General features: G+C 60.0%; 116 protein-coding genes (2 of these 116 only partly in view). 52 read left to right on the top strand and 64 right to left on the bottom strand.

Annotated elements, in window-relative coordinates; translation table 11 throughout:
* The 9 genes from lysS to PSH59_RS05915 all read right to left on the bottom strand — a co-directional run.
* A protein-coding gene (gene lysS / locus PSH59_RS05955) for a lysine--tRNA ligase (protein ID WP_305394546.1) crosses the window boundary here: on the bottom strand, positions 1-531 show its 5' end (the start). Its footprint begins 972 nt before the window's first position; only the first 531 of its 1,503 coding nucleotides appear in the window; it begins with the start codon at positions 529-531; its stop codon lies off the left edge, out of view.
* Between the two features lie 71 nt (positions 532-602).
* Positions 603-1,698 (bottom strand): peptide chain release factor 2 gene (prfB, locus tag PSH59_RS05950; protein ID WP_248075824.1). Its coding sequence is split into 2 segments (ribosomal slippage): positions 603-1,625 and positions 1,627-1,698, totalling 1,095 coding nucleotides; the frame shifts between segments, so codons are not numbered across the junction.
* A 224-nt stretch (positions 1,699-1,922) separates the two neighbouring features.
* Positions 1,923-2,924, bottom strand: coding sequence for a PleD family two-component system response regulator (locus tag PSH59_RS05945; RefSeq protein WP_305394545.1), 1,002 nt, complete (start codon positions 2,922-2,924; stop codon positions 1,923-1,925).
* A 51-nt stretch (positions 2,925-2,975) separates the two neighbouring features.
* The gene (locus tag PSH59_RS05940; RefSeq protein ID WP_305394544.1) at positions 2,976-3,986 is read right to left on the bottom strand and encodes a chemotaxis response regulator protein-glutamate methylesterase; all 1,011 of its coding nucleotides are present in this window, start codon (positions 3,984-3,986) and stop codon (positions 2,976-2,978) included.
* Complete coding sequence (locus PSH59_RS05935) at positions 3,983-6,253, bottom strand: hybrid sensor histidine kinase/response regulator (protein WP_305394543.1); 2,271 nt, start codon at positions 6,251-6,253, stop codon at positions 3,983-3,985. Before PSH59_RS05935 ends, PSH59_RS05940 begins: the two co-directional genes overlap by 4 nt.
* Positions 6,250-6,945 (bottom strand): chemotaxis protein CheW, encoded by a 696-nt coding sequence (locus PSH59_RS05930; RefSeq protein ID WP_248075812.1) that lies wholly within the window; start codon positions 6,943-6,945, stop codon positions 6,250-6,252. The genes PSH59_RS05935 and PSH59_RS05930 overlap by 4 nt, the downstream gene beginning before the upstream one ends.
* Positions 6,942-8,195, bottom strand: a complete 1,254-nt coding sequence (locus PSH59_RS05925; RefSeq protein WP_305394542.1) for a protein-glutamate O-methyltransferase CheR — start codon at positions 8,193-8,195, stop codon at positions 6,942-6,944. Before PSH59_RS05925 ends, PSH59_RS05930 begins: the two co-directional genes overlap by 4 nt.
* Positions 8,192-8,704: a chemotaxis protein CheW gene (locus PSH59_RS05920; protein ID WP_305394541.1), complete on the bottom strand. Its 513-nt coding sequence runs from the start codon at positions 8,702-8,704 to the stop codon at positions 8,192-8,194. The genes PSH59_RS05925 and PSH59_RS05920 overlap by 4 nt, the downstream gene beginning before the upstream one ends.
* Complete coding sequence (locus PSH59_RS05915; RefSeq protein WP_248075806.1) at positions 8,704-10,326, bottom strand: methyl-accepting chemotaxis protein; 1,623 nt, start codon at positions 10,324-10,326, stop codon at positions 8,704-8,706. Before PSH59_RS05915 ends, PSH59_RS05920 begins: the two co-directional genes overlap by 1 nt.
* A 216-nt stretch (positions 10,327-10,542) precedes the next feature.
* On the opposite strand from PSH59_RS05915, the gene PSH59_RS05910 reads away from it, so the two are divergent.
* Genes PSH59_RS05910 through PSH59_RS05895 form a run of 4 tightly spaced genes read left to right on the top strand, consistent with a single transcriptional unit; the run spans position 10,543 to position 13,383 of the window.
* Positions 10,543-12,003: a PAAR domain-containing protein gene (locus PSH59_RS05910; protein ID WP_305394540.1), complete on the top strand. Its 1,461-nt coding sequence runs from the start codon at positions 10,543-10,545 to the stop codon at positions 12,001-12,003.
* On the top strand, positions 12,000-12,614 hold the full coding sequence (locus PSH59_RS05905) for a hypothetical protein (protein WP_305394539.1): 615 nt from the start codon (positions 12,000-12,002) through the stop codon (positions 12,612-12,614). Before PSH59_RS05910 ends, PSH59_RS05905 begins: the two co-directional genes overlap by 4 nt.
* Positions 12,611-12,772 (top strand): hypothetical protein, encoded by a 162-nt coding sequence (locus PSH59_RS05900; protein WP_305394538.1) that lies wholly within the window; start codon positions 12,611-12,613, stop codon positions 12,770-12,772. Before PSH59_RS05905 ends, PSH59_RS05900 begins: the two co-directional genes overlap by 4 nt.
* A complete protein-coding gene (locus PSH59_RS05895; RefSeq protein WP_305394537.1) occupies positions 12,769-13,383 on the top strand; it encodes a hypothetical protein in 615 nt (204 codons plus the stop codon). Before PSH59_RS05900 ends, PSH59_RS05895 begins: the two co-directional genes overlap by 4 nt.
* Before the next feature lie 238 nt (positions 13,384-13,621).
* Here the strand turns inward: PSH59_RS05895 and PSH59_RS05890 are convergent, their stop codons facing one another.
* Complete coding sequence (locus PSH59_RS05890) at positions 13,622-14,329, bottom strand: tellurite resistance TerB family protein (protein WP_305394536.1); 708 nt, start codon at positions 14,327-14,329, stop codon at positions 13,622-13,624.
* 190 nt (positions 14,330-14,519) lie between these two features.
* Here PSH59_RS05890 and PSH59_RS05885 point away from each other — a divergent pair, with 190 nt between their 5' ends.
* The 8 genes from PSH59_RS05885 to PSH59_RS05850 all read left to right on the top strand — a co-directional run bounded on the left by PSH59_RS05885 (position 14,520) and on the right by PSH59_RS05850 (position 24,634).
* A complete protein-coding gene (locus PSH59_RS05885) occupies positions 14,520-15,431 on the top strand; it encodes a LysR family transcriptional regulator (protein ID WP_248075791.1) in 912 nt (303 codons plus the stop codon).
* A 133-nt stretch (positions 15,432-15,564) separates the two neighbouring features.
* Positions 15,565-17,022, top strand: coding sequence for a gamma-aminobutyraldehyde dehydrogenase (locus PSH59_RS05880; protein ID WP_305394535.1), 1,458 nt, complete (start codon positions 15,565-15,567; stop codon positions 17,020-17,022).
* A 72-nt stretch (positions 17,023-17,094) separates the two neighbouring features.
* Entirely contained in the window at positions 17,095-18,246 is a 1,152-nt protein-coding gene (gene ydcS / locus PSH59_RS05875) for a putative ABC transporter substrate-binding protein YdcS (RefSeq protein ID WP_305394534.1), read from the top strand.
* A 188-nt stretch (positions 18,247-18,434) separates the two neighbouring features.
* Positions 18,435-19,469 carry an ABC transporter ATP-binding protein gene (locus PSH59_RS05870; protein ID WP_305394533.1) on the top strand — a complete coding sequence of 345 codons (1,035 nt, stop codon included), beginning with the start codon at positions 18,435-18,437 and terminating at the stop codon, positions 19,467-19,469.
* Between the two features lies 1 nt (position 19,470).
* Positions 19,471-20,400, top strand: a complete 930-nt coding sequence (locus PSH59_RS05865; RefSeq protein WP_305394532.1) for an ABC transporter permease — start codon at positions 19,471-19,473, stop codon at positions 20,398-20,400.
* A complete protein-coding gene (locus PSH59_RS05860; protein WP_032891735.1) occupies positions 20,390-21,199 on the top strand; it encodes an ABC transporter permease in 810 nt (269 codons plus the stop codon). Before PSH59_RS05865 ends, PSH59_RS05860 begins: the two co-directional genes overlap by 11 nt.
* A gap of 21 nt (positions 21,200-21,220) precedes the next feature.
* Positions 21,221-22,645 carry a gamma-aminobutyraldehyde dehydrogenase gene (locus PSH59_RS05855; protein ID WP_248075778.1) on the top strand — a complete coding sequence of 475 codons (1,425 nt, stop codon included), beginning with the start codon at positions 21,221-21,223 and terminating at the stop codon, positions 22,643-22,645.
* Positions 22,646-23,008: 363 nt separating this feature from the next.
* Positions 23,009-24,634 (top strand): glucan biosynthesis protein D, encoded by a 1,626-nt coding sequence (locus tag PSH59_RS05850; protein WP_248075776.1) that lies wholly within the window; start codon positions 23,009-23,011, stop codon positions 24,632-24,634.
* Positions 24,635-24,694: 60 nt separating this feature from the next.
* On the opposite strand, the gene PSH59_RS05845 is transcribed toward PSH59_RS05850, so the two are convergent.
* On the bottom strand, positions 24,695-24,880 hold the full coding sequence (locus PSH59_RS05845) for a hypothetical protein (protein WP_305394531.1): 186 nt from the start codon (positions 24,878-24,880) through the stop codon (positions 24,695-24,697).
* Between PSH59_RS05845 and PSH59_RS05840 the strand changes: the two genes are divergently transcribed.
* A complete protein-coding gene (locus PSH59_RS05840; protein ID WP_282445772.1) occupies positions 24,879-25,001 on the top strand; it encodes a hypothetical protein in 123 nt (40 codons plus the stop codon). The genes PSH59_RS05845 and PSH59_RS05840 overlap by 2 nt on opposite strands.
* 149 nt (positions 25,002-25,150) lie before the next feature.
* On the opposite strand, the gene PSH59_RS05835 is transcribed toward PSH59_RS05840, so the two are convergent.
* Both PSH59_RS05835 and PSH59_RS05830 read right to left on the bottom strand, forming a co-directional pair.
* Positions 25,151-26,257 carry an NADH:flavin oxidoreductase/NADH oxidase gene (locus tag PSH59_RS05835; RefSeq protein WP_248075765.1) on the bottom strand — a complete coding sequence of 369 codons (1,107 nt, stop codon included), beginning with the start codon at positions 26,255-26,257 and terminating at the stop codon, positions 25,151-25,153.
* A gap of 125 nt (positions 26,258-26,382) precedes the next feature.
* On the bottom strand, positions 26,383-28,284 hold the full coding sequence (locus PSH59_RS05830; RefSeq protein ID WP_248075763.1) for a potassium transporter Kup: 1,902 nt from the start codon (positions 28,282-28,284) through the stop codon (positions 26,383-26,385).
* 290 nt (positions 28,285-28,574) lie between these two features.
* Here PSH59_RS05830 and rimO point away from each other — a divergent pair, with 290 nt between their 5' ends.
* The 5 genes from rimO (at position 28,575) to tsaA (ending at position 32,503) form a co-directional block, all read left to right on the top strand.
* The gene (gene rimO / locus PSH59_RS05825) at positions 28,575-29,915 is read left to right on the top strand and encodes a 30S ribosomal protein S12 methylthiotransferase RimO (protein WP_005785474.1); all 1,341 of its coding nucleotides are present in this window, start codon (positions 28,575-28,577) and stop codon (positions 29,913-29,915) included.
* Between the two features lie 104 nt (positions 29,916-30,019).
* The gene (locus PSH59_RS05820; RefSeq protein WP_305394530.1) at positions 30,020-30,493 is read left to right on the top strand and encodes a GNAT family N-acetyltransferase; all 474 of its coding nucleotides are present in this window, start codon (positions 30,020-30,022) and stop codon (positions 30,491-30,493) included.
* A gap of 71 nt (positions 30,494-30,564) precedes the next feature.
* Positions 30,565-31,275 carry an rRNA pseudouridine synthase gene (locus PSH59_RS05815; protein ID WP_248075759.1) on the top strand — a complete coding sequence of 237 codons (711 nt, stop codon included), beginning with the start codon at positions 30,565-30,567 and terminating at the stop codon, positions 31,273-31,275.
* Between the two features lie 67 nt (positions 31,276-31,342).
* Positions 31,343-31,804: a DUF1456 family protein gene (locus PSH59_RS05810; RefSeq protein WP_065926507.1), complete on the top strand. Its 462-nt coding sequence runs from the start codon at positions 31,343-31,345 to the stop codon at positions 31,802-31,804.
* A gap of 3 nt (positions 31,805-31,807) precedes the next feature.
* Positions 31,808-32,503 carry a tRNA (N6-threonylcarbamoyladenosine(37)-N6)-methyltransferase TrmO gene (tsaA, locus tag PSH59_RS05805; protein WP_248075757.1) on the top strand — a complete coding sequence of 232 codons (696 nt, stop codon included), beginning with the start codon at positions 31,808-31,810 and terminating at the stop codon, positions 32,501-32,503.
* Between the two features lie 56 nt (positions 32,504-32,559).
* Here the strand turns inward: tsaA and fpr are convergent, their stop codons facing one another.
* Complete coding sequence (gene fpr, locus PSH59_RS05800) at positions 32,560-33,339, bottom strand: ferredoxin-NADP reductase (protein ID WP_003172178.1); 780 nt, start codon at positions 33,337-33,339, stop codon at positions 32,560-32,562.
* A 124-nt stretch (positions 33,340-33,463) separates the two neighbouring features.
* On the opposite strand from fpr, the gene PSH59_RS05795 reads away from it, so the two are divergent.
* Positions 33,464-34,390: a LysR family transcriptional regulator gene (locus PSH59_RS05795; protein ID WP_248075755.1), complete on the top strand. Its 927-nt coding sequence runs from the start codon at positions 33,464-33,466 to the stop codon at positions 34,388-34,390.
* Between the two features lie 3 nt (positions 34,391-34,393).
* Here PSH59_RS05795 and PSH59_RS05790 read toward each other — a convergent pair whose 3' ends face one another.
* The 3 genes from PSH59_RS05790 to PSH59_RS05780 form a co-directional block, all read right to left on the bottom strand.
* Entirely contained in the window at positions 34,394-34,756 is a 363-nt protein-coding gene (locus PSH59_RS05790; protein ID WP_248075753.1) for a diacylglycerol kinase, read from the bottom strand.
* Between the two features lie 75 nt (positions 34,757-34,831).
* A complete protein-coding gene (gene erdR, locus PSH59_RS05785; protein ID WP_248075751.1) occupies positions 34,832-35,482 on the bottom strand; it encodes a response regulator transcription factor ErdR in 651 nt (216 codons plus the stop codon).
* Positions 35,483-35,734: 252 nt separating this feature from the next.
* On the bottom strand, positions 35,735-36,454 hold the full coding sequence (locus PSH59_RS05780) for a tRNA-uridine aminocarboxypropyltransferase (RefSeq protein WP_305394529.1): 720 nt from the start codon (positions 36,452-36,454) through the stop codon (positions 35,735-35,737).
* Positions 36,455-36,631: 177 nt separating this feature from the next.
* On the opposite strand from PSH59_RS05780, the gene PSH59_RS05775 reads away from it, so the two are divergent.
* Positions 36,632-37,072: a PA3611 family quorum-sensing-regulated virulence factor gene (locus PSH59_RS05775; protein WP_305394528.1), complete on the top strand. Its 441-nt coding sequence runs from the start codon at positions 36,632-36,634 to the stop codon at positions 37,070-37,072.
* A gap of 292 nt (positions 37,073-37,364) precedes the next feature.
* Positions 37,365-38,477, top strand: a complete 1,113-nt coding sequence (locus PSH59_RS05770; RefSeq protein ID WP_305394527.1) for a TIGR00730 family Rossman fold protein — start codon at positions 37,365-37,367, stop codon at positions 38,475-38,477.
* Between the two features lie 176 nt (positions 38,478-38,653).
* Here the strand turns inward: PSH59_RS05770 and recX are convergent, their stop codons facing one another.
* The 23 genes from recX to PSH59_RS05655 form a co-directional block, all read right to left on the bottom strand.
* A complete protein-coding gene (gene recX / locus PSH59_RS05765; RefSeq protein ID WP_248075744.1) occupies positions 38,654-39,121 on the bottom strand; it encodes a recombination regulator RecX in 468 nt (155 codons plus the stop codon).
* Positions 39,122-39,129: 8 nt separating this feature from the next.
* Positions 39,130-40,188 carry a recombinase RecA gene (recA, locus tag PSH59_RS05760; protein ID WP_048720087.1) on the bottom strand — a complete coding sequence of 353 codons (1,059 nt, stop codon included), beginning with the start codon at positions 40,186-40,188 and terminating at the stop codon, positions 39,130-39,132.
* Positions 40,189-40,271: 83 nt separating this feature from the next.
* Positions 40,272-40,772 (bottom strand): CinA family protein, encoded by a 501-nt coding sequence (locus PSH59_RS05755; RefSeq protein WP_248075740.1) that lies wholly within the window; start codon positions 40,770-40,772, stop codon positions 40,272-40,274.
* Between the two features lie 81 nt (positions 40,773-40,853).
* Positions 40,854-41,354, bottom strand: coding sequence for a lysis system i-spanin subunit Rz (locus PSH59_RS05750; protein ID WP_305394526.1), 501 nt, complete (start codon positions 41,352-41,354; stop codon positions 40,854-40,856).
* Entirely contained in the window at positions 41,342-41,899 is a 558-nt protein-coding gene (locus PSH59_RS05745; RefSeq protein WP_305394525.1) for a glycoside hydrolase family 19 protein, read from the bottom strand. Before PSH59_RS05745 ends, PSH59_RS05750 begins: the two co-directional genes overlap by 13 nt.
* Before the next feature lie 21 nt (positions 41,900-41,920).
* Complete coding sequence (locus tag PSH59_RS05740; protein WP_305394524.1) at positions 41,921-42,931, bottom strand: contractile injection system protein, VgrG/Pvc8 family; 1,011 nt, start codon at positions 42,929-42,931, stop codon at positions 41,921-41,923.
* Between the two features lie 9 nt (positions 42,932-42,940).
* Entirely contained in the window at positions 42,941-43,153 is a 213-nt protein-coding gene (locus PSH59_RS05735; RefSeq protein ID WP_305394523.1) for a tail protein X, read from the bottom strand.
* On the bottom strand, positions 43,146-43,529 hold the full coding sequence (locus PSH59_RS05730; protein WP_305394522.1) for a phage tail protein: 384 nt from the start codon (positions 43,527-43,529) through the stop codon (positions 43,146-43,148). Before PSH59_RS05730 ends, PSH59_RS05735 begins: the two co-directional genes overlap by 8 nt.
* Positions 43,529-44,971, bottom strand: a complete 1,443-nt coding sequence (locus PSH59_RS05725; RefSeq protein WP_305394521.1) for a tail tape measure protein — start codon at positions 44,969-44,971, stop codon at positions 43,529-43,531. Before PSH59_RS05725 ends, PSH59_RS05730 begins: the two co-directional genes overlap by 1 nt.
* 127 nt (positions 44,972-45,098) lie before the next feature.
* Positions 45,099-45,671 carry a phage tail assembly protein gene (locus PSH59_RS05720; protein ID WP_248075726.1) on the bottom strand — a complete coding sequence of 191 codons (573 nt, stop codon included), beginning with the start codon at positions 45,669-45,671 and terminating at the stop codon, positions 45,099-45,101.
* A gap of 51 nt (positions 45,672-45,722) precedes the next feature.
* Positions 45,723-46,229, bottom strand: coding sequence for a phage major tail tube protein (locus tag PSH59_RS05715; RefSeq protein WP_248075724.1), 507 nt, complete (start codon positions 46,227-46,229; stop codon positions 45,723-45,725).
* A complete protein-coding gene (locus PSH59_RS05710; RefSeq protein ID WP_305394520.1) occupies positions 46,229-47,395 on the bottom strand; it encodes a phage tail protein in 1,167 nt (388 codons plus the stop codon). The genes PSH59_RS05715 and PSH59_RS05710 overlap by 1 nt, the downstream gene beginning before the upstream one ends.
* 2 nt (positions 47,396-47,397) lie before the next feature.
* Positions 47,398-47,571: a hypothetical protein gene (locus tag PSH59_RS05705; protein ID WP_305394519.1), complete on the bottom strand. Its 174-nt coding sequence runs from the start codon at positions 47,569-47,571 to the stop codon at positions 47,398-47,400.
* Positions 47,572-47,655: 84 nt separating this feature from the next.
* Positions 47,656-47,892 carry a tail fiber assembly protein gene (locus tag PSH59_RS05700; RefSeq protein WP_305394518.1) on the bottom strand — a complete coding sequence of 79 codons (237 nt, stop codon included), beginning with the start codon at positions 47,890-47,892 and terminating at the stop codon, positions 47,656-47,658.
* A 9-nt stretch (positions 47,893-47,901) separates the two neighbouring features.
* Positions 47,902-48,654 carry a hypothetical protein gene (locus PSH59_RS05695; protein ID WP_305394517.1) on the bottom strand — a complete coding sequence of 251 codons (753 nt, stop codon included), beginning with the start codon at positions 48,652-48,654 and terminating at the stop codon, positions 47,902-47,904.
* Positions 48,655-48,722: 68 nt separating this feature from the next.
* Entirely contained in the window at positions 48,723-49,265 is a 543-nt protein-coding gene (locus PSH59_RS05690) for a hypothetical protein (protein ID WP_305394516.1), read from the bottom strand.
* Complete coding sequence (locus tag PSH59_RS05685) at positions 49,262-49,900, bottom strand: phage tail protein I (RefSeq protein WP_305394515.1); 639 nt, start codon at positions 49,898-49,900, stop codon at positions 49,262-49,264. Before PSH59_RS05685 ends, PSH59_RS05690 begins: the two co-directional genes overlap by 4 nt.
* A complete protein-coding gene (locus tag PSH59_RS05680) occupies positions 49,897-50,892 on the bottom strand; it encodes a baseplate J/gp47 family protein (RefSeq protein ID WP_305394514.1) in 996 nt (331 codons plus the stop codon). Before PSH59_RS05680 ends, PSH59_RS05685 begins: the two co-directional genes overlap by 4 nt.
* Positions 50,889-51,221 carry a phage baseplate protein gene (locus PSH59_RS05675; protein ID WP_248075712.1) on the bottom strand — a complete coding sequence of 111 codons (333 nt, stop codon included), beginning with the start codon at positions 51,219-51,221 and terminating at the stop codon, positions 50,889-50,891. The genes PSH59_RS05680 and PSH59_RS05675 overlap by 4 nt, the downstream gene beginning before the upstream one ends.
* Before the next feature lie 12 nt (positions 51,222-51,233).
* The gene (locus PSH59_RS05670) at positions 51,234-51,842 is read right to left on the bottom strand and encodes a phage baseplate assembly protein V (RefSeq protein WP_305394513.1); all 609 of its coding nucleotides are present in this window, start codon (positions 51,840-51,842) and stop codon (positions 51,234-51,236) included.
* 3 nt (positions 51,843-51,845) lie between these two features.
* On the bottom strand, positions 51,846-52,361 hold the full coding sequence (locus tag PSH59_RS05665; protein ID WP_305394512.1) for a hypothetical protein: 516 nt from the start codon (positions 52,359-52,361) through the stop codon (positions 51,846-51,848).
* A 22-nt stretch (positions 52,362-52,383) separates the two neighbouring features.
* Positions 52,384-52,722 (bottom strand): phage holin family protein, encoded by a 339-nt coding sequence (locus PSH59_RS05660; protein WP_305394511.1) that lies wholly within the window; start codon positions 52,720-52,722, stop codon positions 52,384-52,386.
* A 590-nt stretch (positions 52,723-53,312) separates the two neighbouring features.
* On the bottom strand, positions 53,313-54,047 hold the full coding sequence (locus tag PSH59_RS05655; protein WP_248075699.1) for an XRE family transcriptional regulator: 735 nt from the start codon (positions 54,045-54,047) through the stop codon (positions 53,313-53,315).
* An 874-nt stretch (positions 54,048-54,921) separates the two neighbouring features.
* On the opposite strand from PSH59_RS05655, the gene PSH59_RS05650 reads away from it, so the two are divergent.
* The 3 genes from PSH59_RS05650 (at position 54,922) to PSH59_RS05635 (ending at position 58,021) form a co-directional block, all read left to right on the top strand.
* The gene (locus PSH59_RS05650; protein WP_305394510.1) at positions 54,922-55,584 is read left to right on the top strand and encodes a hypothetical protein; all 663 of its coding nucleotides are present in this window, start codon (positions 54,922-54,924) and stop codon (positions 55,582-55,584) included.
* A gap of 868 nt (positions 55,585-56,452) precedes the next feature.
* Positions 56,453-56,779 (top strand): low molecular weight protein tyrosine phosphatase family protein, encoded by a 327-nt coding sequence (locus PSH59_RS05640; protein ID WP_110625432.1) that lies wholly within the window; start codon positions 56,453-56,455, stop codon positions 56,777-56,779.
* Between the two features lie 261 nt (positions 56,780-57,040).
* Positions 57,041-58,021 (top strand): IS5 family transposase, encoded by a 981-nt coding sequence (locus tag PSH59_RS05635; RefSeq protein WP_305393501.1) that lies wholly within the window; start codon positions 57,041-57,043, stop codon positions 58,019-58,021.
* Positions 58,022-58,213: 192 nt separating this feature from the next.
* On the opposite strand, the gene PSH59_RS05630 is transcribed toward PSH59_RS05635, so the two are convergent.
* Positions 58,214-58,633, bottom strand: a complete 420-nt coding sequence (locus PSH59_RS05630) for a hypothetical protein (protein WP_305394509.1) — start codon at positions 58,631-58,633, stop codon at positions 58,214-58,216.
* A gap of 64 nt (positions 58,634-58,697) precedes the next feature.
* Positions 58,698-59,549, bottom strand: coding sequence for a PIN-like domain-containing protein (locus PSH59_RS05625; protein WP_305394508.1), 852 nt, complete (start codon positions 59,547-59,549; stop codon positions 58,698-58,700).
* Between the two features lie 112 nt (positions 59,550-59,661).
* Here PSH59_RS05625 and mutS point away from each other — a divergent pair, with 112 nt between their 5' ends.
* Positions 59,662-62,241: a DNA mismatch repair protein MutS gene (mutS, locus tag PSH59_RS05620; protein WP_305395270.1), complete on the top strand. Its 2,580-nt coding sequence runs from the start codon at positions 59,662-59,664 to the stop codon at positions 62,239-62,241.
* 142 nt (positions 62,242-62,383) lie between these two features.
* Positions 62,384-62,707, top strand: coding sequence for a ferredoxin FdxA (fdxA, locus tag PSH59_RS05615; RefSeq protein WP_248075695.1), 324 nt, complete (start codon positions 62,384-62,386; stop codon positions 62,705-62,707).
* Between the two features lie 497 nt (positions 62,708-63,204).
* Here fdxA and apbC read toward each other — a convergent pair whose 3' ends face one another.
* A complete protein-coding gene (apbC, locus tag PSH59_RS05610) occupies positions 63,205-64,299 on the bottom strand; it encodes an iron-sulfur cluster carrier protein ApbC (protein ID WP_305394507.1) in 1,095 nt (364 codons plus the stop codon).
* A gap of 171 nt (positions 64,300-64,470) precedes the next feature.
* Between apbC and metG the strand changes: the two genes are divergently transcribed.
* The 4 genes from metG (at position 64,471) to PSH59_RS05590 (ending at position 68,637) form a co-directional block, all read left to right on the top strand.
* The gene (metG, locus tag PSH59_RS05605; RefSeq protein ID WP_305394506.1) at positions 64,471-66,522 is read left to right on the top strand and encodes a methionine--tRNA ligase; all 2,052 of its coding nucleotides are present in this window, start codon (positions 64,471-64,473) and stop codon (positions 66,520-66,522) included.
* A gap of 115 nt (positions 66,523-66,637) precedes the next feature.
* Positions 66,638-67,600: an electron transport complex subunit RsxB gene (gene rsxB / locus PSH59_RS05600; protein ID WP_305394505.1), complete on the top strand. Its 963-nt coding sequence runs from the start codon at positions 66,638-66,640 to the stop codon at positions 67,598-67,600.
* 111 nt (positions 67,601-67,711) lie between these two features.
* Positions 67,712-68,350: an endonuclease III gene (nth, locus tag PSH59_RS05595; protein WP_248075681.1), complete on the top strand. Its 639-nt coding sequence runs from the start codon at positions 67,712-67,714 to the stop codon at positions 68,348-68,350.
* Positions 68,351-68,457: 107 nt separating this feature from the next.
* Positions 68,458-68,637, top strand: a complete 180-nt coding sequence (locus PSH59_RS05590; protein ID WP_305394504.1) for a PA3496 family putative envelope integrity protein — start codon at positions 68,458-68,460, stop codon at positions 68,635-68,637.
* Between the two features lie 84 nt (positions 68,638-68,721).
* Here PSH59_RS05590 and PSH59_RS05585 read toward each other — a convergent pair whose 3' ends face one another.
* The 3 genes from PSH59_RS05585 to PSH59_RS05575 all read right to left on the bottom strand — a co-directional run bounded on the left by PSH59_RS05585 (position 68,722) and on the right by PSH59_RS05575 (position 72,231).
* The gene (locus PSH59_RS05585) at positions 68,722-69,354 is read right to left on the bottom strand and encodes a response regulator transcription factor (RefSeq protein WP_034096139.1); all 633 of its coding nucleotides are present in this window, start codon (positions 69,352-69,354) and stop codon (positions 68,722-68,724) included.
* Between the two features lie 609 nt (positions 69,355-69,963).
* Positions 69,964-71,181 (bottom strand): argininosuccinate synthase, encoded by a 1,218-nt coding sequence (locus PSH59_RS05580; RefSeq protein WP_012722490.1) that lies wholly within the window; start codon positions 71,179-71,181, stop codon positions 69,964-69,966.
* 141 nt (positions 71,182-71,322) lie between these two features.
* Positions 71,323-72,231, bottom strand: a complete 909-nt coding sequence (locus PSH59_RS05575) for an OmpA family protein (protein ID WP_248075678.1) — start codon at positions 72,229-72,231, stop codon at positions 71,323-71,325.
* Between the two features lie 156 nt (positions 72,232-72,387).
* Between PSH59_RS05575 and pyrC the strand changes: the two genes are divergently transcribed.
* Both pyrC and rnt read left to right on the top strand, forming a co-directional pair.
* Entirely contained in the window at positions 72,388-73,434 is a 1,047-nt protein-coding gene (gene pyrC / locus PSH59_RS05570) for a dihydroorotase (protein WP_305394503.1), read from the top strand.
* On the top strand, positions 73,431-74,102 hold the full coding sequence (rnt, locus tag PSH59_RS05565) for a ribonuclease T (RefSeq protein WP_135287645.1): 672 nt from the start codon (positions 73,431-73,433) through the stop codon (positions 74,100-74,102). Before pyrC ends, rnt begins: the two co-directional genes overlap by 4 nt.
* 101 nt (positions 74,103-74,203) lie before the next feature.
* Here the strand turns inward: rnt and PSH59_RS05560 are convergent, their stop codons facing one another.
* Positions 74,204-74,806 carry a peroxiredoxin gene (locus PSH59_RS05560; protein WP_003172097.1) on the bottom strand — a complete coding sequence of 201 codons (603 nt, stop codon included), beginning with the start codon at positions 74,804-74,806 and terminating at the stop codon, positions 74,204-74,206.
* A 244-nt stretch (positions 74,807-75,050) separates the two neighbouring features.
* Between PSH59_RS05560 and PSH59_RS05555 the strand changes: the two genes are divergently transcribed.
* Positions 75,051-75,269: a bacterioferritin-associated ferredoxin gene (locus tag PSH59_RS05555; protein WP_078047118.1), complete on the top strand. Its 219-nt coding sequence runs from the start codon at positions 75,051-75,053 to the stop codon at positions 75,267-75,269.
* A 201-nt stretch (positions 75,270-75,470) separates the two neighbouring features.
* The gene (gene bfr, locus PSH59_RS05550; RefSeq protein ID WP_017526353.1) at positions 75,471-75,941 is read left to right on the top strand and encodes a bacterioferritin; all 471 of its coding nucleotides are present in this window, start codon (positions 75,471-75,473) and stop codon (positions 75,939-75,941) included.
* 69 nt (positions 75,942-76,010) lie between these two features.
* Here the strand turns inward: bfr and grxD are convergent, their stop codons facing one another.
* Both grxD and PSH59_RS05540 read right to left on the bottom strand, forming a co-directional pair.
* Positions 76,011-76,349, bottom strand: a complete 339-nt coding sequence (grxD, locus tag PSH59_RS05545; protein ID WP_248075676.1) for a Grx4 family monothiol glutaredoxin — start codon at positions 76,347-76,349, stop codon at positions 76,011-76,013.
* 86 nt (positions 76,350-76,435) lie between these two features.
* The gene (locus PSH59_RS05540; RefSeq protein ID WP_305394502.1) at positions 76,436-78,544 is read right to left on the bottom strand and encodes a molybdopterin oxidoreductase family protein; all 2,109 of its coding nucleotides are present in this window, start codon (positions 78,542-78,544) and stop codon (positions 76,436-76,438) included.
* Between the two features lie 433 nt (positions 78,545-78,977).
* Here PSH59_RS05540 and argF point away from each other — a divergent pair, with 433 nt between their 5' ends.
* Positions 78,978-79,898, top strand: a complete 921-nt coding sequence (argF, locus tag PSH59_RS05535) for an ornithine carbamoyltransferase (protein WP_248075674.1) — start codon at positions 78,978-78,980, stop codon at positions 79,896-79,898.
* Positions 79,895-81,001, top strand: coding sequence for an ABC transporter ATP-binding protein (locus tag PSH59_RS05530; RefSeq protein ID WP_248075673.1), 1,107 nt, complete (start codon positions 79,895-79,897; stop codon positions 80,999-81,001). The genes argF and PSH59_RS05530 overlap by 4 nt, the downstream gene beginning before the upstream one ends.
* A 7-nt stretch (positions 81,002-81,008) precedes the next feature.
* Here the strand turns inward: PSH59_RS05530 and ybaK are convergent, their stop codons facing one another.
* Positions 81,009-81,479, bottom strand: coding sequence for a Cys-tRNA(Pro) deacylase (gene ybaK / locus PSH59_RS05525; RefSeq protein WP_305394501.1), 471 nt, complete (start codon positions 81,477-81,479; stop codon positions 81,009-81,011).
* A 327-nt stretch (positions 81,480-81,806) separates the two neighbouring features.
* Here ybaK and PSH59_RS05520 point away from each other — a divergent pair, with 327 nt between their 5' ends.
* From PSH59_RS05520 to PSH59_RS05470, 11 genes are all read left to right on the top strand, one after another.
* On the top strand, positions 81,807-82,661 hold the full coding sequence (locus tag PSH59_RS05520) for an MIP/aquaporin family protein (protein ID WP_248075669.1): 855 nt from the start codon (positions 81,807-81,809) through the stop codon (positions 82,659-82,661).
* A 77-nt stretch (positions 82,662-82,738) separates the two neighbouring features.
* Positions 82,739-84,244 carry a glycerol kinase GlpK gene (gene glpK, locus PSH59_RS05515; protein WP_248075667.1) on the top strand — a complete coding sequence of 502 codons (1,506 nt, stop codon included), beginning with the start codon at positions 82,739-82,741 and terminating at the stop codon, positions 84,242-84,244.
* 95 nt (positions 84,245-84,339) lie between these two features.
* Positions 84,340-85,095, top strand: a complete 756-nt coding sequence (locus PSH59_RS05510; protein WP_027604598.1) for a DeoR/GlpR family transcriptional regulator — start codon at positions 84,340-84,342, stop codon at positions 85,093-85,095.
* A 223-nt stretch (positions 85,096-85,318) separates the two neighbouring features.
* Positions 85,319-86,857 (top strand): glycerol-3-phosphate dehydrogenase, encoded by a 1,539-nt coding sequence (gene glpD / locus PSH59_RS05505; protein ID WP_248075665.1) that lies wholly within the window; start codon positions 85,319-85,321, stop codon positions 86,855-86,857.
* 311 nt (positions 86,858-87,168) lie between these two features.
* Positions 87,169-88,095, top strand: coding sequence for a glutamate/aspartate ABC transporter substrate-binding protein (locus PSH59_RS05500; protein ID WP_305394500.1), 927 nt, complete (start codon positions 87,169-87,171; stop codon positions 88,093-88,095).
* Between the two features lie 194 nt (positions 88,096-88,289).
* The gene (locus PSH59_RS05495) at positions 88,290-89,036 is read left to right on the top strand and encodes an amino acid ABC transporter permease (protein ID WP_122773606.1); all 747 of its coding nucleotides are present in this window, start codon (positions 88,290-88,292) and stop codon (positions 89,034-89,036) included.
* Positions 89,036-89,707, top strand: a complete 672-nt coding sequence (locus PSH59_RS05490) for an amino acid ABC transporter permease (protein ID WP_305394499.1) — start codon at positions 89,036-89,038, stop codon at positions 89,705-89,707. Before PSH59_RS05495 ends, PSH59_RS05490 begins: the two co-directional genes overlap by 1 nt.
* The gene (locus tag PSH59_RS05485; RefSeq protein WP_017526340.1) at positions 89,704-90,438 is read left to right on the top strand and encodes an amino acid ABC transporter ATP-binding protein; all 735 of its coding nucleotides are present in this window, start codon (positions 89,704-89,706) and stop codon (positions 90,436-90,438) included. Before PSH59_RS05490 ends, PSH59_RS05485 begins: the two co-directional genes overlap by 4 nt.
* 93 nt (positions 90,439-90,531) lie before the next feature.
* On the top strand, positions 90,532-92,433 hold the full coding sequence (locus tag PSH59_RS05480) for a sensor histidine kinase (RefSeq protein ID WP_248075652.1): 1,902 nt from the start codon (positions 90,532-90,534) through the stop codon (positions 92,431-92,433).
* Between the two features lie 65 nt (positions 92,434-92,498).
* On the top strand, positions 92,499-93,779 hold the full coding sequence (locus tag PSH59_RS05475; RefSeq protein WP_248076028.1) for a sigma-54 dependent transcriptional regulator: 1,281 nt from the start codon (positions 92,499-92,501) through the stop codon (positions 93,777-93,779).
* Between the two features lie 8 nt (positions 93,780-93,787).
* A complete protein-coding gene (locus tag PSH59_RS05470) occupies positions 93,788-94,117 on the top strand; it encodes a GlpM family protein (RefSeq protein ID WP_248076027.1) in 330 nt (109 codons plus the stop codon).
* Positions 94,118-94,151: 34 nt separating this feature from the next.
* Here PSH59_RS05470 and PSH59_RS05465 read toward each other — a convergent pair whose 3' ends face one another.
* The 6 genes from PSH59_RS05465 to PSH59_RS05440 form a co-directional block, all read right to left on the bottom strand.
* On the bottom strand, positions 94,152-95,552 hold the full coding sequence (locus PSH59_RS05465) for a sigma-54 dependent transcriptional regulator (protein WP_305394498.1): 1,401 nt from the start codon (positions 95,550-95,552) through the stop codon (positions 94,152-94,154).
* On the bottom strand, positions 95,542-97,311 hold the full coding sequence (locus PSH59_RS05460) for a HAMP domain-containing sensor histidine kinase (RefSeq protein WP_248075648.1): 1,770 nt from the start codon (positions 97,309-97,311) through the stop codon (positions 95,542-95,544). Before PSH59_RS05460 ends, PSH59_RS05465 begins: the two co-directional genes overlap by 11 nt.
* Positions 97,311-98,435, bottom strand: a complete 1,125-nt coding sequence (locus PSH59_RS05455; protein ID WP_248075646.1) for a GNAT family N-acetyltransferase — start codon at positions 98,433-98,435, stop codon at positions 97,311-97,313. Before PSH59_RS05455 ends, PSH59_RS05460 begins: the two co-directional genes overlap by 1 nt.
* A gap of 109 nt (positions 98,436-98,544) precedes the next feature.
* On the bottom strand, positions 98,545-99,471 hold the full coding sequence (locus PSH59_RS05450; RefSeq protein ID WP_305394497.1) for a carboxylesterase: 927 nt from the start codon (positions 99,469-99,471) through the stop codon (positions 98,545-98,547).
* Complete coding sequence (locus PSH59_RS05445; RefSeq protein ID WP_248075642.1) at positions 99,468-100,862, bottom strand: aspartate aminotransferase family protein; 1,395 nt, start codon at positions 100,860-100,862, stop codon at positions 99,468-99,470. The genes PSH59_RS05450 and PSH59_RS05445 overlap by 4 nt, the downstream gene beginning before the upstream one ends.
* Positions 100,855-101,568 carry an MtnX-like HAD-IB family phosphatase gene (locus PSH59_RS05440; protein WP_248075640.1) on the bottom strand — a complete coding sequence of 238 codons (714 nt, stop codon included), beginning with the start codon at positions 101,566-101,568 and terminating at the stop codon, positions 100,855-100,857. The genes PSH59_RS05445 and PSH59_RS05440 overlap by 8 nt, the downstream gene beginning before the upstream one ends.
* A 227-nt stretch (positions 101,569-101,795) precedes the next feature.
* Here PSH59_RS05440 and PSH59_RS05435 point away from each other — a divergent pair, with 227 nt between their 5' ends.
* Complete coding sequence (locus PSH59_RS05435) at positions 101,796-102,551, top strand: MipA/OmpV family protein (RefSeq protein WP_305394496.1); 756 nt, start codon at positions 101,796-101,798, stop codon at positions 102,549-102,551.
* Positions 102,552-102,678: 127 nt separating this feature from the next.
* Here the strand turns inward: PSH59_RS05435 and PSH59_RS05430 are convergent, their stop codons facing one another.
* From PSH59_RS05430 to PSH59_RS05410, 5 genes are all read right to left on the bottom strand, one after another.
* The gene (locus tag PSH59_RS05430) at positions 102,679-103,083 is read right to left on the bottom strand and encodes an EamA family transporter (RefSeq protein WP_305394495.1); all 405 of its coding nucleotides are present in this window, start codon (positions 103,081-103,083) and stop codon (positions 102,679-102,681) included.
* On the bottom strand, positions 103,080-103,460 hold the full coding sequence (locus tag PSH59_RS05425; RefSeq protein ID WP_248075626.1) for a transporter: 381 nt from the start codon (positions 103,458-103,460) through the stop codon (positions 103,080-103,082). Before PSH59_RS05425 ends, PSH59_RS05430 begins: the two co-directional genes overlap by 4 nt.
* Entirely contained in the window at positions 103,457-104,377 is a 921-nt protein-coding gene (locus PSH59_RS05420; RefSeq protein WP_248075624.1) for an arginase family protein, read from the bottom strand. The genes PSH59_RS05425 and PSH59_RS05420 overlap by 4 nt, the downstream gene beginning before the upstream one ends.
* Positions 104,378-104,497: 120 nt before the next feature.
* Positions 104,498-105,151: a DsbA family oxidoreductase gene (locus PSH59_RS05415; protein WP_305394494.1), complete on the bottom strand. Its 654-nt coding sequence runs from the start codon at positions 105,149-105,151 to the stop codon at positions 104,498-104,500.
* A 54-nt stretch (positions 105,152-105,205) separates the two neighbouring features.
* Positions 105,206-106,225, bottom strand: a complete 1,020-nt coding sequence (locus tag PSH59_RS05410) for an alpha/beta fold hydrolase (RefSeq protein ID WP_305394493.1) — start codon at positions 106,223-106,225, stop codon at positions 105,206-105,208.
* Positions 106,226-106,407: 182 nt separating this feature from the next.
* Here PSH59_RS05410 and metR point away from each other — a divergent pair, with 182 nt between their 5' ends.
* Complete coding sequence (metR, locus tag PSH59_RS05405; RefSeq protein WP_248075621.1) at positions 106,408-107,325, top strand: LysR family transcriptional regulator; 918 nt, start codon at positions 106,408-106,410, stop codon at positions 107,323-107,325.
* Positions 107,326-107,355: 30 nt separating this feature from the next.
* Here the strand turns inward: metR and PSH59_RS05400 are convergent, their stop codons facing one another.
* From PSH59_RS05400 to PSH59_RS05390, 3 genes are read right to left on the bottom strand one after another with little or no spacing between them, the layout of a single operon-like run.
* Positions 107,356-107,862 (bottom strand): GNAT family N-acetyltransferase, encoded by a 507-nt coding sequence (locus PSH59_RS05400; protein WP_248075620.1) that lies wholly within the window; start codon positions 107,860-107,862, stop codon positions 107,356-107,358.
* On the bottom strand, positions 107,862-108,275 hold the full coding sequence (locus PSH59_RS05395) for an NUDIX domain-containing protein (RefSeq protein ID WP_248075619.1): 414 nt from the start codon (positions 108,273-108,275) through the stop codon (positions 107,862-107,864). The genes PSH59_RS05400 and PSH59_RS05395 overlap by 1 nt, the downstream gene beginning before the upstream one ends.
* A gap of 39 nt (positions 108,276-108,314) precedes the next feature.
* A complete protein-coding gene (locus tag PSH59_RS05390; RefSeq protein ID WP_248075615.1) occupies positions 108,315-109,616 on the bottom strand; it encodes an HD domain-containing phosphohydrolase in 1,302 nt (433 codons plus the stop codon).
* A 220-nt stretch (positions 109,617-109,836) separates the two neighbouring features.
* Between PSH59_RS05390 and PSH59_RS05385 the strand changes: the two genes are divergently transcribed.
* The 3 genes in view from PSH59_RS05385 to PSH59_RS05375 are tightly spaced (at most 26 nt apart) and all read left to right on the top strand, a layout consistent with a single transcriptional unit that may run on beyond the window.
* Entirely contained in the window at positions 109,837-111,714 is a 1,878-nt protein-coding gene (locus PSH59_RS05385; protein ID WP_248075611.1) for a bifunctional diguanylate cyclase/phosphodiesterase, read from the top strand.
* A 26-nt stretch (positions 111,715-111,740) separates the two neighbouring features.
* Positions 111,741-112,703 (top strand): cytochrome-c peroxidase, encoded by a 963-nt coding sequence (locus PSH59_RS05380; protein WP_305394492.1) that lies wholly within the window; start codon positions 111,741-111,743, stop codon positions 112,701-112,703.
* Positions 112,704-112,713: 10 nt separating this feature from the next.
* Positions 112,714-113,286: the start of a DAHL domain-containing protein gene (locus tag PSH59_RS05375; RefSeq protein WP_305394491.1), read on the top strand. The gene runs 1,242 nt beyond the window's last position; 573 of the gene's 1,815 nt are visible here — the first part of the coding sequence; the start codon lies at positions 112,714-112,716; its stop codon lies beyond the right edge, outside the window.

Raw genomic sequence — 113,286 nt, 5'->3', positions numbered from 1 at the left:
ATGGCGTACGTCTTCGTTGACGATCAGGTCAACGTAGCGCTGGCGGTAGCGCTGCTCGGTGTCGGTCAGGCCGTGGTGCTTGTCCGGCAACGGGCGCAGCGACTTGGTCAGCAGGCGCACGCTGGTCATCTCGACGTACAGGTCGCCCTTGCCGGAACGGGCCAGGGTGCCTTCGGCGGCGATGATGTCGCCCATGTCCCAGGTTTTCACCGCGGCCAGGGTTTCTTCGGACAGGGTTTTACGGTTGACGTAGACCTGAATGCGACCGGTCATGTCCTGGATCACCATGAACGAGCCACGGTTAAGCATGATGCGACCTGCCACCTTGACCGGGATCGCAGCCTCTGCCAGCTCTTCCTTGGTCTTGTCCGCGTACTGCTTCTGCAAGGCATCGCAGTAGTTCTCGCGACGGAAGTCGTTGGGGAAGGCGTTGCCCTTGGCGCGCTCGGCAGCAAGCTTTTCCTTGCGCAGGGCGATCAGGGAGTTTTCTTCCTGTTGCAGGGCTTGCGGGTCGAGTTGTTGGTCGCTCATGTCTTTTGAAATTCCATCACAGGTTCGTTGCCCCCACTGGTGGCGGGGGACTTAAGGTCTTGGCTGACGGTTTACAGCCCCGATTTCAAGCTGGCTTCCAGGTACTCGTCGATATCACCGTCGAGCACCTTGTCGCAGTCGCTGCGTTCGATGTTAGTGCGCAGATCCTTGATCCGCGACGCATCGAGTACGTAAGAGCGGATCTGGTGGCCCCAGCCGATATCCGACTTGGTGTCTTCCAGCGCCTGGGAAGCGGCGTTGCGCTTTTGCATTTCCTGCTCGTACAACTTGGCCCGCAGCATTTTCATGGCGGTGTCCTTGTTGGCGTGCTGGGAACGTTCGTTCTGGCAGCTGACCACGGTGTTGGTCGGTACGTGGGTGATACGTACGGCCGAGTCGGTGGTGTTTACGTGCTGACCACCGGCACCGGAGGAGCGGTAGGTGTCGATACGCAGGTCGGCCGGGTTGATCTCGATTTCCACCTTGTCGTCGATCTCTGGCGAGACGAACACCGCGCAGAACGAGGTGTGGCGACGGTTGCCGGAGTCGAACGGGCTTTTGCGCACCAGGCGGTGTACACCGATCTCGGTGCGCAACCAGCCAAAGGCGTATTCACCCTTGATGTGCACCGTTGCGCCTTTGATACCGGCGACTTCACCGGCCGACAGCTCCATGATGGTCGCGTCGAAGCCGCGTTTGTCGGCCCAGCGCAGGTACATGCGCAGCAGGATGTTGGCCCAGTCCTGGGCTTCGGTGCCACCGGAGCCGGCCTGGATGTCCAGGTAGGCGTTGTTCGGGTCCATTTCGTGACTGAACATGCGGCGGAATTCAAGCTTGGCGAGGTTTTCCTCGAGACGGGCCAGCTCGGCGACGACATCGCCCACTGCGCCTTCGTCGTCTTCTTCGACGGCCATGTCCAGCAGGTCACGGCAATCGGCCAGACCGGTGTTCAGTTCGTCGAGGGTGTCGACGATCTGCGCCAGGGCAGAGCGCTCGCGGCCCAGTTCCTGGGCATATTCGGGTTTGTTCCAGACACTCGGATCTTCAAGCTCGCGATTGACTTCGGTCAGACGCTCATGCTTTTGATCGTAGTCAAAGATACCCCCGAATAGTTTCGGAGCGCTCGGACAGGTCCTTGATGGTGTTAAGGATCGGGTTGATTTCCATGGCGGGCAGCACTCGTTGGCGAACTTTTGAAAGCCGGCGAGTATAACGGCAAACGGGGTGAAACGGCAGCCCGCTTGGCGAAAAGGCGGGGGTTGTCTACGAACGGATGGGCGATTCTGCGCCACGGGTGAGAGGGGGCTGCCACGCAGCCCGGCGCAGGGCAAGCCTGCTCGCCACAGAGAGCTTGTTCTTCACGGCAAGACTGCTCGCTGCGGCGGGCGGCATTACTCGATGCCGACCTGATTGCGTCCATTGTGCTTGGCCGTATAGAGCCCCTTGTCCGCCGCCAGGATCAGTTGCCGGTAATCGGTGCCTTGCACGGGTGTCATGGTCGACAGGCCGATACTGACGGTCAGGCTGGAACCCTCGGCCGGTGCAATATGCGGGATTTTCAGCGAAGCAACGGCCATGCGCAGTTTTTCAGCCACCAGTCGCGCGCCGCCTGGCGACGTGTTGGGCAGCACCAGGGCGAATTCTTCGCCGCCATAACGCGCCGGCAGGTCAGAAGGACGGCTGCTGGCCTCACGGATGGTGGTGGCGACTTTACGCAGGGCTTCGTCACCCTCGACATGACCGAAGCTGTCGTTATAGGTCTTGAAAAAGTCCACATCGATCATCAGCAACGACAGCTGGGTCTGGTCGCGCATGGCGCGGCGCCATTCCAGTTCCAGGTATTCGTCGAAGTGGCGACGGTTGGACAGCCCGGTCAGGCCATCGGAGTTCATCAGCCGTTGCAGCACCAGGTTGGTGTCCAGCAACTGTTGCTGGCTGACCCGCAGGGCACGGTAGGCGGCATCGCGCTGCAACAGCGTCATATAGGAGCGCGAGTGATAGCGGATGCGCGCCACCAGTTCGATGTTGTCCGGCAGTTTGACCAGATAATCGTTGGCCCCCGCCGAGAACGCCGCGCTCTTGATCAACGGGTCTTCCTTGGTGGAAAGCACGATGATCGGGATATTCTGCGTGGCCGGGTGGTTGCGGTATTCGCGCACCAGGGTCAGGCCGTCCAGGCCGGGCATGACCAGATCCTGCAGGATGACCGTCGGTTTGATGCGGATAGCCTGGGCGATCGCCTGGTGCGGATCGGCGCAGAAGTGAAAGTCGATATTCTCTTCATGGGCCAGGCCACGCCGCACGGCTTCGCCGATCATGGCCTGGTCGTCGACCAGCAACACCATGGCGGCGTTTTCGTCGGTCTTGATGTCGTCGATCTGTAAATCATTCATGTGCAGTTACCTGAATTACCACCTGCAAGCCAGCATTGCCGAAGATCATGCTCATTTTGCGAAGATCTCCAGCAATCGGGGCGCAATCCTATCCAGTGGGCGAATTTCAACAGCAGCATCAATTGCCGCCGCCGCTTTGGGCATGCCATACACCGCGCAGCTTTGCTGGTCCTGGGCGATGGTCAAATATCCTTGTTCCCGCATCAGCTTGAGGCCTTGAGCCCCATCGCGCCCCATACCGGTCAGCAGTACGCCGACCGCATCGCCACTCCAGTGGCTGGCCACGCTTTCGAAAAATACGTCGATTGAAGGCCGGTAAATTTCGTTCACCGGCTCAGCGGTATAGGCCAGCGTACCGTTCTTGAGTAACCGAATATGGTGGTTGGTACCCGCCAGCAACACCACCCCGCTTTGCGGCGGTTCGCCTTCACAGGCCAGGCGCACCGGCAGGCCGGAGGCGCTGCTCAGCCACTCGGCCATGCCGGCGGCGAACACCTGGTCCACGTGCTGAACCAGCACAATGGCGGCAGAAAAGTCACGGGGCAAGCCTTTGAGCAGGATTTCCAGGGCTGCCGGACCGCCCGCCGAGGAGCCGATAGCCACCAGGCTTTGGCGTTGGCCGGTACCTCGTGCAGGCGTGGTTTCAGCCCGTACGCGACTGCCGCGCTGGCCGATCAGCCAGCCGATGTTGAGGATTTTGCGCAGTAACGGCGCCGCCGCATCCTTGGGGTTGCCCACGCCCAGGGCCGGCGTGTCCACCACGTCCAGCGCGCCATGGCCCATGGCTTCGAACACCCGGCCCATGTTGGCCTGGCGGTCGACCGTCACCAGCAAAATCGCACATGGCGTCTGGGCCATGATCTGCCGCGTGGCCTCGACGCCATCCATCACCGGCATGATCAAGTCCATCAGGATCAGGTCCGGAGTCAGCTCGGCGCAGCGCTGCACGGCGTCCAGGCCATTGCCGGCCACCCACACCACTTGGTGCGCGGGCTCGAAGCTCAAGGCCCGGCGCAACGCTTCAACCGCCAGGGGCATGTCATTGACGATGGCTATTCTCATGCCCGCGCGTCTCCAATCAGTTCCACCACGGCGTCCAGCAGCGCGTCATCGTGGAAACTGGCTTTGGCCAGGTAGTAATCGGCGCCGGCGTCCAGGCCCCGTCGACGGTCCTCTTCACGGTCTTTGTACGACACCACCATCACCGGCAACGATTGCAGGCGAGTATCACGGCGCAAGAGTGTGACCAATTCAATACCGTCCATGCGAGGCATATCAATGTCAGTGATCAACAGGTCGAAGTCTTCGGAGCGCAGGGCATTCCAGCCATCCATGCCATCGACCGCCACGGCGACTTCGTAACCGCGATTAAGCAGCAATTTACGTTGCAATTCGCGCACCGTGAGCGAGTCGTCCACCACCAGCACGCGCTTGCGCGGCGCCTCGCTGGCCTGCTGGCTGCGCCGGGCGATGCGTTCCAGGCGGCCGGTGTTGAGCAGCTTGTCCACCGAGCGCAGCATGTCTTCCACATCGACGATCAACACCACCGAGCCATCGTCCAGCAACGCGCCGGCGGAAATATCCTGGACCTTGCCCAGGCGGGCATCCAGCGGCAACACCACCAGGGTGCGCTCGCCGATAAAGCGTTCCACGGCAATACCGTACACCGCATCGCGCTCGCGGATCACCACCACCTTCAAGGTCTCGTCATTGTTATGCCCCGCAGGGCGCTGCAACAACTGGCTGGCGGCGACCAGGCCGACATGCCGGCCTTCGTGCCAGAAATGCTGGCGACCTTCCAACTGCACGATGTCGTCGGGCGCCAGATCGCACATACGTTCGATATGCGCCAGTGGGAAGGCGTAGGCCTCTTCGCCGACCTCCACCACCAGGCTGCGCACCACCGACAGGGTCAGCGGCACTTCCAGGTGGAAACGACTGCCCTGCCCCGCCGCCTGCTCCAGCACCACCGCGCCGCGCAACTGGCGCACCATGTGCTGCACCGCATCCAGCCCGACACCGCGACCGGACACTTCGGTGACCTTGTCACGCAGGCTGAACCCCGGCAGGAACAGGAACGTCAGCAGCTCTTCTTCACTCAGGCTCAGCGCGGTTTCCACGGTGGAAAGGTGGCGATCGACAATGCTGGCGCGCAGCCGCTCCAGGTCGACGCCATTACCATCGTCGCTCAGCTCCAGCACCAGCAGGCCGGCCTGGTGGGACGCACGCAGGCGGATCACCCCTTCGGCCGGTTTGCCCGCCAGCAGGCGCTGCTCGGGCATTTCGATGCCGTGATCAACAGCATTACGCAACAAGTGCGTGAGGGGCGCTTCGAGCTTTTCCAGGACGTCACGGTCGACTTGCGTTTTCTCGCCTTCGATCTCAAGACGCACTTGCTTGCCGAGGCTGCGCCCCAGGTCGCGCACCATGCGCACCTGCCCGGCCAGCACATCGGCAAACGGGCGCATCCGACAGGCCAGTGCGGTGTCGTAGAGCACCTGGGCGCGTTGCCCGGCCTGCCAGCCAAACTCATCCAGCTCGGCGGTTTTTTCCGCCAGCAGAGCTTGGGCCTCGCTCAACAAGCGCCGGGTGTCGGCCAGGGCTTCCTGGGCTTCGAGGTTCAGCCCCAGGGTCTTGAGCTGGCCGTCCAGGGTGTCCAGGGCACGCACACTCTGGCTTTGAATGCGTTTGAGGCGCTGCATGCTCGCCAGGTAAGGCTTGAGCCGCTGGGTTTCCACCAGGGACTTACTGGACAAGTCCAACAGGCTGTTCAAGCGCTGGGCGGTCACGCGCAATACGCGCTCGCCGCCTTCGGTCATGCGCTTGTTCTGACGCGGCGGGTCGCTGGCGACCGGTGGCGCGGGTTCCGGTTCCGCCGGCAGTGCTTCAACCACCGGCACTGGCGCGGCGGGCGGTGGCGCGACGCGGGCGGTCGGTTGCGTCGGGTCGAGCAGGCGCTCCATCAGCGCCACATACGCCTCGATGTCCGCCGGCCCCACGTTGTTACCCGGCGTGGCGATGCGCATCAGCAGGTCGGTGCCCTGCAGCAACGCGTCGATATGTTCGGGCTGCAGGTACAAGCGACTTTCCTGGGCACTGACCAGGCAGTCCTCCATCACATGCGCCACGCTGACGCCGGCGTCCACCCCCACGATACGCGCCGCGCCCTTGAGCGAATGGGCCGCGCGCATGCACGCTTCGAGCTGGTCGGCCTGGGTCGGGTTACGTTCAAGCGCCAGCAGGCCGGCGCTGAGCACCTGGGTCTGCGCGTCGGCTTCCAGGCTGAACAGTTCCAGCAGCGAGGCATCGCGCATCTGATCGGGGGTCATGTAAGACTCCGGGTCACGGCGGACAACACTTGCGCCTCGTCCAGCCAGCGCAGGCTGCGGCCCTTCCACGGCAAGACACCTTGGGTGAAGCGCGCGCTGGCCTGGGTACCGGACGCCGATGCCGCCTGCAACGTGCGTTCATCGATGGCGTGGATGCCGTCCACTTCGTCCACCGGCACCACCACCGGGCCGTCGTCGGCCGCGATGATCAACATGCGCGGCATGATCCGGCCACTGCCTGTGGCGTTAGCGGTCTGCTCCAGGCCCAGCAGCTCGACCAGTGACAGACACGCCACCAGCGCGCCACGCACATTGGCCACCCCGAGCAATGCCCGTGAGCGCTGATGCGGCAGCGAGTGAATCGGTTGCAACGGCGCCACTTCCACCAGGCAGCGCGTGGCAATGCCGAGCCATTCTTCACCGAGGCGGAACATCAGCAGGGAGCGCGTGACGATGTCTTCGTCGACCTCGACCGCCGTGACCGGACGCCGATCGTCCTGCTGCAAGGCGTACCGGTCCAGCAGCCGCGTGGCGGCCGCCGAATACACCGCACAGTTGCGGCAGTGAATATGGTCGGCCAGCAGCGGGCACGATTTGTCACCGTGAATACCGATACGGTTCCAGCAATCGTCGATGGCCTGGCTATCGATCAGGGTCAGGCCGCCAGTGTCGAGCGCCTCGGTGCTATTCATCGTTTGGACTCACTGTCAGCTCGCTCACTACGGGCGGCGCGCGCCTGCATACGGCGCGCCCCCTCGCTGTCGCCCTGAGATTCGAGCAACGCAGCCAGGTGCATCAAGGCCTGCGGATGCTGGGGTTCCAGGTACAAGGCTTTTCGGTAAAACCCCTGGGCTTGCAGGGCACTGCCGGCCACGTCGCTGAGCAGCCCCAGCCAGAAGAACACCTGGGCGGCCGGCGGGTGGCTGTTCAGATACTGTTCGCACGCGGCACGGGCCTCGGCACTTTTGCCCTCGTTGGCCAGGGTAGCGATGCGGCTGAGCAAGGCACCGGCATCGGACGATGACGCCTTGATCGGTACCACCTGGGCACTGACCGTACTGAACGGTCGCGGCTTGACGGGGATCGGTGCCGCACTGCGCGGGAGCACAGGCTTAGGCACGAACAGCGGTTCAGCTACCACAGGCTCGGCGTGCCGGCTGAAGGCAAACGACTGCGGCACGCCAATCGAGCGCATGCCGTGGCGCCCCAACAGGCTGCCCTCCGCTGGGCCGATAAACAGCACACCGTCCACGTGGGTCAGCTCTTTGAGTACATCGAACACTTGCTTCTGGGTCGGCTGGTCGAAGTAGATCAACAGGTTGCGGCAGAACACGAAGTCATAGCTGGGTTCGTTCGCCAGCAGCGTCGGGTCGAGCAGGTTGCCAACTTGCAGGCGTACCTGCTCGCGCACCCGGTCGGCGATGTGATAACCGTCGCCAGACTCCGTGAAATGGCGCTCACGAAAAGCTATATCGCTGCCACGAAAGGAGTTTTTGCCATACACCCCGCGTCTGGCGCGCTCCACCGACAGCGGGCTGACGTCCAGGCCCAGCACCTTGAACTGATGCGGCGCAATGCCTGCATCCAGCAAGGCCATGGCGATCGAATAGGGTTCTTCGCCGGTGGAGCACGGCAGGCTGAGGATGCGCAGCGCACGCATCTGATTGATCTCGGCCAGGCGCGCCTTGGCCAGTCGGGCCAGGGTCGCAAAGGATTCGGGGTAACGGAAAAACCAGGTTTCGGGGACGATCACCGCTTCGATCAGCGCCTGCTGCTCATCGTGGGAGCTTTGCAGGTGCTGCCAGTATTCACCGGCGCTGTGCGCCTGCACCGCCTGGCTGCGCTGGCGCACCGCGCGCTCGATGATGGCCTCGCCAACCGACGCGACATCCAGGCCGATACGTTCTTTCAAGAAGGCAAAGAAGCGCGGGTCGTTACTCATACGCTCAGCTCGTCAGAAAATAACAGCGCGCGTACGTCATCGGTCAGCACGTCGTTCACGCCGATCCACTGCATCAGGCCCAATGCGTCTTCGCGCACCGGCCCCAGGTAGCGCGCGTCACGGTTATCCAGGCCATAGGGCTGAAAGTCCGCCGGGTCGCAACGCAGGGTGTCGGTGGCCTGTTCCAGGATCAACCCCAGCCGGCGCGCCTCGCTCCAGGGATGCGGCTGGTAATTGACCAATACCAGCCGGGTGCTGGTGCGGGCCTGGGCGGCCGTGCCGAAGGTCAAGGCGCTGAGGTCGATCACCGGCACCATCGCCCCGCGATGGGCAAAGATGCCCGCCACCCAATGCGGCGCATGAGCAATCGGCTTGAGCGGCAGGCACGGCAGCACCTCGGCCACTTCGGTGGCCTTCACGGCATAACGTTCGCTGCCGATATGAAACACCAGGAACAATGCCTTTTTCGCTGCCGGCACGGCGCCGCGTCTAGCCGCCAGGTCGCTCATCAGACTTTGAAACGCGATACGCCGCCGCGCAGACCGACCGCCACCTGACTCAGCTCATCGATCGCAAAGCTGGCCTGGCGCAGTGACTCCACGGTCTGACTGCTGGCATCGCCCAGTTGCACCAGGGCATGGTTGATCTGCTCGGCGCCGGTGGCCTGGGCCTGCATGCCTTCGTTGACCATCAACACCCGAGGCGCCAGGGCCTGCACCTGATGGATGATCTGCGACAGTTGCTCGCCCACTTGCTGCACCTCGAACATGCCGCGGCGCACCTCCTCAGAAAACTTGTCCATGCCCATCACGCCCGCCGAAACCGCTGACTGGATTTCGCGCACCATCTGTTCGATGTCGTAGGTCGCCACGGCGGTCTGGTCGGCCAGGCGCCGTACTTCGGTGGCGACCACGGCGAAACCGCGACCGTATTCACCGGCCTTTTCGGCCTCGATCGCCGCATTGAGGGACAACAGGTTGGTCTGGTCGGCAACCTTGACGATGGTCACCACCACCTGATTGATGTTGCTGGCCTTCTCATTAAGGATCGCCAGCTTGGCGTTCACCAGGTCGGCGGCGCCCATCACCGAATGCATGGTTTCTTCCATGCGCGCCAGGCCCTGCTGGCCGGAGCCGGCGGCCACCGATGCCTGATCGGCAGCGGTGGACACTTCGGTCATGGTGCGCACGAGGTCTTTGGAGGTTGCCGCGATTTCCCGCGACGTGGCGCCGATTTCGGTGGTGGTCGCCGCAGTTTCGGTGGCGGTGGCCTGTTGCTGCTTGGACGTGGCGGCAATCTCGGTCACCGAGGTTGTGACCTGCACCGACGAACGCTGGGCCTGAGACACCAGGGCCGTGAGCTCGGTCATCATGTCGTTGAAGCCGGTTTCCACCGCGTTGAATTCGTCCTTGCGCGCAAGGTTCAGGCGCTTGCTCAGGTCACCGGTGCGCATGATGTCGAGGATTTCGACAATGCGCTGCATCGGCGCCATGATCGTGCGCATCAGCAGCAGGCCGCACAGGCCGGCGGCCAGGATGGCCACGGCCAGCGACACGAACATGCTGATTTTGGCAGACGATACCGCCTCGTCGATGGCGGCCGTCGCATTGTCGGACACGGCTTTGTTTTCGGTGATGATGTCATTGAGCTTCATGCGGCCTTCGACCCAGATCGGCGTCAACTGCTCTTCGAGCAACTGGCGCGCGGCTGCCAGGTCGTCGGCTTCGATGCGCTCGATCACCTGCTTGAGCACCTTGTTATAGGTGAGGTGGGCGGCCTTGAAATTATCGAATTCCATGCGATCAGCCTGGTTATGAACCGTGTGCTCATAGTTGGCCATCTGCTGTTCAATGCGCGCTTCGAAGGAGTTGTAGTCGGCCCTGTCGCTGCCGGTGAAGGTTTTTTCGTCACGCAGACCAATGATATCGATGGTCATCAGATAGCTATCGACCCACGCGCTGCGGATCATCGAACTCAGATAAACCCCCGGCACCGCGTCGTCACGCACGGCTTCCTGGCTGGATTCGATTTTCATCAACCGTGAATAGGAGACCACAACCATTAACAGCATGATGGCGATAATGACCGCAAAACTTGCCAGGATGCGTTGGCGCAAGGTCCAGTTCTTCACAGTTATTCCTCGGAGGGCCATTCAAATGGAGGGGAGTATAGCCGAGCGCAAGGCCTTATTAATCAACCGGTTTTTATAGGGGCGCTCGCAGAATACAAAAAACGCCGGAGGGTGATTGCAGAACCACCCTACACCACACCAGGAAATGTCCGACTACCCGGTTCTTGTCGCCTCCCCTAGCGTGCTGGTCCCAGTTAACAAAAAGACATTTCTGGCATGCGACGCTATTTAATTACACGAGGCGCCAAAACCACTGCTGGCGGTACAGTGGTCGACGGTTTGAAAAGCTTCGGCATCAAAGGGGTAGAAATTGCCCTTGAAGGGCATCAGGTGCTTTGCCCGGTGTGCCAGACCGCAGGCGCCATCGTTTGTGTCGACCCGCGGCTTAAAATGAATGCACATGGGCGAAACGTTGCGCTTTCGGATGATCTCTGTTTGTGCAAATGCGACCCGGCCCCTCGCCTGATTGCCAACCAGTTGGAGTGGTATCAGACCATTACTCGCGAAGACACTTCGGTACACAGCAAAGCCGCCCCTGTATCGCCCCCATTGCAAGCTCCAGCGACAATGCCTCGCACCACGTCCACCTCGGCCTCACGGCCCACCACTCCAGCATTCAGCGAGATGCTCGAATCTTCCTGCGAACGCAATTGGCGCTTCTACCAGCAGCAGGCAGAAGACATTGTCGCGCCAGGCGGCACGCTGATCGCCGATCCCAGGCAGCGCAACCGCGTGATCAACTCTGCTTACGCTCAGCTCTGGCGGCTCGACAACCGTTTTCAGTGGGCGGGCCTTGCGGCGTTTGCATCCAAGCAGGTGGGGTGCGGCTTGCTGCATGCGGCTGACGCCATCGAGAAAATTCAGGCGGAGTACGAGGCGGCGCAGCAACTGAGGAGGAGCGCGCGCAAAGGGGTGTGGGGGTTGTTCAGCGCCGAGGAGCGTGAACGGCGGGCGAAGCTGCGGGAGTACGAGCAGCGGCGCCGCGAATACGAACAGGCCGCCCGCGATAATCCAATGCCTGATGTTGACTGGCGGCGAGAGGGCGAACCGCTATCGAGCGTGCAGCAGCTTTATCAGCATGTGTACGAGATGATGGCGATGGGGAATACCACGTTGTTTTTGGATGTGTTTCCGTTGCATGCGTTTTATAAGGAGCGAGGGTTGGAGTTGCTGGCAAGATGCTTGCCGTCACGCAGGAGGATTTATGGGAATGATCAATCCCAAGTGCTGTGGCCGGTTGGGCACGAGAAACTTGAGTTCGGTACTAACTACGGTGAAATCCTGCAAGCTTTCGAGGCGATTGAAACAGGCGATATCGCCAAGAGTGTTGAGCACTTAGCTGACCACGAACAAAGAAATGTCCTTCAACCGACAATGTACGCTGATCCCAATCTAGTGGTATTGCTGCGTGGCAACCACCTCTCCTACATTACAGATATACCGTCCGGAACCGCCCAAGCCCTTGAATTGACGCTAGCCAATCAATGCATCCCTGTTGATGACGGTCGAACCATTGAATTCAGCAGCAACCCCATTGCCAACCTGGCCAACATTAATCAACGCATGTCGTTCGTGCTGAAGGCCGCCGAACAGTTTGACAAGTTGCTACATGGCCCTCAGCGACATCAGATCGAACAGGCGCTGGAAGATATCGCTGACGGTAAAGGCGTTCGATGAGTCGGAACTTGCAGATAAGTTGGCGCCGTTGCGGACTGGGATTGTTGGTTGCTCTACTCCTCTCATGGGTAGCAATACACCACGTTGCTGATGAACCGGAAATCGCACTGACGCTTGGCGAGCCCTGGGAAAACATGCGGCAACGCTCCAGCGCACGCATTGATTCAACCATTCCCGGACGCCACTGGTTCAGGATCCCAAAAACCGATGCACGCCTTCGTTTCATTGATCCGCAATATGGATTCACAACCCCACTGGCCCGTTTCTTCACGATAGGCTTCGATGATCAGTTGGTACGCAACGTCCGCATGTCCCCTCAAATCGAACCGCTACAGCTCGACGACACAATAAAGGTCATGTTGGATTTACAGGAGCAATGGCGTAAGGGCGGGTGGATACCCATCCGAGTCGAATACGATCCCCCCTTCGTTGACACACCCGAATGGCGTGCCAGATTGAGGGACGTGTATCAGGGCGCAACGTCATACTGGCAGGCTGGTGAAAAATACCAATTGATGATGGTGGTTAATCGATTCAAGGATGACCGGTATCCCAACGAAGAGCGTTATCTCATCAAGCTGAGCTTAGGCAAACCCTGGGTACATCCATGAACAGCAAATGCCCTTTGGTTAACCTTGCCGATATGGGTCAACGAATGTCGTTCGTGCTGAAGGCCGCCGAACAGTTTGACAAGTTGCTACATAGCACTCAGCGACATCAGATCGAACAGGCGCTGGAAGATATCGCTGACGGTAAAGGCGTTCGATGAGTCGGAACTTGCAGATAAGTTGGCGACAAGGTGGACTGGGGCTGATCGTTGCCATACTTCTCGTATGGGTAGCGATACGCCTCGGTTCGGACGAGCCGGAAATAGCGTTAAGGCTAGGCGAACCCTGGGAAGATATGCGCCGGCGCTCCAGCGCAAATATTGGTCCAGCTATTCCCGGACAGTACTGGGGAACATTACCGAGATCTGATGCTCGCCTGCGCTTCATAGATTCCCAGTATGGATTCATAACCCCGACGGCTCGTTTCTTCATGATTAGATACGACGACATGCGGGTCGCAGATCTGAGTATGTCCCCCCAGACCGAACCGCTACAGCTCGACGACACAATAAAGGTCATGTCGGATTTACAGGAGCAATGGCGTAAGGGCGGCTGGATACCCATCCGAGTCGAATACGATCCCCCCTTCGTTGACACACCCGAATGGCGTGCCCGATTGAGGGACGTGTATCAGGGTGCAACGTCATACTGGCAGGCTGGTGAAAAATACCAATTGATGATGGTGGTTAATCGATTCAAGGATGACCGGCATCCCAACGAAGAGCGTTATCTCATCAAGCTGAGCTTAGGCAAACCCTGGGTACATCCATGAACAGAAAATGCCTTTCGTTAAGCTTGCCGATATGGGTCAACGCATGGCGTTCGTACTAAAGGCTGCTGCGCACGGAGGGCTGGAAATGGACGGCGCTGTACTTGTTGGACGGTTGCCAATGCAACTATGGAAGTAGGTTTGCTTCCGATGGCGGCAGGTCAGTTAAACAAATCTCACTGACACGCCCTCATCGGGAGCAAGCCCCCTGCCACATCGTAAGTTTTGCGTACACCCGCGCCTATTGGTTAAGCCGTACTTGCTTTTCCAGCTCCAGCTTCAAGCCCGGCTCCAGCTTGAGTTGACGAGCCAATTCATCCAGATACGCCTTCTCCATAAAGTTCTCTTCGTCCACCAGCATCACGCTGGCGATATACATCTCGGCGGCCATTTCCGGCGTGCCGGCGGCTCGCGCCACGTCGGCCGGGTCCAGCGGTTTATTGAGTTCGGCGTGCAGCCAGTTGTGCAGTTCGCGGTCGCTGTCCAGTTTGGTGAACTCGCCCTCGATCAGCTCGCGCTCACGCTCGTCCACATGCCCGTCGGCTTTGGCCGCCGCGACCAGCGCCTTGAGGATGCCCTGGCTGTGCAGTTCGGCCTGAGCCGGCGGCAGGCGGTCGATGGTTTGCGGCTCGCCTTGGGGGGCGCTGGCCTGATTGGCCTGCCAGTTGCCATAGGCCTTGTAGGCGATGACACCCAATGCGGCCAAACCGCCGTAGGTCAGGGCCTTGCCGCCAAATTTGCGCGCCTTCTTGTTGCCCATCAGCAGCCCCATGGCACCCGCCGCCAGGGCGCCTCCCCCTGCGCCGCCAAGCAGGCTGCCCAGCCCGCCACCGCCGAGCAGGCCGCCCAAGGCGCCTTTGTCCTGGCCCTTACCTTGGCCGCCAGCCTTGTTTTGCAACATGTCCTGGCCGGACTTGAGCAACTGATCGAGCAATCCACGGGTGTTCATAAAAGCCTCCAGACACTTGGGTTCATAGGACCAATAGGCCTCCAGCGTAAAACTAAGTGCCAAAAAGCCCTGATCTATAGTGCTTCCAGATGTAACGCCACACCCGCAGTCTGAAGCTTGCGACGGCCATTCGCTTAAATCGATATACACTCGGACGCATCGATAAAAATACCCCACGGGTAATTCCAGCATGATGACCCTGCGCCAAATCCGGCACTTTATCGCCGTGGCCGAGACCGGCTCGATCTCTGCCGCCGCGCAAACCGCGTTTATCTCCCAGTCCACCCTGACCCTGGCGATCCAGCAACTGGAACAGGAAATCGGCGTCAACCTGTTCAATCGCCACGCCAAGGGCATGACCCTGACCCACCAGGGCCATCAGTTTCTGCGCCAGGCGCACTTGATTCTCGCCACCGTCGACAATGCCAAGCGCAGCCTGCAGCAGAGCACCGATCAAGTGGCCGGGCAGTTGATCATCGGCGTCACCAGCCTGGTGGCCGGCTATTACCTGGCGGACTTGCTCACCCGTTTCCAGCGCGCTTACCCCAATGTCGAAATTCGCGTAATGGAGGATGAGCGCCCGTACATCGAGCATTTGCTGGTCAGCGGTGAAATCGACGTGGGCGTGCTCATCCTCTCCAACCTGGAAGACCGCCACGCCCTGCAAACCGAGGTACTGACCCACTCGCCCCACCGCCTCTGGCTGCCGGCGCAACATCCGCTGCTGGAACACGACAGCATCAACCTCGCCGATGTGGCCCGTGAGCCGTTGATCCAGCTGAATGTCGACGAAATGGGCCACAACGCTCAACGTCTGTGGACCAGCGCAGGGTTGCAACCGCGCATCACGTTGCGTACGGCCTCGACCGAGGCGGTGCGCAGCCTGGTGGCTGCAGGCCTGGGCGTGTCGATCCAGCCGGACATGACCTACAGGCCGTGGTCCCTGGAAGGCGACATTATTGAAGCGCGGCCGATCGCCGACCTCAGCCAGACCCTCGATGTGGGCCTGGCCTGGCGCCGCGGCACCGCGCGGCCTGCCTTGGTGGACCCGTTCCTCACCGTGGCGCGGGAACAACCCCATCCACGCAAGCCATCTATTTAATCGAATGCTGCATTCAGTATTTAGTATTTGTTGACCTCGCCCCTGACCTCTAGTCTCTGCTGATTCCCTGAGAGAAGGTCAGGCGCCTTGTAAGAGAACGCCCATGACCACACAAGAAAAGAGATCGCGAAAAATGTCCGGCGCGCCCACCCCGCTGCTCACCGCGTTGCTGATCGATGGCGAACTGGTCCAGGGCCAAGGCTTTGTCGAGCCGATCCTCAACCCGGCCACCGGTGAAGTGCTCACCCAGATCGCCGAGGCCAGCACCGAGCAGGTCGAAAGCGCCATCCTTGCCGCCCACCGCGCGTTCTCCGGCTGGTCGCGGACCACACCGCAGCAGCGCTCGAATATCTTGTTGAGCATCGCCGACGCCATCGAAAAACACGCCGACTACCTGGCCCGCCTCGAATCCCTGAACTGCGGCAAACCGCTGCACCAGGCGCGCCAGGATGACTTGAGCGCCACGGTCGATGTGTTCCGCTTTTTTGCCGGAGCCGTGCGTTGCCAGACCGGCCAGCTCAGCGGCGAATACCTGCCGGGTTACACCAGCATGGTGCGCCGCGACCCGATTGGCGTAGTGGCATCCATTGCACCGTGGAATTACCCGCTGATGATGGCCGCCTGGAAAATCGCCCCGGCCCTCGCCGCCGGTAATACGTTGGTGTTCAAGCCGTCGGAACATACCCCGTTGTCTATCCTCGCGTTGGCGCCTGTGCTGAAGGACTTGTTACCGCGCGGGGTGATCAACATCCTGTGTGGCGGCGGTGAAGGCGTTGGCAGCCATCTGGTCAGCCACCCGAAAGTGCGCATGGTCTCGCTGACCGGCGATATCGTCACCGGGCAAAAAATCCTGCAGGCCGCGTCCAAGACGCTCAAACGTACCCACCTGGAACTGGGCGGCAAGGCGCCGGTGATCGTGTGTAATGACGCCGACCTGCAAGCGGTAGTCGAGGGCGTGCGCACTTATGGTTATTACAACGCCGGCCAGGACTGCACGGCCGCCTGCCGCATCTACGCCCAGGCCGGCATTCACGACACGTTGGTCGCAGAACTGGGCGCCGCGGTGAGCAGCCTGCGCTTTGCCGGCAAACGCGACGCCGACAACGAACTCGGCCCGCTGATCAGCACGCGCCAGCGCGACCGTGTGGCCAGCTTTGTCGAACGCGCCCTCGGCCAGCCGCATATTGAACGGGTGACCGGGGCCGCCGTGCATTCCGGAGCGGGTTTCTATTACCAGCCCACGCTGCTGGCCGGCTGCAAACAGACGGATGAAATCGTCCAGCGCGAAGTGTTCGGCCCGGTCGTCACCGTGACCCGCTTCGACGAGTTGGCGCAGGCGGTGGACTGGGCCAACGATTCTGAATACGGCCTGGCCTCATCGGTATGGACCCAGAACCTGGACAAAGCCATGCAGGTTGCAGCACGCCTGCAGTACGGCTGCACCTGGATCAACAGCCATTTCATGCTGGTCAGCGAAATGCCCCATGGCGGTTTGAAACGCTCGGGGTATGGGAAAGATCTGTCCAGCGATTCGCTACAGGACTACAGCGTGGTGCGCCACATCATGGCCCGCCACGGCCAGCATCTTTAAAACAACAACTAAGCTCATGCGTCACCGGTTGCACCCACTGCCCCGACCATAATTAAAGAAGAGGGAACCCCCATGTCCGCGCATAAGACCGCACTGCTCAGTGCCTTGACCACCGCGCTGCTGGCCAGCGCCAGCCTTCAGGCCGCCGAACCGCTCAAGGCGGTAGGCGCTGGCGAAGGCCAACTGGATATCGTCGCCTGGCCCGGTTATATCGAACGTGGCGAAAGCGACAAGGCCTACGACTGGGTCACCGGTTTCGAGAAGGAAACCGGCTGCAAGGTCAACGTGAAAACCGCCGCCACCTCTGACGAAATGGTCAGTCTGATGGCCAAGGGTGGCTATGACCTGGTTACCGCATCGGGCGACGCATCGCTGCGCTTGATCGTGGGCAAACGGGTGCAACCGATCAACACCGCGCTGATTCCCAACTGGAAAGGCATCGACCCGCGCCTTAAGGACGCGCCGTGGTACGTGGTGGGCCAGCAAACCTACGGCACGCCATACCAGTGGGGGCCGAACGTGTTGATGTACAACACCAACGTGTTCAAGACCGCGCCCACCAGTTGGAACGTGCTGTTCACCGCGCAGAACCTGCCGGACGGCAAGCCGAACAAAGGCCGCGTGCAGGCTTATGACGGCCCGATCTACATCGCCGATGCCGCGCTGTACCTCAAGAGCACCCAACCGGAGTTGGGCATCCAGAGCCCCTACGAGTTGACCGAAACCCAGTACAAAGCCGTGCTCGACCTGTTGCGCGCCCAGCAACCGTTGATCCACCGCTACTGGCACGACACCACCGTGCAAATGAGCGACTTCAAGAACGAAGGCGTGGTGGCCTCCAGCGCCTGGCCGTATCAGGTCAACGGGCTGATCAATGAGAAACAGCCGATCGCCTCGACCATCCCCAAAGAAGGCGCCACCGGCTGGGCCGACACCACCATGCTGCACAGCGAAGCCAAGCACCCCAACTGTGCCTACAAGTGGATGGACTGGTCGCTGCAGCCCAAGGTCCAGGGTGATGTCGCCGCCTGGTTCGGCTCGCTGCCGGCGGTGCCTGCGGCGTGCAAGGAAAGCGAGCTGCTGGGTGCTGAAGGCTGCAAGACCAACGGTTTCGATCAGTTCGAGAAAATTGCCTTCTGGAAAACGCCACAGGCCGAGGGCGGCAAGTTCGTGCCGTACAGCCGCTGGACCCAGGACTACATCGCGATCATGGGCGGGCGCTGAGATGTCACGGGCCACATAAACCCACTGTGGGAGGGCTTGCCCCCGATAGCGAAGTGTCAGCCAACACATCTGTTTCTGAGCCCGCGCTATCGGCCCTCTCCCACAATGACCGCATACAGATGTTTTGATTTTTCAGAAGTCCAGGCCGGGCCGCTGCGACGACCCGCGCCTTTTTGGAGCTCCGCACCATGACGCTTGCAGTCCAGTTCACCCACGTTTCCCGTCAGTTCGGCGAAGTGAAGGCCGTTGACCGGGTTTCCATCGATATCCAGGACGGCGAGTTCTTTTCCATGCTCGGCCCTTCCGGCTCGGGCAAAACCACCTGCCTGCGCCTGATCGCCGGGTTCGAACAGCCGAGCGCAGGCTCGATCCGCATTCATGGCGAGGAAGCCGCCGGCTTGCCGCCTTACCAACGTGATGTAAACACCGTATTCCAGGATTACGCGCTGTTCCCCCATATGAACGTGCGCGACAACGTGGCCTACGGCCTCAAGGTCAAAGGCGTGGGCAAGGCCGAGCGCCTGCGCCGTGCCGAAGAAACCCTGGCCATGGTCGCCCTCGGCGGCTACGGCGAGCGCAAGCCGGTGCAATTGTCCGGCGGCCAGCGCCAACGCGTGGCCCTGGCCCGCGCGCTGGTCAATCGCCCCCGGGTGTTGCTGCTTGATGAGCCTCTGGGCGCCCTCGACCTCAAACTGCGCGAACAGATGCAAAGCGAGCTGAAGAAGCTGCAGCGCCAACTGGGCATCACCTTTATCTTCGTGACCCACGACCAGACCGAAGCGCTGTCGATGTCCGACCGGGTGGCGGTGTTCAACAAAGGTCGCATCGAGCAGGTCGACACCCCGCGCAACCTGTACATGAAACCGGCCACCACCTTTGTGGCGGAATTTGTCGGCACCTCCAACGTGATTCGCGGCGAACTGGCCCAGCGCCTCAGCGGCAGCGCGCAGGCGTTCTCGATCCGCCCGGAACACGTGCGCTTCGCCGAGGGCCCGCTGGCGGCCGGTGACGTGGAAGTCAGCGGTTTGCTGCACGACATCCAGTACCAGGGCAGCGCGACCCGCTACGAGCTGAAACTGGAAAACGGCCAGACACTGACCATCAGCCAGGCCAACAGCCAGTGGCTGGACATCAGCAGTGGCCATCAGGTCGGGCAGCCCATCACCGCACGCTGGGCGCGGCAAGCCATGACACCGCTGGCCGACAACGCAGGCGAGGTGTGACATGAGCCTGGCCCATTCCCACGCGCCGATGCGCAGGTTTTCCAACCTGCTGTACCGCAAGCCCAACCTGTACCTGGCGATGTTGCTGATACCGCCGTTGATCTGGTTTGGCGCGATCTACCTCGGTTCGCTGCTGACCCTGCTGTGGCAAGGCTTCTATACCTTCGACGACTTCACCATGGCGGTCACGCCGGACCTGACCCTGGCCAACTTCGCCGCGCTGTTCCAGCCGTCCAACTTCGACATCATCCTGCGCACCTTGAGCATGGCGATTGTGGTGTCGATCGCCAGTGCCATCGTGGCGTTCCCGATTGCCTACTACATGGCGCGCTACACCACGGGCAAGACCAAGGCGTTTTTCTATATCGCGGTGATGATGCCGATGTGGGCCAGCTACATCGTCAAGGCGTATGCCTGGACCTTGCTGCTGGCCAAGGGCGGCGTGGCGCAATGGTTCGTGCAGCACCTGGGCCTGGAACCGGTGTTGCAGTTCGTGCTGGGCATTCCCGGCGTGGGCGGCAGCACCTTGAGCACCTCGCATTTGGGACGGTTCATGGTGTTCGTTTACATCTGGCTGCCATTCATGATCCTGCCGATCCAGGCCTCGCTGGAGCGTTTGCCGCCCTCGTTGCTGCAGGCCTCCGCCGACCTGGGCGCCAAGCCGCGCCAGACGTTCATGCAAGTGATTCTGCCGCTGTCGGTGCCGGGGATTGCCGCCGGCTCCATCTTCACCTTCTCGCTGACCCTGGGCGATTTCATCGTGCCGCAACTGGTGGGCCCACCGGGTTACTTCGTCGGCAGCATGGTCTACGCGCAACAAGGCGCCATCGGCAATATGCCCATGGCCGCCGCGTTCACCCTGGTGCCGATCGTGCTGATCGCGGTGTATCTGTCCATCGTCAAACGCCTGGGGGCCTTCGATGCACTCTGAGAAATCTTCGCTGGGACTAAAGATCGCAGCCTGGGGCGGCCTGGTGTTTTTGCACTTCCCGATCCTGATCATCTTCCTCTACGCCTTCAACACCGAAGAGGCGGCGTTCAGCTTTCCGCCACAGGGCTTCACCCTGAAGTGGTTCAGCGTGGCCTTCGCCCGGCCGGACGTGCTGGAGTCGATCAAGCTGTCGCTGCAGATCGCCGCCATCGCCACGTTGATCGCCATGGTGCTCGGCACACTGGCGTCGGCGGCGTTGTATCGCCGCGAGTTTTTCGGCAAACAAGGCGTATCGCTGATGCTGATCCTGCCGATTGCACTGCCAGGGATCATCACCGGCATCGCCCTGCTGGCGACGTTCAAGACCCTGGGCATCGAGCCTGGGATGTTCACGATCATCGTTGGCCACGCGACCTTTTGCGTGGTGATCGTCTACAACAACGTCATCGCGCGCTTGCGCCGTACCTCCCACAGCCTGATCGAAGCCTCGATGGACCTTGGCGCCGATGGCTGGCAGACCTTTCGCTACATCATCATGCCCAACCTCGGTTCGGCGCTGCTCGCCGGCGGCATGCTCGCGTTTGCGCTGTCGTTCGACGAAATCATCGTCACCACCTTTACCGCCGGCCACGAGCGCACCTTGCCGCTGTGGCTGCTCAACCAGCTCAGCCGCCCACGGGATGTGCCGGTGACCAACGTGGTCGCAATGCTGGTGATGCTGGTTACGATGTTCCCGATTCTCGGTGCCTATTACCTGACACGCGGCGGTGAAAGCGTGGCCGGTAGTGGCGGTAAATAATTGTTTGAAGAGGACATGGCTATGCAAACCAAACTGCTGATCAACGGCCAACTGGTCGACGGCGAAGGCCCGGCACAGGCCGTATTCAACCCGGCGCTGGGCCGGGTGCTGGTGCACATCAACGAAGCCAGCGAAGCCCAGGTCGACGCCGCCGTGCGTGCCGCCGATGCGGCCTTCGAAGGCTGGTCGCAGACCGCACCGAGGGATCGCTCGCTGTTGCTGCTGAAGCTGGCGGATGCGATCGAAGCCCACGGCGAAGAACTGGCCAAGCTGGAGTCGGACAACTGCGGCAAGCCTTACAGCGCCGCGTTGAATGACGAGATCCCGGCGATTGCCGACGTGTTCCGCTTCTTCGCCGGCGCCAGCCGTTGCATGAGCGGCTCGGCCGGCGGCGAGTACCTGCCGGGCCACACGTCGATGATCCGCCGCGACCCGGTGGGCGTGATCGCCTCCATCGCGCCGTGGAACTACCCGCTGATGATGGTCGCCTGGAAAATCGCCCCGGCCCTGGCTGCCGGTAATACCGTGGTGCTCAAGCCGTCGGAACAAACCCCGCTGACCGCGTTGCGCATGGTGGAACTGGCCTCAGAGATTTTCCCGGCGGGCGTGCTCAACCTGGTATTCGGGCGTGGGCCGACGGTGGGCAGCCCGTTGGTGAGCCATCCGAAGGTGCGCATGGTGTCGCTGACCGGCTCCATCGCCACCGGGGCGAATATCATCTCCAGCACCGCCGACAGCGTGAAGCGCATGCACATGGAATTGGGCGGCAAGGCACCGGTGATCATCTTCAATGACGCCGATATCGACGCCGCCGTGGACGGCATTCGCACCTTCGGTTTCTATAACGCCGGCCAGGACTGCACCGCCGCCTGCCGCATTTATGCGCACGCCGACATCTACGACGCGTTCGTCGAGAAACTCGGCGCCGCCGTGGCGAGCATCAAGTACGGCTTGCAGGATGACCCGTCCACCGAACTGGGCCCGCTGATTACCGCGCAACATCGCGACCGTGTGGCCGGGTTTGTCGAACGTGCCGTGGCGCAACCGCATATCCGCCTGATTACCGGCGGCAAGGCGGTGGAAGGCAATGGCTTCTTCTTTGAGCCGACCGTATTGGCCGACGCGCAGCAGGATGACGAAATCGTGCGCCGCGAGGTGTTCGGGCCCGTGGTGTCGGTGACCAAGTTCACCGACGAAACCCAAGTGCTGGGCTGGGCCAATGATTCGGACTACGGCCTGGCGTCGTCCGTATGGACCGCCGATGTCGGCCGCGCCCATCGCCTGGCCGCACGCTTGCAGTACGGCTGCACCTGGGTGAACACCCATTTTATGCTCGTCAGCGAAATGCCCCATGGCGGTCAGAAGTTGTCGGGCTATGGCAAAGACATGTCCATGTACGGGCTGGAGGACTACACCACGGTTCGCCATGTGATGTTCAAGCACTGATTGCGCGCCTTCCCGGCACCCATGCTGGGTGCCGGTCCCCTGCCCCTGAAAACGAGGCTTACAGAGCGGTCGCTGAACCAGGCTGAACTGCGGTTTAAAGGTGCGAGCGGGCGAGCCTCCTTCCACATGTGATCTTCATAATCTTTACGTACTGTGGGTCACGTGCAGGCCCGGAAATGTCTTGTCGCATTTACAACGCCATCACCCCGCTATCAATCATTTTTCCTACACGGTCGAACCGCTTAAGCTATCCGGCGTCTGTTTAATGTCCGTTGCGTTTGGTCGAAGGCATGTCCGAACCGTAATTTCTGATCCGCTACGTGCCAGGAACGGCGCGGGATTTGCTCACGACAGGTTGTCTCTATGCACCGCAGGAATTTGCTCAAAGCGTCCATGGCCATTGCGGCTTACACCGGTTTGTCGGCCAGCGGCCTGCTCGCCGCCCAGGCCTGGGCGGGGAACCGCGCCGCCGATGGTAAGGCTGTAGCATTCGACTTCGACGCGCTCAAGGCCCAGGCCAAGAGCCTCGCCGGCACCGCGTACAAAGACACCAAACAGGTGCTGCCGCCGACCCTGGCAACCATGACCCCGCAGAACTTCAACGCCATCGGCTACGACGGCAAACATTCGCTGTGGAAAGAGTTGAACGGCCAACTTGACGTGCAGTTCTTCCACGTGGGCATGGGTTTCAAGACGCCGGTGCGCATGCACAGCGTCGATCCGAAAACCCGTGAAGCCCGCGAAGTGCACTTCCGCCCTTCGCTGTTCAATTATGAAAAAACCACTGTCGACACCAAGCAGTTGACCGGCGACTTGGGTTTCTCCGGTTTCAAACTGTTCAAAGCGCCGGAACTGGACCGCCATGACGTGCTGTCGTTTCTCGGCGCCAGCTATTTCCGCGCGGTGGACTCCACCGGTCAATACGGCCTGTCGGCCCGCGGCCTGGCCATCGACACCTACGCGAAAAAACGCGAGGAATTCCCGGACTTCACGCAGTTCTGGTTCGAAACGCCGGACAAGGACGCCACTCGCTTTGTGGTCTACGCCCTGCTCGACTCTCCGAGTGCCACCGGCGCCTACCGCTTCGACATCGATTGCCAGGCCAACCAGGTGGTGATGGCCATCGACGCGCATATCAACGCGCGCACCAGCATCGAACAACTGGGCATCGCGCCGATGACCAGCATGTTCAGCTGTGGCACCCATGAACGGCGGATGTGCGACACCATTCACCCGCAAATCCACGACTCGGACCGTCTGGCGATGTGGCGTGGCAATGGCGAGTGGATCTGCCGTCCGCTGAACAACCCGGCCAAACTGCAATTCAATGCATTTGCCGACAAAGACCCGAAAGGCTTCGGCCTGGTGCAGACCGACCACGAGTTCGCCAGTTACCAGGACACCGTGGACTGGTACAGCAAGCGTCCGAGTCTGTGGGTTGAACCAACCACCGCCTGGGGCGAAGGCTCGATCGACCTGCTGGAAATCCCCACCACCGGCGAAACCCTGGACAACATCGTGGCCTTCTGGACCCCGAAAAAACCGGTGGCCGCGGGCGACTCGCTCAACTACGGCTACAAGCTGTACTGGAGCGCTCTACCGCCGGTGAGCACACCGCTGGCGCAGGTGGACGCGACCCGTTCGGGCATGGGCGGTTTTACCGAAGGCTGGGCGCCGGGCGAGCATTACCCGAACGTATGGGCACGTCGCTTCGCCGTGGACTTCAAGGGCGGCGGCCTGGATCGCCTGCCTGCCGGCACCGGGATCGAGCCGGTGGTGACCTGCTCCCACGGTGAGGTCAAAGACTTCAGCGTGCTGGTGCTGGACAACATCAAGGGCTATCGGATTCTGTTCGACTGGTACCCCACCAGCGACAGCGTGGAACCGGTGGAGCTGCGCCTGTTTATCCGTACCCAGGACCGCACTTTGAGTGAGACCTGGCTGTATCAGTACTTCCCGCCGGCACCGGAGCTGCGCAAGTACACCTGATACGTCACTGAATAGGGGAGCGGCCTTGCCCGCTCCCCTATCGATTGGTTGCGGCGCCTTTCAGAAGCGCGAAACACTCTTCATCGCCCCCATCAAATATCGCATCGCCACCTGATCGCTTTCGTTCAGGGCGCGATACTGCGTGAGCAATTCGGCCTCATCCGCACTTAACCCGCGACCACACAAGGACAGCCTGCGGGCCAGAAAAGACGCCACCACACCCGCTACACCATAGGACTTGGCCATGACTGCTTCTCCTGATCTCGATCAAATACTCACAGCGCCCAACGACCCCACTGTCTCCCGTGAAGCCTGTGCCTCCCTGGACAAGACTGACTCCCTGGGCCAGCAACCAGTCCTGACCTAAGCGTAGAAACAATCTCGTTACGTGTGGGATTTTTTTAGAGTATTCACTTAAAAAACTTCTTCGGTAACAAATACCTACAGCCAAATCCCACGACCAGGTACAAAAAAACCCACCGGATCAGGGTGGGTTTTACGGTTGGCGAGAAGGGCTCAATCGCGCAAGTCAGACTCATGAATCGGCTGATCGCGATGGGTCGCCCGCTGGTACTGCGCCGGCCAGATAGCCTTGCGCCCGCCCAGGTCATCGTCGGCATGCAGCGGCCAGTACGGGTCGCGCAGCAGTTCACGGGCCAGGAAGATGATATCGGCCTGGCAGGTGCGCAGGATGTGCTCGGCCTGGGCCGGCTCGGTGATCATGCCCACGGTGCCGGTGGCGATGTCCGCCTCCTTGCGCACACGTTCGGCAAAGCGCGTCTGGTAGCCGGGGCCGGTGGGGATCTCGGCGTTGGCGGCGGTGCCACCGGAGGACACGTCGATCAGGTCCACGCCCAGGACTTTCAGGCGGCGCGCCAGCTCCACGGTTTCGTCGGGGTTCCAGCCATCTTCCACCCAGTCGGTGGCCGACACCCGCACGAACAGCGGCAGCTCCTGGGGCCAGACTTCGCGCACCGCTTCTGTCACCTCAAGCACCAGGCGGATACGGTTTTCAAACGAGCCGCCGTAGCGATCCTGGCGCTGGTTGCTGATGGGCGACAGGAATTGATGCAACAGATAACCATGGGCCGCATGGATCTCCACCACTTTAAATCCGGCGGTCAGCGCACGTTTGGCGGCGGCGACGAAGTCGGCGATCACCTGGCGGATCTGCGCTTCGTCCAGTGGTTTGGGTTGGGTGTGCTGTGGGTCGAAGGCAATCGGCGATGGGCCCACGGGCACCCAGCCGCCGTCCTCCGGCTTGACGCTGCCGTGTTTGCCAAGCCACGGCCGATGGGTGCTGGCCTTGCGCCCGGCGTGGGCCAGTTGAATCCCCGCCACCGCGCCCTGGGCCGCGATAAACCGCGTGATGCGTTGCAGCGGTTCGATCTGTTGGTCGTTCCACAGGCCCAGGTCCTGGGCGGTGATACGGCCGTCGGCAGCCACGGCGGTGGCTTCGGTGAAAATCAGCCCGGCGCCACCGACGGCACGGCTGCCGAGGTGCACCAGGTGCCAGTCATTGGCCAGGCCATCGTCGCTTGAGTATTGGCACATCGGCGAGACCGCAATGCGATTGAGCAGGGTCAATTGGCGCAGGGTATAGGGTTCGAGCAGCTGACTCATGGCGCACCTCTTCTGGGTTCTGTGGGCACTGTTCAACAGTGCTTAGAGCCTAGTCGACAACCATCGATTGCACAGGGTTCAGAAGGAATACGGGAGCCGATTGCCGGCTCCCGTGAAGCGCAGCGTTACATTTCGATCTGGGTGCCCAGCTCGATCACCCGGTTCACCGGGAGTTTGAAGAAGCGCAGGTTGCCATTGGCATTTTTCAACATGAAGGCGAACAACGCTTCGCGCCAGCGCGCCATGCCTTCGATTTTCGAAGCGATCACGGTCTCGCGGCTGAGGAAGTAGGTGGTGCGCATCGGGCTGAAATCCAGGTCATCCAAATGACACAACTTCAGCGCTTCGGGCACGTCCGGTTCGTCGGTGAAGCCAAAGTGCAGGATCACGCGGAAGAACCCCTCACCGTAGGAATCCACCTCGAAGCGCCGCGACGCGGGCACACGCGGGATGTCTTCGTACACCACCGTCAGCAGCACCACTTGCTCGTGCAACACCTGGTTATGCAGCAGGTTGTGCAACAGCGCATGGGGCACCGCATCCGGCCGTGCGGTGAGGAACACCGCCGTGCCCTGCACCCGATGGGGCGGTTGCACGCGGATACTGCTGATAAAGATCGGCAACGGCAGGCCGCCTTCGTCGAGACGGTCCACCAGCAATTGCTTGCCGCGCTTCCATGTGGTCATGAGCACGAACAACACGATGCCCGCCAGTACCGGGAACGCGCCGCCCTGAATGATCTTCGGCACGTTGGCCGCGAAGTACAGCCCGTCCACCAGCAGGCAGCAGAGCAACACCGGCACGGCCAGTATCGGTGGCCATTTCCACAACAGCAGCATCACGGCCGACACCAGGATGGTGGTCATCAGCATGGTGCCGGTCACCGCCACGCCGTAGGCCGACGCCAGGGCGTTGGACGACTCGAAGCCTACGACCAGCAGGATCACACCCACCATCAGCGACCAGTTCACCGCGCCGATATAGATTTGGCCCTGCTCGGCGCTGGAGGTGTGCTGGATGTGCATGCGCGGGATGTAACCCAGCTGGATCGCCTGGCGCGTCAAGGAGAACGCGCCGGAAATCACCGCCTGGGACGCGATCACCGTGGCCAGGGTCGACAACACCACCAACGGGATCAGCGCCCAGCTTGGCGCCAACAAGTAGAACGGGTTGCGCGCGGCTTCCGGGTCACCGAGCAGCATCGCGCCCTGACCGAAATAGTTAAGCACCAAGGCCGGCAGCACCAGAATGAACCAGGCGCGGGCAATGGGCTTGCGGCCGAAGTGGCCCATGTCGGCGTACAAGGCTTCGGCGCCGGTCAACGCCAGCACCACGGCGCCGAGAATCGCCACACCGATGCCAGGGTGCGCCTCGAAGAACCGCACCGCCCACATCGGGTTCAGGGCGCTGAGCACTTCAGGGTGCAGGGTAATGCCGTACACCCCGAGGCCGCCCAGTACCAGGAACCAGGTGACCATCACCGGCCCGAACAGCTTGCCGATGCGATCGGTGCCGTGTTTCTGGATCAGAAACAGCGCCACCAGCACCACCAGGGCAATGGGCACGACCCACTTGTCCAGGCCGTCGAACGCCAGCTCCAAGCCTTCAATGGCCGACAATACGGAAATCGCCGGGGTGATCATGCTGTCGCCGTAGAACAGCGCCGCGCCGCACAGGCCACACACCACCAGGAAGCTGCGCAACTTCTTGCGCTCCCCCGCCGCCCGTCGTGCCAACGCGGTCAGCGCCATGATGCCGCCTTCGCCCTGGTTGTCAGCGCGCAGCACGAACAGCATGTACTTGATCGACACCACCCAGATCAGCGACCAGAAGATCAGCGCCAGAATCCCAAGCACGCCGTCATGATTGACCTGCACCCCATAACCACCGGTGAACACCTCTTTAAGGGTGTAGAGCGGGCTGGTCCCGATATCGCCATAAACCACCCCGACCGCTGCCACCAGCATGCCAATCGGCTTGGCGTTTGCATGCTCGGCACCTGCTGCCTGACTACTTGCCTGACCCATCAACCACTCCTGCCCTTTTGACCTGAGGTCTCTTATAAACAACACGACTAAGCTGACCCTAGCATGCGCTGTTTTACTTCTCGTAACAGACGTTTTATTGACCCAGGGGTTTTACCCATGCGCAACGGCGCGAAGCATAGCGCAGCACTCGTCGCATTTCCCTGCATAAAGCTGGTCAAGTGCGTTGCCCGTCGATAGAATTGCGCACTTTTTGATCAGAGGCGCACCAAGCGCCCGTCCGTTGCCTCGTCGTGCGCGATCGGCAGCGCCATTCAATACCGAGGTTAGACATGTCCACCACCATCGCAAAAGCCAACCCAAAGGTTGGCTTTGTTTCCCTGGGTTGCCCGAAGGCTCTGGTCGACTCCGAGCGCATCCTTACGCAACTGCGTATGGAAGGCTATGACGTTGTCTCCACTTACCAGGACGCCGATGTGGTGGTGGTCAACACCTGCGGCTTTATCGACTCGGCCAAGGCAGAGTCCCTGGAAGTGATCGGCGAAGCGATCAAGGAAAACGGCAAGGTCATCGTGACCGGCTGCATGGGCGTGGAAGAAGGCAATATCCGCAACGTGCATCCAAGCGTGCTGGCCGTGACCGGCCCGCAGCAGTACGAGCAGGTGGTCAATGCCGTGCACGACGTGGTGCCGCCGCGTCAGGATCACAACCCGCTGATCGACCTGGTGCCGCCGCAAGGCATCAAGCTGACGCCGCGCCACTACGCGTACCTGAAAATTTCCGAAGGCTGCAACCACAGCTGCAGCTTCTGCATCATCCCGTCGATGCGCGGCAAGCTGGTGAGCCGTCCGGTGGGCGACGTGCTGGACGAGGCGCAACGCCTGGTCAAATCCGGCGTGAAAGAGCTGTTGGTGATCTCCCAGGACACCAGCGCCTACGGCGTCGACGTGAAGTACCGCACCGGTTTCTGGAACGGCGCACCGGTGAAAACCCGCATGACCGAACTGTGCGAAGCCTTGAGCAGCCTGGGTGTGTGGGTACGCCTGCACTATGTCTACCCGTACCCGCACGTGGACGAGCTGATCCCGTTGATGGCCGCCGGCAAGATCCTGCCGTACCTGGACATCCCGTTCCAGCACGCCAGCCCGAAAGTGCTCAAGGCCATGAAACGCCCGGCGTTCGAAGACAAGACCCTGGCGCGTATCAAGAACTGGCGCGAGATCTGCCCTGAGCTGATTATCCGTTCGACCTTCATCGTCGGCTTCCCCGGCGAAACCGAAGAAGACTTCCAGTACCTGCTCGACTGGCTGACAGAGGCCCAACTGGATCGCGTCGGCTGCTTCCAGTACTCGCCGGTGGAAGGCGCTCCCGCCAACCTGCTGGACCTGGCCGTGGTGCCGGATGACGTCAAGCAAGACCGTTGGGAGCGTTTCATGGCGCATCAACAGGCGATCAGCTCGGCGCGCCTGCAACTGCGCATCGGCAAGGAAATCGAAGTGCTGATCGACGAAGTCGACGAGCAAGGCGCGGTCGGCCGTTGCTTCTTCGATGCACCGGAAATCGACGGTAACGTATTTATCGACGATGCCAGCGGTTTGAAGCCGGGTGACAAGGTCTGGTGCACCGTGACCGACGCCGACGAGTACGACCTGTGGGCCGAAAAACGCGATTGACCCACTATAGAAATGCAAAAAGCCCTGCCTCTGGACAAGATGCGGGGCTTTTTTAGGTCTATTGTTTTGCCCATCAGCGGCATTTACAGGAAGGGGCTGCGGGCATGCGTCAGCATTCGGTTATCCACACACCTAAAACCAGCGACTACACGCGGTTGACGCAGATCTGGGAGGCGTCGGTGCGGGCCACCCACGACTTTTTGCCGGACAGTTACATTGCGTTGCTCAAAGAGCTGGTGATGACCCGCTACCTCGACGCCGTGATGCTGATTTGCACCAAGGACTCACGCCAGCGCATCACCGGGTTTGCCGGGGTGGTGGCGGGCAAGGTGGAGATGCTGTTCATCGACCCGCAACACCGGGGCCAGGGCCTTGGCAAGCAACTGTTGAACTACGCAGTCGAGCACATGAACGCCGAGGAGCTGGACGTTAATGAGCAGAACCCCCAGGCCCTGGGCTTTTACTTGAAGCAGGGCTTCGAGGTGATCGGGCGCACGGAGCATGACGGCCTGGGCCAGCCTTATCCGTTGTTGCATCTGCGTTTGCGCCAGGTGCCGCAACAGGCGCGACAGGGCTAAATGAAATGGGGCCGGGATTAACCGCGCCCACACAGGTACAATAGCCGCCCCCTTTTGTTACGGCCCTTGTCATGACTGACCCCATACGCCTCTCCAAACGCCTTATCGAACTGGTCGGTTGCTCCCGTCGGGAGGCTGAGCTGTTTATCGAGGGCGGTTGGGTCTCGGTGGACGGTGAAGTGATCGACGAGCCGCAGTTCAAGATCACCACCCAGAAGGTCGAACTCGACCCCGAGGCCAAGGCCACTGCGCCGGAGCCGGTGACCATCCTGCTGCACGCGCCTGCGGGTATGGACGCCGAAACGGCGATGGCCTCGATCAGCGCCGACACCCTGTCCGAAGAACACCGCTTCAGCAAGCGCCCGCTCAAGGGTCACTTCCTGCGCCTGACCGCCAGTGCTGACCTGCAAGCCAAGGCCAGCGGCCTGCTGGTGTTTACCCAGGATTGGAAGATTCTGCGCAAGTTGACCGCCGATGCCGCCAAGATCGAGCAGGAATACGTTGTGGAGGTCGAGGGCGACATGGTTGCCCATGGCCTTAACCGCCTGAATCACGGCCTGACCTACAAAGGTAAGGAGCTGCCGGCGGTGAAAGCCAGCTGGCAGAACGAAAACCGTCTGCGTTTTGCGCTGAAAAACCCGCAGCCCGGTGTGATCGCACTGTTCTGCGAAGCCGTTGGCCTGAAGGTCGTGGCCATTCGTCGCATCCGTATCGGCGGCGTGTCCATCGGCAAAGTGCCGGTCGGTCAATGGCGTTACCTGTCCGGCAAAGAGAAGTTCTAAGCCGTTCCCCTTTTCTCGACACCGCCTGATGGGCGGCGTCCTCAGTTGAATACCAGGATTGCCCACCATGATTCACAACGACGTACTGCGCAGCGTGCGCTACATGCTCGACATCAGCGACAACAAGATGGTTGAGCTCATCAAGCTCGGCGGCATGGACGTGACCAAGGAAGACCTGCTGACCTACCTCAAGAAAGACGAGGAAGAAGGCTTTGTGTTCTGCCCGGATGAGGTCATGGCGCACTTTCTCGACGGCCTGGTGATCTTCAAGCGCGGCAAGGACGAAAGCCGTCCACCGCAGCCAATCGAAACCCCGGTGACCAATAACATCATCCTCAAGAAACTGCGCGTGGCCTTCGAATTGAAAGAAGACGACATGCACGCCATCCTCAAGGCTGCCGAGTTCCCGGTATCCAAGCCCGAGCTGAGCGCGCTGTTTCGTAAGTTCGGCCACACCAACTACCGCACCTGTGGCGACCAGTTGCTGCGTAACTTCCTCAAGGGTCTGACCCTGCGGGTTCGTGCGTAAACCATGAGTTATCAGGTCTCGCCCGTCGGTTTCGTGCGCTCCTGTTTCAAGGAGAAGTTCGCTATCCCACGCCAGCCGCAACTGGCGCCCGCCGCCCGGGGCGTGCTGGAGTTGGTGGCGCCGTTCGACCAGGGTGAAGCCGTGCAAGGCCTGGAGCAGGTCAGCCATGTGTGGCTGCTGTTCCTGTTCCACCAGGCCCTGGAAGACAAGCCGCGCCTCAAAGTGCGCCCGCCCCGCCTGGGCGGCAATACGTCCATGGGCGTGTTTGCCACCCGTGCGACCCACCGACCCAACGGCATCGGCCAGTCGGTGGTGAAGCTGGACAAGGTGGAGCCCGGCCGGTTGTGGATCTCCGGGATCGACCTGCTCGACGGTACGCCGGTGTTGGATATCAAGCCGTACGTGCCGTATGCCGACATCGTCGACTGCGCCACTAACCGCATCGCCAGCGACGCCCCGCAGCCGATTCCAGTGCAGTGGCTGAAGGCGGCGCTGCAACAGGCGCAAGGCCATGCCCAGCGTCTGGGTGAGCCATTGGTGGAGCTGATTGATCAGTGCTTGGCGCAGGACCCAAGGCCGGCGTATCAGACGCCTGGGCCTGAACGCGAATATGGCGCGCAGTTCTGGGATGTGGATGTGCGCTGGCACTATCCTGAGGCAGGCCTGATTTGTGTGCTGGAAGTGGTTCCGGCGCAGTAAATCACAGGCACAAAAAAACCGCGCTGACCTTTCGGGCAGCGCGGTTTTTTTCAGCCTTACTTCTCGACGAACGCACGCTCGATCAAGTAATCACCCGGCTCACGCATACGTGGCGAGACTTTCAGGCCGAAGCTGTTCAACACTTCGCTGGTCTCATCCAACATGCTTGGGCTGCCGCACAGCATGGCGCGGTCGTCTTCGGGGTTGATCGGTGGCAGGCCGATGTCGCTGAACAGTTTGCCGCTGCGCATCAGATCGGTCAGGCGGCCTTCATTTTCGAACGGCTCGCGGGTCACGGTAGGGTAGTAGATCAACTTTTCACGCAGGGCCTCGCCAAAGAATTCGTTCTGCGGCAGGTGCTCGGTGATGAACTCGCGGTACGCGACTTCGTTGACGTAACGCACGCCGTGGCACAGGATCACTTTTTCGAAACGCTCGTACGTCTCCGGGTCCTGGATCACGCTCATAAATGGCGCCAGGCCAGTACCCGTGCTGAGCAGGTACAAGTGCTTGCCCGGCTTCAAATCGTCAAGCACCAGGGTGCCTGTCGGTTTTTTGCTGATGATGATCTCGTCGCCTTCCTTCAAGTGCTGCAACTGGGAAGTCAGCGGGCCATCGGGCACCTTGATGCTGAAAAACTCCAGATGCTCTTCCCAGTTCGGGCTGGCAATGGAGTAAGCGCGCATGAGCGGGCGGCCGTTAGGCTGTTGCAGGCCGATCATCACGAACTGACCGTTCTCGAAGCGCAGGCCCGGATCGCGGGTGCACTTGAAGCTGAACAGAGTGTCGTTCCAGTGATGAACACTGAGGACACGCTCGTGGTTCATGTTGCTCATGTACGGGGGACTCCTGGAAATGGGTCTGCGCCAGAGGTGAAGTGCGCAATTGCACAGCATTCTAATGGCGGCGACAATATCTGTTAACTGGATTATTAAGATAAGGGTTATCGGTTATATCGATATGCGATTTACTCTCCGTCAACTGCAAGTCTTCGTCGCCGTCGCCCAGCAGGAAAGCGTCTCGCGCGCTGCTGGCCTTCTGGCCTTATCTCAATCCGCCGCCAGCACCTCAATCACTGAGCTGGAGCGTCAATCCAGCTGCCAATTATTCGACCGCGCCGGTAAACGCCTGAGCCTTAACGCCCTAGGGCACCAATTGTTGCCCCAGGCGGTGGCGCTGCTGGACCAGGCCAAGGAAATTGAGGACCTGCTCAACGGCAAGTCCGGCTTTGGCTCCCTGGCGGTCGGCGCCACCCTGACCATCGGCAATTACCTGGCCACCCTGCTCATCGGCAGTTTCATGCAGCAGCACCCGGAGAGTCAGGTGAAGCTGCATGTGCAGAACACTGCCAATATCGTGCACCAGGTTGCGCATTACGAAATTGATCTGGGTCTAATCGAAGGCGACTGCAGCCACCCGGACATCGAAGTGCAAACCTGGGTAGAAGATGAGCTGGTGGTGTTTTGCGCGCCGCAGCACCACCTGGCCAAACGCGGCGTGGCCACGATGGATGAATTGACCCATGAGGCCTGGATACTGCGCGAACAAGGCTCGGGCACGCGACTGACCTTCGATCAAGCCATGCGCCATCACCGCAGCGCGCTGAATATCCGCCTGGAGCTTGAGCACACCGAGGCGATCAAGCGCGCCGTGGAGTCCGGGTTGGGCATTGGTTGCATCTCACGGCTGGCCCTGCGCGATGCCTTCCGCCGAGGCAGCCTGGTGCCGGTGGAAACCCCGGACCTGGACCTGGCGCGGCAGTTTTACTTCATTTGGCATAAACAGAAGTACCAGACCTCGGCGATGCGCGAGTTTCTGGAGCTGTGCCGCACCTTCACCGCAGGGGTTCAGCGCAGCGACGAGATCGTGCTGCCGAGCATCGCCTGAGGTTTAGATAAGGATTACGACCCACACCAGGGTGATCATGGTCAGTGCCACGAATTGCGCGGCGCTGCCCATGTCCTTGGCGTTTTTCGACAGTGGGTGGCGGTCCAGCGAAATGCGGTCGATCGCCGCTTCCACGGCAGAGTTGAGCAACTCGACGATCAGCGCCAACAGGCAAACCGCGATCAGTAGAGCGCGCTCGACCCGGCTGACGTTAAGGAAAAAACTCAGCGGGATCAGGATGACATTAAGTAGCACCAACTGACGGAAGGCTGCCTCGCCCGTGAACGCTGCGCGCAGGCCATCCAGGGAGTAACCCCCTGCATTGAAGATACGTTTGATACCGGTTTGACCCTTGAAAGGCGACATAGATGTAGGCAACTGAACCAAAGGAGTGGGGAAGCTAGATCACGCCAAGTCAAAAAAGCGTGAATGGGTGGCATCTTAATGCTGCGAAATTGACTCAAGTTGTTGCAAAAGCAACGCCGCCTGCGTGCGCGTACGCACATTCAGCTTGCGGAAAATTGCCGTCACGTGGGCCTTGATGGTCGCTTCCGAGACGCTCAGCTCGTAGGCGATCTGCTTGTTCAACAGGCCCTCGCAGACCATGGTCAATACCCGGAATTGCTGCGGTGTCAGGCTGGCCAGGCCATCACGGGCGGCCTTGGCTTCGTCAGACACGTTGATGTGTTCAAACGCCTGGGGCGGCCAGGACACGTCGCCGTCCAACACTTTGCGCACAGCGCTCTGAATATCTTCCATGGCGCTGGACTTGGGAATGAAACCGCTGGCGCCAAACTCCTTGGAGCGCACCACCACGTCAGCTTCTTCCTGGGCCGAGACCATCACCACGGGAATCTGTGGGTATTGCCCGCGCAACAACACCAATCCCGAAAAACCGTAGGCACCGGGCATGTTCAGGTCGAGCAGCACCAGGTCCCAGTCGGATTTTTCGGTGAGGCGGGCTTCCAGCTCGGCGATGCTGGCCACTTCGACCAGGCGGACATCGGGGCCAAGGCCCAACGTCACCGCCTGATGCAACGCACTGCGAAACAGTGGGTGGTCATCGGCTATCAGGATTTCGTATGTGGCCATTGATTAAATGATCCTGTTTTTTATGGCAGCCCTGATGGGTTCAGGGTTCGCCAGTACACACGGCAACGGCCAGGCAGCCATTGCCACAGGGCAAGCTCGACGTCGAGAGCACCTGGAACGACGTCGAAAATTCACGGTTGAGCCCCAATCGGCGCCCAGCATGCCCAGCGTAGCCTGGGGGGTCAAGCACTACGCCCGAGGGCAGTTTAGCGGGTTGCGGGTTTGCAGTGCCATCATGCCAACGTCGTCTGGTTAGACGGTGGGTAGATAGGGCGCGAGTCGAGTATGGACGGTGTCAGTCGTATCCAACGGCATCTGGAACTTGGCGGCCAGGTAATGGGTGCTGAAGACGTCGAGGTAAGCGTCCAGCACTTCGCTGGCGGTACCGTCCGCGGCCAGTTCCAGGCACAGCGCGGCGACTTCGGCGGTGCAAAAATGGTCATCGCGCTTGGAGCGACGCAGCTTGTAGCGCGACATTTGCTCCGGCGCCAGGCTCAACACCGGCAGGTGCTCCAGATACGGGCTTTTGCGGAACATCTTGCGCGCCTCACTCCAGGTGCCATCGAGCAAGATAAACAGCGGACGCCTGCCCTCCGCCACGTTGACCTCGCTGACCACCCGCTCGGGGGACACGAACTCGCCGGGGAACACGATATAGGCTTGCCATTGCGGATCAGCCAGCAACGTGAGCAACTCGGGATCGACCTCGGTGCGCGACCACGCGAACGCTGTGGTGTCTTCGATGACATCGGCGATCAGCCAGCCGGTGTTGCTGGGTTTCATCGGCTCGACATCATGCATCAGCAGGCACATGGCGGACCGAGCCTGGACCTTGGGCCGCCAGGCGCAGAAGCAGTACTCGGGAATCACACGGCAGCCGGGGCAGCGTTCGGCACGGGAGCCGCGATTGACGAACGGCCTGATCGCGCGCGCCAGGCGCTGGGTACGCAGACGGGAGACGGCGTGGCTCATTGGATGCGCCGTAGGGACATGGAAATCGACACGGGGTACTCAGGAAAGGTTGAAGTAGCCGCAGTTTACCAGCGATACGCCTGGCTGTAGTGGCAAGGGCTCACCTATAATTGCGCGCCACTGAACGCACGGCGCAGTGGCTGGTCTATGCACCAGTAACCGAATCAGGAGAGTTTCATGCTGCGTTCCATGCTGCGTCTTGTTGCCCCATCCGTCGCACTTGCGCTGGTCTTGCCTATGGGCGCCCAGGCGGCCTCGCTGCTGGAGGCCCAAATGAACAAGAAACTGCAAAGCGTCGCGGCAGAGAGCAACAAGGACCTGCCTCGGGAAATCGACGAAAAAACCCTGGAAGTGGCCTACACCGTTGAAGGCATGCAACTGATCGACCACCTCAGCGTGCTGCCCGACCGCGCCGAACAGATGCGCGCCAACCCTAAGGCCGTGTATTTCCAACTGGGTCAGAGCGTGTGCCTGAACAAGGGCTACCGCGAGCTGATGGCTAAAGGCGCAGTCATGCGCTACGACATCACCGAGAACAAGACCAACCGTCCGGTGGCCTCGGTCAAGTTTGTAGAGGCCGATTGCCCCGCACCGGCTGCGGCGAAGAAGAAAAAGTAACCGCTGCCTGATTATCGCGCGCTGCCGCCCGGTGGCGCGCACTCCGCCGTTTTGACTCCCCTTCTATAGCCAGACTCCCTGTTGAGCGACCAATAAGCGGTTGCCAGGCAAGGGTTTTTCGGCCCATCATCATCGTCATCCAAACCGCTCACTCACAGCATTTTCCATGCTGTTCTGTAACATTTTCAGGGCAAAAGAAGGTTGCCCCCCGCGGCAAGCAGCGACACATGCAATGTCGTAGCCTCCGGCGAATTTAGTCGGCGACCCGGGCCCTGCAAAAAGGAGACGTTGAATGCCTTACCAACCGAACGAGAGCCTGCTTCAGCATTTTGAGCAGCACGGAACCGACCTCACACAGCAGGTCGAAGCCCAACTCCAGTTGATCGCCCCCGGTAGCGCGAATATCCCTCTGTACCGTGACATGATCCTCACCGTGCTGCGCATGGCCCAGGACGACCGTGACCGCTGGAACGCCAAGATCACCCTGCAAGCCATTCGTGAGCTGGACCATGCCTTCCGCGTGCTCGAACAGTTCAGGGGGCGACGCAAGGTCACAGTATTCGGCTCGGCACGGACACCGCTGGAAAGTCCCCTGTATGCCCTGGCCCGCGAAGTAGGCGCCGCACTGGCACGCTCCGACCTGATGGTAATCACCGGCGGTGGCGGCGGCATCATGGCTGCAGCGCACGAAGGCGCGGGGCTTGAGCACAGCCTGGGATTCAATATCACCTTGCCGTTTGAACAGCATGCCAACCCGACCATTGATGGCACCGAGAACCTGCTGTCCTTCCACTTCTTCTTTACCCGCAAACTGTTCTTCGTCAAGGAGGCCGATGCGCTGGTGTTGTGTCCCGGCGGCTTCGGCACGCTGGATGAAGCACTGGAAGTATTGACCCTGATCCAGACCGGCAAGAGTCCACTGGTACCGGTGGTGCTGCTGGACGCGCCGGGCGGCGGCTTCTGGCAAGGCGCGCTGGATTTTATTCGCAGTCAGCTGGAGGCCAACCGCTATATCCTGCCGACAGACCTCAAGCTGGTGCGTCTGGTGTACAGCGCTGAAGAAGCGGTTGAGGAGATCAACCAGTTCTACGCCAATTTCCATTCCACACGCTGGCTCAAGCGTGAGTTTGTGGTGCGCATGAATCATGCGCTCAGTGATCGGGCCCTTAAGCACCTGCAGACTGAGTTTGCCAGCCTGCGCTTGAGCGGAGAGTTTCAACAACTTGCCTACACCGGTGAGGAACACGATGAGCCGAGGTTCAGCCATTTGACCCGATTGGTGTTCAACTTCAATGGACGGGACCAGGGCCGATTGCGGGAGTTGGTGGATTACATCAACTTGCCTGAGAACTGGGCGCAGGCTCAGGGGAAGTTGCAGCAGCGGGTGGTGCCGGAGACGGTTTGATTGTTTGAGCAAAAAAAGACCCGCTATCTTCATAGCGGGTCTTTTTTGTGGTGTTTCAATTGGATCGGCATTGACGGGATTGGGGCTGCTGCGTAGCTCAGCGCGGGGCAAGCCCGCTCACTACAGAGCCCACACGCTTACCACGGCAAGTACCTATCTGGTTTTTGTCACACCGCTCAATCGTCCAAGTCTCGACCGCTGAACAAGCGGTTGATCATCTCCATCGAAAATCCGCGATAACTCAGGAAGCGACCCTGTTTGGCTCGTTCCTTCGCATCGATAGGCAGGTGGCCGGAAAATTTTCGACGCCAAGTGTCTTCCAACTGTGACTGCCAACTGATACCGCACTCACGCAGGGCTAGATCGATATCGGCGCGCTGCAAGCCACGCTGGCTCAGTTCTTCACGAATTCGCGCCGGGCCGTAACCGGACCGAGCGCGATAGGAGACAAAGCTCTCAAGATAACGGGATTCCGACAGCAGCCCTTCTTCCGTCAAGCGGTCGAGGGCTGTGTCGATCATCTCCGGATCTGCGCCGCGCTGACGCAGTTTACGCATCAACTCGACTCGACCGTGCTCGCGGCGAGCGAGCAGGTCCATCGCAGTGCGCCGAACGGCGACGAGTGTATCCAGTACAACAGTCATCGTTTGCTTCAGATGTCAGTGTCAGCTTCTTCAACTTCTTCAACCGGCTCGCGGTTGGCGGCAGCCTTCACGTCTGGCGCAGGAGTCAGCAGCTTGTCGCGAATCTGCTTCTCAAGCGTGGCAGCGATGTCCGGGTTATCCGCCAGGAACTTGGCCGAGTTGGCCTTGCCCTGACCGATCTTGCTGCCGTTGTAGGCATACCATGCACCGGATTTTTCGACGAAACCGTGCAGTACACCCAGATCGATCATCTCGCCGTTAAGGTAGATACCTTTACCGTAGAGAATCTGGAACTCGGCCTGACGGAATGGCGGAGCCACTTTGTTCTTCACAACCTTCACACGGGTTTCGCTACCAACAACCTCGTCACCTTCCTTCACCGCGCCGGTACGGCGGATGTCCAGACGGACCGAAGCGTAGAACTTCAGCGCGTTACCACCTGTGGTGGTTTCCGGGCTGCCGAACATGACGCCGATCTTCATACGGATCTGGTTGATGAAGATCACCAGGCAGTTGGCGTTTTTGATGTTGCCGGTGATTTTACGCAGCGCCTGGGACATCAGACGGGCTTGCAGGCCCACGTGCATGTCACCCATTTCGCCTTCGATTTCAGCCTTGGGTACCAGGGCAGCCACGGAGTCGACCACGATCACGTCAATGGCGTTGGAGCGCACCAGCATGTCGGTGATTTCCAGGGCCTGCTCACCAGTGTCCGGCTGAGACACCAGCAGGTCGTCAACGTTGACCCCCAGCTTGCCGGCGTATTCAGGATCCAGCGCGTGCTCGGCGTCGACGAACGCGCAGGTGGCGCCCATCTTTTGCGCCTGAGCAATCACCGATAGGGTCAGGGTGGTTTTACCGGAAGATTCAGGACCGTAGATTTCAACGATACGGCCTTTTGGCAGGCCGCCAATGCCGAGCGCGATGTCCAGACCCAGAGAGCCAGTGGAAATAGCCGGGATCGCCTGACGGTCGTGATCGCCCATACGCATTACGGCACCCTTGCCGAATTGACGTTCGATCTGACCCAGGGCCGCAGCCAAGGCTTTCTTCTTGTTGTCGTCCATTAAAGTCCTCACGTAATCAATAAGGCCTGACGGCCAACACCTGTATAAGTAGACAGTATTGTTCCATAAAGATCAGAGATCGCCTACCCCTGATTTTCTATTTCTGCTGCAGCTCGTCGCAACAAGCCCTCTAAGGCGGCCTTTACCGTTTGTCGGCGGACCTCGTCGCGGTTACCGGGGAAGTGCTGGCGCTCGGCCGTGATCTCATCGCCCACGCCAAAAGCCAGCCACACAGTGCCCACCGGTTTATCCGGCGAACCGCCATCCGGCCCCGCCACTCCGCTGACCGCCACGGCAAATCGCGCCAGGCTGTTTTCCTGGGCTCCGCGAACCATCGCTTCCACCACTTCCTGGCTGACCGCCCCCACTTTGGCGAACAGTTCCTGCGGCACATTCAACTGCCGGGTCTTCTGTCGATTGGAATAGGTGACATACCCCGCCTCGAACCAGGCCGAACTTCCAGGAATCCGCGTGATGGCTTCCGCGATACCGCCACCGGTACAGGACTCGGCGGTGGTGACGTGAGCATTGAGCACCTGTAAACGGCGACCCAGATCAGCAGCCAGTTGAGTGATTTCCTTCACGTTCGTCTCCAGAAGTGGGTGGGCGTTCGCCTACCCTACAGGAGCAAATCGCTCATGCAAGCGACAGACTGGAACAAGAGATTAGCGGGCAACTGCGCGCACATAGGCCTGGCAAGCACGCAGTGCAATCAATCCTTCGTCGCCGGCATCGGTGATGCCGATAATTCGCTGAGCATGCGCCGGGTCAAGTCGGGCTCGCGTGGCTGCATGAACCACGCCGCCGGCGGGGGCGGTGGCGGGCATAGAACCGACACCACCGGGCTCGGTGGCGTCGAGAAGGACTGACAACCGCACATCAGCAGTGGCCAGGCGGTCGCGCAGAGCAGCCTGGTGACGTTGGGCATCGCTTAACTCCCGAGCATGTTGTTGGTCGCTGGCGCTGAGTTGTTGCTCCAGTGCCAGCCGTTTGTCGTATTCGGCCTGTTGTTGACGCAAGGCCGCCTGACTTTGCTGACTGAGCGCCTGGGCATGGGCCGTTGATTGCCGCTCCATCTGCGCCCCCAACCGCCAGGCCTGCACCTGCCAAGTCAGCACCACCAACAAGCAAGCGCCAATCAGGCGCCAAGCCCCTAGGAAACGCATAACACCGCCTTCGCCCGTGCCCATAGCTGCAAGCGGTTTTCCAGGCCATTGAGCCCGCCGTTGATACGTCGGGTGATGGCGGTGAACTGGTCCTTGTCCGCCAGTTCGTTCAGGCCATTGCTTTGCCAGAACCAGGCCGCCGACTCCGCCGCCCATTGGGGCTGCTCCAACAGTTCCGGTTGCCGCAATAAACGATCGTCGCCAAAAAGTGCCTGGCTGCACGCCAAGTAATTGCGACGCCCGGTAATCTGGATCAGCCCCCGGCCCCGATACTGCTGACCGTCGCCGTCGGCCTCGAGGGAGTTGCCCAGGCGGGCGGCCAGGGTGCCGGTATCGTATTTGCTCAGGTATTGATCGCTGCCCAGTTCGCGTACGTAGCGCAGCTCGCCGGATTCATGGCCAATTTGGGCAAGGAAGGCGGCGGTGCGTTTGGGACTGTTTATGTCGTGCCGAACAAACGCCGCATTCAGAGCGGTTAAAAAAAGGCCCGCTCTCGGGCGGGCTCCAGGCATCACTTGAAGCAGTTGTGGGAGCGAAATCACCATTGGCTTTACTCTTAAACGTCTTTATATGGACAAGCCACCGGCCGTGATCGAACTGCGGTAGCCCGTTGCCGGGTCGCCCACATGGATCACCTGGGTGATCGACCATCGCCCCTGCATATAGGAAGGCCAGGACTCATCCAGCAGCAAAAGCCCTTCAGCGGCCAACAGCGGGTTGCCTGGGCAATCGATCATCAGTGTCTGGCCTTCACGCTCGACGCGGCGCAGTTCCGCTTCAGCCACGGCACGCGCTTGCGCTTCGTTCTGGTAACGCTGGCGCAGGGTCTTGAACGGCGCGGTGCCGACTTGCACCACATGCTGCCTAGCCCCGGCGTCATCCCACCACGTGACGCGACTGCCCTTGTATTTCGAGCGGGATGTTTCATCGAGCCTGGCGGTGATGAAGGCGGATTCACCGGGGCGGTTATCCTCGGTGACAGACAGTTTCACCTCCGGCAGCAACCGGCCGGAGAGCGAGTTGATCCGCCCGGCCTCAGCCAGTACATACAGTTCATTGATCGGCTTGGTCACTGCGCGATAACACTTGGCCAGGCGAGTGATGAACGCCATGTCGCTTTCGTTGGACTGGTCGATATGAGGAATCGCAATACCGTCCAGCGCAGGCGCCACACGCGGTGAATAACCGTGGCGGCTGACCATCTGCCGGAACAATGCCCCCAGCGTCGTCGGCCCATAACTGGCGGAGCGACGCTGGCGATAGCCACTGGCGTCCGCCACGCTGAAGGGCGCAGCCGTCGCCACTATCATCAAGCGCATGGGAAACAACACCGGGGTGCGCTGGGTAATGACAAACTCGCCTTTTTCCACCAGCCCCGACTCCTGATACCCGACCCGCAGGCCGATCTTGCCGCTCAGGCTGGGCAGACCTTCCAGACCCTCGATATTAAGGGTCAGTTCCAGTCGGTCCGTCTGGATGCCGGCGGCGTCGGTGTGGCTCCAGTGCATCAGGCGTTGGTTGAGCAGCGCCGCGTTGGCGCCGTAGAACTCCACGATGGGCGTAAATCCCTGTGCCATGCCGCCTCCTCAATCCCAGGCCGAAACGGGACGCACGGCTGCGGGCCGTGTCGCCAGTTCAGGGATGACCACCCACACGCCGGCCGGCAGCACCGGGCCATATTCGGCAAGCTCGGAGTTCAGCCGCCAGAGAGCTTCTTCCGCCGCATCATCGCAACGGCCCAGTTCGCGGTAGAGCAGCAGGTTGACCGAATCACCGGCAATACTTCGTACTCTACGCATTGACGAATTCCTCCAGTTCAAGGGTCCAGGCCATAACCATGGCGGTGCCGTCATCAATCACATTACTTTGGTTTTCCACCACCGAATTGATCCGCCACAGGCCCCAGTTGCGGCCTATGCCATCGACCAGCGGCAACGGCGCCCGGGCGTTTTGCAAGGCGCGCAGTTCGTCCAGGCGCTGCATGCCCACGGCGTGCATCGCCGTGCCGCCGAACGTGAGTTTTTCCAGTTTCTGGCCGTTCTGGCGTGACTGCGGCTTGCTGGCAATGATCGTCAGGTCGGCCCAGCCACCATCGCTGTTGCGCACCAGTGTGGAATACGCGAAGCCTCGGGACAGGCCAAAAATAAAATCGCCCAATACCATTTGTTGTCGCATCAATCACCTCCTGGTGGGTCGGCCAGTGCCGCGTTGCGCCGGATGCCGAGGGTGTCGGTGACCATCGGCATGCATTGGAATTGCAGGGCCTGGATCACCTGGTTGACGACTTGCTGGGCATCGGCCGGGTTAATGCCGGTGATCTGGATGCTTGGGGCGATCGTGACCTGCACGTGTTCGGTGCGGGCGGTGTTGAGTTCCTTGCTGACGGCATTGGGCGCGGACAGACGATCGTTTGAGCCGAACAGCTTGTCACCCAGCCAGGTGCCCGCCTCGCCGCCAAGCAAGCCACCGATGACACCGCCTACGGCGGTGCCGACGCCAGGGAAAATCATTGTGCCGATGGCGGCGCCTGCCGAGGCGCCCGCCCAGGTGCCGCCGGCAGCGCCGAGGCCGGAGGCAATGGCTTTGGTATCGCCGGTGCGCAGGCCTTGAACAACGTCGTAGGCCGCGTCGGCGTACCTCAACGGGCCAAGACGGCCGGCGCCAGTGGACTCCAGCCGGGTCATCGCAGCGGCCAGGCGGGACGTTGGGGCATGAGGCGTAGTCGCTGCAGGCGTTGGGCGTGGCAAGGACACTGTGATCGGAACGGGCTTGGGCGGCAGGCTACCGGCACCACCCGGCCTCTCGAACGGCCCCCGCTCCAACGCGTCGATCAAACCGAGTGGTTTGCCTGCGTTGCCGCTCACACGCTGAGCACTGCTCAGGGCACTTTGAGTCGTCGCTACGGCCTGAAAGCCCACCCGCGATGAGTACCCCGCGCCATTGCCCAACCTGTCCGACGCGGTTCGCAGCCACGTACCAAGCTTTCCGGTTTTTTTGCCAGAGGTTTTTTTCTCTTCCGTGCGGCGATAGTCAGGTGGCAGGTAAATGCCGGGGCTGGTCGGGCCTGGAACAGGTAAGGCGGGGCAGCAGCCGTCCTTGCTTTTATCGTTTTTAAGCCACTTACCGGCGTTGGGAAACCGCTTGGCGATGGTATCCACCGCTTTGCCAGAGACTCTGCTTTTGGCCGTATCCCACAGACTGGTGAGCAGTTCCTTCCCGACAAACTTCGCGGCAGTCGCGCCGTACTCCAGGCCCTTATCCGTCCAGGAGCCTGTCGATGAAGCAGGCTCTTTTTGCTGGTTTTTCTCAGGAATCGACGTGGCATCAACCGTCTTGGTTTCCAGCGAATGACCGTTAATGAACAACGTACTGTTAAGCGTCTCCAGCGTCTCGCGCAGCCGCACTTGCTCCAGTGTTAACGCATTGAGGTCGACACTGACAGTGACCAGCGCTGCGCTGAGTTGCGACTGGGGCTCCGGCGGTGGCGCGGCATCCAGGCCCATAGGCGCGGCGAGGCCCGCGTAGAACGGCGCCAGCACATTGCCGAGGTCGGCATCGCCCATCAACCAGCGCCTATCTTCCTGGGCGAGCCTGGTCGCAAATTGAGTCTCTTGCATCCCGCTTACTCCTGTTTAACGCCAAGGCGAGTGATCGCGATGTCGTAGCGGCGCAATGCTTTTCCGGCGTTCCAGTCGAGGATTTCCGCCTCATTGACTGCGTAAATCAGCGGCACCACATCGAGGATTACTTCGATGTCGCGCTCCGAAAGAAGTCCGCCGGTTGATTTAAAAAATCGTCGATACGCTCCTGCAGTTCCGTCCAGTCGGGCACCGTCAGGCCGGCCAGGTCTGGGATCATCAGGCCGGTGCAGTGGGCGGTAATGAACTCGGCGCGCTCTTTATTGGTGGCGAGTTTTTTCATCACCTTGGTGGCGCGCAGCGCAGGCATTTCCAGGGGCAGTTCGGTCCAGGTGCGGCCGGCCGCGTCAAGGGGCAACAGCAGGTCGACGGGCTGGTCTTGCGTCGCAGCTTCGGGCGCTTGCAGGAAGAACGACGCCGGGCGCGTAGACATTTCGTGTACGTATTGGGCGATGCTGACGTAGTCCGGGCGCTTGAGTTGGTCGAGTTCTTTTTCCGACAGGCCGGTGGCGAGTTTCGCCAGCTCGAAAAACTGGTCGTCCTCGTCATCACCGGCCCGGGCCAGCGCGTCTTTTTGCGCGGCGTAGTACAGCGGTTTGAGTTGCACCTGCTCGATCGTCGCGCCGGTGTCAGCGCTAATCGGGGACAGCAGGCGGTGCAGCGGTGGCATCCAGGCCATGGGGCAATTCCTTGATCAAGTATGGGGGCGAGCGAGCCCGCCCCCGAGGGGTTACGGCATCAACACCGCGCGGCGGGCGTCGCCCAGAATGTCGACGCCATTGAGCACGAACTTCTGGGTGCGCACGTCAATGTCGATCACCGAAATGCCGTTCTCCAGGCGGTTGTAGGTGCGGCACGACAGCTCCAACGTGGTGATGGCCTTCTCGCCCATCTTCAGCTTGCCTTCGCTCAGCGATTTGAGCCTGCCGCCGACGGTGTGGTAGGTGAAGTAGGTCTTGCCGTCCTGGTCCTGGCCTGCTTCACGCACGTTCAGCAGGATGTCGTCGCCCAGGCGCACGCCCAGCGCCAGCATGATTTCCGGGCCTGCGCCTTGCAGGATCAACGTGGCGTTGAGCACCTTGCCACTCTTGGCCATTTCCTCGGCGATGAAGCGGCCGCCGGACATGGGTTCCATCTCGAACTCGATCTTCGGCGGAGTGAACTCCTCAACGGTCGCGGACAACGGCAGACCTTGAAGGGTGGCCGCAATGGCCTGTCTGACTCGGTTGGTAAACATTAGAGAACGTCCTCCAGGAACTGCTCGATGATTTCATCGCGGGCATTGAGTTGATAAACCATGTGTTCATTCGGCGCGTAGCGGCCATAGTCGATGACAATGAACCAGGTGCCGTTCTTGTACTTCTCGACACTGTTCAATTCCGGGTGCAGGTACACGCTGCCGCCGGGGATGGTTTCGTCGGCGACCAGGGTTTGCAGCCAGTCATTGATGCGCTTGACCTCCTGGTCCATGAAGGACTTGGTGAGGTTCTTGGCCATGGCCTTCTGGCCGGCCTTGACCAGCTTGCGGCTGATGGCATCTTCCAGACCGACATAGCTGAGGAACTTGCCGGTGATCGAACGGTTACCCAGCAGTGAGAAACCGCCGAGGATGGTGCGGGCGTAGTAGCTCACGCCGTAGCGGTTGAGCAGGTCGCCTTCGGTGGAGGTGTCGAGGATGTTGTACTCGACCACGCGGGAAACGTCCTCGGCGAACGTCACCTGGTTGCCCGGGCTTTCCCACTGCTTGACCTTGGCCAAGGCTGCGATGGCCAGCGAAGATGGCGACAGGAACACGTTTTTCTTCGCTGCCTTGGAATACACCGACGGCATGTTGTGCACCAGCAGGCAACGGTCGAAACCGAGGTCGGCACCGCCCAGTTCGCCACTGTAGGCCACTTGGTCGGCCACCGAAGCGTCCTTGCCATCCAGCACCACACGGGCTTTGATACGTTTGCCGAACGAGGCGAACTCGCCGGCCACGGCCTTGGTGCCGGTGAAGCCTGGGGCACCGATGATGGTCAGGTCTTCCGGGACACTGCTCAGGGCCGCCAGGCCCAGTTTACGGCCGGTGACGGGGTCGTTGCCGCCGATCACATTGTTGATCGTGTCGGCCGCCGTCGCGCCCTCTTCGACGATCACCACGTAGACCGGCACCTTCACCACTTTGAGAATCTGGTACACCGCCTGGAACAAGGTGCCCGACTCGGTACCGGTAGGGTCCAGCAGCGCCTGGGTGGTGAAGCTATTGATGCGGAACGGCGCGTTTTTCGGGATCGATGCATGGGCGTTCGGTGCGGTGCCGACCAGGCCGATCACGTTATCGCCCAGGCCACCCATGGCCTCGGGGGATTCGGTGGCATTGACGGTGATGCCGTTGTGCTCGAAGTTCAAAACCTCAGCCATGGTTATTCAGCCTTCTTTGGGGTGGAGTTGAGGACGCTGGTCAGTTCCAGACGGCCGGCGGTGCGCAGGGCGGATGCTTCGACGTCCAGCAGTTCGAGTTCCTCGCCAGCGGTAGACCAATGGCCGTTGCCGGTGGGGAATGGGATGAGGACGGTGTAGGTTTGGCGGTCAGACATGAGTGGAATTCTCCGGGTAGAAAACGCCAAAGCCCCTGCGGGAGGGGCTTTGGGGAGGCGAAAAAAAACCGCTTTCGCGGTGGGTTATTTCAGGAAGCTCGGTTTGGATGGCCATACAACGGCGTCAGGATCGCTCCCTTGATCCGGAATGTCTCGCAGGCCTTGACGGTATGCCAAGAAGGCAACTTTACTTTCATCCAACATTGGATAGTCAGGCATCGCCGCATAATCACTGGTAGCCAAATCCTGGTCACGGGCGCTACGAATGACTTGCCACTTGATGAGCGGATGAAGTTCTGCAGGTACAAAAATTGGTTTCATAATCCCTCCTTAACTCAAAGCCAACATAGTTCCCCAGTCGCTCGGACTGGTAACAACACCCGTGCAAGCGCCTGCCAACATCACTTCGACGATACCGGAGGCGGAAGTCCGCATTGGGTGGAGGTGATAATAGGCACCAAACAACTCAGTGGGAGCAACTACCGTCGAGCACCAGCGCCACTTACCTTTTTCTGCCCCAATACTCCAAGCCCCAGAAATCGAACCCTCCAAGACACGGACAAAAGCTCCCATGGTGATATAGGAGTTTAGCGGAACCGCACCTGTTCCATTAGCAAGCGCCGTGTCAACCGGATAAGGAAACGCAAGCCAGGGACTAACGTCCGCGGTTGCCCACTTCAACTGCCAGACGTTTACTATAGTTCGCCAGTACTCACTGGCTCTGATATCGAAACCAGGAAACTGCTCACGCACATCTGCTTGGACTTGAAGCATAAAGTCCACATCTGCCTGAGGACGTCCAGTAGCTTGAGAGGTGGTGGTGATTGAACGAAGCTTGTTGCCGGTAACCTCGCCATGAACGCCCCAGTTATCGATCAACTTTCCGTCAGCACTTGGATACAAATTGAAATTTTTAGTCACCGCAAGCCTTGGCAAACGCTTTTTAAGGTCTAGCAATTGCTCATCATAGGTGCGCCGAGCCTCTGCAATCGCTTTGTCAATGTCGCCAATTTTTCCAGTGACGACACTTGTAAGACTATTCGCTGCATTAACAACTGCGGCAAGCTGCTGTTCTGTACTCAAAATACAATCCCCTTGTTTGTTTTGATCCCACAGTAAATTTCGTTGGTAGGAACCAAGAAATATTACTGCTACAAAGTACTGCTCTTATTCTCAAGCCCCATCACTCGAAACAAGAGCCCGACCCCTCTGGTCATATTGTCGATACTAGCGGCAGACAAAGTCGCCAACTCATCGACCAACAACACATTCAAGTTTTCACTCCCCACCACAATCGTCACGCTCTCCGCCGGCAACGGCGAAACATCCAACGTGAACTTCTGCAGTACCCGCGCCGCCGCCGCTTTATACGTCAGCAACTTTCCTGCCACGGAATACACCGCCAGCAACGTCCCGCTGGCGAGGTAAAACCCGAACTCGCCAATCTCATACTCACCGTCGCCATCAAACAGCGCGGCCATCCTGAGTTGGCGGTCGCCCAGGTCTTCGTAATCCACAATGGCGACCCGTTGGCGCTCGTCGCGCAAGGCCACTTCCGTGCCGTCTGGGTTGTAACGGCCGGTACCGGCGCCGATGTGGGTGATTTCGCCCTTCAAACCTTGATTTTTAGCCTGCAGCACTTCATCCAAACCCTTGGAGGTGAAGCGCACCAGGCGCGTAATGTCATCTGTCATGGCTGCGCCCTGAGGTCGTAGTCGTTAATGGTGCAGTGCTGGGCAACCCCGGCACTGTTAAGCCGAGCAACCAGCGCCAATTCCGGCAAGGCACCGTTTAGATACAGCTCTGCGTCGATTAATGGCGGATGGAGAACTTGCGTGAACGCAAGCTGAGCTTCGGTTTCGTGAACGATGGTGATCGTCGCCTGATCCCGCTCACTCTTCGCTGCATTGACACGGCGGATCAGCCGATTGTGATCGCCACTGGACCAGTAGCGCCCGATGATTGCCTGCACATCAAAGGTGTAGGGCATGCCCAATGGCCGCTGCTGATACCAGGCGCTGATGTTGGGAGTGAAGCCCAGCGACTCCACCGCATGACTCAGCGCCTTGGGCGTACCCGCCTGGCGCTGGATCTGCCAGGACAAGGCCACGGTCAGGCGTTTTTCTGTCTCGCTGGCGTCGGCGTCCCATTCGCTGACACCCCGATCTGCAGCCAGGTAAGGAAGAAACTCGGTCGGCGTTTGCAGCGGGTTCATCAGCGCCGGAAACGGCGGTACAACCCGATCCAGCAACGTGCCAAACCCCATATCCAACGCTTTATCCAACGGTGAGCTGTTGGCCGGCAACAAACTCGTTTCAGGTTTACTCATAGCGTACGCACCTCCACCTCGACACCCGTGCAATACGGGGCCTGGAACGCGGTGCCGACAATCGGCTCCAGCGGTTCAAGGATTTGCAGCTGCGCCGCGCCGGCGCTGTGGATGGCGTAGTCGATCCAGCTCGGATCCACCCGCCCTTCCAGGCGATGACAGGACTCTGCGTAGCTTCGCAGCAACGCTTGGGCTGCGGCCTGAGTCAAACCCGAATCCGGGCCGGCATTGATCCTGGCGACCACGCGAATGTTGTAGCGCAGGATCTGCGCCCCTTGCACGGTCACCAGATCGGTCTCTGGTCGTACATCCGGCCGTGCGAAATGTCGGCGAACACCGTCAAGCAAATCCGCAGATGGCGTACCGTCGCCCTCACGAGAAAGCACGGTGACCATGACTTCACCAGGCGCGGTACGCCGGCCGTTGCCATCCTTGACCTGCACTGCGTAACCATCTGGATCGAAGGTATAGGTAACGGTCACCACGCCCGGTGTGGCGCTTTGCACTTTCACCGCCGGCCGTTCCCCCAGGGTGAAAACCTCGCGGCGATACTGCATGCGCGAGCCCGCCGCAGGGGCGTGCGGCGCCAGGTAGTAGCGCAGACGGGCGTCGTCGTCGCTTTCCAGGGTCGGCGGCACCGGTGGGAAAGCCGCCGGGTCACCGGGGTCGAATACTTGGCGCTCCAGGCCCATATCGGCCAGGCGTGCATCCAGATTGCTGCCGGTGGCCCACCAGGCCAGCATCTGCTTGATGCGGGCGTTGTATTGGCGTTCATGGGTTTGCAGGCGCACGCAAAAGGCTTCCAGGGCCAGGGTCAGCAGTTCGCTTTCATTGTCGAGGCTGGCCTTGAGTTTGATTGCGCTTTGGGGCGCTCGGGTGGCGACGTAATCGACGACGAACGCCTTGAATTCGGCCAATAACGGTTCGAATTCATCGACGGTAATGAGGGCCGGCTCCGCCAGTTGGTTCTGGCCTGGGATCAACATGCTCATGTCACGACCTCGAAGGATTGTTGGCGGTTTTTCCAGGTGCCGGCGAACCGCAACAGCAAACCGGCTCCCTGGCGGGTAGCAACGATGACCTGGGGTTGAAAATCGGCGATGCCGTTCTGCACGTTATAAAACGCCTGGGCAGCGTGGCTCTGGGCGAGAATCAACAGGTCATCGCCGAGGTTTTGGCCGAGCAGTTGGGGGATCAGCGAGCCATACAACGGGCGCTTCTGGCGAGTGCCCAGGGGGGTGGTCAGCGCTCGGGTGGCACGCTGTACAAATTGCAGCCAGTCGTCGACGGCTGCCCCGGTGTTTCGATCGATGCCGATCATGGGAGGTCCTTGTCAGGGGCTGATGACGCGACCTTGGTGGTCCACCACCGGGCCGCTGAAGTGCGCGCCGCTGGCATCCAGTACCAAGGCGGTGCCGCCGATTTGCAGGGTGAGGCCCTGAGCGTTGATCGTGAGGCTGGCGGCGCCGACCTTGGCCTCGACATGTTCACGAGAGCCGGTGAACGTGGTCGGGCCATTGACCCAGTTGAAGGTGTGGCTCGCGTCGTCGTAGTCGCTTTGCGTGCCGTCCTGATGGCGTCGCCGGGTCAGCGAGGCAACACTGGAAACGGGTGGAAAAAGGCTACTGTTGAGGCCGAACAACGCCACGGATTGAGCGCCGCCTTCCCCACCGCCATAGTTGAGCAACAGGCATTGTTCGCCGACCGAAGGAATGCGGGTTTCGGTCTGCGCACCCGCGCTGGGGTTGAAGAAGCGAATGGCCGGGGTAAGCAAATCACCGTGGCTGACCTTACAGGTGTTGCTGGCGGCATCGACCTGCTGGCAAACGCCAATCCGGCAGAAGCTTTCAGCACGTCGGTACAGGTCTTCGAGCTGGGCTTCCATTTCTGCCAGGCGCTCGACGATCGGCCCCAATTGCATACGCAGCAATGCATCGAACATGGGCTACTCCCCAAGTGGCTTGTATTGATCAGGGTCATCGATGTTCGAGACGTCCCAGGTGCTGGCGAACAGGGATTGGCCTGTAGGGTCGTTGAGCAACACCGGTCCGATGTAGAGCGTTTGAGTGAAGGAAACCGTCCAGGTGTCGTAGTCCCTTTCTCCGGCAGCCTGCGAAGACGGAGCGGCAACAATATTCGTCGGCAAATCGCACTGGGCCTGAGGCAGAGTCCAACGGTTATCCAGCACCAGATCCATCAGTTGGCTGGCCAGGTCGCAGGCCTCAAACGGCAAGGCCCCTTGCGCCACCATGGCCGTAAGCGAAATCGCCAAGGCATGCGCCTTGCGCCCTTCGCGGGAGCGAATCCCGGGGCCATTGCCTTCGACCGTGACCAACACGCCAGTTTTTACCCCATCGTTCTGGAAGTCCCGGTGACTGCCGACCTTCAGGTCCGGAAAGACGGCGTGCAGCGCCTCAGCAATGGCGTGAGGCAGTTGAGATGGCTTTTCGATAAGCGTCATTTGAGTAGCATCCTTGCAACAGTTACTGCGGATCCTGGCGGGAGCCTTCGGCGATCCCGATGCGCTTGGCCGCCCAGCGCTCGTAAAGCCCGATAGCCACATCGGCGCCGGCCATGGCGGTCAGGCAACCAATGGCACCGGCCGTCCAAATCGACATGCCCGCGGCATAACACAGCATCAAGGCTGAAACGCCGCAGACCATGCAGGCCCCGGACCGCAAGGCCAGGCGGCGGATCAGCGACCACCCCCGCGCGCCTTCTTTGTCTGCACGCCACATTTCTCCCGACACCCCGCCGATCACTGCCAATACGACGACCAGCCAGATAGGCATTTCCGCTAACGCTTGCTGTTCATTTGTCATGTCACGCCTCCTGGCTGAGCACTAGATAGTCCATTTTTTCATTTACACAGGCTTCGATAGGTAGTCATTCCAAAAAGCCCGGTCGCCCGGGCTTTTCAGTAATGATGTCCTCGGACTTTCGGCGCTACTGGCGCGGTACGGTCCTTTCCTCAATGTTTTTCCGACCACGATCCCTGTCTGCCGGATAACTGCTTCTGGTGCTTTACGCTGCACACCCGGGTCAGTTGCCAACCCTCTGAACCGTCAAGGCCGGTTCATCGCTGCCTGTTTTTGAAGCGGTACAACTAAAGAGCGTCGGCGTCCTTGCCGGTGTTGCCTGGCATCCTTGCCACCGCTTCGATGGCGTCCTTGCCGATGTTGCGTGCCTTCCTTGTCTTCCTCGACAGCATCCTTGCCGCCTCCACCAGACCTTGTTGGCCGGCTTGAGATGAAGAATATGCATGTATGCATATACAGTCAATGCATTGATGCATTTATTTTTGCTTAAAAATGCACGAATGCATTCAAAGCCTTGCCGGCGTGGGGTTTGGTGTTTTCTACAGGCGAAAAAAAGCCCGCTTCGTTAGCGGGCTTCGTCTTACAGAATAAGATTAGCGAGCGTACATACCCCACCAGAACACATGACCAAGAATGCTGATCTGCTCATCCTGAATCTCCTGAAAGCTGTAGTCCTCGTCCGGATGTTCGTCGCGATTGAAACTGCGCAGGCGTATCCCGGAAGGCAGGCGATAGAGCTGTTTGACTCGCAATTGGCCGTTGTGATTGATGGCATACAGGTCGCCATCGACGATGTCACCAATCCCACTCTTGCCAGCATTGACCCCGACCGTCGCGCCATCGCGCAGCACTGGCAACATGCTGTTGCCTCGGACCGTCACACACTTGGCCTGGTCGAACTGCACACCGTTATGCCGCAGGCTGCGTTTTCCAAAACGCAGGCTGGCCTTCTCGCTTTCCTCGATGACGAATCTTCCTGATCCAGCAGCCAATTCAACCTCGCGCAGAAAGGGGATCGACACCTCGTCATCATTAACGGGGGTGTCGTCGTCCCACAGGCTTATGTCCTTGAGTTCCGAATGCATCGGGTCACGCCCTTCTTCGCGCGCCCCCCCGAGCGACGCACGCCCACGCAGTTGGTCCGTGCTGACGCGGAAGTACTCGGCGATACGCGAAATATGCTTGTCCGATGGATCAACGATCTTGCCGCTGAGGATCCGGGACAGCGTGGATTGAGGCACGCCGGTACGCCGGTGAAGCTCCGTGGGGGAGATCCGGTCGCGGTCCAGCAGCTCTCTTAGGACGATAGAAACGTTGCGTTTTTGCATAGCGCGGATAGTGACGGGACTTTTAAGCTCTGGCAAATGCTAAATTGCATTAAACATGCATTATTTATGCACTTGCCATGCCTTTTAGCAGACCTGCGAACCGCCGACCTTGCGTGTTAACCTTGCCGCCATCGCACAATCAGCAGGGCCAAGCGCCCCTTTTGTCACACACCTTTTAAAGAATTTGCCAATTATCCAATGAGTAAAAACACGTCCGATCTGTCCTCCCACACCCCCATTGTGTATGGGTATGGGGGCGGTTTTAACGGATGAGTCCGTGGTTGCTGGCCCAACCGCCCGTTCACATATGATTGCATAAATGCATAATTGGCATTGGATGGCATAGATTGGCGTACGGTTTGCCCCATTTTTGCCCCATGCATGCGACTGTGAGCTCGGCCCCCCCGCCGTCCTATGATGTTTGGGCGTAGCACTCAGAACGCCCCAGCCGGACAAACTAATCAGCTGAATCTTCCCGCTTTTTAGCAATTTTCAAGCAGGTGCTAGCACACAGCGCGGCTGGTCGCGATTGATCGCAATCAGGAGTTCGTCAAGATGACGCTCGCAGTGCTAATGACCTCGGAGTGACAGCGAACACGTAACTTTCGGTCATACGTGTTTTCACCGTTCGGGCCAGTAACGGTCGTGAGAATAGGTAAAAATCCATCCCCTCTCAGACCCGCCTAAGAGCTAGTAGCGCAAAGTCAGTACAGAGATGTATTATCCCAGTCATGCGCACATCGGCGCATGCTGCCCACCTTGGCTCACCTGGTTCGCCGGGACGATGAAGTTTTTAAGGTTTGCGTAGATTCCATAGTTGGCGGAATTCGGCAGTGGGCACTGGATAGATCCGCTTCAACTTTTGGAGCACTGCATGGACCAACCTCATATCACTGCGACCGCTGTCGAGAAACTCAAACGCGCAGCGAAGTCTCATCGCAACACCTCTGGTTTCCCTTTAGCTGCGGCGCTCGACCACGTTGCTGCACTGGCTGGCTATTCGAACTGGAAACGCGTCACCGAACTCGCCGCTAAGCCCCCTCTTATAGATACCCACCTATTACCAATCAAACACCGTCACCTGTGCACTTGGGTAGTGCCTAAGGGCAGCATGCAGCTCAAGCAAGTGCATACAGTTTCTGAGCTGTGCGAGGCGTTAGGTGCTCCGACCCCAATTTTCATTCGTCATGCCTGCGAAATCGCAACCCCGGATAACCCTTGCTTTTGCCAGCTAGACCCGTTCGCCACAGCAATGCTGGCTGGCGTTGCATTAGACATCGGAGATAAGTACGACTTCTGGAATTACTTGTTCGATGCTAGCAAGCCAGCGCGTGAATACCCTGCTTGGCAAAAGCGCGTGGTCGTTGGCCTGGGGACATCGGACCATTACCCCAACGAGCATCTGACAACGCGTAACAATAATGATCGGAGCGATACGCTGAACCCTAATAACTCTGCGCACAAAGCTGCAACAAACAACCGGTCCTCTCAGATGAACCCCAACAATACGAGGTATCTGGGCCATGAAAGTGACTGATCCAACTCCAAACGGCATTTCAATAGCAGGGACGCTTTGTAGAACGCTTCTTGGCCGACAGCTTCTCATATAGACAAGGGAGGGCAGCTTGATCTAGCGGTCGACTCAGGCCCTTAGCTCTTCACCGCGAGAGGCTGCTTTGGGCCGAGCGCTGTCATTTCGGACGTAGCGTGTGTGGAGCGTGGACAGGTATTCGAACCCCTTCTTACGCCCCTACGGGCCGCTTCAGGCCAGAAAATACGGTGTTCTCCCCCCTCACCCTTGGCGTAATGCGGCCAACGGCGGCCCCGATTCTGCCCTAATTTTGCCCTAAAATCCGGCTAGCCTGGTAACGCCAACGCTTAATTGACCCACGTGCTGACGTGCGATTAACCCACCCTCAAGTCAACACAAATCCAGTAAAAGTAGTGGTTCTCGGGGAGTCTGCCCGGGTCATTGAGATCTCGGCAACTGGGTCAATTCGGCGCCGGCGCCAACAATGAGGGGCAGAAGCCGACCCAGAGCAGCCTTTCGGCACCGGCAGAAGTCGGCCGTTTGGCGCTGAGACTGCCTACAGTCATTAGCTGCTGCTAGTATCAAGCGCTCAACCTATCTAGCCCCTGCATCGATTCACGTTTACTATATTTCCAACTCGTATTACTGCGGCTGCTGAACCCGGTACTCACGAGGATATAACGATGAAAAGAACCCGCGCCTGGAGACGTATGCAGGCCCTTAAATGCAGAGGCGACAATACGGTTCGACCGCTGGAGTGCAAGCCAGAAAAGCATTGGAAACTGATGTACACCCGCGCAGCCAAACTGTACAGAGCACACCAACTCGGGATGAGCTATCCCATCCGCACAACCCGTCAACTACTGGATCAAGAGTGACTAACCTCCTGTTCGTCTGTAGCCGTAACCAATGGCGTAGTCCTACTGCGGAAGCGATCTGGCGCCGTCGTCCCGGCTTCAATGCCCGTTCAGCTGGAACCAGTCCAAATGCACGTAAACCTATCAGCCCAGCGGATATTCGCTGGGCTGATGTGATCTTTGTCATGGAACGCAAACACCTTAATCGTCTTCAGGCTGAATACGCCCGCCTTCTTGAACACAAACGGCTCCACTCTCTCGATATTCCAGATGATTACCGCTACATGGATCCTGAACTGGTGGGCATGCTTGAAGACATTGTGACGTCCTACCTCACCACATAGGCTTCATGCGGAAACGACTGTCGCAGGAATGGTCGCGGATAAGCCTGCGGGCCGATCTAGACCTTCTATTGCGTTTAAAGATCAAGCTCACACCCATTAGCCGCCATTTGTGACGGGCCACTTACGGCCAGAAGCAGACGATCGACGTTTTTAGTGCCATTATGATATTCCGGCGGCCCGGCAAAATTATTTTCTAGGGAAATCCTGAAAAAGACTTCCTGATTTGGCAAAATCTCCGGACACCAATCGCCGAGCTTTTCAATGAAGCAAATGACCTTCGCCGATGCCGAGTACGCCGGTAAGCGCAAGCAGACCCGCAAGGAATTGTTCCTGATCGAGATGGATCGTGTCGTACCCTGGAAGGGTTTGATTGCCCTGATCGAACCTCATTACCCGACGGGCGAAGGGGGGCGTCCGGCCTATCCTTTGATGGCGATGCTGCGGGTTCATCTCATGCAGAACTGGTTCGGTTACAGCGATCCTGCGATGGAAGAAGCGCTGTACGAGACGACGATCTTGCGCCAGTTTTCAGGTCTGAGCCTGGAGCGGATCCCAGATGAAACTACCATCCTCAACTTCCGTCGCCTGCTGGAAAAGCACGAGTTGGCCGCTGGTATTCTCGGCGTGATCAATGGCTATCTGGGCGACCGTGGCTTGTCGCTGCGACAAGGCACCATCGTCGATGCCACGCTGATTCATGCGCCCAGTTCGACCAAGAACAAGGACGGCAAACGCGACCCTGAGATGCATCAAACCAAGAAAGGTAACCAGTATTACTTCGGTGCCAAAGCTCACATTGGTGTCGACGATGAGTCAGGGCTGGTGCACAGCGTGGTGATCACTGCGGCCAACGTCGCGGACATAACCCAAGTCGACAAACTGCTACACGGTGCTGAGAACGTGGTCTGCGCCGATGCAGGCTATACCGGTGTCGAGAAGCGCGAAGAGCATGCGGGACGCCACGTCATCTGGCAGATCGCAGCCCGGCGCAGTACCTACAAAAAACACGGTAAACGCAGCGCGCTGTACAAAGCGATGCGCAAGATCGAGAAAGCCAAGGCCCAGGTTCGCGCCAAGGTTGAGCATCCATTTCGAGTGATCAAGCGTCAGTTTGGTTATACGAAAGTGCGTTTCCGAGGCTTGGTGAAAAACACTTCTCAGATGGTGACGCTGTTCGCCCTGTCGAACCTTTGGATGGCGCGTCGATATTTGCTCTCCAGCGCAGGAGAGGTGCGTCCGTAATGAGGGAAATAGCTGCTGCGAGGAGCGTTCAGCGGAAAAAATGGATGGAATAGGCGGCAGACGTGATCGGTTTTGAACGGCTGCCGTTTTTTGAAAGCGCCTATGGCTCAGCAGTCGAAAAATAGCGGCCTACTTCAGACTATCCCTAGACCTCATATGGACAAACATGCAACGCCACCAAATACATTAAAATTAGGACCTTCCATCACCATGTATGAAAGAGTTCAAAATATGTAAACGCCGCTGCTCATCAATAATTTGCAGATCGAGCTTCGCTAAATCTTCCGCAGCACGCCTTCTTCTGCGCACTTCTCTTGGATCATTTGGGCCTCTAAAAGAAAGCGACCCCTGATACGCCTGTCGTGCAGCAATCAAACTCGCTAGTGATTGTTGTGCGGCTACCCGAGCGGAGATAATGTTTGGGTCGATGTTGGTGTTCTGACCAAGACTGAGATTATCATCTTCAAAACCTGCAGATTGCCACTCCTCATCCGTAGTTCCATCATCGTGTAAAAGCTGCCACGCGACCGCATCATCAAAAGCCGCCTCTCGAACTTCTTCAATAACAGACTCCGAAGTCTTCTGATCAAGGTATTCGTTGGCAAAATTCAAAAAGCCATGATAACTGTAGAGATAAAAGTCTTGTCCCGTTAAAGCATTAAACTCTTCTATTAGTTCAGGAAGAGGCCCCAGTTTTTTTTCCTGACTGCTCAGCCCACCAATCGGGCTTCTGATCGCCAGTAACCAAGATAACTGGGCGCTGCTCTTCCTTTGCTTTCTCAATAACCTGATACCAAATAATGAGGTCGCCGTATCGCTTCCGGATCTCTTCAGTAATAGTTGACCCTTTATGCTTGCCTTTATCCTCAAAGCCAGGTGGTGTATTCTGTGCGTATCGCTGCTCGCCCTCTTTAACTATCTCGACAAGCCGCTCCTCTGCAAATGCACTCCCGACTTTTCCAGCAAGAATTTCAGCCAAGACATCCTTAACATCATCATTAGTGATACGGCCATCGTAAAATTGGCGACTAGCCTCAAGCTCCGCAAGCACCTTTTGAGAAACGGTATTAAATTCACCATATACTTCAGCAGATAAAAACGGATGCTTCGTCACAACTTCAAAACCTGACAACATGCCTTGAAGCTCGGCAATACTCGCCACATAAAGCTGCGCCTGATCGTGCACAATTTTCGCACGATTGTCTAAAAACTCATAAATAACACGATGCGGAATCCACAAACGATCAGCCAACGCACGCATCAGCTTATATTGCGCATCACGCGCTTCTTCTGAGCGGCGATATATACCTGTGAGAACATTAGTATCAAAGACAAAAAGACAGTTTTCCCAAAGCTTTACTCTGCGATTCTGATCGGTTGCAAAATGATGCGAAAAAGCCTCTCTCATTTTCGTCCCTGGCTCGATAAAAATTTGAGCCTTGATAGCACACAGCCATTTGTTTGACCATCCTGCTTCTGGTATCCACGAGTGAGCGTAGCGCCGCCCTATGGTAACCTCCTCGCTCACTTTCCAACCGTGCCGGCACCCCAGCCTTTCATTGATAATTTAGAAGATGAAATGCCCCATTTTTGCCCCACGCACTTAAGCAGATAGCGCTAAACAACTGATGAATAAAGCAATTTCTGACTTGTCCAGTCACACCCCCATGATGCAGCAGTACTGGCGCCTGAAAAACCAGCACCCTGATCAGTTGATGTTCTATCGCATGGGCGACTTCTACGAGATCTTCTATGAAGATGCGAAGAAGGCCGCCAAGTTGCTGGATATCACCCTGACCGCGCGCGGGCAGTCGGCGGGACAGGCGATTCCGATGTGTGGGATTCCTTACCATTCGCTGGAAGGCTACCTGGCCAAGTTGGTCAAGCTGGGTGAGTCGGTGGTGATCTGTGAGCAGATCGGCGATCCGGCCACCAGCAAGGGCCCGGTGGAACGCCAGGTGGTGCGCATTATTACGCCGGGCACGGTGAGTGATGAGGCGTTGCTGGATGAACGTCGCGATAACCTGATCGCCGCGGTGTTGGGTGATGAGCGTTTGTTTGGCCTCGCGGTGCTGGATATCACCAGCGGCAACTTCACCGTGCTCGAAATCAAGGGCTGGGAGAACCTGCTGGCGGAGCTGGAGCGGATCAATCCGGTGGAGCTGATGATCCCGGATGATTGGCCCAAGGACCTGCCGGCAGAAAAACGCCGTGGGACAAAGCGTCGCGCACCGTGGGATTTCGAGCGTGACTCGGCACTGAAAAGCCTGTGCCAGCAATTCTCGGTGCAAGACCTCAAGGGCTTCGGTTGCGAAACCCTGACCCTGGCCATCGGTGCCGCCGGTTGCCTGCTCAGCTACGCCAAGGAAACCCAGCGCACGGCCCTGCCGCATTTACGCAGCCTGCGCCATGAGCGCCTGGACGATACCGTGGTGCTCGATGGCGCCAGCCGTCGCAACCTGGAGCTGGATACCAACCTCGCCGGCGGGCGCGATAACACCCTGCAATCGGTGGTGGATCGCTGCCAGACCGCCATGGGCAGCCGCTTGCTGACCCGTTGGCTGAACCGTCCGCTGCGTGATTTAAGCGTGCTGCAAGCGCGTCAGTCGTCTATTACTTGCCTGCTGGACGGTTACCGCTTTGAGAACCTGCAGCCGCAGTTGAAAGAAATCGGCGATATCGAGCGCATTCTGGCGCGGATCGGCCTGCGCAACGCACGTCCTCGTGACCTGGCGCGCCTGCGCGATGCCCTCGGTGCCCTGCCGCAACTGCAAAGCGCGATGGCCGAGCTGGATGCGCCGCACCTGCAACAGTTGGCGGCAACCGCCAGCACCTATCCGGAACTGGCGACCCTGCTGGCCAGAGCGATCATCGACAACCCGCCGGCGATCATCCGTGATGGCGGCGTTCTAAAGACCGGTTACGACACTGAGCTGGACGAGCTGCAAGCCCTGAGCGAAAACGCCGGACAGTTCCTGATCGATCTGGAAGCCCGGGAAAAAGCCCGAACCGGCCTGGCCAACCTGAAGGTCGGTTACAACCGCGTCCACGGCTACTTTATTGAGCTGCCAAGCAAGCAGGCCGAGCAGGCGCCGATTGATTATCAGCGTCGGCAAACCCTCAAAGGGGCCGAGCGCTTTATCACGCCGGAGCTCAAAGAATTTGAAGACAAGGCACTGTCGGCCAAGAGCCGCGCCCTGGCCCGGGAAAAGATGCTGTATGAAGCGCTGCTGGAGGATTTGATCGGCCAACTGGCACCGCTGCAGGATACCGCCGCGGCGCTGTCGGAACTGGATGTGCTGAGTAACCTCGCCGAGCGTGCGTTGAACCTTGACCTGAACTGCCCACGATTCGTCAGCGAGCCGTGCATGCGGATCGTGCAAGGTCGTCACCCGGTGGTGGAGCAGGTACTGACCACGCCGTTCGTCGCCAACGACCTTTCGCTCGACGACGATACCCGCATGTTGGTGATCACAGGTCCGAACATGGGCGGTAAATCCACCTACATGCGCCAGACCGCGTTGATCGTGTTGCTGGCGCACATCGGCAGCTTTGTGCCGGCAGCCAGTTGCGAGCTGTCCCTGGTCGATCGGATTTTCACCCGGATCGGCTCCAGCGATGACCTGGCCGGTGGGCGTTCGACCTTTATGGTGGAAATGAGCGAAACCGCCAACATCCTGCACAACGCCACCGAGCGCAGCCTGGTGCTGATGGACGAAGTCGGTCGCGGCACCAGCACATTCGACGGTCTGTCCCTGGCCTGGGCGGCGGCCGAGCGGTTGGCCCATCTGCGCGCCTATACCTTGTTTGCCACCCACTACTTCGAGCTGACCGTGTTGCCGGAAAGCGAGCCTCTGGTGGCCAACGTGCACCTCAATGCCACGGAGCACAACGAGCGCATCGTCTTCCTGCACCATGTGCTGCCAGGCCCGGCCAGCCAGAGTTACGGCCTGGCCGTGGCACAACTGGCCGGTGTGCCGAACGACGTGATCCTGCGCGCCCGCGAGCACCTCAGCCGCCTTGAGACCACTGCGTTGCCCCATGAAAACGTAGTCGCCAGCCCGGCCAAGGCCACCCGCAAACCCGCTGCGCCACATCAGAGCGATATGTTCGCCAACCTGCCCCATCCGGTGCTGGACGAGCTGGCAAAGCTTGATCTGGATGACGTGACGCCACGCAAAGCGCTTGAAATGTTATATGCACTGAAGACTCGGATATAACGCTGATGCGTTCAAGCTGGTAGACTCTCGCGCGGTTTGGGATGCTGCGGGCTCTTAGCCTGGCCTGCAGACTATCGCTCCCGAACCTCGCGAGCCCTGCCACAAAGGGTTTCGCTGCCGCCGCCTGAGGAGAGAATTAGAAATGACCTTCGTCGTCACCGACAACTGCATCAAGTGCAAGTACACCGATTGCGTAGAAGTGTGTCCGGTGGACTGCTTCTACGAAGGCCCGAACTTCCTGGTTATCCACCCGGACGAGTGCATCGACTGCGCCCTGTGTGAACCGGAATGCCCGGCCGTCGCGATTTTCTCCGAGGACGAAGTCCCGGCAGGTATGGAACAGTTCATTCAGTTGAACGTTGAGTTGGCTGAAATCTGGCCAAACATCACCGAAAAGAAAGACCCGCTGCCGGACGCCGCCGAATGGGATGGCAAACCCAACAAGGTTGAGCAACTAGAGCGTTAAAAGCGCCGCACCCCAACGAAAAAAGGCCCTTCAAGGGCCTTTTTTGCGTTCTGGAAGACCCATTCACTTTTCTACAGGCGAAAAAAGGGGCGGTATGACCCGCCCACATTTTTTCCCTAGTCCCTGTATTCCTTTTTCATCATCCTGATGAATCGCATCCTGCGACGTTCCCTGAGCCATCGCTCCGTGATGGCTGTGTCAATCCGTGGACACAGGACTGATGTTAGAGAGTTCCAAGGGAAGTTCAACGGGATGCTACCGACGCTCCAACGGGCTTAGTAGCTAGACACGACATAAATAGTTGTTATATTTCAACGATATAGAAAAATATCTCGAAGTTTTGAGACGCTCCGAACGAATAAAAGCCCCAAACACTTACGAAAAAGTAAGCCAATGCTTACACGGGCAAGTGCGTAATAGGGGAACTCACCTACATTGCCTAGCTGTCGGGCGCAAAAAAGCCCCGACACATCGAGGCTTTTTTACCGCCACTCGCTTTAATCGTCGCTGACGGTAATCGTCGGCATCGCTGGCGCAGCGGCTTCCTGCAGCATAATTCGCGCGCCCACATGGCGGGCCAGTTCCTGATAGATCATGGCGATCTGGCTGTCGGGCTCAGCTATGACCGTTGGCTTACCGCCATCAGCCTGTTCACGAATCAGCATCGACAGCGGCAGTGAGGCCAACAATTCAACACCGTACTGGGTGGCCAGTTTCTCACCGCCGCCTTCACCAAACAGATGTTCGGCATGGCCGCAGTTGGAACAGATGTGCACCGCCATGTTTTCCACGACGCCGAGCACTGGGATGTTGACCTTGCGGAACATCTCGATGCCTTTTTTCGCGTCGAGCAGCGCCAGATCCTGCGGGGTGGTCACGATCACGGAACCAGCCACCGGGACTTTCTGTGCCAGGGTCAGTTGGATATCACCGGTGCCTGGCGGCATGTCGATCACCAGGTAATCCAGATCGCCCCAGGCCGTCTGGGTGACCAACTGCAGCAAGGCGCCGGAGACCATTGGCCCGCGCCAGACCATGGGCGTATTGTCATCCGTCAGGAACGCCATGGACATCACTTCTACACCCAGCGACTCGATGGGCACGAACCACTTCTGGTCCTTGACCTTCGGTCGCGTGCCTTCGGCGATGCCGAACATCACGCCTTGGCTGGGCCCATAGATATCGGCGTCGAGAATACCCACACGCGCACCTTCACGGGCCAGGGCCAGCGCCAGATTGGCCGCCGTGGTGGATTTACCCACGCCGCCCTTGCCGGAAGCTACGGCCACGACATTCTTGACGTTGGCCAGCCCTGGGATCTGCGCCTGGGCCTTGTGCGATGCGATCACGCAATGGATGTCGACCTTGGCAGAGCGCACGCCGTCCAGGCCTTCAATGGCCATTTGCAGCATCTGCGCCCAGCCGTTCTTGAACAGACCGGCGGCGTACCCCAGTTCCAACTGCACCGACACCTGATCACCCTGGACCTCGATGGCACGCACGCAGCCGGCACTGACCGGATCCTGGTTCAAATAGGGGTCGGTGTACTGGCGAAGAACGGCTTCCACCGCTGCGCGATTCACGGCGCTCATGGGCTACTCCCGAAAAAGACTGACTGAAACAGGCGGCTATCCTACCCGTTCCAGCCGCCGAGCGGCATGCTTTTGCAGGTTGGGAGGTTGCTGAAGCGGCGCCACGGGGTGAAATAAATTTCCCGGCGCTTTATAGTGGCCGACCTCCGTTTCATCAAGTAGCCGAGCCCCATGTCCGAGCCACGCAAGATCCTCGTCACCAGCGCCCTGCCCTATGCCAATGGTTCCATCCATCTTGGCCATATGCTTGAGTACATCCAGACCGATATGTGGGTGCGCTTCCAGAAGCATCGCGGCAACCAGTGCATTTATGTCTGCGCGGACGACGCCCACGGATCGGCCATCATGCTGCGCGCAGAAAAGGAAGGCATCACCCCGGAACAACTGATCGCCAACGTGCAGGCTGAACACAGCGCCGACTTTGCCGAGTTCCTGGTGGACTTCGACAATTTCCACTCCACTCACGCCGAAGAAAACCGTGAGCTGTCGAGCCAGATCTACCTCAAGCTGCGAGACGCCGGGCACATTGCCCAGCGCTCGATCACGCAGTATTTCGACCCGGAAAAGAAAATGTTCCTGGCCGACCGCTTCATCAAGGGCACCTGCCCGAAATGCGGCACCGAAGACCAATACGGCGACAATTGCGAAAAATGCGGTGCGACTTACGCGCCGACAGACCTGAAGGATCCGAAGTCGGCGATTTCCGGTGCCACCCCGGTGCTCAAGGATTCCCAGCACTTCTTCTTCAAACTCCCGGATTTCCAGCAGATGCTGCAAACCTGGACCCGCAGCGGCACCCTGCAGGACGCCGTCGCCAACAAGATCGCCGAATGGCTGGACGCCGGCCTGCAACAGTGGGACATTTCCCGCGATGCGCCGTACTTTGGCTTCGAGATCCCGGGCGAGCCAGGCAAGTACTTCTACGTGTGGCTGGACGCGCCAATCGGCTATATGGCCAGCTTCAAGAACCTGTGCGACCGTACCCCGGAGCTGGACTTCGACGCGTTCTGGGGCAAGGATTCCACCGCCGAGCTGTACCACTTCATCGGCAAGGACATCGTCAACTTTCACGCGCTGTTCTGGCCCGCCATGCTCGAAGGCTCGGGCTACCGCAAGCCGACCGGCATCAACGTGCACGGCTACCTGACGGTCAACGGCCAGAAGATGTCCAAGTCCCGTGGCACCTTTATCAAGGCGCGCACCTACCTGGACCACCTGTCGCCGGAATACCTGCGTTACTACTACGCGTCCAAGCTGGGCCGCGGCGTCGACGACCTGGACCTGAACCTGGAAGACTTCGTACAGAAGGTCAACTCGGACCTCGTGGGTAAAGTCGTCAACATTGCCAGCCGTTGTGCCGGGTTCATCCACAAGGGCAACGCCGGTGTGCTGGTCGCTGAAAACGCCGCGCCGGAGCTGACTGACGCGTTCCTGGCCGCCGCGCCAAGCATCGCCGACGCCTACGAAGCGCGCGACTTCGCCCGCGCCATGCGCGAGATCATGGGCCTGGCCGATCGCGCCAACGCCTGGATCGCCGACAAGGCGCCGTGGTCACTGAACAAGCAGGAAGGCAAGCAGGCCGAGGTTCAGGCGATCTGCGCCACCGGCGTCAACCTGTTCCGCCAGTTGGTGATCTTCCTCAAGCCAGTGCTGCCTTTGCTGGCCGCCGACGCCGAGGCGTTCCTCAATGTCGCGCCGCTGACTTGGAACGACCACACCACGTTGCTCAGCAACCATCAGTTGAACGAGTTCAAACCGTTGATGACCCGTATCGACCCGGTCAAAGTCCAGGCGATGACCGACGCTTCGAAAGAAGACCTGGCCGCCAGCCAGACGGACACCGGCGAGTCAGCGCCTGCCGGCAATGGCGAACTGGCGAAGGACCCGCTCTCCCCGGAAATCGAGTTCGACGCCTTCGCGGCCGTGGACCTGCGTGTGGCACTGATCGTCAAGGCAGAAGCCGTGGAGGGTGCGGACAAGCTGCTGCGCCTGACGCTGGATATCGGCGACGAGCAACGTAACGTGTTCTCGGGAATCAAGAGCGCTTACCCGGACCCGTCCAAACTCGACGGCCGCCTGACCATGATGATCGCCAACCTCAAGCCACGGAAAATGAAGTTTGGTATTTCCGAAGGCATGGTGATGGCGGCCGGTCCTGGCGGAGAAGAGATCTACCTGTTGAGCCCGGACAGTGGCGCCAAGCCGGGTCAGCGCATCAAGTAAACCCTGCAAAGGCAGCCCTGCCGCCTCGGCGACAGGGCTTTTGCGCTAGTACCCCTCTCGTGCTTGCCGGATAATCGGGTCCTGTTTGTTTAACCGGCGTGCCAATGATCACCCCATGAATCTGATTCAACGTATCGACGCGCTATTGCCGCAAACCCAATGCGGTAAATGCGGGCATCCGGGCTGCAAGCCATACGCCGAGGGTATTGCCCAGGGCGAGGCGATCAACAAGTGCCCGCCGGGCGGACAGGAGACCATCAGCGGATTGTCGCAGCTGCTGGGTGTGCCAGTACTGAAGCTGGACACGACCCGAGGCGAGGCGCCCGCACAGGTGGCGTATATCCGTGAGGCTGAATGTATCGGCTGCACAAAGTGCATCCAGGCGTGCCCTGTGGATGCCATCCTCGGCGCGGCAAAGTGGATGCACACGGTGATTACCGACGAATGCACGGGCTGCGACCTGTGTGTCGCGCCCTGCCCTGTGGATTGCATCGAGATGCGCCCGCCCGTGACAGTGCTGCCAATTGTGGGAGGCTTGGCGGTGAGCGACGAGCAGCGCCGCGAGCGCGAGGTTAAGCGCAACCGGGCAAGACGGCGCTTTGAGCAACGTAACGCGCGCTTGCAGCGAGAAGAACAACACACATTGGCTGAGCGTATCGCCAGGGCCAAGCGTTCGCCTGCACAGGCGCCCGTTCAACTCGACGAGGCACAGGCGGCCAGGGAGACGGCGGTCAAAAAAGCCAAGATCAACGTCGCAATGAGCCGCGCCCAGTTACTCAAGTCTCTGAAGGCCTTTGGTCATCCGCCGACCTTTGAGCAACAGTCGCAGTTGATCGCGCTGCAACAACAGTTCGAAGCATCGGAACAGTCCCTGGCCATCATTGAGGCGAGCAGCACATCGGCAGCGCCCCTACCGCCCCGTAACAACGCCGACCTGAAACGCGCCAAGGTCCAACTGGCGATGCGTCGGGCTGAGTTGAAGCAGGCCAGAGATCAACATGCAGCGCCCCAACAGTTGGCCGATGCGCAACAGCGCTTGGATGAAGCGCAGCGCCAGGTAGATGCCCATGACACCTGACCCGAAGCGACGTCTGACGAGCCTGCTGCTGGTGTGTCTGGGCCCTTCAGGCCTGAGCCGCCCCCCTCTATTCAAGTCTACGTTGACTGCCCGCAAGGAGCATTGCGCCCCATGAACGCCGCCAAACGCCTGGAAATTTTCCGCCGGTTTCACGAGGACAACCCCGAGCCCAAAACCGAACTGGCCTATTCATCGCCGTTCGAGTTGCTGATTGCGGTGATTCTGTCTGCCCAGTCCACAGACGTCGGCGTCAACAAGGCCACGGCCAAGCTCTATCCCGTGGCCAATACACCGGAGGCGATCTATGCCTTGGGTGTCGGCGGATTGTCGGAATACATCAAGACGATCGGCCTGTACAACAGCAAGGCCAAAAATGTCATCGAGACCTGCCGCCTGCTGATAGAGCAGCACGGCAGCGAAGTGCCACAGACACGAGAGGCACTGGAAGCACTCCCCGGTGTGGGTCGAAAAACCGCCAACGTGGTGCTGAACACTGCGTTTCGGCAGCTGACCATGGCGGTGGACACGCATATTTTCCGGGTCAGTAACCGCACCGGCATTGCCCGTGGCAAAAACGTGGTGGAGGTGGAAAAGCAACTGATGAAGTTCGTTCCCAAGCCCTACCTGCTCGACTCCCACCACTGGCTGATCCTGCATGGGCGCTATGTTTGCCAGGCCCGCAAGCCACGTTGCGGCAGCTGCCGCATCGAAGACCTGTGCGAATACAAGGAAAAAACGTCCGACGATTGAGCGCCCATTGGTTTTCTCGATCCGTCGATTGAAAAAATCTTTTTTACCCGTTCATGGATTATCGTTATAAGGAGCGCCAACGGCAGTCTTAGCCTGGAGTGAACCTTATGAGCACTGGCAAAGAACAATTGGAACTGGACGATGAACTCGCTCAGTCGGATGACGATGGGGCTGAAGCACCCCCAGAAGTGGCCAAGACCAATCTGAGCAAACGCCGCACCATCGACAATCTTCTGGAAGAGCGACGCTTGCAGAAACAACTGGCCGATTACGACTTCGACCTCTGAACAAGCGGCTGCAGACCGGAAGCCTCCCTGACGGAGGCTTTTTGCTACCAGTTACCTTTGCTACACGCGGTGTTGCATCCGCTTCTAGACCAAGCCGTTGCGTTGAGCCAATTCGATCAGGTCCACCAAGGAGCGAGCATTGAGCTTTAGCAGCAAGCGGGTCTTGTAGGTACTGACCGTCTTGTTGCTGAGAAACATGCCGTCGGCGATCTCCTTGTTGGTCTTACCCCGCGCCAATTGCTGCAACACCATCATCTCGCGGCCCGAGAGGCGCTCGACCATATCGGCCTCGCTGGCATTGCCCATGGTCGAACGCACCGAATTGAGCGCTTGATTGGGGAAATAGCTGTAGCCCGACAGGACAGCCTTGATCGCACTCAGCAGTTCGGTCAGGTCCTGCTGCTTGCATACGTAGCCCGCAGCCCCAGCCTGCATGCATCGCATGGAAAAATGGCCAGGCGCCTGGGACGTCAACACCAGCACCTTGAACGGCGCAGGCTGCTTGGTTGAAGACAACCGGCAAATGACTTCCAGGCCATCAAGTTTTGGAATCCCAATATCCAATATCACAATGTCCGGCATATGCTCCCGTGCAAGTTGCAACGCGTCCACACCGTTATCGGTCTCGGCAACGACCTCATAACCATGACGCTCCATTAGCATACGCACAGCAAGACGAATGACGGGATGATCATCCACGATCAGCACTTTATTCATGAGAAAGTCCAATTTCGCTGTTCGAATTATTTAGAGCAAACACAATAGCCTAGTCGTTTCCTAGTTGGCATAGCGCTCCCCCCCGAGCAACAGCAAGCAGAGACGCAACCTACACGGATAAAAGAATTACCCTACAAAAAAACGCCAGTTCAGATGTGTCCAGTTTTATGGAGCCCTTCAGATCTTTCCGGAGGCTTACATATTTTGTTAGAAATATCCGGGCACCCAAGGGCTGTTGGCAAGCGCATCCTAGGACGCTTTCAGGAAAAGCCTCTTGCGGGATGCATTAACTGGCCGGCTTGAATAAAAAATACGCGTGCATTTCAGTTCCCTTTAACATTTTTATTTACGTCCTTATTTCCTACAGAGTTTTCGAGGAAGAGTTGCTCACTTCAATATAGTGAGTGAATCATCTGTAAGACTAGTTCCTACACAGGTGTAAAAATTCATTCCACCACTAGGACTTGGTCGGGATAACCACGACCAATAAACGAACGCACCAGACAGTTTAAATTTAATTAAACGACGCTAAACAACACGTAAGCATTCAAGATATTCAGACAAAAAAAATGGCCCCGAAAGGGGCCATTTTTCTCAACGGGGCAACACTCAGAACAATGAGCGACCTTTGTTGGCAGCGATGCGCATGCGCAGTGCATTCAACTTGATAAAGCCGGCCGCGTCTGCCTGGTTGTAAGCGCCGCCATCTTCTTCGAAGGTGGCGATGTTGGCATCGAACAAAGAGTCATCGGACTTGCGACCGGTGACGATCACATTGCCCTTGTACAGCTTGAGGCGCACAACGCCGTTCACGTGAGCCTGGGAGGCGTCGATCATCTGTTGCAGCATCAGACGCTCAGGGCTCCACCAGTAGCCGGTGTAGATCAGGCTGGCGTACTTGGGCATCAACTCGTCTTTGAGGTGAGCCACTTCACGGTCCAGGGTAATGGACTCGATGGCACGGTGAGCGCGCAGCATGATGGTGCCGCCTGGAGTTTCGTAGCAGCCACGGGACTTCATGCCCACGTAACGGTTCTCGACGATGTCGAGACGGCCGATGCCGTGTTCGCCGCCAATACGGTTCAGGGTCGCCAACACGGTGGCCGGGGTCATTTCGACGCCATCCAGCGCGACGATGTCGCCGTTGCGGTAGGTCAGTTCCAGGTACTGTGGCTTGTCTGGCGCGTTCTCCGGGGAGACGGTCCATTTCCACATGTCTTCTTCGTGCTCGGTCCAGGTGTCTTCCAGCACGCCGCCTTCATAGGAGATGTGCAGCAGGTTGGCGTCCATTGAGTACGGGGACTTCTTCTTGCCGTGACGCTCGATCGGGATCGCGTGCTTTTCAGCGTAATCCATCAGCTTCTCACGGGACAACAGGTCCCATTCACGCCAAGGAGCAATCACCTTCACGCCTGGCTTTAGGGCGTAGGCGCCCAGTTCGAAACGCACCTGGTCGTTGCCCTTGCCGGTGGCACCATGGGAAATGGCGTCCGCGCCGGTCTCGTTGGCGATTTCGATCAAGCGCTTGGCGATCAGCGGACGGGCGATGGAGGTACCCAGCAGGTATTCGCCTTCGTAGACGGTATTGGCGCGAAACATCGGGAAAACGAAATCGCGGACGAACTCTTCGCGCAGGTCGTCAATGTAGATCTCTTTCACGCCCATGGCTTGCGCCTTGGCACGTGCAGGTTCGACCTCTTCGCCCTGACCCAGGTCAGCGGTGAAGGTCACCACTTCACAGTTATAAGTATCCTGCAGCCACTTGAGGATCACCGAAGTGTCCAGGCCGCCGGAATACGCGAGAACGACCTTGTTTACGTCGGCCATGCCATCACTCCACGGGGTTGTACGGAAAGGCGTCGATTCTACCGACCAAAACCGCGGATTTACAGGGGCGCGACAGCAAATGAAGATAAAGCGACAGATTATGTCGAGCGAGCGACCGATGGCCGCCCGTTACGGCTGGCTTTACGAAGTGTGCGCCGGATTGCTCGGGCCGCTGGCCTGGGGCGCTGGCTTCTCTGGGGTTACCACCCGCTCAAGCTGAACGTTCACGCGACGGTTGCGGGCTCGGTTGGCGGCATTGGTGTTGGGCGCCAGCGGGTAGCTTTCGCCATGGAAGCGCAGGGAGATCTGGGATTCCGGCACACCATTGGCCTTGAAATAATCCATGACCGCTAACGCGCGGCGACGCGAGACATCGCGGTTGCTCAGGCGGTTACCGCTGTTGTCCGAGTGACCGTTGAGCTCGATGTGGTTAACCGTAGGGTCAGCCTTGAGGAATTCGAGGATCACTGCCAGCTTCTGCTTGGCCGCGGCGTCCAACTCGATCCCCCCACCCGGGAAGCCGACTTCGGTTTGCTTGACCTGATCGTAATTCATCGGCAGCAGCTTGGCGGTACACAACTGATAATCGCTGTAGGCTTTGTTGAACTTCACTGGCAGCAGGCGAACTTCCGAGTATCCACCTTCACGCCCGTAATGCCGCACCGTCGGCGAGCGGCCTTCGAGCAAGCCATTGAACAGGCGCCCGGCCTGGGCCTGGGAGCTGTTGAAAAGCACGTCGCCACTGCCGGCGCGCACGGCACCGAGGTTGATATCGCCACGACCCGGCTGCCAGGGCGCGGCAGCGGCCAATAACGTGGCCGACCCAGCGCCCAGCGAACCGTTATAGGCCTTCAGGCGAAATGTCGCTTGCTCGCCGGCCCGGCGCACGAACTCCCCCGAACCGAAGTCGGTGATCGGTTGGGTCAGGCGACATTCGAACTTGTCGCCCTCTACCTTCCACTCAATGTTCTCCAGACGTGTCTGGAACGTGAGGGCCATCGCAGGCAGGCTGGCGAACACACTGAGCAGGGCTAGATAATGCTGGCGCACGGGAGGCTCCACTGGTTTCTACAACACTTCAAAGCGTCATACATCGAAAAGGCATACGAAAGGCTATCGGATGCATCCTGCAAAACTTGATAGCGAGTGCCTGCAAGAGTCTTTTCCGGTAGCATTCCCACCAGATTGACCCGCCTGGAATCCCCAATGTCCGACCGCCTGACCCTGCTGCGTCCCGACGACTGGCATATTCATCTTCGCGATGGTGCTGCGTTACCTCATACCGTGGCCGATGTAGCGCGCACGTTTGGCCGCGCCATCATCATGCCGAACCTGGTACCACCGGTGCGTGATGCTGCCCAAGCCGACGCCTATCGCCAGCGTATCCTCGCTGCCCGGCCGGCCGGCAGCCGCTTCGAACCGTTGATGGTGCTCTACCTCACCGACCGCACCCAGCCCGAAGAAATTCGCCAGGCCAAGGCCAGCGGTTTCGTGCACGCCGCCAAGCTGTACCCGGCCGGCGCGACCACCAACTCCGATTCCGGCGTGACCAGTATCGACAAGATCCTGCCCGCCATCGAAGCCATGGCGGAAGTGGGCATGCCGCTGCTGATCCACGGCGAAGTCACCCGTGGCGATGTGGACGTGTTCGATCGCGAGAAGATCTTCATCGACGAGCACATGCGCCGTGTGGTCGAGCTGTTCCCGACGCTCAAGGTGGTGTTCGAACACATCACCACAGCGGATGCCGTGCAGTTCGTCACCGAGGCTTCGGCCAATGTCGGTGCGACGATCACCGCCCATCACCTGCTCTACAACCGCAACCACATGCTGGTGGGCGGGATTCGGCCGCACTTCTACTGCCTGCCGATCCTAAAGCGCAATACCCACCAGGTCGCGCTGCTGGATGCCGCTACAAGCGGCAACCCGAAGTTCTTCCTCGGTACCGACTCGGCGCCCCACGCGCAGCACGCCAAAGAAGCCGCCTGCGGCTGCGCCGGCTGCTACACCGCGTATGCCGCCATCGAGCTGTACGCTGAAGCGTTCGAACAGCGCAACGCTCTGGACAAACTCGAAGGCTTCGCCAGCCTCAATGGCCCGCGCTTCTACGGCCTGCCGGCGAATACCGACCGCATTACCCTGGTCCGTAAAGATTGGACCGCCCCTGCCAGCCTGCCCTTCGGCGAGCTGACCGTTATCCCGCTGCGCGCCGGTGAAACACTGCGCTGGCGCCTGCTGGAGGAAAGCAAGTGAGTGAAGACCATTACGACGACGAACACGAGCACAGTGGTGGCGGCTCTCGCCACCCGATGGCCGAGCGGTTTCGCGGCTATCTGCCGGTTGTCATCGACGTAGAAACCGGTGGTTTCAACTGCGCCACCGATGCCCTGCTGGAAATCGCCGCGACCACCATCGGCATGGACGAACAGGGTTTCGTGTTCCCGGAACACACCCACTTCTTCCGCGTCGAGCCGTTCGAAGGCGCAAATATCGAAGCAGCCGCGCTGGAGTTCACCGGCATCAAGCTCGATCACCCACTGCGCATGGCAGTGAGTGAAGAGGCTGCGCTGACCGATATCTTCCGTGGTGTACGAAAGGCGTTGAAGGCCAATGGCTGCAAGCGCGCGATTCTGGTCGGGCACAACAGCAGCTTCGACCTGGGCTTCCTGAATGCCGCCGTGGCGCGCCTGGACATGAAGCGTAACCCGTTTCACCCGTTCTCCAGCTTCGACACCGCCACCCTCGCCGGTCTGGCCTACGGTCAGACAGTACTGGCCAAAGCCTGCCAGGCAGCGGGTATCGACTTCGACGGTCGTGAGGCCCATTCGGCCCGTTACGACACCGAGAAGACCGCCGAGCTGTTCTGCGGCATCGTCAATCGCTGGAAGCAGATGGGCGGCTGGGAAGACTTCGGCGACTAACCAGGACGCTGTGGTGAGCAGACTTGTTGTGGCGAACGAGCTTGCTCACCACAAAAAAAACCGGCCCTCTCAGGCCGGTTTTTTTGTACCTAGATTCCGGCTTACAGCTTGCCGGCGTTCTCGGTCAGGTAAGCCGCAACGCCTTCCGGCGAAGCGTTCATGCCTTTGTCGCCTTTCTTCCAGTTGGCCGGGCAGACTTCGCCGTGCTCTTCGTGGAACTGCAGCGCGTCGACCAGACGGATCAGCTCTTCCATGTTACGACCCAGCGGCAGATCGTTGATGATCTGCGAGCGCACAACGCCCTTGTCGTCGATCAGGAACGCGCCACGGAAGGCAACGCCACCTTCGGACTCAACGTCGTAGGCCTTGGCGATGTCGTGCTTCATGTCGGCAGCCATGGTGTATTTGACCTTGCCGATGCCGCCATCGTTGATGGCCGTGTTGCGCCATGCGTTGTGGGTGAAATGGGAGTCGATGGAGACGGCAACCACTTCAACGTTACGGGCTTTGAAATCGTCCATGCGGTGGTCCAGAGCGATCAGCTCCGAAGGGCAGACGAAGGTGAAGTCCAGCGGGTAGAAGAACACCAGGCCGTATTTGCCTTTGATGGCTTCAGACAGTTTGAAGCTGTCTACGATTTCGCCATTGCCGAGCACGGCAGGTACGTCGAAATCCGGGGCTTGTTTGCCGACGAGTACGCTCATTGGGTATCTCCTGATGCAGAGGTGACGATTGAAGTAAAAGGACCGGCCTTGAGTCTGCCGCGTTTAAGCGACAGGCCTGTGACGCAGTCACGCTTCGTGAAGACCGAACATCATACACTGAAAAAACCGTTCGTCAGCGCGAGGGCGCCGTCGGCAAATACCCTACGAATCTACTTTGACAATCATTCTCGTTAACATTAAGATCCATCGCACTTAAGCCTTAAACCCGCGACGGTTCTCCCTTATGTATGTGTGCCTGTGTACTGGCGTCACCGACGGACAAATCCGCGAAGCAATCTATGAAGGTTGCTGCAGCTACAAGGAAGTGCGTGAAACCACCGGCGTTGCCAGCCAGTGCGGTAAATGCGCCTGCCTCGCCAAGCAGGTGGTACGGGAAACCCTGACGCAGCTACAGACAGCCCAGAGCGCGCTGCCCTATTCAGCAGAATTTACACACGCTTGATATCGCATGTTTTGAAGAACCGGACCTCTCGTCCGGTTTTTTTATGCCTGTAATTCAACCAGTTAGCGCCAAGACGCGGAACACAAACATTCTTATTCCGATTAATTTTCATTTATTATTCAATAACTTAGGTTTGACACTAAGGTATTCGCCGCTCAAACTCCGCCCTATATACAGCTAATACAGGGCAGGACCCCAGTCATGAAAGGCGACATCTCAGTCATCCAGCAACTCAACAAAATCCTTGCCAATGAACTGGTCGCGATCAATCAGTACTTTCTGCATGCGCGCATGTATGACGATTGGGGCCTGGAAAAGCTCGGCAAGCGTGAATACAAAGAATCGATCAAGGCCATGAAGGACGCCGATGCGCTGATCAAGCGCATCCTGTTCCTCGAAGGTCTGCCGAACGTGCAGGACCTGGGCAAGCTGAACATCGGCGAGCACACCCAGGAAATGATCGGCAGTGACCTGGGCTTTGAGCGCAAGAGCCACAGCGACCTCAAGGCCGCCATCGCGCACTGCGAAGCCCAGGGTGATTTCGGCAGCCGCGAACTGCTCGAAGACATCCTCGAAGACCAGGAAGAGCACATCGACTGGCTCGAAACCCAACTGGGCCTGATCGACAAGGTCACCCTGGAAAACTATCTACAATCGCAGATGGGCGAATAAACCTGCACAGACAGGTACAAAAAAGCCCCGCTCTCTCAATGAGATGCGGGGCTTTTTATTGCAGGCCGATCAGGCGTCGGTTTTGGCCGCCGCGTTTGCCGCTGCGTCTTTGATCAACGACTGCAACGAACCATCAGCAGCCATTTCAGTGATGATGTCGCTACCGCCGACCAACTCGCCCGCCACCCACAGCTGTGGGAAAGTCGGCCAGTTGGCGTACTTTGGCAGGTTGGCACGGATTTCAGGGTTTTGCAGGATATCCACGTAGGCGAACTTTTCGCCGCACGCCATGACAGCCTGGGAAGCCTTCGCGGAGAAACCGCACTGAGGAGCGTTCGGAGCGCCCTTCATGTAAAGCAGAATGGTGTTGTTGGCAATCTGCTCTTTGATCGTTTCGATGATATCCATGGAACACCTCTGCAGGAACTTTGCGACTCACGGGTCGGCACGGTGGCGTATTGTAACGCAAAATTCCCGCACGGTGCTCCGCCGCCTCAAGCAGCCGCCACGTGTACTGGCACACCATTCAATGCAGCGTTGCCCGACAATTCATCCAACTGCCGTTCGTCGGTCAGGTCATTGGCACTCGCCCCTGGCTGCCCGCTGGCAATAGCCATTTTCACACCGGGACGGCCATGTCCCCAGCCGTGGGGCAAGCTGACCACACCGGGCATCATGTCCAGGCTGGCCATCACTTCCACTTCAACGGTGCCGATACGCGAGCTCACACGCACCCGTTGGCCATCGCTCAATTTGCGGCTGAGCAGGTCGTCGGGGTGCATCAGCAACTGATGCCGAGGCTTGCCCTTCACCAGCCGGTGATAGTTATGCATCCAAGAATTATTGCTGCGCACATGGCGACGGCCGATCAGCAGCAACTCGTCCGCCTCCGGTACCGGCTGCGCCGTAAAGCGCGCCAGGTCGGCAAGAATGACTGCCGGTGCCGCCTGCACGTTGCCATCGGGCGTTTTCAAACGCGCGGCCAGGTTAGGCTGCAACGGCCCCAAATCCACACCGTGGGGATGATCCGCCAGCATCGCCACCGACAGCTTATGGCTGGACGCCTCGCCATACACACCCGCTCGCAGCCCGAAATCGATCATCTGCGCCGGCGGCATGGTTGGCTTGAGCGCCACACCCGTCTGTGCCGCGAACGCCTTTGCCAGACCGACAAAAATCTCCCAGTCGTGCAACGCACCTTCTGGCTTGGGCAATATCGCCCGATTGAAGCGCGTGACATTGCGCACTGCGAACATATTGAACGTGGTGTCGTAGTGATCGTTTTCCAGCGCCGAGGTGGAGGGCAAAATCAGATCGGCATAGCGCGTCGTCTCGTTGATGTAGAGGTCGACGCTGACCATGAACTCCAGCCCATCGAGGGCCTGCTCCAACTGGCGACCGTTGGGCGTCGACAACACGGGATTGCCCGCCACCGTGACCAACGCACGGATTTGTCCTTCGCCCTCGGTGAGCATTTCTTCAGCCAAGGCCGACACCGGTAACTCGCCGCCATACTCCGGGCGGCCGGAAACACGGCTCTGCCAGCGGTTGAAATGCCCACCTCCGGTGGACGCCACCAGGTCCACCGCCGGGGTCGTGCACAACGCGCCACCCACCCGGTCCAGATTGCCAGTGACCAGGTTGATCAACTGCACCAGCCAATGGCAGAGCGTGCCGAATGCCTGGGTCGACACGCCCATGCGCCCGTAGCACACCGCCTTGTCCGCGCCGGCAAAGTCCCGCGCCAGTTGACGAATCTGCTCGGCGGGCACCGCACACTGGCGGCTCATGGCCTCCGGGGTAAACCCGGCGATTGCACGGCGCACCTCGTCCAGCCCCTCAACCGGCAAATGACTGTCACGGGTCAGGTTTTCGGTAAACAGCGTGTTGAGCAGGCCGAACAACAATGCCGCATCCCCGCCCGGACGCACGAACACATGCTGGTCGGCAATCACTGCCGTCTCGCTGCGCCGTGGGTCGACCACCACTACCTTACCGCCACGAGCCTGGATGGCCTTGAGGCGCTTCTCCACATCCGGCACGGTCATGATGCTGCCATTGGAGGCCAGCGGATTGCCGCCCAGGATCAGCATAAAGTCGGTGTGATCGATATCGGGGATCGGCAGCAACAGGCCATGACCGTACATCAGGTGGCTGGTGAGGTGATGGGGCAACTGGTCCACCGAAGTCGCGGAAAACCGGTTGCGCGTCTTCAGTTGGCCGAGGAAGTAGTTGCTGTGGGTCATCAGCCCATAGTTGTGCACGCTGGGGTTGCCCTGGTACACCGCCACCGCATTTTGCCCATGCCGGGCCTGGATGTCCGCCAACCGCTCGGCCACCAGCGCAAACGCCTCATCCCAGGGGATCGGCTGCCATTCGGTGCCCACCCGCAGCATCGGCTGGCGCAGGCGGTCGGGGTCGTTCTGGATGTCCTGAAGCGCAACGGCCTTGGGGCAAATGTGGCCACGACTGAACGTATCCAGCGCATCGCCCTTGATCGAGGTTATCGCCAGGCTGCCGTCTTCGGCCTGCGTGGTTTCCAGGGTCAGGCCGCAGATGGCTTCACACAGATGGCATGCACGGTGGTGGAGAGTCGCTGTCATGGCCAGTCTCTTTTATAGGGCTTTGGCCGGACTATGAGCCGCACCGCGTAACCGCACCAGCATCGTTCGTTCTGTGAATCGACTGGCATCAAGCCAGACCATGGCCAAGCGTGAGCAAATGTTACAAAGCTGCGGGCCAAGTCGCTGAAACCGACACAGCCTGGCCCGGCAGCGCCTGCGCGCATTGCAAAAGGTTGCGAGGCCAGTGTACAAATGGCTCGCTGCTGCCAGGAAAACGTCTTCAAAAGCGCGTAAGCGCCCTTCTTGAACACCCCTAAAAACGTAGCCCTATTGGTAAGACGCGACATTTAATGTCAATATCGCGCCTCCCCCTATTTCGTCGCCCCGTGCGGCTTTCGCCGCAGGTCTCGCCCGTTGTCACAATAAACAAGGCTTTGAGTATCTGCGGTCTGTTGCAAAAAGGTAGTTAATGATGAGCGCAAGGCACTTTCTCTCCCTGATGGATTGCACGCCCGAAGAGCTGGTCAGCGTGATCCGTCGAGGCATTGAGCTTAAAGACCTGCGTAACCGCGGCGTACTGTTCGAGCCTTTGAAAAACCGCGTGCTCGGGATGATTTTCGAGAAGTCATCCACCCGCACCCGCCTGTCATTCGAGGCCGGCATGATCCAGCTCGGTGGTCAGGCCATCTTCCTGTCGCCGCGCGACACCCAATTGGGCCGTGGCGAGCCGATCAGCGATTGCGCCATCGTAATGTCGCGCATGCTCGATGCGGTGATGATCCGCACCTTTGCCCACAGCACCCTGACCGAATTCGCCGCCAACTCGCGCGTGCCGGTAATCAACGGCCTGTCCGATGACCTGCACCCCTGCCAGTTGCTGGCCGACATGCAAACCTTCCTCGAGCACCGTGGTTCGATCCAGGGCAAGACCGTGGCCTGGATCGGCGACGGCAACAACATGTGCAACAGCTATATAGAAGCGGCCATCCAGTTCGACTTCCACCTGCGTATCGCCTGCCCTGAAGGCTACGAGCCAAACGCCGAGTTCCTGGCCAAGGCCGACGGTCGCGTACAGCTGTTGCGCGATCCGAAGGACGCGGTGGTCGGCGCGCATCTGGTCAGCACCGACGTCTGGACCTCCATGGGCCAGGAAGACGAAACCGCCAAGCGCCTGGCCCTGTTCGCACCGTTCCAGGTCACCCGCGCCCTGCTCGACACGGCCGCGCCGGACGTGCTGTTCATGCACTGCCTGCCTGCCCACCGCGGCGAAGAAATCAGCCTCGACCTGCTCGACGACCCGCGTTCGGTTGCGTGGGACCAGGCCGAGAACCGCCTGCACGCGCAAAAGGCCTTACTCGAATTTCTCGTCGAGCCGGCGTACCACCACGCATGAGCCATCCATTGCTGCTGAACCTGCGCAATCTGGCGTGCGGTTATCAAGACCAACGGGTGGTGCAGAACCTCAATCTGCACCTCAATGCGGGCGACATCGGTTGCCTGCTCGGCTCTTCCGGTTGCGGCAAGACCACCACCCTGCGTGCCATTGCTGGCTTTGAGCCGGTACACGAAGGCGAGATCAGCCTGGCCGGCGAGGTGATCTCCAGTGCCGGTTTTACCCTGGCACCGGAGAAACGTCGTATCGGCATGGTGTTCCAGGACTACGCCCTGTTTCCCCACCTCAGCGTGGCCGACAACATTGCGTTCGGCATCCGCAAGCACCCGCAAAAGGAACGCGTGGTCGCCGAGTTGCTGGAACTGGTCAACCTGAAGAACCTGGGAAAGCGCTTCCCCCACGAGCTGTCCGGCGGCCAGCAACAACGCGTCGCCCTCGCCCGTGCCCTGGCGCCGGAACCGCAACTGCTGTTGCTGGACGAACCATTTTCCAACCTGGACGGTGAATTGCGGCGCAAGCTCAGCCATGAAGTGCGCGACATTCTCAAGGCACGCGGCACCAGTGCGATCCTGGTCACCCATGATCAGGAAGAAGCGTTCGCCGTCAGCGATCAGGTCGGTGTTTTCAAGGAAGGCAGGCTTGAACAGTGGGACACGCCGTACAACCTCTATCACGAACCGCAGACGCCCTATGTCGCCAGCTTTATCGGCCAGGGTTATTTCATTCGTGGCCAGTTGAGTTCGCCCGAGTCCGTCAGCACCGAACTGGGTGACCTGCGCGGCAATCGTGCGTACACCTGGCCCACCGGCGGCGCGGTTGATGTGCTGCTGCGCCCGGATGACATCGTGTATGCGCCGGACAGCGCGTTGAAAGCGCGGATCGTTGGCAAGACCTTCCTCGGTGCATCAACCTTGTACCGCCTGCAACTGCCGACCGGCGCACAACTGGAATCGATTTTCCCCAGCCACGCCGACCATCAGGTGGGCGCCGACGTCGGCATCCGAGTCGCCGCCGAACACCTGGTGCTGTTCCAGGCGTCAGGCAGCGTTGCAGCGCAAATCCCTAAAGCTGAATCCGGCGTTCGGCGCTACAGCCCGGTATAAACCGACATCATGCCCGGCCAATTTCTGCGAAGTTGGCCTGGGTATGTTCAGCCAGCACGCTCGCCGCCAGCTCGACTTCCAACCCCCTTCTCCCCGCACTGACAAAAATCGTCGCGAACGGCTGCGCCGTCACATCGATAAATGTGCGCAGACGCTTCTTTTGCCCCAATGGGCTGATGCCACCCAGCAAGTAACCGGTGGAGCGCTGCGCAGCCGCAGGGTCGGCCATCTCAACTTTTTTAACGCCGGCCGCATGGGCCAGTGCTTTCAAATCCAGACTTCCGACGACCGGCACAACCGCCACCAACAATTCACCTTTTTCACTGCTGGCCAGCAAGGTCTTGAACACCCGTGCCGGGTCGAGGCTCAATTTTTCCGCGGCCTCCACGCCATACGAGGCCGCTTTGGGATCGTGTTCATAACTGTGGATGCGATGTTCGGCGCGAACTTTCTTCAACAAATCCAGTGCAGGGGTCATGAAGTCTCCAGGCGGGGCAAACAGAGGGCCAATTCTAGGCCAAGCCCACGTAAAACGCTCTAGTGCGGCGATTTATCCAATTACGCCAGCTCATGCAAAGCGTGATCATTCATCAAACCAATAGTTTGAAAGTGACCAATAGTTCACTTTCGACCTTTGACAGCGGTCATTCTTGTCTATATTTTTTCGTTTCCGAATGCTGTAGGAATATGTCCACAGCATTCCAGCAGTAAGCTGTGCCTTGGATGGGGATCCAAGTCACGGTGAAAATCGCGCAACAACCCGTTGAGGTCGTGCGCCAGACAAGAACAACAATCGAGGTTTTCCATGACAACTGCTCTTCAACAGCCCTCCCTTTCGAGCCAATGCATGGCCGAGTTCCTCGGGACTGCGCTTCTGATCTTTTTCGGTACCGGATGCGTCGCTGCGCTCAAGGTCGCGGGTGCCAGCTTTGGTTTATGGGAAATCAGCATCATCTGGGGGATCGGCGTCAGCATGGCGATCTACCTGAGCGCAGGCATTTCCGGGGCGCACCTCAACCCGGCCGTCAGCATCGCGCTGTGCCTGTTCGCCGACTTCGACAAGCGCAAACTGCCGTTCTATATCCTCGCCCAGGTGGCCGGTGCCTTCTGCTCGGCCGCCCTGGTGTACACGCTCTACAGCAACCTGTTTTTCGATTACGAACAAACCCACCATCTGGTGCGCGGCACCCAAGCCAGCCTGGAGTTGGCGTCGGTGTTCTCCACGTACCCGCATGCCCTGTTGAGCACGGCCCAGGCGTTTCTGGTGGAAATGGTCATCACCGCCATACTGATGGGCGTGATCATGGCCCTGACCGATGACAACAACGGCTTGCCACGCGGCCCGTTGGCGCCCCTGCTGATCGGCCTGCTGATTGCCGTAATCGGCAGCGCCATGGGCCCATTGACCGGCTTTGCGATGAACCCGGCGCGGGATTTCGGGCCCAAGCTGATGACCTTTTTCGCTGGCTGGGGTGAAATGGCCTTTACCGGCGGCCGCGATATTCCTTACTTCCTGGTGCCGATTTTCGCGCCGATTGTGGGCGCATGCCTTGGCGCGGCGGCCTACCGCGGGCTGATAGCCCGTCACCTGCCAAGCGCCGCACCTGCTATAGATGAAACACCTGACACGGCTGTCAACGGCAACACCCGTATTTCCTGATAGCGCCGGCCTGGCCCTCCTGCCCTTTGAGGCCCAGGCTGATTCTGACTTCCTTATTTTCGTGCAAGGCAATCGACATGACCGACCTTCAGAATAAGAACTACATCATTGCTCTGGACCAAGGCACCACCAGTTCCCGGGCGATCATCTTTGATCGTGACGCCAACGTGGTGTGCACCGCCCAACGTGAATTTGCCCAGCACTACCCACAGGCTGGCTGGGTTGAACACGACCCGATGGAAATCTTCGCCACCCAAAGCGCGGTGATGGTCGAAGCCCTGGCCCAGGCCGGTCTGCACCACGACCAGGTCGCGGCCATCGGCATCACCAATCAGCGCGAAACCACCGTGGTATGGGACAAGGTCACCGGCCGCCCGATCTACAACGCTATCGTCTGGCAGTGCCGCCGCAGCACGGAGATCTGCCAGCAGCTCAAGCGCGACGGCCACGAAGCGTACATCAGCGACACCACCGGCCTGGTCACCGACCCGTACTTCTCCGGCACCAAACTCAAGTGGATCCTGGACAACGTCGAAGGCAGCCGTGAACGCGCGCGCAACGGCGAGCTGTTGTTCGGCACCGTCGACAGCTGGCTGATCTGGAAATTTACCGGCGGCAAGACCCACGTCACCGACTACACCAACGCCTCGCGCACCATGCTCTTCAACATCCACACCCTGGAGTGGGACAGCAGGATGCTGGAGATCCTCGATATCCCGCGGGAAATGTTGCCGGAAGTGAAGTCTTCTTCGGAAATCTACGGCCGCACCAAAAGCGGCATCGCCATCGGCGGCATCGCAGGTGACCAGCAAGCCGCGCTGTTCGGCCAAATGTGCGTTGAAGCCGGCCAGGCCAAGAACACCTACGGCACCGGCTGCTTCCTGCTGATGAACACCGGCGACAAAGCGGTGAAATCCAAGCACGGCATGCTCACCACCATCGCCTGCGGCCCGCGCGGCGAAGTGGCGTACGCCCTGGAAGGCGCCGTTTTCAACGGCGGCTCCACGGTGCAGTGGCTGCGTGACGAGCTGAAAATCATCAACGACGCCCATGACACCGAATATTTTGCCGGCAAGGTCAAAGACAGCAACGGCGTGTATCTGGTCCCGGCCTTCACCGGCCTGGGCGCGCCCTACTGGGACCCCTACGCCCGTGGCGCGCTGTTCGGCCTGACTCGCGGCGTACGCGTGGATCACATTATTCGCGCAGCCCTGGAGTCGATTGCCTACCAGACCCGCGACGTGCTCGACGCCATGCAGCAGGACTCCGGTGAACGCCTCAAAGCCCTGCGGGTGGACGGCGGTGCAGTGGCCAACAACTTCCTGATGCAATTCCAGGCCGACATCCTCGGCACCCAGGTGGAGCGCCCGCAAATGCGCGAAACCACGGCACTCGGCGCTGCCTACCTGGCCGGGCTGGCCTGCGGCTTCTGGGGCAGCCTGGATGAATTGCGTGGCAAGGCGGTGATCGAGCGCGAATTCGAACCTCAACTTGATGAAGCGGCCAAAGAAAAACTCTACGCTGGCTGGCAAAAAGCGGTCAGCCGCACCCGCGATTGGGAGCCCCACGAAGGCGCCGAATAAGCCATGCGCAGGACCTGCTTAGGGTTGTAACTGGCAGGGAGCCGATTCCTGGGTCATCATGGGCCACTTTTGTATGGCAGCCCAAAGGACGCCCCATGAATCTGCCTCCCCGCCAGCAACAAATCCTCGAACTTGTCCGCGAACGCGGCTACGTCAGTATCGAGGAAATGGCGCAGCTGTTCGTTGTCACCCCGCAAACCATCCGCCGCGATATCAACCAGTTGGCGGACGCCAATCTGCTGCGCCGCTACCACGGCGGCGCGGCCTATGACTCCAGTGTCGAAAACACCGCATACGCCATGCGTGCCGACCAGATGCGCGACGAGAAACAGCGCATCGGCGAAGCCATCGCCGCACAAATTCCCGATCACGCCTCGCTGTTCATCAATATCGGCACCACCACCGAATCCATCGCGCGTGCGCTGCTCAACCACAACCACCTGAAAATCATCACCAACAACCTCAACGTCGCCACCATGCTCAGCGCCAAGGACGACTTCGACGTGCTGCTCACCGGCGGTAACGTCAGGCGTGACGGCGGCGTGGTCGGCCAGGCCAGCGTCGACTTCATCAACCAGTTCAAGGTCGACTTTGCCCTGGTCGGCATCAGTGGTATCGACGAGGACGGCAGCCTGCTCGACTTCGATTATCAGGAAGTGCGGGTCTCCCAGGCGATCATCGCCAATGCGCGCCAGGTGATCCTCGCGGCCGACTCCAGCAAATTCGGGCGCAATGCCATGATTCGCCTGGGGCCGATCAGCCTGGTGGACTGTCTGGTGACTGACCAGGAGCCGGTGCCGGCGCTGGTGCAGTTGTTGAATCAACACAAGGTTCGTCTGGAAGTCGTGTAACGCCCGCCCGGAAGCCATCGGTGGTTTACCCCCGATGGCGATTTATCCAGCGCCTTTTTCTTGAGCCTTCCCCAGGCCCATGTTCATAAATTTTCCTTTTCCCGCCCTTCGATCAGTTTTTTCAATCGAAGTCAGCTGGCTGTGCCCGCATTTATCAGCTACCATTTTCGCAAATGAACATTAATGTTCGAATTCCAATACGAAAAGATCGCGAGGCCAGCCGATGAACCCTTCTACCTTGCCTGCTCCACCGCTTGCCGAAGTCTATGACGTTGCCGTAATCGGCGGCGGGATCAATGGCGTCGGCATTGCAGCAGATGCAGCCGGTCGCGGTTTGTCGGTATTCCTTTGCGAAAAGGATGACTTGGCCAGCCATACCTCCTCCGCCAGCAGCAAGCTGATTCATGGCGGCCTGCGTTATTTGGAACATTATGAATTCCGCCTGGTGCGCGAGGCCCTGGCCGAACGCGAAGTGCTGCTGGCCAAGGCGCCGCATATCGTCAAGCAGATGCGTTTTGTATTGCCGCACCGTCCGCACCTGCGCCCGGCGTGGATGATTCGTGCCGGCCTGTTCCTTTACGATCATCTGGGCAAGCGCGAAAAACTCGCCGGCTCCAAAAGCCTCAAGTTCGGCGCAGACAGCCCGCTGAAAAGCGAAATCACCAAGGGTTTCGAATACTCCGACTGCTGGGTCGATGACGCACGTCTCGTGGTGCTCAACGCCATGGCCGCCCGCGAAAAAGGTGCACATATCCACACCCAGACCCGCTGCGTCAGCGCGCACCGCAGCAACGGCATGTGGGACATGAACATGGAACGCGCCGACGGCAGCCTGTTTTCGATCCGCGCTCGCGCACTGGTGAACGCCGCAGGCCCATGGGTCGCCAAGTTCATCAAGGACGACCTCAAGCTGGACTCTCCCTACGGCATCCGCCTGATCCAGGGCAGCCATCTGATCGTGCCGAAACTGTACGAAGGCGCCCACGCACACATCCTGCAGAACGAAGATCAGCGCATCGTATTCACCATTCCGTACCTGGACGACCTGACGATCATCGGCACCACGGACCGCGAATACACCGGCGACCCGGCGAAAGTGGCGATCACCGAAGGCGAAACCGACTACATGCTCAAGGTGGTCAACGCGCACTTCAAAAAGCAACTGAGCCGCGACGACATCGTGCATACCTACTCCGGCGTGCGCCCGCTGTGCAACGACGAGTCGGACAACCCCTCTGCCATCACCCGCGACTACACCCTGTCGCTGTCCGGTGGTACCGGCGAAGCGCCAATCCTGTCGGTGTTCGGCGGCAAGCTCACCACCTACCGCAAGCTCGCCGAATCGGCGATGGCCCAACTGGCGCCGTATTTCACCCAAATGCGCCCCAGTTGGACCGGCAACGCCAGCCTGCCGGGCGGTGAAGACATGACCACACCAGAAGCCCTGGTCGAGGCCATTCGCGCCAAATTCGACTGGGTACCGAGCGACATCGCGCGCCGCTGGTCCACCACCTATGGCAGCCGAACCTGGCGTCTGCTCGAAGGCGTGCAATCGCTGGCTGACCTCGGCGACCACTTGGGTGGTGGCCTGTACACCCGCGAAGTCGACTACCTGTGCGCCGAGGAGTGGGCCACCCAACCCCAGGACGTGCTGTGGCGGCGTACCAAGCTCGGCCTGTCCACCACCGAGCAGGAACAGGACAACCTGCAACGTTACCTGTCAAAGGTTGAGCAGAATCGCAGCAAGACCCAGGCTGCCTGAAAGCCTCTTCCTACAAAAGCCCCTGTGCCGTGAGGTCCAGGGGCTTTTTGTACAGGGTGCTATTCGGTTTTCCGAACGCCACAGCCTCGATTGGTCGGTTTGCCGGACCACCGAGCTGCCGAATTCTCGTCATACAAATTTAATATCGATATAAATCATAGATTTAACCTTTTGCATCCGGTCTGGCACGACTCATGCTCTACACTTCTGGACGATTGCCTGAGATGCCTCAGGAGCCGTCACGGGCATTCGCTGTACAACAGAGCCGTTTAGCCGGCTTCATAAAAAAAACAAATGTCGAGGAAGTATTGATGCGCATCGTTCCCCATATCCTGGGCGCAGCTATCGCTGCTGCTCTGATCAGCACTCCAGTTTTTGCCGCCGAACTCACCGGCACACTGAAGAAAATCAACGACTCCGGCACCATCACCCTCGGGCACCGCGACAGTTCCATTCCGTTTTCCTATATCGCGGATGGTTCGGGCAAACCGGTGGGCTACTCCCACGACATTCAGCTGGCCATCGTTGAAGCCCTGAAAAAAGATCTGAACAAACCTGATCTGCTGGCCAAGTACAACCTGGTCACCTCGCAGACCCGTATTCCGTTGGTCCAGAACGGCACCGTCGATATCGAGTGCGGTTCCACCACCAACAACGCCGAACGCGCCCAGCAAGTCGCGTTCACCACCAACATCTTCGAAATCGGCACCCGTCTGCTGGTCAAGAAAGATAAAGATGGCAAGCCAAGCTACGCCGACTTCGCCGACCTCAAAGGCAAGAACGTCGTAACCACCGCCGGCACCACGTCCGAGCGCATCATCAAAGCGATGAACGCCGACAAGCAGATGGGCATGAACGTCATCTCCGCCAAAGACCACGGCGAATCCTTCCAGATGCTCGAAAGCGGCCGCGCCGTTGCGTTCATGATGGACGACGCCCTGCTGGCCGGTGAAGAAGCCAAGGCCAAGAAGCCGGCGGACTGGATCATCACCGGTACTCCCCAGTCGTTCGAAGCCTACGCATGCATGGTTCGTAAAGACGACCCAGCCTTCAAAAAGGCAGTGGATGACGCCATCGTGGGCCTGTACAAATCCGGCGAGATCAACAAGATCTACGCCAAGTGGTTCGAAACCGCGATCCCACCAAAAGGCCTGAACCTCAACTTCCCGATGAGCGACAAGGTCAAGGAACTGATCAAGAACCCGACCGACAAGCCGGCGCCTGACGTAAAAATCTGATTCCTGACTAACCTTATCGCCTGGGGGAGCCAACCCTTCCTCAGGCGTCTGTTACTACCTGCTGGCTTTAACTTGGAACACTCGACCTGGCGGTTTTCGAGCCGATCGCGTGTGCCTGACGCTCATCGTCAGGCGGGAATGGATTTTCCCCAAGCGGGTGCTTGTACATCGATCGATTTCGAGGGGAGACCCTAATGAATTACAACTGGGACTGGGGCGTGTTCTTCAAGTCCACCGGCGTTGGCAGCGAGACTTATCTCGACTGGTACATCGCCGGCCTGGGCTGGACCATCGCCATCGCTGTCGTGGCATGGATTATCGCCTTGCTGCTGGGCTCCATTCTGGGGGTCATGCGCACCGTGCCAAACCGTATCGTGGCGGGCATCGCGACCTGCTACGTGGAACTGTTTCGTAACGTGCCGCTGCTGGTTCAGCTGTTCATCTGGTATTTCCTGATACCCGACCTGCTGCCGCAGAACCTGCAGGACTGGTACAAACAAGACCTGAACCCCACCACCTCGGCCTACCTGAGCGTCGTCGTGTGCCTGGGCCTGTTCACCGCCGCCCGTGTGTGCGAGCAGGTGCGCACCGGTATCCAGGCGCTGCCACGGGGCCAAGAGGCTGCTGCGCGCGCCATGGGCTTCAAGCTGCCGCAGATCTACTGGAACGTGCTGCTGCCTCAGGCTTACCGCATCATCATTCCGCCGCTTACCTCCGAATTCCTCAACGTGTTCAAGAACTCCTCCGTGGCGTCCTTGATCGGCTTGATGGAGCTGCTGGCGCAAACCAAGCAGACCGCCGAGTTCTCGGCCAACCTGTTTGAGGCCTTCACCCTGGCCACGCTGATCTACTTCACCCTGAACATGAGCCTGATGCTGCTGATGCGCATGGTCGAGAAGAAAGTCGCAGTGCCGGGCCTGATCTCCGTGGGGGGTAAATAATGGAACTCGATTTCAGCGGCATCATCCCCGCCCTCCCAGGCCTGTGGAACGGCATGGTCATGACCTTGAAGCTGATGGTCATGGGCGTGGTCGGCGGTATCGCGCTGGGCACGATCCTGGCGCTGATGCGCCTGTCGTCCAACAAACTGCTGTCGCGCCTGGCCGGCGCCTACGTGAACTACTTCCGTTCGATCCCCCTGCTGTTGGTGATCACCTGGTTCTACCTGGCGGTACCCTTCGTGCTGCGCTGGATCACCGGTGAAGACACCCCGATCGGTGCGTTCGCTTCTTGCGTCGTGGCGTTCATGATGTTCGAAGCTGCGTACTTCTGTGAGATCGTGCGGGCCGGCGTACAGTCGATCCCCAAGGGCCAGATGGGCGCGGCGCAAGCGATGGGCATGACCTATGGCCAGACCATGCGCCTGATCATCCTGCCCCAGGCGTTCCGCAAGATGACCCCGTTGCTGCTGCAACAGAGCATCATCCTGTTCCAGGACACCTCGCTGGTCTACACCGTGGGCCTGGTGGACTTCCTCAACTCCGCCCGCTCCAACGGCGACATCATCGGCCGCTCCAATGAGTTCCTGATCTTCGCCGGTGTCGTCTACTTCATCATCAGCTTTTCCGCCTCGCTGCTGGTCAAGCGTCTGCAAAAAAGGTTTGCCGTATGATCTCTATCAAGAACATCAACAAGTGGTATGGCGACTTCCAGGTGCTGACCGATTGCAGCACTGATGTCAAAAAAGGCGAAGTGATCGTGGTGTGCGGGCCGTCGGGCTCGGGTAAGTCCACCCTGATCAAGTGCGTCAACGCGCTGGAACCGTTCCAGAAAGGTGACATCGTAGTCGACGGCACCTCCATCGCCGACCCGAAGACCAACCTGCCGAAACTGCGCTCGCGCGTGGGCATGGTGTTCCAGCACTTCGAACTGTTCCCGCACCTGACCATCACCGAAAACCTGACCATCGCGCAGATCAAGGTGTTGGGCCGCAGCAAGGAAGAGGCCACCAAGAAAGGCCTGCAACTGCTTGAGCGCGTAGGCCTGTCGGCACATGCCCACAAGCACCCCGGCCAACTCTCCGGCGGTCAGCAGCAACGGGTGGCGATTGCCCGCGCCCTGGCCATGGACCCGATCGTCATGCTGTTCGACGAACCGACCTCGGCCCTGGATCCGGAAATGGTCAACGAAGTGCTGGACGTGATGGTGCAACTGGCCCAGGAAGGCATGACCATGATGTGCGTGACCCACGAAATGGGCTTTGCCCGCAAAGTGGCCGACCGCGTGATCTTCATGGACGCCGGCAAGATCATCGAAGACTGCCCGAAAGAAGAGTTCTTCGGCGACATCAGCGCCCGCTCCGAACGTGCCCAGCACTTCCTCGAGAAAATCCTGCAGCACTAAGTACCAGACAGCTCCCACTGTAGAAACATGGCCAATGTGGGAGGGGCAAGCCCCCTCCCACCTGGCAGCTCTGGTTGACCCAAGGCATCTGTGATGAAATGCGACCCCAACCAATTTCGCGCCGCACCGCCATCACTTGCCGTGAAACCTCGTCTGATTCGCCAACTGTTCCTGCCGCCGTTGATCATCGCCCTGATGATCGGCCTGGGTTATATCGGCTTCTGGATCAGCGAGTACTACGGCATCCGCACCCTCAGCGACAATGGCGAACGCCAGCTGGAGCTGCATGCCCGCACCGTCGAAAGTGAAATCAGCAAATACACCTACCTGCCCAGCCTGCTGGAGCTGGAGTCCAGCGTCTCGCAGTTGCTGGCCGAGCCGGACCAGGGCGTGCGGCAAACCGTCAACGATTACCTCGAAGGCCTGAACCGACGCAGTCGCAGCCGGGCCATCTACGTGATGGACACCACCGGTCGCGTACTGGCCACCAGTAACTGGCGCGATGCCGACAGTTACCAAGGTGAAGACCTGTCCTTTCGCGCCTATTTCCAGAACGCCGTGCGCGGCCGTCCCGGGCGCTTCTACGGCATCGGCAGTACCAACGGCGAGCCTGGCTACTACCTGGCCCACGGCCTGGAAGAGCACGGCAAGATCATCGGCGTGGCCGTGGTCAAAGTGCGCCTCGAAGCCCTGGAAGAACGCTGGCAACGTGCGCGTCTCGAAGCCTTTGTAAGCGACGAGAACGGCATCATCATCCTCTCCAGCGACCCGGCGCGCCGTCTCAAGGCGGTGCGACCGCTGAGCGATGAGACCAAAGAACGTCTGGCCCACAGCCTGCAATATTACTGGGCCACATTGAACGAGCTGGAACCCCTGGCCCGCGAGCGCCTGAACGAACGCAGCGAAAAACTGACCTTCCCGGCCAACAGCGAAGTGGTCAACGACGAGCACGAAGTCAGTTACCTGGCGCAAACCCGCCCGCTCAACGACACACCGTGGAATTTTACCCTGCTCACCCCGCTCAACGACCTGCGCCGCGCCGCCATCAACCAAGGCATCCTGGTGGCGGTAGCCTTTGGCTTGGTGGCCTTCTTGCTGATTGCCTGGAACGAGCGACGCAAGGTCATCGCCACCCGCCTCGCCGCGCGGGAAGCCTTGCAGGAAGCCAACAGCCAGCTGGAGCGACGCATCACCGAACGCACCGCCGACCTGCGCGCCAGCAACGAACGGCTCAAGGGCCAGATCCGCGAACGCCGCCAGGCCGAAGAAACCCTGCGCCGTGCCCAGGACGAACTGGTACAGGCCGGTAAACTTGCGGCCATTGGTCAGATGTCCACCAGCATCGCCCATGAACTGAACCAACCGCTGGCCGCGCTGCGCACCTTGTCCGGCAATACCGTGCGCTTCCTCGAGCGCGGTGCGCTGGACACCGCCAGCGCCAACCTCAAGACCATCAACGAACTGATCGACCGCATGGGCCGCATCACCGCCAGCCTGCGCTCCTTCGCCCGGCGCGGCGATGATCAGGGCGAAGCCAGCCTCGTCAAGGCCGTGGACGCCGCGTTCCAGGTGCTCGGCGCGCGCCTGGACAGCCTGCCGCTGACCCTGCATCGCAACTTCACACCGGCCCAATTGCAGATCGACCAGACACGCCTGGAGCAGATCCTGGTCAACCTGATCGGCAACGCCCTCGACGCCATGCAGGCGCAACCGGCCCCCGAACTCTGGCTGGAAGGCAGCAGCAACGAAGGCAAATATCGCCTGTGCGTACGCGACAATGGCCACGGCATCGACCCCGAGGCGCGCAAGCATTTGTTCGAACCGTTCTTCACCACCAAACCCGGTGAGCAAGGCCTGGGCCTTGGCCTCACCCTGTCCGCCAGCCTCGCGGCCGCCACCGGCGGCAATCTGGCCGTGGAACACCCGGCCAGTGGTGGTACCGCCTTTGTCCTGAGCCTGCCGTTGGCGGGCGCTCATTTAGCTGAGTCGACATGAATATAGACGCGACAGCCCCTGCCAATGACCTCACCGTGCTGATCGTCGAAGACGACCCCCATGTGCTGCTCGGCTGCCAGCAAGCCCTGGCCCTGGAAGACATCCACAGCGTGGGCGTGGGCAGTGCCGAAGAGGCGCTCAAGCGCATCGGCGAGAACTTCGCCGGCATTGTGATCAGCGATATTCGCCTGCCGGGCATCGACGGCCTGGAGCTGCTCACCCGCCTCAAGGCCCTGGATAAAAGCCTGCCGGTGGTGCTGATCACCGGGCATGGCGATATCTCCATGGCCGTCGGCGCGATGCGCAATGGCGCTTACGATTTCATGGAAAAACCCTTCTCCCCGGAACGCCTGGTGGAGGTCGCCCGGCGCGCCCTCGAACAACGCGGGCTGGCGCGGGAAGTCTGGTCGCTGCGCCGCCAGTTGGCCGAGCGTGACTCCCTGGAAGGCCGCATCATCGGTCGCTCGCCGGCCATGCAGAACCTGCGCGAACTGATCGCCAACGTCGCCGACACCTCGGCCAACGTGCTGATCGAAGGTGAAACCGGCACCGGCAAGGAACTGGTCGCCCGCTGCCTGCATGATTTCAGTCGGCGCCACGCGCACCAGTTCGTCGCCCTCAACTGCGGTGGCCTGCCGGAGAACCTGTTCGAAAGCGAGATTTTCGGCCACGAAGCCAACGCCTTCACCGGCGCGGGCAAGCGGCGCATCGGCAAGATCGAACACGCCCACGAAGGCACGCTGTTCCTCGATGAAGTGGAAAGCATGCCGATCAACCTGCAGATCAAATTGCTGCGGGTGTTGCAGGAACGCACATTGGAACGCCTGGGCTCGAACCAAAGCGTGGCCGTGGACTGCCGAGTGATCGCCGCCACCAAATCGGACCTCGACGAACTGAGCCGCGCCAGCCAGTTCCGCAGCGACCTGTATTACCGCCTCAATGTGGTCACCCTGGAACTGCCGCCCCTGCGCGAGCGCCGTGAAGACATTCTGCAGCTGTTCGAACACTTCCTGCAGCAGTCATCCCTGCGTTTTGACCGAACCGTGCCGGAGCTGGACAACCAGACCCTGTCCAGCCTGATGAGCCACGACTGGCCCGGCAACGTGCGCGAACTGCGCAACGTCGCCGAGCGTTTCGCCCTGGGCCTGCCCGCCTTCAAGAAAAGCGGCGCCAGCAGCGGCAGCCACGGCCTGGCCTTTACCGAAGCGGTGGAAGCCTTTGAACGCAACCTGCTCAGCGACGCCCTGCAACGCAGCGGCGGCAACCTGACCCAGGCCAGCCAGGAACTGGGCATGGCCAAGACCACCCTGTTCGACAAGGTCAAGAAATACGGGTTGGGCCACTGATGGATTTATTGCTGAAGGCCGCCCTCGGCGCGGCGGTGGTGCTGATCCTGGCGGCGCTGGCCAAGACCAAAAACTACTACATCGCAGGCTTGGTGCCGCTGTTCCCCACCTTCGCACTGATCGCCCACTACATCGTCGGCAAGGGCCGCTCGGTAGAAGACTTGAAGACCACGATCCTGTTCGGGATGTGGTCGATCATTCCGTACTTTGTGTATTTGGCGACGTTGTATGTGATGGTGGACCGGATGCGGCTGGAGGCGTCTTTAGCGATCGCGGCGGTCGCTTGGCTGATGGCCGCAACGCTATTGGTGAGCATCTGGGTGCGCATCCACACCTGACCCACCACGCTCCCCCGCTTTTGTCCCGACTGACTCAGCGGACGATCTTGTCCACCTGAATCCCCAGCTTCTTCAAGCGATACCAAAAGCTGCGCTCCGAGATCCCGATCTTCGCCGCGGCCGCTGCCTGCACCCCATTGCTCTCCTGCAGCGCTGCCAGAATATAAGCCTTCTCCACCTCCGCCAGCGCCGCATCCAGGTCCTGTGGAATCCCCGGCCCCTCGCTCAGGATCGCCGCCGCCCCGCCCTCTCCGCTCGGTTTGGACGCAAACAGGTAACCCGGCAAATCGATGTCTTCGATCACCGGTGACGCCGCGACGATGGTCGCGCGCTCCACACAGTTTTGCAGCTCGCGGATATTGCCCGGCCAGTGGTAGGCCGCCATCGCCTGCAAAGCCTCGGGGCTGAAGCCGGTGATGCGCTTGCCGGCGGTGGCGCTGAGGGTGTGGGCGAAGTGGCGTGCCAGCGGCGCGATGTCTTCCACGCGCTCGCGCAAGGCCGGCAGCGGGATCGGAAACACGTTGAGGCGGTAATACAGGTCTTCGCGAAATTCCTTGTTGGCCACCGCGTCCAACAGGTTTTTGTTGGTGGCCGCAATCACCCGCACGTCCACCTTGCGCTCGCGAGGGTCGCCCACCGGCTCGATCACGCGCTCCTGCAAAGCGCGCAGGATTTTGGCTTGCAGGGCCAGGGGCATGTCGCCCACTTCGTCGAGAAACAACGTGCCCTTGTCCGCTTGCATAAAGCGTCCGACCCGGTCGGCCACGGCGCCGGTAAACGCACCTTTACGATGGCCGAACATCTCGCTTTCCAGCAGGCCTTCGGGGATCGCCGCGCAGTTGACCGCCACGAAGGGTTGGTCGGCACGGCTGCCGTGCTTGTGAATCGCGCGGGCGACCATTTCCTTGCCGGTGCCGCTTTCACCGGTCAGCAGGATGGTGGCGCTGCTGTCACGCACCGAGTCCACCGCTTGCAGCACCTTGCGAAACGCCGGACTGTCACCCACCAGGCTGTCGAACTGCGCATGGGCGTCCAACTCGGCGCGCAAGCGTGCGTTGTCGCGCATGATGTCGCGAAACTGCAGGGCCTTGGCCACGGTGATGTCCAGCTCGTCAATGTCGAACGGTTTGGCGATGTAGTCGTAGGCGCCGTTGCGCATCGACTGCACGGCATTTTTAACGGTGCTGTAGGCGGTCATCACAATGACCGGCACATGCGGGTAACGCACCTTGATCTCGGCCAGCAGCGCCGGCCCGTCCATGCCCGGCATGCGCCAGTCGCTGATCACCAGATCGATGTCTTCCTGCTCCAGCACCTTGAGCGCGTGCAGGCCGTTGCCGGCAATGAACACCTGGACGCCGTTCTGGCCCAGGGCCGATGCCAGCAGGTCACACAGCTTGGGTTCGTCGTCGACCACCAGAATGTTATGCGTCATGCGTGTCCTCGTCGTCTTCGCCAATCGCCGGAATGTACAGGCTGAAGGTGGCGCCTGCATCCTTCTCGCTGGCACATTCGATGCTGCCGTCGTGACTTTCCATGATCGAATAGACTTTAGCCAGCCCCAACCCCGTACCCGAGGCCTTGGTGGTGACAAAGGGCGTGAAGATGCGCTCGACCATCTCGGCGGCGATGCCCTGGCCGGTGTCGGCGATGCTGATCACGGTGTTGGCATCGACCGTGCGAATCGCCAGGGTCAGGCGTCCGCCGTCGGGCATCGCGTCGATGGCGTTGAGAATCAGGTTGAGGCAGGCCTGCTTGAGTTGTTTGGCATCGGCATAGATCGTCGCGCCAGGGGACTGGTCATCGAGCTGCGCATCAATGTTATGGCTCGCCAGTTCCGGCGCACAAAAACCGAGGATCTCCTCCACCAGCGGGCGCGCCGCCTGCAAAACGCGCAGCGGCGGGTTGGGTTTGGCGAAGTCGAGAAACTCGGTGATCAATTCGTTGATGCGGCTGACTTCGCTGATCACGTATTCCAGGTGGCGTTTGTCGCTGTCCGGCAAGTCGGCGCGGCGGTGCAGCAACTGAGTGGCGGTTTTAATAATACCCAGAGGGTTGCGGATCTCGTGGGCCAGGCCCATGGCCACTTCTCCCAGTGCGTGCAGGCGGTCACGGCGGCGCAACTGGGCCTCCAGGTGATGCAACTCCCCCAGGCGCTCGGTCATGTGGTTGAAGGTGCTGCTCAATTGCGCCAGTTCGTCGCCACCGCTGACCGCCACGCGGTGGGTGTAGTTGCCGGAAATCACCGCGCCCACGCCCTGGGACAAATCCCGCAACGGCCGGGTCAGGCGACGTGACACCAATACCCCCGCCGCCAATGACAGCGCCGAGCTGAGCAAAAAGATCAGCACGAACAGATTGCTCTGGTTGACCAGCCCCACCAGGCTGGTGTGGCGCAACAGGCCGCTGAAAATCACGCCTTGCAGGTCACCGGCATCACTGAAGATCGGCCAGTACAAGCCGCTGTAGTTATTGGTGAACTGCTCGCTGGGCTGGCGGGTGGCGCGCATGGCAGTCTCGACATTCTTGGGAATGCGCGACGGGTGGTCCTCGAAACGTTGAGTCGAAAAGATTTCCGAGAAGCCGTCCGGGTTGGCCAGGTACAGGCGCAGGTCGAGGGAATGCACATCGGCCACGCTGGTGAGGAAGCTGCTGTCCAGGTAGGTGGCCACCAACAACTGGTAGTCGACGCCGTCCTGGGTGGTGTCAAAAGTGGAGACCACAATACCGGTGCTCACCCCCGCCACTTGCACGGTCTGCAACACCGCATTGCTGGTCAGGCTGATCTGTTTGACGATGTCGTCGGAGGCGGTGCTGAACACGGTTTTGTGGTCGCTGACGCGGATCAGTGCGACCACGTCGATATCCGTGGCATCGGCGATATCCGCCGTCAACCGGTCGTGCTTGGCCGCTTGTTTGCTGGAAGGCGGGCTGGTGTAGCGCAGGAACAGTTTGGCCATGCGCGCGTTGTCATGAAGGATGTCGCCAATCTCGTCCTTGACGATCTTGGTCGACTCCTGCAGCCAGATGCGTACGTTGCTGTCGAAAATCTGCGACAGCGTGGTGGCCGCCAGCTCCGCGGCGATCATGGTGGGAATGACACTGACCAACCAGAACGCCAGCACCAGCTTGCGCTGGACGCTCCAGCGTGAAATGGCGAAGGGGCGGGCTTTCTGGCGGGTCTTGGTGATCATCAGGTTTCGCTTATCGCAGCAGCCATGGCAGGGTCGGAACGGTCCGGTCGAATAAACAGTTTTACGAGCTTGAGCAGGCCGTTGACCAGCCGGTTGCGGTGGCGAAAAAACACATTGTTGCCCTGGAACTCGCAGCCCAGGCGCAGCTTACTGGCATACCCGGCCTGGCCGCACTCGTACAGCGCAATGTTGTGCTCAATACAGTAATCGACGTTGGTCAGCCAGCTGCGGAAATACAGGTTGTAGTCGCGACTGAACGCCACGTCATGCCCGAAAAACTTGTCCACCAGCCGGTGTTCGTCCACCAGCATCAAGTTGAAAGCCACCAATTGCTCGTCCACCCAGTAAAGCGCACACACCGCCCGTGCTTCAAGGCGTTCGAGCACACCGGTGAAATAGCTCGCGGGCAAGCGTTCGAACTGCAACTCGGCGCGACTCAGCGTGGCCTCGTACAGGCGCATGACCTCGGGCAGCACGTCATCGATATTGCGCCGCCATTCCACCCGTGGGCCCGGCGCACGCAGTTTGCGGCGCAGGTCCTTGCGGGTGGATTTGCCCAGGGAGCCGAGGTAGGCGTCCACCGAGCCATAGGGCAACGGCAGCACACCGGTGGGCAGGCTCGGCATGGTCTGGAAACCGGCCGCGCGACAACTCTCCAGCCAGTGGGAATCGTTGCTCGGCGCGTCCTTGACCGCCACCAGGCCGATACCGAAGTCATCGGCATCGTGGCGCGCGACGTCCAGCACGTGCTTGAGCAACAGCGGGCGGCGCGACGTGGGAACGTGACCGGCAAAACCGGCATCACAGCGCTCGGCCACCGGCGAGCCGATGGCATACAGCCCCAATTGCAGGACGCCAGGCCACAGCCGCTCCAGGCGCTCGGTCAACCGCTTGCCCGCGCCGGACACCGTAGTGTCGAGGCGGTAATGGGTGATGAACGCCGGCGCGACCGCCACCAACGTTCCATCTTCGTAAACCGCGAGGTAGCGCCACTGAAAATCATCCATGGCGGCGTTTTCCACGGCGACGTAGTAGTCCCAGTCCTCCAATGCCCCCGGAAAACAGTCGTTCCAGGCACTGCGCTGGATGGCCCTTATGGTCGGGAAGGCTTGGGTGGTGATCACAGTTGCTTCCAATTGGCGTTCTTGTGGGGAAAGAGTACGTGTGGGAAAAGGCTGTTTTGTGGTGAGCAGGGCTGCGCAGCAGCCCTATTCCGGCAATGAGTTTCTCCAGCTACACCGCGATGGCAGGTTTTGGGGCGGCTTCGCAGCCCAGCGCGGGACAAGCCTGCTCAGCACCACAGCCCTGCTCATTACAGCCCTGCTCACTGCATGACACTTGCCGGCTGATGAACTCGGCACTCAGTTCAATCACCCGTCGGTATTGCAAGTCGACGGTGATCATGTGGTAGCAGTTGTCCAACAGGATCTTGGTCACCGGCCCGCCGAGGTGGCGTTCCACGTAGTCGGCGTTCCAACGACTGGTGATGTCGTCCTCGATGGAGTGCAGCACCAGGGCCGGAACCTTTATTTGCGGCATGCGCTTTTTGACCACCGCGTTCATCCAGTGCAACTCGCGCACGGTGACGCCTTCCATGGTCAGCAAGCCGGCCTCGCTGCTCTCGCCCTCTTTCATCTGGCGCTCGACGATGGCCCGCAGGCGTTCATTCTTGATGCCGTAGGGCGGCTTCTCGGTGAAACGGAACAAGCGCACGCCGAACGGAATGCGGATCAGCAGCGGCGTGATGAACGCCATCTTGCTGATGCTCCAACCGTCGTACTTCAGGGTGGTCGAATACAACAACAACCCCGCGACCTGCCCCGGATGCTCGGACGCCAAGTACATCGACATCACCGCCCCCATGGACAACCCGCCGACAAACACCTGCCCGTGGCGCCGCTTGATCTGCACGAAGGTCTTGCGCACGCCTTCGTACCAGTCCCGCCAGCCAGTGGCTTGCAGGTCGCTGTTGTCGCCGCAATGCCCGGCCAGCGTGGGCACGTACACCGAGCAATTGCCCACCTTCGCCAGGCCTTTGGCGACCTGGCGCAGTTCAGTCGGGGTGCCGGTCAGGCCGTGGATCAACAGGATCCCGACCGGACCGTCACCGAGAACGAAGCCGGCATCACCTTCACCGAGGTCGATCTCAGCGCTGTTCACCGTGTGGTCGCTCGCACCAGCAGTTGCTCGAGCAGCTTGAGCCCCAATTCTATCTCCGGGTAGCTGATTTCCAGGGACGGCGCCAGGGTGATCACGTTCTTGTAGTAGCCGCCCACGTCGAGGATCAGCCCGAGTTTGCGCCCGTCCACCAGCATGTCGCCCTTCATGCCTTCCTCGACCATATAGTCCAGGGTCGCCTTGTCCGGCGTGAAGCCATCCGGGCCACAGATTTCGCAGCGCAGCGCCAGGCCCAGGCCGTCGACGTCGCCAATGATCGGGAAGCGTTTTTGCAGGTCCTGCAGGCCTTCCAGGAAGTATTTGCCCTTGGCCATGACCATCGCGCCGTAGTCGACTTCGTTGGTCATCTTGAACATTTCCAGGCCGACCGCCGTGCCCAACGGGTTGGACGCGAAGGTGGAGTGGGTGGAGCCTGGCGGGAAGATCTTCGGGTTGATCAACTCTTCACGGGCCCAGATCCCGCCCAGTGGGTTGAGGCCGTTGGTCAGCGCCTTGCCGAACACGATCACATCCGGCTGCACATCGAAGTGTTCGATCGACCACAGCTTGCCGGTGCGGTAGAAGCCCATCTGGATTTCGTCGGACACCATCAGGATGCCGTGCTGATCGAGCACATGCTTGAGCTCGCGATAAAAGTTCATCGGCGGGATGACATAACCGCCCGTGCCCTGGATCGGCTCTACGTAAAACGCGGCGTATTCGCTCTGACCGACTTTCGGGTCCCACACGCCGTTGTATTCGGTCTCGAACAGGCGGGCGAATTGCTGCACGCAGTGGCTGCCGTATTCCTCTTTCGTCATGCCTTTGGGGCCACGGAAGTGATACGGGAACGGGATGAACTGCGCGCGCTCGCCGAAGTGGCCGTAACGACGACGGTAGCGGTAGCTGGACGTGATCGACGACGCGCCGAGGGTGCGCCCGTGGTAACCGCCTTCGAAGGCGAACATCAGGCTCTTGCCGTTGGTGGCGTTGCGCACCACTTTCAGTGAGTCCTCGATGGATTGCGAGCCGCCGACGTTGAAGTGCACGCGGCCGTCGAGGCCGAATTTGTTCTTGGCGTCCACCGCGATCATTTCCGACAGCTCGATCTTGCCCTTGTGCAGGTACTGGCTGGCGATTTGCGGCAGGGTGTCGATCTGCTGTTTCAGCGCGTTGTTCAGGCGCGGGTTGGCGTAGCCGAAGTTGACGGCCGAGTACCACATTTGCAGGTCGAGGTAGGCCTGGTCTTCGGTGTCCCACACATAGGAGCCTTCGCAACGGCTGAAAATACGCGGCGGCTCGATGTAGTGGACGGTGTCGCCGTAGGAGCAATATTTGGCTTCTTTATCCAGAAGGATCTGGTCTTCGGCAGTAGCGATGCGGATATCAGACATGATGGAAGAGTTCCTGATTTTCAATAGAGAGGTCAGCAGTCGTAAAGGAGGTGGCGTTGGCAGCAATGCTGTGCGGCAGTTGCGCGAGCAACGCCGGCAATTGGGCAAAGCTGTCGAAACGCGCATGGGGAATGCTGTGGGCGACGCAGTACTCGGCGAGGCTGCCCTTGGCGAATACAAAGTCGGCGGTTGAGGCCACGCACATGTCGGACTTGCCGTCACCGATCACCAACACGCGCTTGTTGCGCGGGGTGGATTTGCACTTGCAGTTGCCCGACGCAGCGCGGCAGGCATCGCTTGAATAAGGGAAGTCGATGCGCCAGCTGTTCTGGTCAACCTGACGCAGGCGGTTGGCGAGGATCGGCAACAGGCTCACGTAGTTGCGCGACAGAATCCGCGCGATGCCTTGCTCGATGCCGTCGCTGACGACCTCGAGGGAGGCGCCCAGGCCGATCACATGATCGACGAAGTCCGGGAAGTCCGGGTCGATCTCAACACTGTCGAAGTACGCCAGCAGCTCGGCGGGCGTAGCCTTGATCAGCGACAGCTGGCGGCTCAGGCATTCGCGGGAACCGATGTGCCCATCCAACCATTGCTGTTCGATGGTTTCCCACTCCGGCGCGGCGAAGCGTTGGAGGACGTTGTCGATGACGTCGGTGGGGGTGATGGTCCCGTCGAAGTCGCACACGATATGCCAGTCAATCATTGCGGTTACCCTGAAGGAGTGCGCTGTCTGCGCGTTCAACAGGGCTAGAGCAGGGACTGTGCCAATTGGCGCAAGCCCAGCGTGGCCGGGGTTTTTCTCGATGCGCCCAGGGGTTTTGTGTCGCAACAGCTACAATTTTTGTAGCTTGCTACAAACAAGATGAGTGCTTGCACAGGCGCGCCGGTTTGCGCGTTCATGCGCGTGTATTCACTCAAGGAACTGTGACCATGTTGCGGATCACATGCGCTGCACTGGCCGGCTTACTGAGCCTCACCGCGCAGGCCCAAGGCATCACCGGCGACGTCGGCGCAGGCGTCAGCTACCAACCTCATGACCCGACCGGCAGCCGCTATGAAACCCGGCCGGTGCCCTATCTCGATCTGGACTGGGGTGCTGTGAGCCTGGGCACCGACGACGGCTTGGCGTGGAGCGCGCTGAACACCCACGGCTTGAGCGCCGGGCCGTACATCAATTACCTGCAGGGCCGCACCTCCAACGGCTCATTGCAGGGGCTGCGCAATGTGTCGGACATGGCCGAGGTCGGGGGGTTTATCCAGTACGCTCCGGCTGACTTCTGGCGCGTCTATGCACAGCTGGGCCAGGCGGTCGGCGGTGGTCACGCGCAGAGCGGTGCGCTGGGCAAAATCGGCGGCGAGCTGGGCTACCCGCTGGGCGGCGGCGTCATCGGCAGCAGCGGCCTGGTGGCGCATTTTGCCGATGCACGCCAGACCCAGACGTTTTTCGGGGTGGATGACCACGAGGCGGCCGCCACCGGTTTCAAGCCCTACAACGCCAGCGGCGGGTTTCAGAACGTGACGCTGAGCCAGAGTTTCCAGTTGCCCCTGGCACCCCACTGGTCGTTGCTGACCAGTGCCAGCTGGGTGCATCTGGTGGGCTCGGCGGCGAACAGCAGCATCGTCAAACAGGCCGGTGACGTGAACCAGGGCCAGGTGCAGACGGCGATCAGCTACACCTTCGACTAACTCACACGGGTCCTGATCGTTCCCACGCTCCGCGTGGGAATGCAGCCAGTGGACGCTCCGCGTCCCAAAGCGTGACGCAGAGCGTCACAAGAGGCATTCCCACGCGAAGTGGGAACGATCCAGTCGGTCAGTTCTCTTCACCTTCGGCCAACAGCGCAATCCCGCCAATAATCACCGCGACTCCCACCCAGTGCAGCGCGCTGATATGTTCCCCCAGCCCCAGCCACGACCCCAGCAGCACCACCACGAACACCAGCGAACTGAGCGGAAACGCCAGGGACAGACTGCTGCGCCGCAGGATCAGCATCCACACGAAGAAAGCCCCGATATAGCAGGCAATCGCCGCCAGGATCGCCGGGTTATGCGCCACATCGGCCAGCCATGACCAGCCGAAATCCATCTGCCCCACCTGGTCACCGGCCACCTTGGTGAACAACTGCCCGGCGCTCTCGGTACAGATCAGCAAGGCCCACAGCACCACGGTACCCAGGCGCTCATGCAACCAACCCGCATTGATCGTTTGCGTCTTCATGCCTGACTCCCTGCAATTGCCACCAACATCACGCCAAGGGTAATCACCAACGTACCCAGCCAGCGACGCCGGCTGACGGTTTCCCCCAGCACCACTTTGCCCACCAGCACCACCCCGCAATAGGCCAGCGCCGCAGCCGGAAACAACAGGCTCAACGGCGCACGGGACAAGGCTTCGAGCCAGACGAAAAACTCGATGACGTAGGCCCCGATACCCGCCCACAACAACGGCGCATTGAACACCTGGCCCCAGAACGCACTCAGGCGAAAGCCACCGTCCAGTTCAGGCAAGCGGTCCAGGCCGAGCTTGAAACACAACTGGCCGATCACATCGAGCACGATGGAAAACGCCACCAGCAACACCACGGTCAGGCTCACGGGAACAGCTCCTCAAACAGCTCGATCAAGGCTTCATTGGTGGCGGCATTGCGCTGCAAATCTTCAGGGTTCCAGCGCTCCGGCGGCGGCTGGTCGGACTTGGCTTCCCAGCGTTTGAAGGCGTTGCTGAACGCCGGCGCGGCGAACTCGCCGCACACATCGATGCCGATGATGCGCTTGCGCGCCGCCAACGCCCGCAGGGCTTGCAGCAGATGGCTCAGGCGCATACCGCCCTGGTCCCAATTGGTGGCCGCGTCTTCGCTGGCCAGGACGTCTTTGTCGACAGTGATCCAGATCGCCTCGGTAGGCAGGCTGGTGATCATCTGCTCAAGAAACGCCGTCCAGTCCAACTCCGCCAGATTGCGCCAGTGCAGGTAGTTTTCCTGCTGCTGGTGACCGGCGCCATCGCCGACCCTTCCCCACACTTTCGACGGCGGGTGCTGCCACGGAAACAGCTGCAAATGCCCGCGCTTGAGGGCACTCAGGTTGCCGCCGCGCAGTTGCGGGTTATGCAGATCGTCGCTGCATGGCCCGAGCGTGACGATGCGTTTGATCGCCGGCATTTTCAGCGCGCGGTTGACCCACGAGCCACAGTGGCGCTTGGGCGCAAAGCGCACCCAGTCCGGGTGGTTATCGAAGTGGATCAGGCTGATGGGCTCTTTGAGGTCGGCGAGGAACGCAGGCGTGAGATGGTGATAATCGCCGGAGCCGACAAACAGGATTTCCGGCCGCGCGTCCGTGGGCCGTGGCCGTTTGGCCAGGCGCTCGGCGAAGCGCTTCCAGGTTTTCTCGGTGGACCACAGGCGCAATTTGGGGCCCAGGTCCAACAGGTCGATGCGGGTGGCACGGCCACTGGCCAAGCGCCGCGCAATCGGCGCCTGAGCCGTGAGGCTGTGGTCGAGATCAAGGATATTCAAGGTAATGTTTCACCCCTAATGGCAGCGCCCATCCGCAGACCGGATGGGCTTTAGGGGGTCAATGCAAGGGCCGGGCCAGGGGTTGCTTGGGGACGATGAGGGGGCAGTGTGTGAGCGGGGTCAGGATTTCGCTTCGTTGATGATCTGACGAATCGCACCGACAAACGCTTCGGCCGGCTGGCCGCCGCTCACGGCGTACTGATCGTTGAACACAATGGTCGGCACCGAACTCACGCCACGGGAGACCCACAGCTGCTCTTGCTCACGCACTTGAGCGGCGTATTCATCGCTGGCGAGAATTTCGGCGGCGCGCTTGATGTCCAGGCCCACGCCCTCGGCGATCATCGCCAGGGTGGCGTGGTCGGAGGGGTCCTGGCCATCGCTGAAGTAAGCCTTGAACAGCGCTTCCTTGAGGTTGTACTGCAAGCCCTCCAAACCGGCCCAATGCAGCAGGCGGTGGGCATCGAAGGTGTTGTAGATACGGCTTTGTCCGTCAGTGCGAAAGGCAAATCCCAGCGCCGCGCCCATGTCGCGGATGCGCGCACGGGTGGCCTGGGACTCTTCGGCGCTCGATCCGTACTTTTCAGTGATGTGTTCGACGATATTCTGACCGATGGCGGGCATGTTCGGGTTCAGTTCGAACGGCTGGAAATGGATCTCGGCCTGCACCTCGGCACCCAGTTGGTCGAGGGCTTCGGTCAGGCCACGCAGGCCGATAATGCACCAGGGGCACGACACGTCGCTGACGAAATCGATTTTCAGGGGAGTACTCATGACAGGCAACCTCGTTAGCAGTAATACGCCGCAAAGGCTGCACGATACACCACCTCACAACAGCTTCGCAGGCGCCACCTGATCAATCTGCGCCCAATGGGCCGTGTCTTCGCGATGGGCTTGCAGGTACGGCAGCACCGCGGTCAGCAGCGGCGCCTTGAAAGCTTCCTGGAAACGATGGGCCATGCCGGGAATCAGCTTCAATTGGCTGCCCTGGATATGCGCCGCCAAGTGCACGCCATGCATCACCGGCAACAACGGGTCGGCGGTGCCGTGCACGACCAGCGTCGGCACGCGCAACTGGTTCAGCAAGGGCACGCGGCTCGGCTCGGCAAGGATCGCCATGATCTGACGTTTCACGCCTTCGGGGTTGAAGGCGCGGTCGTAGGACAGCGCCGCCTGGTGCAGCAAGGCCTGGCGGTCGTCCTTCACATTCGGGCTGCCCAATGCGGCCAGCAAGTCGGCCTGTTGTTCCAAGGCCACTTCACGGTTGGGCGCGCCGCGCCGCGACAGCAACTGGACCAGCGCCGCGTTCGGCGCCGGCAGGCCTTCGGCACCGGAGCTGGTCATGATCAGGGTCAGGCTCTCCACCCGCTGCGGCGCCATGGCCGCCAGGTGCTGGGCGATCATGCCGCCCATGCTCGCACCCAGGACGTGGAACTGCCGGACCTGCAACGCGTCCATCAGCCCGAGCGCGTCGTCCGCCATATCGGTCAGGGTATAGGGTGCCGCCACCGGCAAACCGAGTTTGTAGCGCAGCACTTCAAACGTGAGGTTGGCGTTGGCCGGGGCCTGACGCCAGGTGGACAGGCCCACGTCACGGTTGTCGTAGCGAATCACCCGAAAGCCTTGCTGGCACAACGCAACGACCACTTCGTCCGGCCAATGGATCAACTGCCCGCCCAGGCCCATCACCAGCAGCAAGGCGGGGTCGGAGGCACGGCCGATACTCTGGTAGGCGATGCTCACCGTTTCCAGGTCGACCGTTTGGGTCGGGACATTGACATCACATCGAGAAGCCGCAAAAGACGGCAGGCCGAACAAGAAAGCGGCCAGTAAAAGCAACACGCGCATGAAAAACACCGAAACGCAGAACCCCAGTAGAGCGCGAGTCTGATGAAGTTTGTTCAAGCGCGCTGCCACAGTTCCATGACAGTTTGATGAAGAGTGCCGGGTGGTCACTGTCGACAGGCTTTGCAACATGAGACAAACTCACGCCATTCGAATTCTTCACAAATTGTCTTCATGGAGAGCCCGTGCTCGAAATCCGTCACCTCAAGACCCTGCACGCGCTGCGTGAGTCCGACAGCCTAGTGGAAGCCGCCGAGCGTCTGCACCTGACGCAATCGGCACTGTCCCATCAGTTCAAAGAGCTGGAAGAACGCCTGGGCATGCCGTTGTTCGTGCGCAAGACCAAGCCGCTGCGCTTTACCAGCGCCGGGTTGCGCCTGCTGCAACTGGCCGACGCCACCCTGCCCTTGCTGCGCGGCGCCGAGCGCGATATTGCACGGTTGGCCGGCGGCACCGCAGGGCGTTTGCACATGGCCATCGAGTGCCACAGTTGCTTTCAGTGGCTGATGCCGACCATCGACCAGTTCCGTGACGCCTGGCCCGAGGTCGAGCTGGACCTGGCCTCAGGTTTCGCTTTCGCCCCCCTGCCGGCGCTGGCCCGTGGTGACCTGGACCTGGTGGTGACCTCCGACCCGCTGGAGCTGCCGGGCATCACCTATGTGCCGCTGTTCACCTACGAAGCCATGCTGGCCGTGGCCAATCAGCATGCGCTGGCGAACAAATCCTACATCGTGCCCGAAGACCTGCTGACCGAAACCCTGATCACTTACCCGGTGGAGCGTGACCGCCTGGACATTTTCACCCGTTTCCTGGAACCCGCCGACGTGGAACCGGCCCAGGTGCGCACCTCGGAACTCACAGTGATGATGATGCAACTGGTGGCCAGCGGTCGTGGCGTGTGTGGCATGCCCCATTGGGCGCTGCATGAATACAGCTCGCGCGGCTACGTGAAAGCCAAGCGCCTGGGTGAGAAAGGGTTGTTTGCGACCCTGTATGCGGGGATCCGCGCGGACATGCTGGATGCGCCATATATGCGCGACTTTTTGCTCACGGCCAAAGACACGTCGTTCTCGACCCTGGATGGCGTGAGTGCGGTGCGCTGATTTTTCGCGCCCCGCTTGCGTGGCGCACTCTCAGTCGCCCTTGAGTTCGCGCCACATGTGGATCTTGTCGAAATACTCAATGCCGACCCGCACGGCCAAAGGCTCCAGGCCATATTGGATAAAACCGCAGCGCTGGTACAACGCGAACGCAGCGTCGTTGCCGGCGGTGACGGTCAGTTGAATGACCTTGAGGCGCGGGTGCTGGCGCGCATCCGCGAGCGCCGCCTCCACCAACCGACGGCCCAGGCCTTGTTGCTGATAGGCCGCGTTCACGTACATGCCGAACAACGTCACCTTGTGCCGGGCCTTTTCCCGTGGCTCGAAGGCCAGGCCGACAATGCCCGTCAGTTGATCACCGGCAAATGCGCCGAGCAGTCGGTCCAGCGGGTTGTCCAGGCGCTTTTCCCACCAGCTCAAGGGCAATGACGCGCGCTCGGCCACGCTGGAGGTGAAGGCTTGCGGGTACACCCCATACGCCTCCAGCATCAATGCCCGATACGCCTGCGCGTCACTGGCCGCCAACCCGCGTATGAGCATCAGGCCGGGATCGCCAGGGACGAGCGATAGAACGGCAGGATCAGGTCACGCGTCAGCGGCGCCAAATGCAGGCCGCCATCACCCGTCGGGTCGATCCAGCGTATCTCTTCGATCTCGGCGGCGGGGCTCACCTGCACGTCGACCTGAACCTTGAACAACTCGGCGTGCACGGTAAACCCTGGCTCATTGGCCGCCGGTGCCGAAAACTGGCCCAGGTAAACGGCGTGCTCAGGGTCAACCTGCAGGTTCAGCTCTTCGTACAGTTCGCGGGCCAGAGCCTGCGCAGGTTGTTCGCCGGCGTCGATCTTGCCGCCCGGTTGCATAAACGCCTGAGTGCCGCGCTTGCGCACCAGCAGGGTCTGGCCGGCGCCATTGATAAGCAGTGCAGCGGCGATACGGATAGTCATGGGCATCGAGTAAAAGACTTCAATTGAACAATAAGGGAGCACGGCTCACGCCTCGTCCGGTTCCTTGATAAAGACGCTGTACTTGGCGCCTTCCATCGCTTCGAACGCGATCAGCTTGTCCACCAGTGGCAGGTTCAACACCTTGCCGGCGTTAAGCAGCAACATGCCGTTATCGGCGTTGAGGTTGCGCGCCAGGACCATGCCATCGGCCAGCTCACGGGTGCTCAACACTTTGACGGTAGGGTCGCCCAGGGTCACATCACTGAGAAACGCCGCACAGGCCTGGACGAAGTCATCGATCAGTTCCGGGTCGTACAGGCGCCCGGCGTATTTACGGATGTATAACAGCGCTTCATCACTGTTCAAATGCCGTTCGAGAATCAAGCCTTTCTGCAACTCGATGAAATCCACTGCCAGTTTCAGCAGGCGTGAACCGAACGGAATCGCGTCGCCCTTGAGGTGGTCGGGGAACCCGCTGCCATCCCAGCGCTCCTGGTGATGGCGAATAATGCGCGCCGCATCCTTCATCGGTTCCAGAGTCATCAACAGCGATTCGCTCTGGGTCGGGTAGCCACGATAGCGTTCGCGATCGGTGCTGTGCAGCTTGTCGGCCGGCTCGACCAACATACTGTCGCTCCAGCTCAGCTTGCCGATGTTGTACAACGCGGCCGCCATGGCCAGGTCGCGCGAACTGGCTTCGTCGATACCCTGGGCAGCGCAATACACGCGCACCAACTCGATCAACGGGCGGTTGGTCTGTTTCGCTTTGGGCAGGCGCAGGTTGGCCAGCAGCGAAAACACCTCGGTACCGGTCACGTAGCTGCGTTTGAGCTCGTCGTAGGCCAGATCGAGCATGTCGGCGGTCTGTTGCAGCTCACTGGTGCGCGCCGCCACGCGCTTTTCCAGGGTAGCGTTCAACAGCTTGAGCTGATCGTTCTGTTCGTGGGTCAGGCGTTCCAGACGCTGGTGTTCCAGGGCCTGTTGCAGGATCAGCTTGAGTTCGTCGTCGTTCCAGGGCTTGGCGATATAACGGTGGATCTGCCCTTCGTTGATCGCCTTGATGATCGTCGGCAGGTCGGCGTAACCGGTGAGCAGAATGCGGCTGGTGGCGGGATACAGCCGATGGACCTCGGCCAGCAACTGCGCGCCATCCATGCCGGGCATGCGCGCGTCGCTCATCACCAGGTCGATGGGCTGGGCGGCCATGATCTCCAGGGCCTGGGCACCGCCGCCGGCCAGCACCACATCAAAGGGCTGGCCGCGCAACAGACGGCGCAGGCTGTTGAGAATCGACTCTTCATCGTCGACCAACAGGACAGTGGGTTTCGTCGCGAGTGGTTCATCCATGCTTGCTGCGCCTTCACATTGAACTGAGTTGAGCTGAATCGCTCCCTTGTGCCAAGCCGTCTTCCCTCGCTTTTGGCGCGGGGTTGATTTGACGCCAACTGGCCGACGATTTCAAGGGAGCTCAGCTATGCTGTCATAACCGCTCAGCGCCCTCGCCCTGAGGTCGAACCAGGGAAGGAGTCGTGATGCCGTCGGACCTTTTGCTGTTGGGAGGCGCGCCATGAACCCGGATTCAACGCGGGCCAACCGTCGGATCCTGATCGTCGATGACACGGCGTCTATCCATGAGGACTTCCGCAAGATCCTGGGCGCCGATACTGCGGGCGCACCGTCACTGGACAGCCTCGAAGCCACCCTGTTCGGCGCCACCGCTGCCCCGCCGCGCCAAGCATTCGTACTTGACTCCGCCTACCAGGGCCAGGAAGCCCTCGCCCTGGTGAACCAGGCACTGGCCGCCAACGCGCCCTATGCACTGGTGTTTATCGACATGCGCATGCCGCCCGGCTGGGATGGCCTGCAAACCATCGAAGCGCTGTGGAACGTCGACCCCAACCTGCAAATCGCGCTATGCACCGCCTATTCGGACTACTCCTTCGAAGCCATCGAAGCCAGGTTGAAATACAACGACCAGTTGCTGATCCTGAAAAAGCCCTTCGACCCGTTGGAAATCCGCCAGATGGCCAGCGCCCTGACCTGGAAGTGGCAGCTCGCCCAGGACGCCGCGCTCAAGGTCATTAACCTTGAGCGCACCATCGAAGAACGTGTGCAGGAGCTGCTCAAGGTCTCGCACCTGCTGCAATACGACGCCCTCACCCAGTTGCCCAACAGCACGCTGCTGGGCGATCGGCTGACCCAGGCAATTGCCCTGGGCCGGCGCCATGACACCCAGCTGGCAGTGATGTTTATCGGCCTCGACCGCTTTAAACGCGTCAACAACGCATTGGGCTACCCGGCGGGGGACGACGTGCTGCAACAGGTCAGCCAGAGCCTGACGGCGGCGGTACGTGAGTCCGACTCGGTGTTTCGCTATGGCTCCGACGAGTTCGTGGTGCTGCTCAACGATGTGCAACACCCCCAGCAAACCCAACACATCGCCCACAAACTGCTCAAGGCCATCAGCGCCACCCGGCATGTCGCGGGGCATGACCTGAGCATCACCGCCAGCCTGGGCATCAGTATTTGCCCCAACGACAGCGGTACCGCGGTGGAGTTGATCAAGCACGCGGAAACCGCCATGCACACCAGTAAAGAGCGCGGCCCGGACGGCTTCAGTTTTTATACCCACGACATGAACTTGCGCGCCCAACACCAGCAAAACCTGGAAAGTGCTATCCGCCATGCCCTGGAGCGTAATGAGTTCGTGCTGCATTACCAGCCCAAACTGGAGCTCAAATCCGGAAAAATCGTCGGTGCCGAGGCGCTGATACGCTGGTTCCGGCCGCGCGTGGGTTGGGTGAGCCCGGCCGATTTCATTCCCGTGGCTGAAGACAGCGGGCTGATCGTGCCGTTGACCCAGTGGGTGCTGCGCCATGCCTGTGAGCAGGCACAGATCTGGCGTGTCATGGGCCTGCCGACACTGTGTGTGTCGGTCAACATCTCGGCCATCGACTTTCGTCAACGGGACTTTGTCGACAAGCTGACAGCGATCCTTAAGCAAACCGGTCTGCCACCCGCCCAGCTGGAGCTGGAAATCACCGAAAGCGTGCTGATGCAGAACGTCGACGAGACCGTCGAAACGCTGCAGAGGGTCAAGGCCATGGGCATACGCCTGGCCCTGGATGATTTCGGCACAGGCTACTCAAGCCTCAGCTACCTGCGACGCTTCCCGATCGATGTGCTGAAAATCGACCAGTCCTTTGTGCGCGGGCTGAACGCCAACAGTCAGGACGCCCAGTTGATCAGCGCAATTATCGGCATGGGCAAGAGCCTCGAACTCACGATTATCGCCGAGGGCGTGGAAACCGCCGAGCAGCTGGATTTCCTCAGAGCCCAGAACTGCGAGGAGGGCCAGGGGTTTCTGTTCAGCAAGGCCGTACCGGCAAAAGATTTCGCCCAACTGCTGCAGGTGGGCTGCGCCATGCCGATAACCCGTCTATAGCCCACCCGCCAGCAAGGAGTGCTCGCTTGAGTGACGTCTCAATTTACGCTTTCGGCCTGGTCCTCGCCTTGGGGCTCGGTCAACCGCTGATCGCCGCACCGCTGAACGAGGCGCTCAAACCCTTGCCGGCGGTTCCGGCGTTGGATGCGGCCAAGGTCGAGCTGGGCCGCAAGTTGTTCAATGAGCCGCGCCTGTCGGCCAATAACACCTTGTCCTGCGCCAGTTGCCATCGCCTGGCAACGGGCGGCGCCGACGACAAACCCTTCTCCCTCGGCGTCGACGGCAAGCCGGTGCAGATCAATACGCCGTCGGTGTTCAACGCCAGCCTGAACTTCAAGCAGTTCTGGGACGGCCGCGCAGAGACCCTGGAAAAGCAGATCGAGCACGTGGTCATCAGTCCGGTGGAAATGGGCAGCGACTGGCACACCGTGGTGCGAAACCTCACCGACCTGCCCCTCTACCAGCGCGCCTTCAGCGAGGCCTACCCCGACGGTGTCACCGCAGCCAATGTGCAAAACGCCCTGGCGACCTATGAGCGCACGCTGCTCACACCAAACTCGCGCTTCGACCAATACCTCTCGGGCAATACCGACATCCTCACGATCCAGGAAAAATACGGCTACCAGCGCTTCAAGGATTACGGCTGCATCGCCTGTCACCAGGGCATCAACATCGGCGGCAATATGTTCCAGAAATTCGGCGTCATGGGCGACTACTTCAAGGCGCGCGGCAATGAAGTCGAATCGGACCTCGGGCGCTACCTGCTGACCAAGGATGAGGACGACCGCCATGTGTTCAAGGTGCCGAGCCTGCGCAATGTGGCCGTCACTGCGCCGTATTTCCACGATGCCTCGGCAAAGACCCTGGCTGAAGCCGTCGATGTGATGTTCAAGTACCAGTTGGGACGCAACCCCTCCCAGGAAGACAAAGACCTGATCATCCTGTTTCTCCAGACCCTGACCGGCGAATGGGCGGGCAAGCCACTATGAGCACACCGTCATGACCCTCAACCGCCGTCGCACCAGCCAAGTGTCGCTGGGCCTGATCGCCATGTTGCTGGCCTCGACACTGGTGTTTCTGTACCTCAAGTCCTCCAGCGACCAGACGGCCAGCTACACCCAGTCACGGGACCTGATCCGTCAGTTGCAGCAGCTCAATGCGCAATGGGACAGCGAAGTGCTCAAGGCACGTATCGCCATCACCCACAACTACGACCCGCTGGTTACACCGCTGGCGGAAATGACCCGGCTCTGGGCCGAACTGGACGACCGCAAGACCTACCACAGCCCCCAGGACCTGAATGCCTGGCAAGCCAACCAGGAGGCATATCAAACCGCGATCCAGGAAAAGGCCCGGTTGGTGGACCAGTTCAAATCCCACAACGCGGTGCTGCGCAACTCGCTGGCCTTTCTACCGACGGCAGAAGATGACATCCAGGCCGAGTTCAACCGCCTCAATGACGAAGGCCGCCTGCAATTGCACGGTGTCGCCATCGACACCTATGACCTGCTGCTCAGCAGCCTGGAATTCGCCCAGGTCACCAGTGACGAGCGCGCCGCCGATATCCTCGTG

The sequence above is a fragment of the Pseudomonas sp. FP2309 genome (assembly GCF_030687575.1).
GTDB lineage: Bacteria > Pseudomonadota > Gammaproteobacteria > Pseudomonadales > Pseudomonadaceae > Aquipseudomonas.
Note: the sequence above shows the minus strand (reverse complement) of the source record. Positions and strands in the feature narration are given on the sequence as shown.

Bases quoted from the DNA above. Each gene is read 5' to 3' on its own strand.
- bfr (WP_017526353.1), top strand. From the start codon at position 75,471: ATGAAAGGCGACATCTCAGTCATCCAGCAACTCAACAAAATCCTTGCC.
- PSH59_RS05865 (WP_305394532.1), top strand. From the start codon at position 19,471: ATGAGCCTGGCCCATTCCCACGCGCCGATGCGCAGGTTTTCCAACCTG.
- rimO (WP_005785474.1), top strand. From the start codon at position 28,575: ATGTCCACCACCATCGCAAAAGCCAACCCAAAGGTTGGCTTTGTTTCC.
- PSH59_RS05920 (WP_305394541.1), bottom strand. From the start codon at position 8,704: ATGAGCGACCTGGCGGCTAGACGCGGCGCCGTGCCGGCAGCGAAAAAG.
- PSH59_RS05460 (WP_248075648.1), bottom strand. From the start codon at position 97,311: ATGATCACCAAGACCCGCCAGAAAGCCCGCCCCTTCGCCATTTCACGC.
- PSH59_RS05555 (WP_078047118.1), top strand. From the start codon at position 75,051: ATGTATGTGTGCCTGTGTACTGGCGTCACCGACGGACAAATCCGCGAA.
- PSH59_RS05485 (WP_017526340.1), top strand. From the start codon at position 89,704: ATGATCTCTATCAAGAACATCAACAAGTGGTATGGCGACTTCCAGGTG.
- PSH59_RS05780 (WP_305394529.1), bottom strand. From the start codon at position 36,454: ATGAGCCACGCCGTCTCCCGTCTGCGTACCCAGCGCCTGGCGCGCGCG.
- PSH59_RS05935 (WP_305394543.1), bottom strand. From the start codon at position 6,253: ATGACCCCCGATCAGATGCGCGATGCCTCGCTGCTGGAACTGTTCAGC.
- grxD (WP_248075676.1), bottom strand. From the start codon at position 76,349: ATGGATATCATCGAAACGATCAAAGAGCAGATTGCCAACAACACCATT.
- PSH59_RS05725 (WP_305394521.1), bottom strand. From the start codon at position 44,971: ATGCAAGAGACTCAATTTGCGACCAGGCTCGCCCAGGAAGATAGGCGC.
- PSH59_RS05715 (WP_248075724.1), bottom strand. From the start codon at position 46,229: ATGTTTACCAACCGAGTCAGACAGGCCATTGCGGCCACCCTTCAAGGT.
- PSH59_RS05910 (WP_305394540.1), top strand. From the start codon at position 10,543: ATGCGACGCTATTTAATTACACGAGGCGCCAAAACCACTGCTGGCGGT.
- PSH59_RS05390 (WP_248075615.1), bottom strand. From the start codon at position 109,616: ATGGATGAACCACTCGCGACGAAACCCACTGTCCTGTTGGTCGACGAT.
- PSH59_RS05775 (WP_305394528.1), top strand. From the start codon at position 36,632: ATGCTGCGTTCCATGCTGCGTCTTGTTGCCCCATCCGTCGCACTTGCG.
- recA (WP_048720087.1), bottom strand. From the start codon at position 40,188: ATGGACGACAACAAGAAGAAAGCCTTGGCTGCGGCCCTGGGTCAGATC.
- ydcS (WP_305394534.1), top strand. From the start codon at position 17,095: ATGTCCGCGCATAAGACCGCACTGCTCAGTGCCTTGACCACCGCGCTG.
- PSH59_RS05890 (WP_305394536.1), bottom strand. From the start codon at position 14,329: ATGAACACCCGTGGATTGCTCGATCAGTTGCTCAAGTCCGGCCAGGAC.
- PSH59_RS05900 (WP_305394538.1), top strand. From the start codon at position 12,611: ATGAACAGCAAATGCCCTTTGGTTAACCTTGCCGATATGGGTCAACGA.
- glpK (WP_248075667.1), top strand. From the start codon at position 82,739: ATGACCGACCTTCAGAATAAGAACTACATCATTGCTCTGGACCAAGGC.
- PSH59_RS05870 (WP_305394533.1), top strand. From the start codon at position 18,435: ATGACGCTTGCAGTCCAGTTCACCCACGTTTCCCGTCAGTTCGGCGAA.
- PSH59_RS05510 (WP_027604598.1), top strand. From the start codon at position 84,340: ATGAATCTGCCTCCCCGCCAGCAACAAATCCTCGAACTTGTCCGCGAA.
- rsxB (WP_305394505.1), top strand. From the start codon at position 66,638: ATGAATCTGATTCAACGTATCGACGCGCTATTGCCGCAAACCCAATGC.
- PSH59_RS05435 (WP_305394496.1), top strand. From the start codon at position 101,796: ATGTTGCGGATCACATGCGCTGCACTGGCCGGCTTACTGAGCCTCACC.
- PSH59_RS05685 (WP_305394515.1), bottom strand. From the start codon at position 49,900: ATGAGTAAACCTGAAACGAGTTTGTTGCCGGCCAACAGCTCACCGTTG.
- PSH59_RS05445 (WP_248075642.1), bottom strand. From the start codon at position 100,862: ATGTCTGATATCCGCATCGCTACTGCCGAAGACCAGATCCTTCTGGAT.
- PSH59_RS05720 (WP_248075726.1), bottom strand. From the start codon at position 45,671: ATGGCCTGGATGCCACCGCTGCACCGCCTGCTGTCCCCGATTAGCGCT.
- PSH59_RS05820 (WP_305394530.1), top strand. From the start codon at position 30,020: ATGCGTCAGCATTCGGTTATCCACACACCTAAAACCAGCGACTACACG.
- PSH59_RS05670 (WP_305394513.1), bottom strand. From the start codon at position 51,842: ATGTTCGATGCATTGCTGCGTATGCAATTGGGGCCGATCGTCGAGCGC.
- PSH59_RS05440 (WP_248075640.1), bottom strand. From the start codon at position 101,568: ATGATTGACTGGCATATCGTGTGCGACTTCGACGGGACCATCACCCCC.
- PSH59_RS05895 (WP_305394537.1), top strand. From the start codon at position 12,769: ATGAGTCGGAACTTGCAGATAAGTTGGCGACAAGGTGGACTGGGGCTG.
- PSH59_RS05655 (WP_248075699.1), bottom strand. From the start codon at position 54,047: ATGCAAAAACGCAACGTTTCTATCGTCCTAAGAGAGCTGCTGGACCGC.
- pyrC (WP_305394503.1), top strand. From the start codon at position 72,388: ATGTCCGACCGCCTGACCCTGCTGCGTCCCGACGACTGGCATATTCAT.
- PSH59_RS05415 (WP_305394494.1), bottom strand. From the start codon at position 105,151: ATGAGTACTCCCCTGAAAATCGATTTCGTCAGCGACGTGTCGTGCCCC.
- PSH59_RS05745 (WP_305394525.1), bottom strand. From the start codon at position 41,899: ATGGTGATTTCGCTCCCACAACTGCTTCAAGTGATGCCTGGAGCCCGC.
- ybaK (WP_305394501.1), bottom strand. From the start codon at position 81,479: ATGACCCCTGCACTGGATTTGTTGAAGAAAGTTCGCGCCGAACATCGC.
- PSH59_RS05840 (WP_282445772.1), top strand. From the start codon at position 24,879: ATGACTGCTTCTCCTGATCTCGATCAAATACTCACAGCGCCCAACGAC.
- PSH59_RS05385 (WP_248075611.1), top strand. From the start codon at position 109,837: ATGAACCCGGATTCAACGCGGGCCAACCGTCGGATCCTGATCGTCGAT.
- PSH59_RS05885 (WP_248075791.1), top strand. From the start codon at position 14,520: ATGATGACCCTGCGCCAAATCCGGCACTTTATCGCCGTGGCCGAGACC.
- PSH59_RS05675 (WP_248075712.1), bottom strand. From the start codon at position 51,221: ATGATCGGCATCGATCGAAACACCGGGGCAGCCGTCGACGACTGGCTG.
- PSH59_RS05410 (WP_305394493.1), bottom strand. From the start codon at position 106,225: ATGCGCGTGTTGCTTTTACTGGCCGCTTTCTTGTTCGGCCTGCCGTCT.
- PSH59_RS05710 (WP_305394520.1), bottom strand. From the start codon at position 47,395: ATGGCTGAGGTTTTGAACTTCGAGCACAACGGCATCACCGTCAATGCC.
- PSH59_RS05730 (WP_305394522.1), bottom strand. From the start codon at position 43,529: ATGCGACAACAAATGGTATTGGGCGATTTTATTTTTGGCCTGTCCCGA.
- PSH59_RS05680 (WP_305394514.1), bottom strand. From the start codon at position 50,892: ATGAGCATGTTGATCCCAGGCCAGAACCAACTGGCGGAGCCGGCCCTC.
- PSH59_RS05860 (WP_032891735.1), top strand. From the start codon at position 20,390: ATGCACTCTGAGAAATCTTCGCTGGGACTAAAGATCGCAGCCTGGGGC.
- metG (WP_305394506.1), top strand. From the start codon at position 64,471: ATGTCCGAGCCACGCAAGATCCTCGTCACCAGCGCCCTGCCCTATGCC.
- PSH59_RS05750 (WP_305394526.1), bottom strand. From the start codon at position 41,354: ATGCGTTTCCTAGGGGCTTGGCGCCTGATTGGCGCTTGCTTGTTGGTG.
- fdxA (WP_248075695.1), top strand. From the start codon at position 62,384: ATGACCTTCGTCGTCACCGACAACTGCATCAAGTGCAAGTACACCGAT.
- PSH59_RS05635 (WP_305393501.1), top strand. From the start codon at position 57,041: ATGAAGCAAATGACCTTCGCCGATGCCGAGTACGCCGGTAAGCGCAAG.
- PSH59_RS05690 (WP_305394516.1), bottom strand. From the start codon at position 49,265: ATGACAGATGACATTACGCGCCTGGTGCGCTTCACCTCCAAGGGTTTG.
- PSH59_RS05590 (WP_305394504.1), top strand. From the start codon at position 68,458: ATGAGCACTGGCAAAGAACAATTGGAACTGGACGATGAACTCGCTCAG.
- PSH59_RS05465 (WP_305394498.1), bottom strand. From the start codon at position 95,552: ATGACGCATAACATTCTGGTGGTCGACGACGAACCCAAGCTGTGTGAC.
- PSH59_RS05560 (WP_003172097.1), bottom strand. From the start codon at position 74,806: ATGAGCGTACTCGTCGGCAAACAAGCCCCGGATTTCGACGTACCTGCC.
- PSH59_RS05880 (WP_305394535.1), top strand. From the start codon at position 15,565: ATGTCCGGCGCGCCCACCCCGCTGCTCACCGCGTTGCTGATCGATGGC.
- PSH59_RS05480 (WP_248075652.1), top strand. From the start codon at position 90,532: ATGAAATGCGACCCCAACCAATTTCGCGCCGCACCGCCATCACTTGCC.
- PSH59_RS05815 (WP_248075759.1), top strand. From the start codon at position 30,565: ATGACTGACCCCATACGCCTCTCCAAACGCCTTATCGAACTGGTCGGT.
- argF (WP_248075674.1), top strand. From the start codon at position 78,978: ATGAGCGCAAGGCACTTTCTCTCCCTGATGGATTGCACGCCCGAAGAG.
- PSH59_RS05925 (WP_305394542.1), bottom strand. From the start codon at position 8,195: ATGAGTAACGACCCGCGCTTCTTTGCCTTCTTGAAAGAACGTATCGGC.
- PSH59_RS05740 (WP_305394524.1), bottom strand. From the start codon at position 42,931: ATGGCACAGGGATTTACGCCCATCGTGGAGTTCTACGGCGCCAACGCG.
- PSH59_RS05500 (WP_305394500.1), top strand. From the start codon at position 87,169: ATGCGCATCGTTCCCCATATCCTGGGCGCAGCTATCGCTGCTGCTCTG.
- PSH59_RS05850 (WP_248075776.1), top strand. From the start codon at position 23,009: ATGCACCGCAGGAATTTGCTCAAAGCGTCCATGGCCATTGCGGCTTAC.
- PSH59_RS05530 (WP_248075673.1), top strand. From the start codon at position 79,895: ATGAGCCATCCATTGCTGCTGAACCTGCGCAATCTGGCGTGCGGTTAT.
- PSH59_RS05835 (WP_248075765.1), bottom strand. From the start codon at position 26,257: ATGAGTCAGCTGCTCGAACCCTATACCCTGCGCCAATTGACCCTGCTC.
- PSH59_RS05845 (WP_305394531.1), bottom strand. From the start codon at position 24,880: ATGGCCAAGTCCTATGGTGTAGCGGGTGTGGTGGCGTCTTTTCTGGCC.
- PSH59_RS05945 (WP_305394545.1), bottom strand. From the start codon at position 2,924: ATGAATGATTTACAGATCGACGACATCAAGACCGACGAAAACGCCGCC.
- PSH59_RS05930 (WP_248075812.1), bottom strand. From the start codon at position 6,945: ATGAATAGCACCGAGGCGCTCGACACTGGCGGCCTGACCCTGATCGAT.
- fpr (WP_003172178.1), bottom strand. From the start codon at position 33,339: ATGAGCAACATGAACCACGAGCGTGTCCTCAGTGTTCATCACTGGAAC.
- PSH59_RS05395 (WP_248075619.1), bottom strand. From the start codon at position 108,275: ATGCCCATGACTATCCGTATCGCCGCTGCACTGCTTATCAATGGCGCC.
- PSH59_RS05770 (WP_305394527.1), top strand. From the start codon at position 37,365: ATGCCTTACCAACCGAACGAGAGCCTGCTTCAGCATTTTGAGCAGCAC.
- PSH59_RS05810 (WP_065926507.1), top strand. From the start codon at position 31,343: ATGATTCACAACGACGTACTGCGCAGCGTGCGCTACATGCTCGACATC.
- PSH59_RS05540 (WP_305394502.1), bottom strand. From the start codon at position 78,544: ATGACAGCGACTCTCCACCACCGTGCATGCCATCTGTGTGAAGCCATC.
- recX (WP_248075744.1), bottom strand. From the start codon at position 39,121: ATGACTGTTGTACTGGATACACTCGTCGCCGTTCGGCGCACTGCGATG.
- PSH59_RS05400 (WP_248075620.1), bottom strand. From the start codon at position 107,862: ATGCTCATACGCGGGTTGGCGGCCAGTGACGCGCAGGCGTATCGGGCA.
- PSH59_RS05660 (WP_305394511.1), bottom strand. From the start codon at position 52,722: ATGACAAATGAACAGCAAGCGTTAGCGGAAATGCCTATCTGGCTGGTC.
- erdR (WP_248075751.1), bottom strand. From the start codon at position 35,482: ATGGCCACATACGAAATCCTGATAGCCGATGACCACCCACTGTTTCGC.
- PSH59_RS05665 (WP_305394512.1), bottom strand. From the start codon at position 52,361: ATGACGCTTATCGAAAAGCCATCTCAACTGCCTCACGCCATTGCTGAG.
- nth (WP_248075681.1), top strand. From the start codon at position 67,712: ATGAACGCCGCCAAACGCCTGGAAATTTTCCGCCGGTTTCACGAGGAC.
- PSH59_RS05430 (WP_305394495.1), bottom strand. From the start codon at position 103,083: ATGAAGACGCAAACGATCAATGCGGGTTGGTTGCATGAGCGCCTGGGT.
- apbC (WP_305394507.1), bottom strand. From the start codon at position 64,299: ATGAGCGCCGTGAATCGCGCAGCGGTGGAAGCCGTTCTTCGCCAGTAC.
- PSH59_RS05795 (WP_248075755.1), top strand. From the start codon at position 33,464: ATGCGATTTACTCTCCGTCAACTGCAAGTCTTCGTCGCCGTCGCCCAG.
- PSH59_RS05700 (WP_305394518.1), bottom strand. From the start codon at position 47,892: ATGAAACCAATTTTTGTACCTGCAGAACTTCATCCGCTCATCAAGTGG.
- tsaA (WP_248075757.1), top strand. From the start codon at position 31,808: ATGAGTTATCAGGTCTCGCCCGTCGGTTTCGTGCGCTCCTGTTTCAAG.
- PSH59_RS05490 (WP_305394499.1), top strand. From the start codon at position 89,036: ATGGAACTCGATTTCAGCGGCATCATCCCCGCCCTCCCAGGCCTGTGG.
- PSH59_RS05495 (WP_122773606.1), top strand. From the start codon at position 88,290: ATGAATTACAACTGGGACTGGGGCGTGTTCTTCAAGTCCACCGGCGTT.
- PSH59_RS05650 (WP_305394510.1), top strand. From the start codon at position 54,922: ATGGACCAACCTCATATCACTGCGACCGCTGTCGAGAAACTCAAACGC.
- PSH59_RS05790 (WP_248075753.1), bottom strand. From the start codon at position 34,756: ATGTCGCCTTTCAAGGGTCAAACCGGTATCAAACGTATCTTCAATGCA.
- PSH59_RS05855 (WP_248075778.1), top strand. From the start codon at position 21,221: ATGCAAACCAAACTGCTGATCAACGGCCAACTGGTCGACGGCGAAGGC.
- PSH59_RS05705 (WP_305394519.1), bottom strand. From the start codon at position 47,571: ATGTCTGACCGCCAAACCTACACCGTCCTCATCCCATTCCCCACCGGC.
- PSH59_RS05830 (WP_248075763.1), bottom strand. From the start codon at position 28,284: ATGGGTCAGGCAAGTAGTCAGGCAGCAGGTGCCGAGCATGCAAACGCC.
- PSH59_RS05585 (WP_034096139.1), bottom strand. From the start codon at position 69,354: ATGAATAAAGTGCTGATCGTGGATGATCATCCCGTCATTCGTCTTGCT.
- PSH59_RS05940 (WP_305394544.1), bottom strand. From the start codon at position 3,986: ATGAGAATAGCCATCGTCAATGACATGCCCCTGGCGGTTGAAGCGTTG.
- PSH59_RS05580 (WP_012722490.1), bottom strand. From the start codon at position 71,181: ATGGCCGACGTAAACAAGGTCGTTCTCGCGTATTCCGGCGGCCTGGAC.
- glpD (WP_248075665.1), top strand. From the start codon at position 85,319: ATGAACCCTTCTACCTTGCCTGCTCCACCGCTTGCCGAAGTCTATGAC.
- PSH59_RS05520 (WP_248075669.1), top strand. From the start codon at position 81,807: ATGACAACTGCTCTTCAACAGCCCTCCCTTTCGAGCCAATGCATGGCC.
- PSH59_RS05905 (WP_305394539.1), top strand. From the start codon at position 12,000: ATGAGTCGGAACTTGCAGATAAGTTGGCGCCGTTGCGGACTGGGATTG.
- PSH59_RS05735 (WP_305394523.1), bottom strand. From the start codon at position 43,153: ATGCGTAGAGTACGAAGTATTGCCGGTGATTCGGTCAACCTGCTGCTC.